General features: G+C 72.3%; 89 protein-coding genes, 1 pseudogene and 1 riboswitch (2 of these 91 running past the window's edge). Of the genes and pseudogenes, 50 read left to right on the top strand and 40 right to left on the bottom strand.

The window, feature by feature from the left end; translation table 11 throughout:
• The 13 genes from ACT2CW_RS06145 to ccrA form a co-directional block, all read left to right on the top strand.
• Positions 1-9,038 carry the 3' portion of a type I polyketide synthase gene (locus ACT2CW_RS06145; protein ID WP_445515817.1) on the top strand. Its footprint begins 1,132 nt before the window's first position, so the window shows 9,038 of its 10,170 coding nt (coding positions 1,133-10,170); its start codon lies off the left edge, out of view; it ends in the stop codon at positions 9,036-9,038.
• 38 nt (positions 9,039-9,076) lie between these two features.
• Complete coding sequence (locus ACT2CW_RS06140; protein WP_445515816.1) at positions 9,077-15,343, top strand: type I polyketide synthase; 6,267 nt, start codon at positions 9,077-9,079, stop codon at positions 15,341-15,343.
• A gap of 53 nt (positions 15,344-15,396) precedes the next feature.
• The gene (locus tag ACT2CW_RS06135; RefSeq protein ID WP_445515815.1) at positions 15,397-16,182 is read left to right on the top strand and encodes a thioesterase II family protein; all 786 of its coding nucleotides are present in this window, start codon (positions 15,397-15,399) and stop codon (positions 16,180-16,182) included.
• Positions 16,183-16,217: 35 nt separating this feature from the next.
• The gene (locus ACT2CW_RS06130; protein WP_445515814.1) at positions 16,218-17,450 is read left to right on the top strand and encodes an activator-dependent family glycosyltransferase; all 1,233 of its coding nucleotides are present in this window, start codon (positions 16,218-16,220) and stop codon (positions 17,448-17,450) included.
• A complete protein-coding gene (locus tag ACT2CW_RS06125) occupies positions 17,447-18,043 on the top strand; it encodes a dTDP-4-dehydrorhamnose 3,5-epimerase family protein (RefSeq protein ID WP_445515813.1) in 597 nt (198 codons plus the stop codon). The genes ACT2CW_RS06130 and ACT2CW_RS06125 overlap by 4 nt, the downstream gene beginning before the upstream one ends.
• Positions 18,044-18,219: 176 nt before the next feature.
• Complete coding sequence (locus ACT2CW_RS06120; protein WP_445515812.1) at positions 18,220-19,134, top strand: ABC transporter ATP-binding protein; 915 nt, start codon at positions 18,220-18,222, stop codon at positions 19,132-19,134.
• Between the two features lie 22 nt (positions 19,135-19,156).
• Entirely contained in the window at positions 19,157-19,894 is a 738-nt protein-coding gene (locus ACT2CW_RS06115) for an ABC transporter permease (protein WP_037962594.1), read from the top strand.
• A 1-nt stretch (position 19,895) separates the two neighbouring features.
• Complete coding sequence (locus ACT2CW_RS06110; protein WP_445515811.1) at positions 19,896-21,158, top strand: sensor histidine kinase; 1,263 nt, start codon at positions 19,896-19,898, stop codon at positions 21,156-21,158.
• On the top strand, positions 21,155-21,838 hold the full coding sequence (locus ACT2CW_RS06105; RefSeq protein WP_199334864.1) for a response regulator: 684 nt from the start codon (positions 21,155-21,157) through the stop codon (positions 21,836-21,838). The genes ACT2CW_RS06110 and ACT2CW_RS06105 overlap by 4 nt, the downstream gene beginning before the upstream one ends.
• A 92-nt stretch (positions 21,839-21,930) precedes the next feature.
• Positions 21,931-22,896, top strand: coding sequence for an NAD-dependent epimerase/dehydratase family protein (locus ACT2CW_RS06100; RefSeq protein WP_445515810.1), 966 nt, complete (start codon positions 21,931-21,933; stop codon positions 22,894-22,896).
• Complete coding sequence (locus ACT2CW_RS06095; protein WP_164428023.1) at positions 22,896-23,882, top strand: aldo/keto reductase; 987 nt, start codon at positions 22,896-22,898, stop codon at positions 23,880-23,882. Before ACT2CW_RS06100 ends, ACT2CW_RS06095 begins: the two co-directional genes overlap by 1 nt.
• On the top strand, positions 23,870-25,285 hold the full coding sequence (locus ACT2CW_RS06090; protein ID WP_445515809.1) for an NDP-hexose 2,3-dehydratase family protein: 1,416 nt from the start codon (positions 23,870-23,872) through the stop codon (positions 25,283-25,285). Before ACT2CW_RS06095 ends, ACT2CW_RS06090 begins: the two co-directional genes overlap by 13 nt.
• 112 nt (positions 25,286-25,397) lie before the next feature.
• Positions 25,398-26,738, top strand: coding sequence for a crotonyl-CoA carboxylase/reductase (ccrA, locus tag ACT2CW_RS06085; RefSeq protein WP_445515808.1), 1,341 nt, complete (start codon positions 25,398-25,400; stop codon positions 26,736-26,738).
• On the opposite strand, the gene ACT2CW_RS06080 is transcribed toward ccrA, so the two are convergent.
• Positions 26,716-28,074: a hypothetical protein gene (locus ACT2CW_RS06080; RefSeq protein WP_445515807.1), complete on the bottom strand. Its 1,359-nt coding sequence runs from the start codon at positions 28,072-28,074 to the stop codon at positions 26,716-26,718. The two genes, ccrA and ACT2CW_RS06080, sit on opposite strands and share 23 nt — an antisense overlap.
• Positions 28,075-28,231: 157 nt before the next feature.
• Between ACT2CW_RS06080 and ACT2CW_RS06075 the strand changes: the two genes are divergently transcribed.
• The 6 genes from ACT2CW_RS06075 (at position 28,232) to ACT2CW_RS06050 (ending at position 36,201) form a co-directional block, all read left to right on the top strand.
• A complete protein-coding gene (locus tag ACT2CW_RS06075; RefSeq protein WP_445515806.1) occupies positions 28,232-29,098 on the top strand; it encodes an Fpg/Nei family DNA glycosylase in 867 nt (288 codons plus the stop codon).
• A gap of 188 nt (positions 29,099-29,286) precedes the next feature.
• Positions 29,287-30,504, top strand: a complete 1,218-nt coding sequence (locus tag ACT2CW_RS06070) for an FAD-dependent monooxygenase (RefSeq protein ID WP_182469174.1) — start codon at positions 29,287-29,289, stop codon at positions 30,502-30,504.
• A 128-nt stretch (positions 30,505-30,632) separates the two neighbouring features.
• Complete coding sequence (locus ACT2CW_RS06065) at positions 30,633-31,958, top strand: NAD(P)/FAD-dependent oxidoreductase (RefSeq protein WP_445515805.1); 1,326 nt, start codon at positions 30,633-30,635, stop codon at positions 31,956-31,958.
• 17 nt (positions 31,959-31,975) lie between these two features.
• A complete protein-coding gene (locus ACT2CW_RS06060) occupies positions 31,976-33,811 on the top strand; it encodes a transketolase (RefSeq protein ID WP_445515804.1) in 1,836 nt (611 codons plus the stop codon).
• A gap of 31 nt (positions 33,812-33,842) precedes the next feature.
• A complete protein-coding gene (locus tag ACT2CW_RS06055; RefSeq protein WP_182469171.1) occupies positions 33,843-34,931 on the top strand; it encodes an NAD-dependent epimerase/dehydratase family protein in 1,089 nt (362 codons plus the stop codon).
• Positions 34,932-35,133: 202 nt separating this feature from the next.
• Entirely contained in the window at positions 35,134-36,201 is a 1,068-nt protein-coding gene (locus ACT2CW_RS06050) for a phosphatidylinositol-specific phospholipase C domain-containing protein (RefSeq protein ID WP_445515803.1), read from the top strand.
• A gap of 7 nt (positions 36,202-36,208) precedes the next feature.
• On the opposite strand, the gene ACT2CW_RS06045 is transcribed toward ACT2CW_RS06050, so the two are convergent.
• A complete protein-coding gene (locus tag ACT2CW_RS06045; protein WP_182469169.1) occupies positions 36,209-36,445 on the bottom strand; it encodes a dodecin in 237 nt (78 codons plus the stop codon).
• 87 nt (positions 36,446-36,532) lie between these two features.
• The gene (locus tag ACT2CW_RS06040; RefSeq protein ID WP_414083975.1) at positions 36,533-36,994 is read right to left on the bottom strand and encodes a universal stress protein; all 462 of its coding nucleotides are present in this window, start codon (positions 36,992-36,994) and stop codon (positions 36,533-36,535) included.
• A gap of 106 nt (positions 36,995-37,100) precedes the next feature.
• Here ACT2CW_RS06040 and ACT2CW_RS06035 point away from each other — a divergent pair, with 106 nt between their 5' ends.
• Positions 37,101-37,952: a metallophosphoesterase family protein gene (locus ACT2CW_RS06035; protein WP_020866300.1), complete on the top strand. Its 852-nt coding sequence runs from the start codon at positions 37,101-37,103 to the stop codon at positions 37,950-37,952.
• A gap of 178 nt (positions 37,953-38,130) precedes the next feature.
• On the opposite strand, the gene ACT2CW_RS06030 is transcribed toward ACT2CW_RS06035, so the two are convergent.
• From ACT2CW_RS06030 to ACT2CW_RS06015, 4 genes are all read right to left on the bottom strand, one after another.
• Positions 38,131-38,901 (bottom strand): bestrophin-like domain, encoded by a 771-nt coding sequence (locus tag ACT2CW_RS06030; protein ID WP_445515802.1) that lies wholly within the window; start codon positions 38,899-38,901, stop codon positions 38,131-38,133.
• Between the two features lie 34 nt (positions 38,902-38,935).
• Entirely contained in the window at positions 38,936-39,721 is a 786-nt protein-coding gene (locus ACT2CW_RS06025; protein WP_445515801.1) for a hypothetical protein, read from the bottom strand.
• Positions 39,722-39,898: 177 nt separating this feature from the next.
• Complete coding sequence (locus ACT2CW_RS06020; RefSeq protein WP_445515800.1) at positions 39,899-40,714, bottom strand: crotonase/enoyl-CoA hydratase family protein; 816 nt, start codon at positions 40,712-40,714, stop codon at positions 39,899-39,901.
• Positions 40,711-42,357 carry an acyl-CoA dehydrogenase family protein gene (locus tag ACT2CW_RS06015; protein WP_182469166.1) on the bottom strand — a complete coding sequence of 549 codons (1,647 nt, stop codon included), beginning with the start codon at positions 42,355-42,357 and terminating at the stop codon, positions 40,711-40,713. The genes ACT2CW_RS06020 and ACT2CW_RS06015 overlap by 4 nt, the downstream gene beginning before the upstream one ends.
• Before the next feature lie 102 nt (positions 42,358-42,459).
• Here ACT2CW_RS06015 and ACT2CW_RS06010 point away from each other — a divergent pair, with 102 nt between their 5' ends.
• Entirely contained in the window at positions 42,460-43,200 is a 741-nt protein-coding gene (locus ACT2CW_RS06010) for a PaaX family transcriptional regulator C-terminal domain-containing protein (RefSeq protein WP_138910778.1), read from the top strand.
• 60 nt (positions 43,201-43,260) lie between these two features.
• Here the strand turns inward: ACT2CW_RS06010 and ACT2CW_RS06005 are convergent, their stop codons facing one another.
• The 3 genes from ACT2CW_RS06005 to ACT2CW_RS05995 form a co-directional block, all read right to left on the bottom strand.
• Entirely contained in the window at positions 43,261-44,265 is a 1,005-nt protein-coding gene (locus ACT2CW_RS06005) for a LacI family DNA-binding transcriptional regulator (protein WP_445515799.1), read from the bottom strand.
• Positions 44,266-44,323: 58 nt separating this feature from the next.
• Positions 44,324-45,361, bottom strand: a complete 1,038-nt coding sequence (locus ACT2CW_RS06000) for an acyl-CoA dehydrogenase family protein (RefSeq protein WP_445515798.1) — start codon at positions 45,359-45,361, stop codon at positions 44,324-44,326.
• 61 nt (positions 45,362-45,422) lie between these two features.
• Entirely contained in the window at positions 45,423-46,613 is a 1,191-nt protein-coding gene (locus tag ACT2CW_RS05995) for an acyl-CoA dehydrogenase family protein (protein ID WP_445515797.1), read from the bottom strand.
• A 72-nt stretch (positions 46,614-46,685) separates the two neighbouring features.
• Between ACT2CW_RS05995 and ACT2CW_RS05990 the strand changes: the two genes are divergently transcribed.
• The 8 genes from ACT2CW_RS05990 (at position 46,686) to ACT2CW_RS05955 (ending at position 53,424) form a co-directional block, all read left to right on the top strand.
• Entirely contained in the window at positions 46,686-47,474 is a 789-nt protein-coding gene (locus ACT2CW_RS05990; RefSeq protein WP_385204934.1) for an SDR family oxidoreductase, read from the top strand.
• A gap of 114 nt (positions 47,475-47,588) precedes the next feature.
• On the top strand, positions 47,589-48,227 hold the full coding sequence (locus tag ACT2CW_RS05985; protein WP_164430802.1) for a TetR/AcrR family transcriptional regulator: 639 nt from the start codon (positions 47,589-47,591) through the stop codon (positions 48,225-48,227).
• Positions 48,228-48,251: 24 nt separating this feature from the next.
• A complete protein-coding gene (locus ACT2CW_RS05980; protein WP_164430780.1) occupies positions 48,252-49,409 on the top strand; it encodes an acetyl-CoA C-acetyltransferase in 1,158 nt (385 codons plus the stop codon).
• A 152-nt stretch (positions 49,410-49,561) separates the two neighbouring features.
• On the top strand, positions 49,562-49,984 hold the full coding sequence (locus ACT2CW_RS05975) for a septal ring lytic transglycosylase RlpA family protein (RefSeq protein WP_164430778.1): 423 nt from the start codon (positions 49,562-49,564) through the stop codon (positions 49,982-49,984).
• Positions 49,985-49,997: 13 nt separating this feature from the next.
• The gene (locus tag ACT2CW_RS05970) at positions 49,998-50,633 is read left to right on the top strand and encodes a cell wall protein (RefSeq protein ID WP_445515796.1); all 636 of its coding nucleotides are present in this window, start codon (positions 49,998-50,000) and stop codon (positions 50,631-50,633) included.
• Positions 50,630-51,490, top strand: coding sequence for a MauE/DoxX family redox-associated membrane protein (locus ACT2CW_RS05965; protein WP_445515795.1), 861 nt, complete (start codon positions 50,630-50,632; stop codon positions 51,488-51,490). The genes ACT2CW_RS05970 and ACT2CW_RS05965 overlap by 4 nt, the downstream gene beginning before the upstream one ends.
• A gap of 150 nt (positions 51,491-51,640) precedes the next feature.
• The gene (locus ACT2CW_RS05960) at positions 51,641-52,513 is read left to right on the top strand and encodes a YihY/virulence factor BrkB family protein (RefSeq protein ID WP_164430773.1); all 873 of its coding nucleotides are present in this window, start codon (positions 51,641-51,643) and stop codon (positions 52,511-52,513) included.
• A 167-nt stretch (positions 52,514-52,680) separates the two neighbouring features.
• A complete protein-coding gene (locus ACT2CW_RS05955; RefSeq protein WP_445515794.1) occupies positions 52,681-53,424 on the top strand; it encodes a Mut7-C RNAse domain-containing protein in 744 nt (247 codons plus the stop codon).
• Between the two features lie 196 nt (positions 53,425-53,620).
• On the opposite strand, the gene ACT2CW_RS05950 is transcribed toward ACT2CW_RS05955, so the two are convergent.
• From ACT2CW_RS05950 to ACT2CW_RS05930, 5 genes and pseudogenes are all read right to left on the bottom strand, one after another.
• The gene (locus ACT2CW_RS05950; RefSeq protein ID WP_445515793.1) at positions 53,621-55,930 is read right to left on the bottom strand and encodes a caspase, EACC1-associated type; all 2,310 of its coding nucleotides are present in this window, start codon (positions 55,928-55,930) and stop codon (positions 53,621-53,623) included.
• Positions 55,927-56,358, bottom strand: a complete 432-nt coding sequence (locus tag ACT2CW_RS05945; RefSeq protein WP_445515792.1) for an effector-associated constant component EACC1 — start codon at positions 56,356-56,358, stop codon at positions 55,927-55,929. The genes ACT2CW_RS05950 and ACT2CW_RS05945 overlap by 4 nt, the downstream gene beginning before the upstream one ends.
• Positions 56,359-56,516: 158 nt before the next feature.
• Positions 56,517-56,719 (bottom strand): annotated as a pseudogene (locus ACT2CW_RS05940) (transposase); the annotation flags it as partial.
• A gap of 120 nt (positions 56,720-56,839) precedes the next feature.
• The gene (locus ACT2CW_RS05935) at positions 56,840-57,685 is read right to left on the bottom strand and encodes a glutathione S-transferase C-terminal domain-containing protein (protein ID WP_445515791.1); all 846 of its coding nucleotides are present in this window, start codon (positions 57,683-57,685) and stop codon (positions 56,840-56,842) included.
• A 344-nt stretch (positions 57,686-58,029) separates the two neighbouring features.
• A riboswitch (SAM riboswitch) is annotated at positions 58,030-58,176 on the bottom strand.
• Between the two features lie 133 nt (positions 58,177-58,309).
• A complete protein-coding gene (locus tag ACT2CW_RS05930) occupies positions 58,310-59,458 on the bottom strand; it encodes a PP2C family protein-serine/threonine phosphatase (protein ID WP_445515790.1) in 1,149 nt (382 codons plus the stop codon).
• A gap of 85 nt (positions 59,459-59,543) precedes the next feature.
• On the opposite strand from ACT2CW_RS05930, the gene ACT2CW_RS05925 reads away from it, so the two are divergent.
• A complete protein-coding gene (locus tag ACT2CW_RS05925) occupies positions 59,544-60,332 on the top strand; it encodes an Fpg/Nei family DNA glycosylase (RefSeq protein WP_445515789.1) in 789 nt (262 codons plus the stop codon).
• Between the two features lie 81 nt (positions 60,333-60,413).
• Here the strand turns inward: ACT2CW_RS05925 and ACT2CW_RS05920 are convergent, their stop codons facing one another.
• Both ACT2CW_RS05920 and ACT2CW_RS05915 read right to left on the bottom strand, forming a co-directional pair.
• Complete coding sequence (locus ACT2CW_RS05920; RefSeq protein ID WP_445515788.1) at positions 60,414-61,397, bottom strand: CU044_5270 family protein; 984 nt, start codon at positions 61,395-61,397, stop codon at positions 60,414-60,416.
• Positions 61,394-61,981 (bottom strand): RNA polymerase sigma factor, encoded by a 588-nt coding sequence (locus ACT2CW_RS05915; protein ID WP_164430764.1) that lies wholly within the window; start codon positions 61,979-61,981, stop codon positions 61,394-61,396. Before ACT2CW_RS05915 ends, ACT2CW_RS05920 begins: the two co-directional genes overlap by 4 nt.
• 104 nt (positions 61,982-62,085) lie before the next feature.
• Between ACT2CW_RS05915 and ctaD the strand changes: the two genes are divergently transcribed.
• Together ctaD and ACT2CW_RS05905 are read left to right on the top strand one after the other, a co-directional pair.
• Positions 62,086-63,750 carry an aa3-type cytochrome oxidase subunit I gene (gene ctaD / locus ACT2CW_RS05910; protein ID WP_445515787.1) on the top strand — a complete coding sequence of 555 codons (1,665 nt, stop codon included), beginning with the start codon at positions 62,086-62,088 and terminating at the stop codon, positions 63,748-63,750.
• A 2-nt stretch (positions 63,751-63,752) separates the two neighbouring features.
• Positions 63,753-64,100: a hypothetical protein gene (locus ACT2CW_RS05905; protein ID WP_199334891.1), complete on the top strand. Its 348-nt coding sequence runs from the start codon at positions 63,753-63,755 to the stop codon at positions 64,098-64,100.
• On the opposite strand, the gene ACT2CW_RS05900 is transcribed toward ACT2CW_RS05905, so the two are convergent.
• From ACT2CW_RS05900 to ACT2CW_RS05875, 6 genes are all read right to left on the bottom strand, one after another.
• Positions 64,087-65,967 (bottom strand): transglycosylase domain-containing protein, encoded by a 1,881-nt coding sequence (locus ACT2CW_RS05900; protein WP_445515786.1) that lies wholly within the window; start codon positions 65,965-65,967, stop codon positions 64,087-64,089. The genes ACT2CW_RS05905 and ACT2CW_RS05900 overlap by 14 nt on opposite strands.
• 138 nt (positions 65,968-66,105) lie before the next feature.
• A complete protein-coding gene (locus tag ACT2CW_RS05895) occupies positions 66,106-67,467 on the bottom strand; it encodes a sensor histidine kinase (protein WP_445515785.1) in 1,362 nt (453 codons plus the stop codon).
• A 2-nt stretch (positions 67,468-67,469) separates the two neighbouring features.
• Positions 67,470-68,219, bottom strand: a complete 750-nt coding sequence (cseB, locus tag ACT2CW_RS05890; RefSeq protein ID WP_445515784.1) for a two-component system response regulator CseB — start codon at positions 68,217-68,219, stop codon at positions 67,470-67,472.
• Entirely contained in the window at positions 68,216-69,055 is an 840-nt protein-coding gene (locus ACT2CW_RS05885) for a hypothetical protein (RefSeq protein WP_445515783.1), read from the bottom strand. Before ACT2CW_RS05885 ends, cseB begins: the two co-directional genes overlap by 4 nt.
• 136 nt (positions 69,056-69,191) lie before the next feature.
• Complete coding sequence (locus ACT2CW_RS05880) at positions 69,192-69,767, bottom strand: LuxR C-terminal-related transcriptional regulator (RefSeq protein WP_166483713.1); 576 nt, start codon at positions 69,765-69,767, stop codon at positions 69,192-69,194.
• A 342-nt stretch (positions 69,768-70,109) separates the two neighbouring features.
• The gene (locus tag ACT2CW_RS05875) at positions 70,110-70,541 is read right to left on the bottom strand and encodes a hypothetical protein (protein ID WP_445515782.1); all 432 of its coding nucleotides are present in this window, start codon (positions 70,539-70,541) and stop codon (positions 70,110-70,112) included.
• Between ACT2CW_RS05875 and ACT2CW_RS05870 the strand changes: the two genes are divergently transcribed.
• The 4 genes from ACT2CW_RS05870 (at position 70,540) to ACT2CW_RS05855 (ending at position 76,871) form a co-directional block, all read left to right on the top strand.
• Entirely contained in the window at positions 70,540-70,833 is a 294-nt protein-coding gene (locus tag ACT2CW_RS05870) for a hypothetical protein (protein WP_445515781.1), read from the top strand. The two genes, ACT2CW_RS05875 and ACT2CW_RS05870, sit on opposite strands and share 2 nt — an antisense overlap.
• A 78-nt stretch (positions 70,834-70,911) precedes the next feature.
• Positions 70,912-75,414 (top strand): HAD-IC family P-type ATPase, encoded by a 4,503-nt coding sequence (locus ACT2CW_RS05865; protein WP_445515780.1) that lies wholly within the window; start codon positions 70,912-70,914, stop codon positions 75,412-75,414.
• Positions 75,415-75,506: 92 nt separating this feature from the next.
• Positions 75,507-75,746: a DUF6296 family protein gene (locus tag ACT2CW_RS05860; RefSeq protein ID WP_138910755.1), complete on the top strand. Its 240-nt coding sequence runs from the start codon at positions 75,507-75,509 to the stop codon at positions 75,744-75,746.
• Positions 75,747-75,869: 123 nt separating this feature from the next.
• Positions 75,870-76,871 carry a sigma-70 family RNA polymerase sigma factor gene (locus ACT2CW_RS05855; protein ID WP_164430745.1) on the top strand — a complete coding sequence of 334 codons (1,002 nt, stop codon included), beginning with the start codon at positions 75,870-75,872 and terminating at the stop codon, positions 76,869-76,871.
• Here the strand turns inward: ACT2CW_RS05855 and ACT2CW_RS05850 are convergent.
• The 4 genes from ACT2CW_RS05850 to ACT2CW_RS05835 all read right to left on the bottom strand — a co-directional run bounded on the left by ACT2CW_RS05850 (position 76,770) and on the right by ACT2CW_RS05835 (position 79,940).
• Positions 76,770-77,189 carry an STAS domain-containing protein gene (locus tag ACT2CW_RS05850; RefSeq protein ID WP_445515779.1) on the bottom strand — a complete coding sequence of 140 codons (420 nt, stop codon included), beginning with the start codon at positions 77,187-77,189 and terminating at the stop codon, positions 76,770-76,772. The genes ACT2CW_RS05855 and ACT2CW_RS05850 overlap by 102 nt on opposite strands.
• A gap of 102 nt (positions 77,190-77,291) precedes the next feature.
• A complete protein-coding gene (locus ACT2CW_RS05845; protein WP_164430743.1) occupies positions 77,292-77,993 on the bottom strand; it encodes a glycoside hydrolase family 75 protein in 702 nt (233 codons plus the stop codon).
• A gap of 152 nt (positions 77,994-78,145) precedes the next feature.
• Entirely contained in the window at positions 78,146-78,985 is an 840-nt protein-coding gene (locus ACT2CW_RS05840) for a class II fructose-bisphosphate aldolase (protein WP_445515778.1), read from the bottom strand.
• A gap of 61 nt (positions 78,986-79,046) precedes the next feature.
• Positions 79,047-79,940 carry an SIS domain-containing protein gene (locus ACT2CW_RS05835; protein ID WP_445515777.1) on the bottom strand — a complete coding sequence of 298 codons (894 nt, stop codon included), beginning with the start codon at positions 79,938-79,940 and terminating at the stop codon, positions 79,047-79,049.
• 146 nt (positions 79,941-80,086) lie between these two features.
• Here ACT2CW_RS05835 and ACT2CW_RS05830 point away from each other — a divergent pair, with 146 nt between their 5' ends.
• The gene (locus ACT2CW_RS05830; RefSeq protein WP_445516220.1) at positions 80,087-80,872 is read left to right on the top strand and encodes a DeoR/GlpR family DNA-binding transcription regulator; all 786 of its coding nucleotides are present in this window, start codon (positions 80,087-80,089) and stop codon (positions 80,870-80,872) included.
• Positions 80,873-80,908: 36 nt separating this feature from the next.
• Here the strand turns inward: ACT2CW_RS05830 and aroQ are convergent, their stop codons facing one another.
• Both aroQ and ACT2CW_RS05820 read right to left on the bottom strand, forming a co-directional pair.
• The gene (aroQ, locus tag ACT2CW_RS05825) at positions 80,909-81,382 is read right to left on the bottom strand and encodes a type II 3-dehydroquinate dehydratase (RefSeq protein WP_445515776.1); all 474 of its coding nucleotides are present in this window, start codon (positions 81,380-81,382) and stop codon (positions 80,909-80,911) included.
• 77 nt (positions 81,383-81,459) lie between these two features.
• Positions 81,460-83,277: a coagulation factor 5/8 type domain-containing protein gene (locus tag ACT2CW_RS05820; protein WP_445515775.1), complete on the bottom strand. Its 1,818-nt coding sequence runs from the start codon at positions 83,275-83,277 to the stop codon at positions 81,460-81,462.
• A gap of 442 nt (positions 83,278-83,719) precedes the next feature.
• Between ACT2CW_RS05820 and ACT2CW_RS05815 the strand changes: the two genes are divergently transcribed.
• From ACT2CW_RS05815 to ACT2CW_RS05805, 3 genes are all read left to right on the top strand, one after another.
• Complete coding sequence (locus tag ACT2CW_RS05815; RefSeq protein WP_445515774.1) at positions 83,720-84,874, top strand: DUF1996 domain-containing protein; 1,155 nt, start codon at positions 83,720-83,722, stop codon at positions 84,872-84,874.
• Between the two features lie 143 nt (positions 84,875-85,017).
• The gene (locus tag ACT2CW_RS05810) at positions 85,018-86,766 is read left to right on the top strand and encodes a discoidin domain-containing protein (RefSeq protein WP_445515773.1); all 1,749 of its coding nucleotides are present in this window, start codon (positions 85,018-85,020) and stop codon (positions 86,764-86,766) included.
• Positions 86,767-86,880: 114 nt separating this feature from the next.
• Positions 86,881-87,933, top strand: coding sequence for a LacI family DNA-binding transcriptional regulator (locus tag ACT2CW_RS05805; RefSeq protein WP_164430729.1), 1,053 nt, complete (start codon positions 86,881-86,883; stop codon positions 87,931-87,933).
• A gap of 61 nt (positions 87,934-87,994) precedes the next feature.
• On the opposite strand, the gene ACT2CW_RS05800 is transcribed toward ACT2CW_RS05805, so the two are convergent.
• Positions 87,995-89,317: an ROK family protein gene (locus ACT2CW_RS05800; RefSeq protein WP_445515772.1), complete on the bottom strand. Its 1,323-nt coding sequence runs from the start codon at positions 89,315-89,317 to the stop codon at positions 87,995-87,997.
• 181 nt (positions 89,318-89,498) lie between these two features.
• Here ACT2CW_RS05800 and ACT2CW_RS05795 point away from each other — a divergent pair, with 181 nt between their 5' ends.
• The 7 genes from ACT2CW_RS05795 to ACT2CW_RS05765 all read left to right on the top strand — a co-directional run bounded on the left by ACT2CW_RS05795 (position 89,499) and on the right by ACT2CW_RS05765 (position 99,531).
• Positions 89,499-90,821 (top strand): ABC transporter substrate-binding protein, encoded by a 1,323-nt coding sequence (locus ACT2CW_RS05795; RefSeq protein WP_164430725.1) that lies wholly within the window; start codon positions 89,499-89,501, stop codon positions 90,819-90,821.
• A gap of 13 nt (positions 90,822-90,834) precedes the next feature.
• Positions 90,835-91,833: a carbohydrate ABC transporter permease gene (locus ACT2CW_RS05790; RefSeq protein ID WP_445515771.1), complete on the top strand. Its 999-nt coding sequence runs from the start codon at positions 90,835-90,837 to the stop codon at positions 91,831-91,833.
• Positions 91,826-92,701, top strand: coding sequence for a carbohydrate ABC transporter permease (locus tag ACT2CW_RS05785; RefSeq protein WP_414081860.1), 876 nt, complete (start codon positions 91,826-91,828; stop codon positions 92,699-92,701). The genes ACT2CW_RS05790 and ACT2CW_RS05785 overlap by 8 nt, the downstream gene beginning before the upstream one ends.
• A 104-nt stretch (positions 92,702-92,805) precedes the next feature.
• Positions 92,806-94,170 (top strand): GH1 family beta-glucosidase, encoded by a 1,365-nt coding sequence (locus ACT2CW_RS05780; protein WP_445515770.1) that lies wholly within the window; start codon positions 92,806-92,808, stop codon positions 94,168-94,170.
• A gap of 1,032 nt (positions 94,171-95,202) precedes the next feature.
• Positions 95,203-97,107 (top strand): discoidin domain-containing protein, encoded by a 1,905-nt coding sequence (locus ACT2CW_RS05775; RefSeq protein ID WP_445515769.1) that lies wholly within the window; start codon positions 95,203-95,205, stop codon positions 97,105-97,107.
• Between the two features lie 85 nt (positions 97,108-97,192).
• A complete protein-coding gene (locus ACT2CW_RS05770; RefSeq protein WP_445515768.1) occupies positions 97,193-97,543 on the top strand; it encodes an L-rhamnose mutarotase in 351 nt (116 codons plus the stop codon).
• A 497-nt stretch (positions 97,544-98,040) separates the two neighbouring features.
• Entirely contained in the window at positions 98,041-99,531 is a 1,491-nt protein-coding gene (locus tag ACT2CW_RS05765; protein ID WP_445515767.1) for a S1 family peptidase, read from the top strand.
• Positions 99,532-99,637: 106 nt separating this feature from the next.
• Here ACT2CW_RS05765 and ACT2CW_RS05760 read toward each other — a convergent pair whose 3' ends face one another.
• Positions 99,638-100,408 carry a uracil-DNA glycosylase gene (locus ACT2CW_RS05760; RefSeq protein ID WP_445515766.1) on the bottom strand — a complete coding sequence of 257 codons (771 nt, stop codon included), beginning with the start codon at positions 100,406-100,408 and terminating at the stop codon, positions 99,638-99,640.
• Positions 100,405-102,150, bottom strand: a complete 1,746-nt coding sequence (gene polX / locus ACT2CW_RS05755) for a DNA polymerase/3'-5' exonuclease PolX (protein WP_445515765.1) — start codon at positions 102,148-102,150, stop codon at positions 100,405-100,407. Before polX ends, ACT2CW_RS05760 begins: the two co-directional genes overlap by 4 nt.
• Positions 102,151-102,281: 131 nt before the next feature.
• Here polX and ACT2CW_RS05750 point away from each other — a divergent pair, with 131 nt between their 5' ends.
• Positions 102,282-103,436, top strand: a complete 1,155-nt coding sequence (locus ACT2CW_RS05750; protein WP_138910736.1) for a baeRF2 domain-containing protein — start codon at positions 102,282-102,284, stop codon at positions 103,434-103,436.
• Positions 103,437-103,637: 201 nt separating this feature from the next.
• Complete coding sequence (locus ACT2CW_RS05745; protein ID WP_445515764.1) at positions 103,638-106,403, top strand: glycoside hydrolase family 2 protein; 2,766 nt, start codon at positions 103,638-103,640, stop codon at positions 106,401-106,403.
• Between the two features lie 404 nt (positions 106,404-106,807).
• Here ACT2CW_RS05745 and ACT2CW_RS05740 read toward each other — a convergent pair whose 3' ends face one another.
• Positions 106,808-107,524 (bottom strand): HdeD family acid-resistance protein, encoded by a 717-nt coding sequence (locus ACT2CW_RS05740; RefSeq protein ID WP_164430703.1) that lies wholly within the window; start codon positions 107,522-107,524, stop codon positions 106,808-106,810.
• A 149-nt stretch (positions 107,525-107,673) separates the two neighbouring features.
• Between ACT2CW_RS05740 and ACT2CW_RS05735 the strand changes: the two genes are divergently transcribed.
• Entirely contained in the window at positions 107,674-108,051 is a 378-nt protein-coding gene (locus ACT2CW_RS05735) for a DUF2267 domain-containing protein (protein WP_445515763.1), read from the top strand.
• Positions 108,052-108,071: 20 nt separating this feature from the next.
• Here ACT2CW_RS05735 and ACT2CW_RS05730 read toward each other — a convergent pair whose 3' ends face one another.
• The 7 genes from ACT2CW_RS05730 to ACT2CW_RS05700 form a co-directional block, all read right to left on the bottom strand.
• A complete protein-coding gene (locus tag ACT2CW_RS05730; RefSeq protein ID WP_182474062.1) occupies positions 108,072-108,503 on the bottom strand; it encodes a TIGR03668 family PPOX class F420-dependent oxidoreductase in 432 nt (143 codons plus the stop codon).
• Positions 108,504-108,555: 52 nt separating this feature from the next.
• Positions 108,556-109,383 carry an LLM class F420-dependent oxidoreductase gene (locus ACT2CW_RS05725; protein ID WP_445515762.1) on the bottom strand — a complete coding sequence of 276 codons (828 nt, stop codon included), beginning with the start codon at positions 109,381-109,383 and terminating at the stop codon, positions 108,556-108,558.
• Positions 109,384-109,507: 124 nt separating this feature from the next.
• A complete protein-coding gene (locus ACT2CW_RS05720) occupies positions 109,508-110,149 on the bottom strand; it encodes a C39 family peptidase (RefSeq protein ID WP_445515761.1) in 642 nt (213 codons plus the stop codon).
• 46 nt (positions 110,150-110,195) lie between these two features.
• Positions 110,196-111,035, bottom strand: a complete 840-nt coding sequence (locus ACT2CW_RS05715; RefSeq protein WP_182474059.1) for an SDR family oxidoreductase — start codon at positions 111,033-111,035, stop codon at positions 110,196-110,198.
• Between the two features lie 139 nt (positions 111,036-111,174).
• Entirely contained in the window at positions 111,175-111,993 is an 819-nt protein-coding gene (locus tag ACT2CW_RS05710; protein WP_182474058.1) for a SigB/SigF/SigG family RNA polymerase sigma factor, read from the bottom strand.
• 261 nt (positions 111,994-112,254) lie between these two features.
• The gene (locus tag ACT2CW_RS05705) at positions 112,255-113,175 is read right to left on the bottom strand and encodes an AEC family transporter (RefSeq protein ID WP_164430689.1); all 921 of its coding nucleotides are present in this window, start codon (positions 113,173-113,175) and stop codon (positions 112,255-112,257) included.
• Between the two features lie 193 nt (positions 113,176-113,368).
• Positions 113,369-115,343 carry the 3' portion of a glycoside hydrolase family 3 N-terminal domain-containing protein gene (locus ACT2CW_RS05700; RefSeq protein ID WP_445515760.1) on the bottom strand. It continues 311 nt past the right edge of the window, so the window shows 1,975 of its 2,286 coding nt (coding positions 312-2,286); its start codon lies beyond the right edge, outside the window — the gene reads right to left on this strand; the stop codon is at positions 113,369-113,371.

The raw sequence follows: 115,343 nt of genomic DNA, 5'->3' as shown, positions 1-115,343 counted from the left end.
CCAACATCGGCCATCCGCAGGCCGCCGGTGGCGTCGGCGGTGTCATCAAGATGGTGCAGGCCATGCGCCACGGCCTGCTGCCCAGGACACTCCACGCCGAGGAGCGCTCCTCGCGGATCGACTGGTCGGCGGGGGCGGTGGAGCTGCTGACCGAGGCCCGGGAGTGGCCGCGCGGCGAGGAGCCCCGCCGGGCCGCCATCTCGGCCTTCGGGGCCAGTGGCACCAATGTGCACACCATCCTGGAGGAGGCGCCCGAGGAGGAGCCTTCGGAGACCGCGGCCGAGGGGGACGCCCCGGTGGGCGGGGGAGTGGTGCCGTGGGCCCTGTCGGCGAAGAGCGCGGCGGGTCTGCGGGCGCAGGCCGAGCGGCTGCTGACGCATGTGACCGCGCGCCCCGGGCTGTCCCCGGCCGACGTCGGCCACTCGCTCGCCACCACCCGTGGCCGTTTCGACCACCGAGCGCTGGTCCTGGGCGGCGACCGCGACGAGCTGATCGACGCACTGGGCGCACTGGCGTCGGGCGGCGAGTCCCCGCGTGTGGTGCGCGGCGAGGGGGTGATGGCCACCGACGCCCGTCCGGTGTTCGTGTTCCCCGGGCAGGGGTCGCAGTGGGTGGGGATGGCGGTGGAGTTGTTGGATGCGTCGCCGGTGTTCGCGGGTCGGTTGGCGGAGTGTGAGGCGGCGTTGTCGGGGTTTGTGGAGTGGTCGTTGGTGGATGTGCTGGGGGATGCGGAGGCGCTGGGGCGGGTTGATGTGGTGCAGCCGGCGTTGTGGGCGGTGATGGTGTCGTTGGCGGAGGTGTGGCGGGCGTGTGGGGTGGCGCCTGCTGCTGTGGTGGGGCATTCGCAGGGGGAGATCGCGGCGGCGGTGGTGGCGGGTGCGTTGTCGTTGGAGGACGGGGCGCGGGTGGTGGCTCTGCGGTCGCAGGCCATTGGACGTGGGCTGGCGGGGCGTGGCGGGATGATGTCCGTCTCGGAGGGTGCCGATCGGGTGCGCGAGCGCATCACGGCCTGGGATGGGCGTATATCGGTGGCGGCGGTCAATGGCCCCGGTTCGATCGTGGTGTCCGGTGATCCGGAGGCGCTGCGTGGACTCCAGGCGGAGTGCGAGGCCGAGGACGTACGGGCGAAGCTGATCCCGGTGGACTACGCCTCCCACTCGGCCCATGTCGAGGAGTTGCGCGATGAACTCCTCGACGTCCTGGCGCCGATCGCCCCGCGCCGCGCCGAGGTGCCGTTCTGCTCGACGGTCACCGGCGACACCATCGACACCACCGGACTCGACGCGGGGTACTGGTACACCAATCTGCGCGAGACGGTCGAGCTGGAGTCGGCGGTGCGGGCCCTGTCGGCCGCCGGGTTCGGCACGTTCCTGGAGATGTCGCCGCATCCGGTGCTGACGATGCCGCTCCAGGCGACCGCCGAGGACGCCGTGGTCGTGGGGTCGCTGCGGCGTGACGAGGGCGGTCCGGAGCGGTTCATCGCATCGCTGGGCGAGGCGTTCGTCCGTGGGGTGTCCGTCGACTGGGCGGCGGTGTGCGCCGGGTCCGCGGTCGTGGAGCTGCCCACGTACGCCTTCCAGCGGCAGCGCTACTGGCTCGAAGGCTCCTCCGCACCCGCCGAGGGCGCGGCGGTGGACGCGGACTTCTGGGACGCCGTGGAGCGCGAGGACCTGGCCACGTTGGCCGCCGCGTTGGAGGTGGACGCCGAGGAGTCGTCCCTGGCCATGGTGGTTCCGGCGCTGGCCGCGTGGCGCCGGGCGCGCCGCGAGCGGACCGTGCTCGACTCCTGGCGCTACCACGTCACCTGGAAGCCCCTAGGCGACGCCCTCACCTCCGCCCACGACCGTTCGTCGGCCGGTGCGACCTGGCTGATCGCCGCGCCCGCCGGAGCGCCGGAGGGCCCGCGCGTCGCGGAGGCGCTGCGGGAACGCGGCGCCCAGGTGCGGCTGGTGGAGCTGACCGAGGCCGACGCCGTACGCGAGGCGCTCGCCCGCGGACTCGGCGAGGCCACGGCCGACGCGCCGCCGACCGCGGTGCTCTCGCTCCTCGCGCTCGTCGAGGACCCGTACCGCGCGGGCACCGCGCAGCCGCTCGGCTTGGCCCTCAACCTCGCCCTGCTCCAGGCGCTCGGCGACACCGGGGCTGACGTCCCGGTGTGGTACGCCACGCGCGGCGCGGTGTCCGTGGGCCGCGCGGACGCGCTCGACCATCCGTTGCAGGCGCTCAGCTGGGGCCTGGGCCGGATCGCGGCCGTGGAGTACCCGCGGCGCCGGGGCGGTCTGGTGGATCTGCCCGGCACCCTCGACGACCGCGCCGTCGCGCGGCTGTGCGGTGTGCTCGCGGGCCGGCTGACCGACGAGGACCAGGTCGCGGTGCGCGCCTCCGGGGTCCATGGGCGCAGGCTGGTCAGGGCCCCGGCGGCACCGGCCGACGCCACCGCGCCGTGGCGGCCGCGTGGCACCGTGCTGGTCACCGGTGGCACCGGCGGCCTGGGCGCCCATGTGGCGCGCTGGCTGGCCCGGGGCGGCGCCGAACACCTGGTGCTCACCGGCCGCCGGGGCCCCGACGCCCCCGGGGCGGCCGAACTCGCCGACGAGATAAGGGAGTCGGGGGTCCGGGTGACCGTGGCCGCGTGCGATGTCGCCGACCGCGACGCGCTCGCCGACCTCCTCGCCACGCTGGACGCGGACGAGGCACCGCTCGACGCGGTCGTCCACACCGCGGGCGTCCTGGACGACGGGGTGCTCGACACCCTCACCCCCGAGCGCGCCGACGGGGTGCTGCGCCCGAAGGTGGACGCGGCACTCCATCTGCACGAGCTCACCCGTGACCGCGAGCTGTCCGCCTTCGTGCTCTTCTCCTCCTTCGCGGGCACGCTCGGCGGCCCCGGCCAGGGCAGCTACGCGGCCGCCAACGCCTTCCTCGACGCGCTCGCACACGCCCGCCGCGCCCAGGGCCTCCCCGCCACCTCCGTGGCCTGGGGCGCGTGGTCCGGCGGCGGGCTGGTGGACGAGGCCGTGCAGGCGCGGCTGCGCGCCACCGGTATGCCCGCGATGGCGCCCGACCTGGCGATCGCCGCCCTCCAGCGTGCCCTGGACGTGGCCGACACCCATGTGGCCGTGGCCGATGTCGAGTGGGACCGGCTCATCGCCGCCACCCCCTCCCTCGACGGGGCCGCCGTGCTCGGCGAACTCCCCGACGCCCGGCGGGCGGAAGCAGCGGCCGCCACCACGGGCGAGGACGACACCCCGCTGGCCCAGCGGCTGGCCGGGCTGTCGCCGCAGGAGGCCGAGGAGGCGCTGGCCGACCTCGTCAGCACCGAAGTGGCCGCCGCGCTCGGCTACGCCGACACCGCGGCGGTCGAGGCCGGGCGCGCCTTCCGCGAGCTGGGCTTCGACTCGCTGACCGCCGTCGATCTGCGCAACCGGCTGAACGCGGCCACCGGGCTGCGGCTGCCGGTCACCCTCGTCTTCGACTACCCGACCGTCACCGCGCTGGCCCGCTTCCTGCTCGCCGAGAGCGGCGCCGATGAAGCCGCGGCCACCGCCCCGGCGGGCCCGGTGCCCGCCACCGTCGCGGTGGACGACGACCCCATCGCCATCGTGGCCATGAGCTGCCGCCTCCCCGGCGGGGTGACCACCCCCGAGGAGCTGTGGCGGCTGCTGATGGACGGCCGGGACGCCATCTCGGACTTCCCCACCGACCGCGGCTGGGACATCGAGGGCCACTACGACCCCGACCCCGACAAGCCGGGCACGTTCTACGCCACCGGCGGTGGCTTCCTCCACCAGGCCGACCACTTCGACCCCGAGTTCTTCGGGATCTCGCCGCGCGAGGCGCTCGCCATCGACCCCCAGCAGCGGCTGCTGCTCGAGACCAGCTGGGAGACGTTCGAGCGGGCCGGGATCGACCCGGTCTCGGTGAAGGGCACCCAGGCCGGGGTCTTCATCGGCGCCAGCTACAACGACTACGGCTCGCGCTTCACCCGCGCGCCCGAGGAGTTCGAGGGCTACCTCGCCACCGGCAGCGCCAGCAGTGTGGCGTCCGGGCGCATCTCGTACACCTTCGGCCTCGAAGGGCCCGCGGTCACCGTGGACACCGCCTGCTCGTCCTCGCTGGTCGCCCTCCACCAGGCGGCCCAGGCGCTGCGCCAGGGGGAGTGCTCGCTGGCGCTCGCGGGCGGCGTCGTGGTGATGTCCACGCTCGACACCTTCATCGAGTTCAGCAGGCAGCGGGCCATGGCCCCCGACGGCCGCTGCAAGGCGTTCTCGGCGGACGCCGACGGCGCCGGATGGGCCGAGGGCGTCGGCATGCTGCTGCTGGAGCGGCTGTCCGACGCGCGGGCCAACGGCCATGAGGTGCTGGCGCTGATGCGTGGCTCGGCCGTCAACCAGGACGGTGCCAGCAACGGCCTCACCGCCCCCAATGGCCCCTCCCAGCAGCGGGTGATCCGCCAGGCGCTGGCCGGTGCGGGCCTGTCGGCCGCCGATGTGGACGCGGTCGAGACCCATGGCACCGGCACCCGGCTCGGCGACCCCATCGAGGCGCAGGCCCTGATGGCCACCTACGGCCAGGGGCGGGACGCCGACCGGCCGCTGTGGCTCGGCGCGCTGAAGTCCAACATCGGCCACACCCAGGCGGCTTCGGGTGTCGCCGGGATCATCAAGACGGTGCTGGCGCTGCGCCACGGCGTGCTGCCGAAGACCCTGCACGCCGATGAGCGCTCGCCCGACGTGGACTGGTCGGCCGGTGCGGTGGAGCTGCTGACCGAGGCCCGGGAGTGGCCCGAGACGGGACGGCCGCGGCGCGCGGGCGTGTCCGCCTTCGGCGTCAGCGGCACGAACGTCCATGTGGTGCTGGAGCAGGGCCCCGAGGACACCGCGCCGGTGGCCGGGCGGACGGTCGACTCGGACGTGGTGCCGTGGGTGCTCTCCGCGCGCGGCGAGACCGCGCTGCGGGCGCAGGCCGGACGGCTGCGCGCCCATCTGGAGGAGCGGCCGGAGCTGCGCCCGGTGGACGTCGGCTACGCGCTGGCGACGGGCCGCTCGGCCTTCGGCCACCGCGCCGTGGTCGTCGGCGGCGAGCGGGCGGAACTGCTGCGGGGTCTCGCGGAACTCGCCTCGGGGACGGCGCCGGAGACAGTCGCCGACACCACCGGTAAGACCGCCTTCCTGTTCACCGGGCAGGGCGCCCAACGGCTCTGCATGGGACGGGAGTTGTACGACGCGTTCCCGGTGTTCGCGGCGGCGTTCGACGCGGTCTGCGCCGAGCTGGACCGTCATCTGGACGGCTCGGTGCGGGAGGTGGTGTTCGGCGAGGACGCGGAGCCGCTGAACCGGACCGTGTTCACCCAGACCGCGCTGTTCGCCCTCGAAGTGGCGCTGTACCGGCTGGTGGAGTCCTGGGGCGTGACCGCGGACTTCCTGGTCGGCCACTCGGTGGGCGAGCTGGCTGCCGCCCATGTGGCCGGGGTGTTCTCGCTGGAGGACGCGTGTGCGCTGGTGGCGGCCCGGGGCCGGCTGATGCAGGCGCTGCCGGAAGGCGGTGCGATGGTGTCGCTCCGGGCGGCCGAGGCCGATGTGCTGCCGCATCTCGAAGGCCACGAGGACCGGGTGAGCGTGGCGGCGGTCAACGGGCCGCGGGCGACCGTCATATCGGGCGACGAGGACACCGTCCTGCGGATCGCGGAGGCGACCGGGGCCAAGAGCAAGCGGCTCACGGTGTCCCACGCCTTCCACTCGCCGCTGATGGACGCCATGCTCGCCGAGTTCGGCACGGTGGCCGCCGGCATCGGCTACTCCGCGCCGCGCATCGCGGTGGTCTCCAACGTCACCGGTGAGGCGGCGGGCGAGGAGCTGTGCTCGCCCGAGTACTGGGTGCGCCACGTCCGCCGGGCGGTGCGCTTCGGGGACGGCATCCGCTTCCTCGCCGAGCGGAATGTGACCCGCTTCGTGGAGATCGGCCCCGCGGGTGTGCTCTCCGCCATGGGCCAGGAGTGCCTGGCAGAGACGGAGACCGGGACCGACATCGCCGCCGCGTTCGTCCCGCTGCTGCGCAAGGACCGCGGCGAGGCCGAGTCGCTGCTGGCCGGGGTGGGCCGGGTGCACGCCCACGGCGGCGCGGTGGACTGGGAGAAGGTGTTCGCGGGCCGTGGCGCCCGCCGGGTGGAGCTGCCCACGTACGCCTTCCAGCGGCAGCGCTACTGGCTGGACGCGCCCGCCACCGTGGGCGACGTGGCCTCGGCCGGCCTCGGCGCCGCCGGGCATCCGCTGCTGGGCGCGGCCGTCGAACTCGCCGACAGCGACGGCCTGGTGCTCACCGGGCGGCTGTCCACGCGCGGCCAGCCCTGGCTGGCCGACCACGCGGTCTCCGGTGTGGTCCTCTTCCCGGGCACCGCCTTCCTGGAGCTCGCCGTCCAGGCCGGTGACCGAGTGGGCTGCGACCGGGTCGACGAGCTGACCCTCCAGGCGCCGCTCATCCTCCCCGAGCGCGGCGCCGTCACCCTCCAGCTGGTGGTGGAACCGCCCGAGGAGGACGGCCGCCGCGCCCTGAACGTCTACTCCCGCCCCGAGGACGCGGACGGCGAGCCGTCGTGGACCCGGCACGCCACGGGTGTGCTGGCGGCCGGTGCCGCCGAGGGCTCGTACGACCTGGGCGGGGCGTGGCCGCCGCCGGGTGCCGAGCCGATCGGGGTCGAGGACCTGTACGAGCGGTTCGCGGCGGGCGGCTTCGGCTACGGCCCGTCGTTCCAGGGGCTGCGGGCGGCCTGGCTGCGTGGCGACGAGGTGTTCGCCGAGGTACGGCTGGCGCAGGAGCAGCAGTCCGCCGCCACCGCCTACGGACTGCACCCCGCCCTGCTGGACGCCGCGCTGCACACCATCGCGCTCGGCCCGATGCTCCGGGCGGGCGAGGGCCGGTTGCCGTTCTCCTGGACCGGAGTGACGCTGCACGCCTCCGGGGCCGGTGAGGTACGGGTGCGGCTCACGCCGAGCGGCACCGACACGGTGGCCCTGACCGTGGCGGACACCGTCGGACGGCCGGTGGCCACCGTCGAATCCCTGGTGCTGCGCAAGCGGCCCGAGCGGCTCGGCGACGCCGCCACCGGCGGCGACTCGCTCTACCGGCTCGACTGGGTGGCCGCCGACACCTCGACGGCGACGCCCGAACAGCCCTCCGGACACTGGGCCCTGCTCGGCGACGACGACTTCAAGCTGGTCGGACTCGATGTGCGCGCATACCCCGGCCTGGAGGCGTTGCCCGCCGACCCGGCCGCCGTGCCCGCCACCGTACTGGTGCCCTGCGCACCGGAGCCCCAGGGCGTGGCCGACGCCGTACGGGCCGCGACCCACCGGGCGCTGACGCTGCTCCGGGCCTGGCTGACCGAGGACCGGTTCGCCGACTCCCGCCTGGTGTTCATCACCCGGGGCGCGGTGGCCACCACACCCGGCGCCGACGTATCGGATCTGGCGCACGCCGCCGTCTGGGGCCTGGTGCGCTCCGCGCAGTCGGAGAACCCGGACCGGTTCGTGCTCGTCGACCTCGACGAGCACGAGGAGTCGGCGCTCGCCCTGCCGACCGCGCTCGCCCTGGACGAGCCCCAGCTCGCCGTGCGCCAGGGCGACATCGCGGTGGCCAGGCTCGCCGCCACCCCCGTCCCCGACACCGCCCCGCGCCCCTGGGACCCCGAGGGCACGGTGCTGGTCACCGGGGCCACCGGCACCATCGGCGGGGTCATCGCCCGCCATCTGGTGGCCGAGGGCGGAGTGCGGCATCTGCTGCTCACGAGCCGCCGTGGCCCGGACGCCGAGGGCGCGGCCGAACTCCGCGCGGAGCTGGCCGAGTTGGGCGCCCAGGTCACCCTCGCCGCCTGCGATGTGGCCGACCGTGAGGCGCTGGCCGCGCTGCTGGCCACCGTCCCCGCCGCACATCCGCTGACCGCCGTCGTGCACACGGCGGGCGTCCTGGACGACGGTGTGGTCTCCTCGCTCACCCCCGAGCGGCTGGACACGGTGCTGCGGCCCAAGGTCGACGCCGCGCTCACCCTGCACGAGCTGACCCGCGACCTGGACCTGTCCGCGCTCGTCCTCTTCTCCTCCATCGCCGGCACCTTCGGCGGAATGGGCCAGGGCAACTACGCGGCGGCCAACGCCTTCCTCGACGCCTTCGCCCAGCACTGCCGCGCCCAGGGCCGGCCCGTCCAGTCACACGCGTGGGGCCTGTGGGCCCAGCGCAGCGAGATGACCGGCAAGCTGGAGGGGGCCGATCTGAACCGGCTGGCGCGCGGCGGCATCGTCCCGTTCTCCTCGGAGGACGGCGCGGGGCTCTTCGACGCCGCACGCGCCGTGGACGCGGCCGTCGTGCTGCCGATGCGGCTGGACACCGCGCAGCTCGGGGCACGGCCCGGTGACGTACCGGCGCTGCTGCGCGGTCTGGTGAGGGCCGCGCCCGCCACCAGGCCCGCCCGGCGGACAGCCGCCGGAGCCGGAGCCGGAGCGGGGGCCGGGGTCGCGTCCGCGCGGCCCGAGGGGCTCAAGCAGCATCTGACGAGCCTGCCGGAGGCCGAGCGCGGCCGGTTCCTGCTGGACCTGGTCCGCACGACCGTGGCCGGGGTGCTGGGCTTCGAGTCGGTGGCGGCCGTCGAGGCGGAGCGCGGTCTGCTGGACCTCGGCTTCGACTCGCTCACCGCCGTCGAGCTCCGCAACCAGCTCGGCAAGGCCACCGGCCGGCGCCTGCCGGTGACGCTGCTCTTCGACTACCCCACCTCCAGCGCGATCGCCACGTATCTGGAGGCGGAAATCGCCCCGGAGGCCTTCACCGCCGCGTCGATGACCTTCCCGGAACTCGACGCCCTGGAAAGCAACCTGGCCAAGGTCGCCGCCGACGACGAGGCGCGCGACACCCTCGCCTCGCGCCTGCAAGACCTGCTGGTACGGCTCGGCCAGGGCCCGGAGGACGCGGAGGACGCGGTCGCCGGCCGCATCGACGCCGCCTCGGACGACGAGATCTTCGACTTCATCGAGAACGAACTCGGCCTGTAGTGCACGGAGTTGGAATTCACAGAGATGGGCGGTAAACGGTGAGCGAGGCAAAGCTCCGCGACTACCTCAAGCGAGTGACCACGGATCTGCACCGCACTCGCCAGCGCCTCCAGGAGGCCGAGGCAAAGGACCACGAGCCCATCGCCATCGTCGGGATGGCCTGCCGCTATCCCGGTGGCGTGGCCTCGCCTGAGGATCTGTGGGAGCTGGTGGCGAACGGCCGTGACGCGGTCACCGAGTTCCCCGCCGACCGGGGCTGGGACCTGGAGGCCCTCTACGACCCGGACCCGGACAAGCCGGGGACGAGCTATGCGCGCGAAGGCGGCTTCGTCACCGACGCCGACCACTTCGACCCCGCGTTCTTCGGCATCTCCCCGCGCGAGGCCCTCGCCATGGACCCGCAGCAGCGGCTGCTGCTGGAGACCGCGTGGGAGGCCATGGAGCGGGCCGGGGTCGACCCGGCCACGCTGCGCGGCAGCCGCACCGGGGTCTTCGCGGGCGTGATGTACCAGGACTACGCGACCCGGCTGCGCCAGGTGCCGGACGATGTCGAGGGGTACGTGGGCAGCGGTGGCTCCGGCAGCATCGCCTCCGGCCGTATCGCTTACACCTTCGGTCTCGAAGGGCCCGCGGTCACCGTGGACACCGCCTGCTCGTCCTCGCTGGTGGCCCTGCACCTCGCCGCGCAGGCGCTGCGCCGGGGGGAGTGCTCCCTGGCCCTGGTCGGCGGGTCGATGGTGATGTCCACACCGGTGGCCTTCGTGGACTTCAGCCGCCAGCGCGGGCTCGCCTCCGACGGCCGCTGCAAGGCGTTCGCCGCCTCCGCCGACGGCACCGGCTGGGGCGAGGGCGTGGGCATGCTGCTCGTGGAGCGGCTGTCGGACGCGCGGCGCAACGGCCACCAGGTGCTCGCGGTCGTCACGGGCTCCGCCACCAACCAGGACGGCGCCAGCAGCGGGCTCACCGCCCCCAACGGCCCCTCGCAGCAGCGGGTCATCCGGCAAGCGCTGGCCGACGCCGGGCTCACCGCGGCCGATGTGGACGCGGTCGAAGCACACGGCACCGGTACCCCGCTCGGCGACCCCATCGAGGCGGGCGCGCTGCTCGCCACCTACGGCCAGGACCGTCCCGAGGACCGGCCGCTGTGGCTCGGCTCGCTGAAGTCCAACATCGGCCACACCCAGGCCGCCGCGGGCGTCGGCGGGGTCATCAAGACGGTGCTGGCGCTGCGCCACGGTGTGCTGCCCAAGACCCTGCACGCCGAGGAGCCCACGCCCAACGTGGACTGGGAGTCGGGCGCGGTACGGCTGCTGGCCGAGGCCCGGCCGTGGCCCGAACCGGAGGCCGAGCGGCCGCGCCGCGCCGCCGTGTCCGCCTTCGGCTTCAGCGGCACCAACGCCCATGTGATCCTGGAGCAGGCCCCCGCCGAGGACGCCGCGGACGAAGCGCCCGCGGACACCGCCGACGAAACACCCGGGGACACCGCGCCCGCCACCGTGTCGTCCGACCTGGTGCCGTGGCCGCTGTCCGGGCGGACCGAGGAGGCCCTGCGGGCCCAGGCCGCACGGCTGCGGTCCTACGTGGCGGGCGCGCCCGAGCCGTCCCCCGTGGACATCGGCTACTCGCTGGCGCTCACCCGTGCCGCCTTCGCCCACCGCGCGGTGGTCGTGGGCGCGAGCCGTGCCGAACTGCTCGCCGAACTCGACCAGTTGGCCTCCGGTGTCACCTCCGGCGCGGTGGCCGGTGCGGGCAAGACGGCGTTCCTGTTCACCGGGCAGGGCGCACAGCGGCTCGGCATGGGACGCGCCCTGCACACCGCCTTCCCGGTCTTCGCCGCCGCGTTCGACGCCGTCTGCGCCGGGCTCGACCGCCACCTGGACGGCCACGCGGGGCACGCGGTGCGGGACGTGGTCTTCGGCGAGGACGCCGAACTGCTCGACCGGACCCTCTACACCCAGGCCGGTCTCTTCGCCACCGAGGTGGCGCTGTACCGGCTGCTGGAGTCCTGGGGCGTGACGGCGGACTTCCTGGTCGGCCACTCGGTGGGCGAGCTGGCGGCGGCCCATGTGGCGGGCGTGTTCTCGCTGGAGGACGCGTGTGCGCTGGTGGCGGCCCGGGGCCGGCTGATGGACGCGCTGCCCGCCGGAGGCGCGATGGTCTCGCTCCAGACCGGCGAGGCCGAGGTGCTGCCCCATCTGGCGGGCGAGGAGGGCCAGGTGTCCCTGGGCGCGCTCAACGGCCCGGCGGCCACCGTGATCTCCGGCGAGGAGAAGGCCGTCCTGCGGATCGCGGACGCGGTCGGCGTGAAGAGCAAGCGGCTGCGGATCGGCATCGCGGCCCATTCGCCGCTGATGGACCCCATGCTGGAGGAGTTCGCCAAGGTCGCCGGCGAGCTGACCTACCACACCCCCCGGATCGCGGTGGTGTCCAATGTGACCGGTGAGGCGGTGGCCGAGGAGCTGTGCTCGCCCGAGTACTGGGTGCGCCATGTGCGGCAGCCGGTGCGGTTCCAGGACGGGGTGCGGTTCCTCGAGGACCGGGGCGTGACCCGCTATGTGGAGGTCGGCCCGTCCGGTGTGCTGTCCGTGCTGGGGCAGGAGTGCGTCGCCGACCCCGACGCCGCCGCGTTCGTCACCCTGCTGCACAAGGACCGCGGCGAGGCCGAGTCGCTGCTGGCCGGGGTGGGCCGGGTGCACGCCCACGGCGGCGCGGTGGACTGGGAGAAGGTGTTCGCGGGCCGTGGCGCCCGCCGGGTGGAGCTGCCCACGTACGCCTTCCAGCGGCAGCGCTACTGGCTCGACGGCTCGGACCGGGCGGGCGATGTGACCTCGGCGGGTCTTGGCCCGGCCGGGCATCCGCTGCTGGGCGCGGCCGTCGAACTCGCCGACACCGACGGCCTGCTGCTCACCGGACGGCTGTCCCTGGCCGCCCAGCCCTGGCTGGCCGACCACGCCGTCTCCGGCACGGTCCTCTTCCCCGGCACCGCGTTCCTCGAACTCGCGATCCAGGCCGGTGACCAGGTCGGCTGCGACCAGGTCGAGGAGCTGACCCTCCAGGCGCCGCTGATCCTCCCCGCGCGTGGCGCGCTCACCCTCCGGGTGACGGTCGGCGAACCCGACGAGAGCGGACGGCGCCCGCTGAACGTCCACACCCGCCCCGAGGGCGCCGGGTTCGGCGAGCCGTGGACCCCGCACGCCACCGGCACGCTCGCCACCGCCACCCCGGATGCCCCCGCCGAGCTCACCGCGTGGCCTCCGCCGGACGCCACCGAACTCGACGTCAGCGACATGTACGAGCGGTACGCGGCGGGCGGCTTCGGCTACGGCCCGGCCTTCCGGGGCCTGCGCGCCGCCTGGCTGCGCGGCGACGAGGTGTTCGCCGAGGTGCGGCTGGCCCAGGAGCAGCGGCCGGCCGCCGCCGGGTACGGGATCCACCCGGCCCTGCTCGACGCCTCCCTGCACGGCATCGCCCTCGGCACCCTCTTCGCCGGGGAGGACCCCGAGACGGCGCAGGGGCGGCTGCCGTTCTCCTGGACCGGGGTGTCGCTGCACGCCGCCGGTGCCGACGAGGTGCGGGTGCGGATCTCCCCGGCCGGGGACGACACCGTGGCGCTCGCGGTGGCCGACCCCACCGGCCGCCCGGTGGCCACCGTCGAGGGCCTGCTGCTGCGGAAGATGACCGGCGATCAGCTCAGTGGCGCCCGCGCCGCGAGCAGCGAGTCGCTGTTCCAGCTCGACTGGCCCGCGCTCGCGGGCTCCGATCGGCCCACCCCGCTGACCCGGGCCGCGCTGGTCGGCGACGACGGTCTTGAGGTGACGGAGAGCCTCTTCGCGGCCGGGGTCCACCTGGAGTCGTATGTGGACCTGGAGTCGCTGGGCGCGGCCGTCGACGCCGGTACGGCCGCCCCCGCGGCGGTCCTGGTGTCCTGCGCCGCCGGGCCCGGCGCCCCGGCCGACGCCGTACGGGACTCCCTGCGCACCGCCCTGGAGCTGGCCCAGACCTGGTCGGCCGACGAGCGGTTCGCCGACTCGCGGCTGGTGTTCGTCACCCGGGGCGCGGTGGCCACCGCGCCCGGCGCGGAGGTCACCGATCTGCCGGGCGCCGCCGTCTGGGGCCTGGTGCGCTCGGCGCAGTCGGAGAACCCCGACCGGTTCACCCTGGTCGACCTCGACGAGCACGAGGAGTCCGTACGGGCCCTCCCGGCGGTCCTCCCCTCCGGGGAGCCGCAGCTCGCGCTGCGCGCCGGACAGCCGCACACCCCGCGGCTCGCCCGCGCCCAGGGCGCCACCGGCGCCACCCGTCCGCTGGACCCCGAGGGCACCGTGCTGATCACCGGCGCCACCGGTACGCTCGGCGGGCTGCTCGCCCGCCACCTGGTGACCCACCACGGCGTCCGCCATCTGCTGCTGACCAGCCGCCGGGGACCGGCCGCCGAGGGGGCCGGGCGGCTGCGCGAGGAGCTGACCGGGCTCGGCGCGACCGTGACCGTGGCGGCGTGCGACACCGCCGACCGGGACGCCGTGGCCGCCCTGGTGGCCCAGGTGCCCGCCGACCACCCGCTCACCGGGGTGTTCCACACCGCCGGGGTGCTGGACGACGGGGTGCTCTCCTCGCTCACCCCCGAACGGCTGGACACGGTGCTGCGGCCCAAGGCCGACGCCGCGCTCCATCTCCACGAGGCCACCCGGGAGCTGGACCTGGCCGCGTTCGTGCTCTTCTCCTCGGCCGCCGGGGTGCTCGGCGGCGCGGGCCAGGGCAACTACGCGGCCGCCAACGGCTTCCTCGACGCCTTCGCCCAGGCCCGCCGGGCCCAGGGGCTGCCCGCCCACTCCCTCGCCTGGGGGCTGTGGGCGCCGACCAGCGCGATGACCGGCACGGCGGACACGGCCGGGGCCGCCCGCTCGGGCGTGGCCGCGCTCTCCTCGGAGCAGGGCATGGAACTGCTCGACACCGCCCTCGCCCTGGACACCCCGCTGCTGATCCCGATGCGGATCGACCTCGCGGCGCTGCGTGCGGGCGCCGGTTCCGGTTCGGTGCCGCTGCTGCTGCGCGGGCTGGTGCGGACACCGGCGCGCCGGGCGGGCGCGACCACCCGCGGCGGCTCGCCGGGCGGCGGCTCCGCGCTGCGGGAACGGCTCGCCGCGCTGCCCGAGGCCGAACAGGACGCCGTGCTGGTGGAGTTGGTGTGCGCGCAGGTGGCCACCGTGCTCGGCCACCCGGACCCGTCCGCCATCGGCCCGGCCCATGAGTTCGTGGACTCCGGCTTCGACTCGCTCACCGCGGTCGAACTGCGCAACCGGCTGAACGCGGCCACCGGGCTGAGGCTGCCCGCCACCCTCGTCTTCGACCACGAGACGCCCGCCGATCTGGCCGCCCGGCTCCGCTCCGAACTGGCCGCGGCCCGGCAGTCGGGCCCGTCCGAGCAGGCGCCCGCGGGCGCGGCGCCCGCCGCGGCGGGGGAGTCCACCACGCTGAGCACGCTGTACACCGAGGCGTTCGAGACCGGGAAATGGAAGGAAATCTTCGACCTGCTGCACGCCACGGCGGCGCTGCGGCCCCGGTTCGGCGCCGCCTCCGACCTGGAGAAGCTGCCGATGCCGGTCCGGCTCAGCAAGGGCCCGGCCGAGCAGCACCTGTTCTGCTTCTCCTCGTGCCTGGCGGTCGCGGGCATCCACCAGTACGCGCGGTTCGCGGCCTCGCTGCGGGGCCGACGCGATGTGTCGGCACTCGCGCTGCCGGGCTTCGGCCGCGGTGAGCCCCTTCCGGAGACGGCGGACGCGGTGGTGGCCGCGCAGGCAGAGGCGGTGGCGAAGGCCGCCGACGGGCAGCCCATCGTGCTCCTGGGCTCCTCGGCCGGTGGCTGGTTCGCCCACGCGGCGGCGGGACATCTGGAGCGGATGGGCATCCGGCCGACCGCGGTGGTCCTGGTGGACACCTACGTGCCCAAGAGCAGCATCCTCAACCAGTTCGGGCTCTCGCTCATGGACGGGATGACCGAGCGCGAGGGCGTGTTCGTCACCATGGACGACGCCCGGCTGTCGGCCATGGGCTGGTATCTCAACCTCTTCGGCGCCTGGGACCCCGAGCCGATCGAGACCCCGACCCTCCTGGTGCGCGCGCTGGAGCCGCTGTCCACCGGTTCGCTGAAGCTGGAGGAGCTGCCCGACTGGCGGTCCTTCTGGGAGCTGCCGCACGACATCGTCGATGTGCGCGGCAACCACTTCACCATGATGGAGGACCACTCCCTCCCCACCGCCCAGGCCATCGAGGACTGGCTGGAGCGCCTTCCGCGCGACGGCGCCTGACCCGCCAGGACATCCCGTAGAGGCGCCCTCCCCGCATCGCGAAAGGAACGACCATGGCGTTGCCCGTCACCGATGAGAGCCTGTGGTTCCGCAGGTTCCATCCGCGCCCGGAGGCCGAGGTCAGCCTGGTCTGCCTGCCGCACGCGGGAGGAGCCGCCAGCTTCTACTTCCCGATCTCCGAGCTGCTGCCGCCGACCGTGGAGGCGCTGGCCGTCCAGTACCCGGGACGGCAGGACCGCCGCCATGACGCGCCCATCGAGGACATCCACGCGATGGCGCGCGAGATCTACCAGGCGCTGAAGCCGCTCACGGCACACCGGCCGATCGCGCTGTTCGGCCACAGCATGGGCGCGAGCGTCGGGTTCGAGCTGGCCAGACTGCTCGAAGGGGAGCTGGGGACCGTGCCCGTGGCGCTCTTCGCCTCGGGCCGGCCCGCGCCCTCACACCACCGGAGCCTGGGCATCCACCGACGCGACGACGCCGGGCTCATCGCCGAGCTCGAGCTGGTCAGCGGAACCGACTCCCGGATCCTCGGCGACACCGAACTGCTGCGGCTGGCCCTGCCCGCCATCCGCAGCGACTACAAGGCGGCCGAGACCTACCAATACCGTCCCGGCGCCCGGCTGGCCTGCGACATCGTGGGACTCACCGGTGACAGCGACATCCGCGTCACCGCCCCGGAGGTGGCGGGCTGGCGGGAGCACACCTCGGGCTCCTTCCGGCTGGAGGTCTTCTCCGGCGGCCACTTCTACCTGGGTGAGCAGAAGGCAGCGGTGGCCGGAGTCATCACGGACACCCTGCGGGCGGCCACCGCCCGCACCCGACGACCCATCGACTGAGAGAGAAACCCACGATGCGCATCCTTTTCGCGACGGTGTCCGAGAAATCGCACCTGTTCACCATGGTCCCGCTCGCCTGGTCGCTGGCCGCGGCCGGCCACGAGGTGCATGTCGCCAGCAACCCCGCGCTGACCGAGTCCATCAAGAGCACCGGTCTGACGGCCGTCTCGGTCGGCAAGGACCACAATCTCCACGAGATGCTGACGCAGAACCGCGAGTCGCTGGAGAACCCGCTCTCCGACTGGTCGACCCCGGAGCTCGATCAGCACTCCTGGGAACAGGTGCTGATGAAGTTCAAGATCAGCGTGATGTTCGCGTACCAGACCTACAACGACTGCATGGTGCACGAGCTGGTGGACTACGCCCGCCACTTCCAGCCCGACCTGGTCATCTGGGACCCGGTCAGCTACGCGGGCCCGGTGGCCGCCCGGGTGGTGGGCGCCGCCCACGCCCGGCTGCTGTGGTGCATCGACATCTACGCGAAGATGCGCGAGGTGTTCCTGGCCCGCCTCGCCGAACAGCCCGAGGAGCGCCGCGAGGACCCGATGGCCGACTGGCTCGGCGGCATTCTCGCCCGCTACGACCGCACCTTCGACGAGGAGGTCGTGGTCGGCCAGTGGACCATCGACCAGATCCCCACCAGCCTCCAACTCCCGCTGTCCGTCCAGCGGGTCCCGGTCCGCTATCTGCCCTACAACGGCCCCTCCGACATCCCGGACTGGCTGCGCGAGGCCCCCGGACGGCCGCGGGTCGTGCTGACCTCCGGGGTCTCGGCGCGGGCCGCCCTCGGCGGCACCTTCATGCCGGTGGCCGACATGATCGACACCCTGGGGGGCATGGACATCGACGTGGTGGCCGCGCTGCCGCCCGAGGAGGTCGAGGCGCTGGCGGAGGTCCCCGCCAACACCCGCGTCGTCGACTTCGTTCCGCTGCACGCCCTGCTGCCCGGCGCCTCGGTCCTCATCCACCACGGCGGATTCGGCTCCTGGGGCACCGCACTGGCGAGCGGCGTACCGCAGTTCATCCCCACCATCCGCTACGCCGACTGGTGGAACAAGGGGACCACTCTGCACGAGGCCGGTGCCGGACTCGTCGTCCACGCCTCGGAGCTGACCGCCGAGGTGCTGCGGGAGAGCGTCGAGCGGCTGCTGAAGGACGCGTCGTACAAGGAGGCCGCCGAGCGGCTGCGCGAGGAGAACCTGCGCACCCCCACCCCGCACGATGTGGTGCTGGTGCTGGAGAAGCTCACCGTGGAGCACGGCCGATGAAGGTGCGCGAGCTGGCGGTGCCCGGCGCCTACGAGTTCAGCCCGGACGTCCACCGGGACGAGCGCGGCGCGTTCGTCGCCCACTACACCGCATCGGCCTTCTCCGCGGCCGTCGGCCATCCGCTGCGCCTGGGCCAGAACCACCACAGCGTCTCCCGGCGCGGCACCGTCCGCGGGGTGCACTACGCGGACGTACCCCCGGGCCAGGCCAAGATGGTGACCTGCGTCAGCGGCGAACTCCTCGATGTGGTGGTGGACTTGCGGGTGGGCTCGCCCACCTTCGGCCGCTGGGACAGCGTGCGTCTCGACCCCGTCTCGTACCGGGCGGTGTATCTGGAGGAGGGCCTCGGCCACGCCTTCATCGCGCTGCGGGACGACACGGTGGCGGCCTACCTCAACTCGGAGGAGTACAACCCGGGCGCCGAGCACGAGATCGACCCCTTCGACCCCGCGCTCGGCCTGCCCTGGCCCAAGGACCTGGAATACCTGGTCTCCGCGCGCGACCGGAACGCCCCCGGGCTGGCCGAGGCCGAACGGGCCGGTCTGCTGCCGTCCTACGAGGTCTGCCGGGCGCTGCACGCCCGGCGCGGCTGACCGGGCGCTGCACACCCGGCCCGGCTGATCCCCATCCACCGATCGGTTGATGCGGTCGATCGGCCGGTCGGTGGAGGGAGGATCAGCCCGGTGGGCAGCCGATGGGCCGATCCCCCGGGGATATCCGCTCCCTACGGTGGAAGAGTGAAGGAACCGAGCGAGGAGGACCCGGGCCGATGCCGCTGATCGAGGTCAGTAACCTGCGCAAGGAATACCGCAATCACGTGGCGGTACAGGACGTGTCGTTCTCCGTGGAGGAGGGCGAGATCTTCGGCATCCTCGGCCCCAACGGGGCGGGCAAGACCACCGCCGTGGAGTGCATCGAGGGCATGCGCAAGCGCGACGGCGGCGCGATCTCCGTGATGGGTCTCGACCCGCTGAAGGACAAGGACCTCGCCGAGCTGCGCGAGTCCATCGGCATCCAGCTCCAGCAGAGCGAGCTGCCCCCCAAGATGAAGGTGTGGGAGGCGCTCGAGCTCTACAGCACCTTCTACCGCGACCCCGTCGACTGGCGCGAGCTCATCAAGGACTGGGGCCTGTCCGGCAAGGCCGACACGGCCTACGGATCGCTGTCCGGCGGCCAGCAGCAGCGGCTGTCCATCGCGCTCGCCCTCGTCGGCAAGCCCAGGATCGCCGTCTTCGACGAGCTGACCACCGCGCTCGACCCGCACGCCCGGCGCGAGACCTGGAAGCTGATCGAGAAGGTCCGGGAGCAGGATGTGACCGTGCTGCTGGTCACCCACTTCATGGAGGAGGCCGAGCGGCTCTGCGACCGGATCGCCATCATCGAATCCGGCCGGGTCGTCGCCCTCGACACCCCCTCCGGGCTGGTGTCCCGGGTCGATGAGCAGCAGATCATCCGCTTCAAGCCGTCCGTCCCGATGGACGATGAGCTGCTCACCTCGCTGCCCGAGGTGAGCAGTGTGACCCGGTCCAAGTCCCAGGTGACGGTGGTCGGCAAGGGCAATGTCGTCTACGCCGTGATCTCCGTCCTGGCCCGCAATCAGATCGTGGCGAACGAACTCCGCCTGGAGCAGGCGAGTCTCGATGACGCCTTCGTCGCCCTGACCGGCTCCAAGCCCGCCAACTAAAGCCGCCGAGGAGACTTCTGCCATGTCCGGGCGCACCAAGCTCACCTACGTCGAGAGCAAGCTGTTCCTGCGCGATCCCACCGCGGTGTTCTTCGTCATCGCGCTGCCGATCATGCTGCTGGCCATCTTCCACTTCGTCACCACCAAGTCCGACGACGACGCCGCCACCAAGGCGTCGATGGCCGCGTTCGTCCCCGCGATGGCCATGTCGCTGTGTCTGACGATGCTGGCCCTCAACCTGCTGCCCACGACCCTCGCGACCTACCGGGAGAAGGGCATCCTGCGGCGCATGGCCGCCAGCCCCATCCATCCGGGGAACCTGCTGCTCGCCCAGCTCTTCATCAACCTGGTCACCGCGGCGGTCTCCGCGGTGCTGGTGCTCATCGTCGGCAAGACCGCCTTCGACACCAAACTGCCCGGTGACGTCCCCGCCTTCCTGGTGAGCTTCGTCCTGGGCACCTGGGCGCTGTTCTCCATCGGCCTGGTGATCGCGGCCGTGGCGCCGAGCAGCAAGTCGGCCACCGCGATGGGCCTGTCCCTGCTCTTCCCCAGCCTCTTCTTCGGCGGCGCGTTCCTCCCCAAGGAGGACCTGCCGGAGACGGTGTCCACCATCGGCGACTACACCCCGCTGGGCGCCGCGCTCCAGGCACTGCGCGACTCCTGGGAGAACCAGTGGCCGCAGACGCTGCACCTGACCGTCCTCGGAGTGATCGCGGTGGCGGCCACCGCGGCCGCGGCCAAGCTGTTCCGCTGGGAGTGAGGTGAGCGCGTCCAAGGACGACGGCGGACGGTGGGAGCGGCACTCCGACATCCTGTTCGGAGGGCTGCCCTACCTTCTGCTGTTTCTGTCCACGGCCCTGAGCCTGGTCCACGGCCCGCCACCGGCCCGGCGGCTGCTCACCACGCTGGGCCTCGCGGCCGTGGCCGCCGGCTGGATCCTGGCCACCTACACCCTTCCCACGGGCCGCCGCAGCAGACAGCCGTACGGCACGGTGCGCACGGCCGTCTACTTCGCCGGGCTGCTCGCCCTCTCCGCCGCGCTGATGGCGCGGGACCAGGTGTTCATGCTGTTCGCCGCCACCGGGTTCCTCCAGGCGCTGGTGCTGCTGCCGACCGTCTGGGCGCTGGTGTCCGTGGCGGCCACCTCGTTCGTCGTCAACACGGTGCCGGACGGCTTCCCCCGGCCCACGACCGGCGCGGTGGTCGGCTATCTCGCCGCCATCGCCTTCCAGACCGTGGTGATCGGCTGGATCAACCTGCTGTCGAGCAGGCTCAACGAACAGCATCAGCGGCGCAAACGCACCGTGGCCGAACTCCGCTCCGCGCTCACCGAGAACGCCGGACTCCACGCCCAGCTGATCACCCAGGCGCGCGAGGCCGGAGTGCTCGACGAGCGCCAGCGGATGGCGGGGGAGATCCATGACACCCTCGCCCAGGGGCTGGCCGGCATCATCCGGCAGCTGGAGGCCGCCGAACACGCCGAGGGCGACCGCCAGATGTGGCGCCGCCATCTCGTCGCCGCCAAGGACCTGGCCCGGGACAGCCTCGCCGAGGCGCGCCGCTCGGTCCAGGCGCTCCGCCCCGAGCAACTGGAGTCCCGGACCCTGCCGGACGCCCTGGAGTCACTGGTCGAGGGGTGGTCACCGGAGCGGGAGCCGAAGGTGGCGTTCGCGACGAACGGGACCGCCATCCCGCTCCACGCCGAACTGGAGGCCACGCTCTACCGGGTGGCGCAGGAGGCCCTCGCCAACATCGCCAAGCACGCCCGGGCGTCCAAGGTGGGCATCACCCTGTCGTACATGGAGGACGTGGTGGTCCTGGACGTGCTCGACGACGGTGTCGGATTCGACCCCGCGGCCGCGGAGGCCGAGGCCGGTACCTCCGGCGGCCATGGCCTCGGGCTGGTGGCGATGCGGCGCCGACTGGGCCGGGTGGCCGGTACGTTGGACATCGAAAGCGCCCGTGGCGAGGGCACCGCCATCAGCGCGGCCGTCCCCGCGATCCCCCAGGAAGCCGGTGCATGAGCGGAAACACCCCCAGCGGAAACACCCATGGCGGCGACACCCCCGGCCCCGGCCCCAGCCCCATCCGTATCCTCATCGTCGACGACCATCCGGTGGTCCGCGACGGGCTGCGCGGGGTGCTGGAGCGGGACCCCGACTTCACGGTGACCGGCGAGGCCGGTGACGGAGCCGAGGCCGTCGAACTGTACGAGCGGCAGCCGGCCGATGTGGTCCTGATGGACCTGCGCATGCCCCGAATGGGCGGCGTGGAGGCCATCAAACGGCTGCTGCGCGGCGATCCGGAGGCCCGGATCCTGGTGCTGACCACCTATGACACCGACAGCGACGTCATGGGCGCCCTGGCCGCCGGGGCGACCGGCTATCTCCTGAAGGACACCCCGCGCGAGGAGCTGACCCGCGCCGTGCGATCCGCCTCCTCGGGCCAGTCCGTCCTCTCGCCCGCGGTCACCGGACGCGTTCTCGGCCAGGTACGCAAACCCACCCAGGGCCCGCTGAGCGAGCGTGAACTCCAAGTGCTCAGGCTTATCGCGGACGGGGCCACGAATCGGCAGGCCGCGGCCGCGTTGTTCATCAGCCAGGCGACCGTCAAGACGCATCTTCTGCATGTCTACGAGAAACTCGGGGTGAAGGATCGCGCGGCAGCGGTCAGCGAGGCCCATAAACGACATCTATTCGAATGACACCGCAGGTCGGGGCCTTGATAGGGGTGCTCGATAGGGGTGGACGAGGGTAGGGGTTGTTCCGCTCGAAGCGGCGCCAATACGGTGGCGATATGGGCCACATCCGAGATCGGCAGGCCGTTGTCATCGGCGGCACCGGATTCATCGGGCGACATATCTGTAGAGCTCTCGCCACGCGCGGATATGAAGTCCTGGCAATAGCGAGAAAACCCGTAGAACCCATTTCCGGAGTCGGATTTCTGGCGCTTGACGCGGTATCCGCGCCGAGCGAGGACATCGTCCGGGCCGCACAGTCCGCCGATCTCGTCGTCAACGCCGCGGGCGACAGCTGGGAGGGCGACGAGGCGAGCATGACGGCCTCGCACATCCCGCTCGTGGACCGGCTGGTGGACGCCGTGGCGGCCCTCCCCAGGCGGCCGCGCCTGGTCCATCTCGGCTCGGTGCACGAGTACGGCCCCGTCCCCGACGGCACGGCCATCGCCGAGGACCACCCCACCGCCCCCCGCACCCCCTACGCCCGCACCAAGCTCGTCGGCAGCCGGATCGTCCTGGGCGCCGCGGACGCGGGCCGTATCGACGGCTGCGTGCTGCGCGTCACCAACGTCTGCGGGCCGGGCACCCCGCGCGGCAGCTTCCTCGGCGGGCTCGCCCACCGGCTGCGCCACACCACCGAGGACGCTCCGCTCACCGTCACTCTCGTCGACGACCGGCGCGACTTCATCGACGTCCGGGATGTCGCCGAGGCCGTGGTGCAGGCCGCGAGCAGCCCGGTGACCGGCCGGGTGCTCAACATCGGGCAGGGCGACGCCTTCAGCATGCGCGAACTGGCCGGGCTGCTGATCGCCGCCTCCCAGGTGCCCGACCGTCTGGTGCGCGAGGAGAGCGGCGCCGTGCACAGCAAGGGCGGCAGCTGGACCCAGGCCGACATCCGCCTCGCCCGGCGGCTCATGGGCTGGTCCCCGAAGGTCGCCCTCAAGGAATCCCTCCACGACCTGTGGGCCGCCTCCGCCGCCTCCAGCCGGCCGGCTGCCGCGGCGGCCCGTACCGAAGGACACTGATGCAGTACACCTATCTCGGCCGCACCGCCCTCAAGGTGAGCCGACTGTGCCTGGGCACCCTGAACCTCGGGGTCAGGGCGAGCGACGAGGAGAGCCACGCGATCCTGGACACCGCCCTGGACCACGGGGTCAACTTCATCGACACCGCCAACCAGTACGGCTGGCAGAAGCACAAGGGCTACACCGAGGAGTTCCTCGGCGGCTGGTTCGCGGGCGGAGGCGGCCGGCGCGAGAAGGTCGTGCTGGGCACCAAGGTCTTCAACCCGATGACCGACTGGCCCAATGACTCGGGGCTGTCCGCCCGGCACATCATCGCCTCCTGCGAGGACTCGCTGCGCCGGATGGGCACCGACTGGATCGACCTGTTCCAGATGCACCACATCGACCGTCACGCCCCCTGGGACGAGGTGTGGCAGGCGATGGAGACGCTGACCCGGCAGGGCAAGGTGCGCTACGTCGGCTCGTCCAACTTCGCCGGCTGGCACATCGCCGAGGCCCAGGAGGCCGCGGCCCGCCGCCACTTCCTCGGCATCGTCTCCGAGCAGAGCGTGTACAACCTCGTCACCCGCCATATCGAACTGGAGCTGATCCCCGCCGCCCAGCGGTACGGGGTCGGGGTGCTCGCCTGGTCGCCGCTGCACGGCGGGCTGCTCAGCGGGGCGCTGCGCAAGCTGGCCGAGGGCACCGCGATGAAGACCGCCCAGGGCCGGGCCGCCCAGGCGCTCGAGGTCCACCGGGACGCCGTCGCCGCGTACGAGAAGCTGTGCGACGGCCTCGGCGCCGACCCGGCCGAGGTGGGTCTCGCCTGGGTGATGGGACGCCCCGGCATCACCGCGCCGGTCATCGGGCCGCGCAGCCTGGACCAGCTGACAGGGGCCTTCAAGGCCATGGAGCTGACGCTGTCCGACGAGGTGCTGGCCGAACTGGACCGGCTGTTCCCGCCGATCGGCAACGGCGGCCCCGGACCGGAGGCATGGGCGTGGTGAGCACGCTCCAGGAGCGGCTGATCCGCTCCGCCGCCACCGTCGACAGCTCGGTGACCCTGCTCGCCGACTTCCAGCGCTGGTTCCGCGAGCGCGTCGACGCCGACGAGTCCCGGATCGAGATCATCCCGTTCGAGGCGATGCGCGGCTGGGACTTCGCGCCGGACACCCACAACCTGGTCCATGAGACCGGCCGGTTCTTCACCGTCGAGGGCATCCGGGTGCGGATGCCCGGGGCGCCCGTGGAGGAGTGGAGCCAGCCCATCCTCCACCAGCCGGAGATCGGCATCCTGGGCATCCTGGTCAAGGACTTCGACGGCGTACCGCACTTCCTGATGCAGGCCAAGATGGAGCCGGGCAACCACGGCGGACTCCAGCTGTCGCCCACCGTCCAGGCCACCCGCAGCAACTACACCCGGGTGCACAAGGGCCGGGCGGTGCCGTATCTGGAGTACTTCCAGCGGACGGAACGGCACCGGGTGCTCGCCGACGTCCGCCAGTCGGAGCAGGGCAGCTGGTTCTTCCGCAAGCGCAACCGCAACATGCTGGTCGAGGTGGCGCCGGAGACGGACGTCGAGGTGCGCGACGGCTTCCGCTGGCTGACGCTGGGCCAGCTGCACCATCTGCTGGCCGTGGAGGACCTGGTGAACATGGACGCGCGCAGCGTCCTGGCCTGTCTGCCGCACTCCCCGCTGGACCCGGAGGAGACCTTCTCGGCCGCCGGATCACCCGGGCCCGCGGAGCCGGAACGGCCGGGGCGGCACACGCTCCACCGCGACGCCGACATCCTCAGCTGGATCACCGGACTGCGCACCGAGCGCGAGGTGTTCACCGAGCGGATACCGCTGCGGGAGACCACCGGCTGGCACCGCAACGCCCACCGCATCTCCCATGAGAGCGGGCGCTTCTTCAGCGTGATGGCCGTGGACGTGACGGCGGGCGGCCGCGAGGTGGGCGGCTGGACCCAGCCCATGATCGAGCCCCATGGACCGGGCGTGGCCGCCTTCCTGCTGGCCTACGCCGACAAGGTGCCGCATGTGCTGGTGCAGGCCCGCGCCGAACCCGGCTACACGGACGTGGTGGAACTGGCCCCCACCGTGCAGTGCACCCCGCGCAACTACACCCATCTGCCCGAAGGCGCCACACCGCCGTTCCTCGAGGAGGTGGTGGAGGCACCGGCCGACCGGGTGCGGTTCGACACCGTGCTCTCCGAGGAGGGCGGCCGCTTCTTCCACGCCTTCAACCGCTATCTGGTCGTGGAGACGGAGCTGAGCGCCGTCCCCGAGGAGCCGCCGCACTACCGCTGGATGGCGGTGCGTCAGCTGCTCGACCTGATCCGCCACAGCCATTACGTCAACGTCGAGGCCCGCACGCTCATCGCCTGTCTGCACTCCCTGGCCGTATAGGGGGGCGCCTAGGGGGCGCGACCCGGACGGAGCTAGGGGTTATTCGGATCGTGGCCGCTGCCATAGCCTCCGGGACACAGGGTGCCCGGAGCGGTACATCGGAGGACATGTCATGCAGGACATCATCAGCGCCGTGCTGGCAGAGGATGCGGTGGCCGCGGACTTCGCCGCCTTGGACCTTCCCGAGTCCTATCGGGGCGCGGTGATCCTCAAAGAGGAAGCCGAGATGTTCGAGGGCATGGCCACCAAGGACAAGAACCCCCAGAAGTCGCTCCACATCCGCGAGGTGCCCACCCCCGAACCGGGCCCGGGCGAGGCGGTGATCGCGGTCATGGCCAGCGCGATCAACTACAACACCGTCTGGAGCGCGATCTTCGAGCCGCTGCCGACCTTCGGCTTCCTGGAGCGCTACGCCCGCACCGACGACCCCGGAGCGGCCCGCCACGACCGGCCCTACCACGTGCTCGGCTCCGACCTGGCCGGTGTGGTGCTGCGCACCGGGCCCGGGGTGCGCCACTGGAAGCCGGGCGACCGGGTGGTGGCCCACTGCCTCTCCATCGAACTGCGCTCACCGGACGGCCATGACGACTCCATGCTCGACCCCGAGCAGCGCATCTGGGGCTTCGAGACCAACTACGGCGGGCTCGCCGAGCTCTCGCTGGTCAAGGCCAACCAGCTGATGCCGATGCCCGCCCACCTCACCTGGGAGGAGGCCGCGTCCTCCGGCCTGGTCAACTCCACCGCGTACCGGCAGCTCGTCTCCCGCAACGGCGCCCAGATGAAACAGGGCGATGTGACCCTCATCTGGGGCGCGGCCGGCGGCCTCGGCTCGTACGCGACCCAGCTGGCCGTCAACGGCGGGGCGATCCCGGTGTGCGTGGTCTCCGGGCGGCGCAAAGCCGAACTGGTCCGCTCCATGGGGGCCGAGCTGGTCATCGACCGGGCCGAGGAGGGCTATCGGTTCTGGAAGGACGCGACCACGCCCGACCCCAAGGAGTGGAAGCGCTTCGGGTCCCGGATCCGCGAACTCACCGGCGGCGACGACCCGGACATCGTCGTGGAGCACCCCGGCCGGGAGACCTTCGGCGCCAGTGTGTTCGTGGCGCGGCGCGGCGGAACGATCGTCACCTGCGCCTCGACGTCCGGCTACCGCCACGAGTACGACAACCGCTATCTGTGGATGTCGCTCAAGCGCATCATCGGCACCCACTTCGCCAACTACCGGGAGGCATGGGCGGCCAACCGGCTGATCGAGAAGGGGATGGTGCACCCCACGCTCTCCAAGGTCTATCCGCTCGAGGCGGTCGGCACGGCCACCCAGGACGTCCACCGCAACCGCCACTCCGGGAAGGTCGGCGTGCTGTGCCTGGCCCCGGAGGAGGGGCTGGGGGTGCGCGACCCGGAGCTGCGCGAACGCCATCTCCCGGCCGTCAACCGCTTCCGGCAGGACTGAACCGGTTCGCAGAGTTGGGTGTGTCGTCCCCCTCGACGAGGCCGAGCCGGCGCAGCGCCCGGCCCAGCCCGGCCGGGTTGAGCAGCCCCAGCGGCGCCGGCAGCCGATGCCAGGGCACGCAGCGGTCGACCAGGCCGAAGGCCGCCCGCACCGGCAGGTCGAGGGCGGCGCGCACGGGCAGGTCGAGGGTGGCGCGCACCGGGACGGGCAGTGGCGCCGTGGGCCGCTGCTCGGCGGCGGGGAAGCGCAGGCCGAGCCGGTGCGCCGCGGCGGCCTCGTACGCGGCCTTGCGGGCCCGGTTGAGGTTGCCGAGCGGACGGAACTCCTCGGTGGTGTGCCAGGGGTTGAACGCCAGCTGCTCGACCCGGCGGGCCACGGACCGGGCCCGGGCGCCGTCCAGGTCCTGGCGCGGCACGGTGAGCACCGCGACCGGGACCACCGGCGCGTCGCTCTCCCGCCACTCCACCGAACCGTCCTCGACCGGGGTGCGGCGGTCGTCCAGATAGCGCTGCACACACAGCTCGAAGGCGATGTCACCGGTGGACAGCCGCATCGCCAGCTCACGGTGGAGATAGTCGGGGTCGCCGCCGTCGGGCGGGGGCGCGGGGGTGCCGCCGGGCGCCGGACGCAGCTGGTAGCGCACCGGACCGGCCGGGCCCCACAGGATCGCGCCCCGGCTCCAGAAGGTCTCGCGGGCCAGCGAGCCCACCGTGTGGCGGGTGGCGATCCGCATATTGCGGCGCATCCGGTCGGCGGTGGCCCAGCCGACCGCCAGCGGCAGCCGGACGAAGAGCCCGAACGCCTTCTCCACGGTGCTCCCCGCGCCCGCCGTGGCCTTGGCGAAGGCGATGAACTCATGCGCGTCGGCGGCGTGGGACACCGGGAAGCTGGTGGCCAGCAGATCGTGGGTCTCCTCAGGACCGGCCTGGACCCGTACCGCCAGCCGGCGCAGATCGGGCGTGGCGCCGTACCCCTCGGAGCCGCTCGCGCTGGACAGCCGCACCACGGCCGGGTACTCGGCGCCCGGCCGGGCGTATCCCACGCACAGCTCCGGCGGAAGGTCGTCGCGGAACCGCAGCCTGGCGTTCTCCACGCCCAGCGCCGCCTCGCCGCGGAAGGCGCGCAGCGGCCGCGGGGCGCCCGAGCCGTCGGTGCCGTCGGAGTACCGCTGCATCCGCATCAGCTCGTGCGTCAGCTTCTGGAAGCGCAGCCGCTCGGCCTCGGGGCTGCCGCCCTCGTACGCCTCATAGCCCTCGTACGCCGCGCCTCCCGTCCCGCCCGCCACCTCGTGCCGTACCGCCTCGCCGCGTACGGACTGCTGTCCGGTGTTGACCATGGGGAACGCTCCGTACGGGGCAGGCAGGGACGGTAGGGAACACATGAGACGCTAAGGGAGGGTGCGCGGGGCCGCAGCCCGGAGCGGTGCACCGGGGGGAATGGGTCACCCGGGCCGCCGCGGGTGGTTCCGCTCCGTCCTGCGGCACACTGGTGGCATGCCGGAGCTGCCCGAGGTGGAGGCCCTCAGCGCGATCCTGGCCGAGCGCGCCGCCGGCCGGGAGATCGCCCGTGTGCTCCCCGTCGCGGTGAGCGTCCTGAAGACCTACGACCCGCCGCCGAGCGCGCTCGAGGGCCGGACCGTCACGACGGCGTCCCGCCACGGCAAGTTCCTCGACCTGGCGACCGACGGCCCCCATCTGGTGGTCCACCTCGCCAAGGCGGGCTGGCTGCGCTGGCGGGACGGACTCCCCGAGGCCCCGCCCCGGCCCGGCAAGGGACCACTCGCGCTGCGGCTGCTCCTGGCCGGTCCCGAGCGCTCCGGCTTCGACCTCACCGAGGCCGGTACGCGCAAGGGGCTCGCGGTGTACGTGGTCCGCGACCCGCGGGAGGTCCCCGGGATCGCCCGGCTGGGCCCGGACCCGCTGGACGACTCCTTCACCCTGGAGGCGTTCGCCGGGCTGCTGCGCGGCGTACGCCACCGGATCAAGGGGGTGCTGCGCGACCAGAGCGTCATCGCCGGGATCGGCAACGCCTACTCCGACGAGATCCTGCACGCCGCCCGGATGTCGCCCTACCGGCTGGCCTCGGACCTCACCGAAGCGGAGATCGCCGGGGTGTACGAGGCGATGGGCACCACGCTGCGCTCCGCCGTCGAGCGCTCCCGCGGCCTGGCCGCCACCGACCTCAAGGGGGAGAAGCGCGGCGGCATGCGGGTGCACGGCCGCGCCGGGCAGCCGTGCCCGGTGTGCGGGGACACCGTACGCGAGGTGTCCTTCCGCGACTCCTCGCTCCAGTACTGCCCCACCTGCCAGACCGGCGGCAAACCGCTCGCCGACCGGCGGCTGTCCCGGCTGCTCAAGTAGCCGCTCAAGTTGCTACTCAAGATGCCGCTCACGTGGCTGCTCACGTGGCGTACCTGCCGGGATCCGCCCCAAATGCCGCTCGGCGCCCGTTAGTTGAAGTGACGCTCTTGACCCGGGGAGCTCCGGACCGCCATATGGTGCTGTCGCAATCCCACGACACGACACCCCACGCCACGTCACGGAGCACCATGACCACAGCCCTGATCATCGGTGGCGGCATCGCCGGCACGGTGACCGCGATGGCCCTGCGGAAGGCCGGTATCGACGCGGTCGTCTACGAGACGTACCCCACGGACGCCGTCGACACCGGCGCGTTCCTCGTCGTCGCCGCCAACGGCCTGGAGGCACTGCGCACCATCGACGCCCATGAACCCGTGTTGAAGAACTCCTTCCCGGCCGGCCGCGTCGACTTCATCAGCAACACCGGCAAGCGGCTCGGCAACCGTCCCATGTCCGGCTCGCAGGACGGCGGCCTCGGGTCCGTGACACTCAAGCGCGCCACCCTCGCCCGGGTGCTGCGCGAGGAGGCGGTGCGCCGCGGCGTGCGCGTCGAGGGCGGCAAGCGGCTGCTCGCCGCGCACACCAGCCCCGACGGCCGGATCGTCGGCTCCTTCGCCGACGGCGGCCGCGCCGTGGGCGACATGCTGATCGGCGCCGACGGCATCCACTCGCTCGTCCGCAGGCTCATCGACGCGGCCGCGCCCCGGCCCCGCTACACCGGACAGCACACCGTCTGCGGCTACACCCGCGACGCCGACTCGCCTCCGGACCCCGATGCCTACACGATGATCTTCGGCAAGCAGGCGTTCTTCGGCTGCACCACCGCCCCGGACGGCGAGGTCTGGTGGTTCTGCAACGCCCCGGCCGAGGAGATGTCCAAGGCCGAGCTCGCCGCCGTCACCTCCGAGCAGTGGCGGGAGCGGCTGCTGACGCTCTTCGCCGAGGACCACACCCCCGCCGCCGACCTGGTCCGGGCCACCGGCGACACCATCGTGGCCACCGCCGCCTACGACATCGTCTCCACCCCCACCTGGTCCGAGGAGGCCATGGTCATCGTCGGCGACGCCGCGCACGCCTGCGCGCCCAACGCCGCACAGGGCGCCTCGATGGCCATCGAGGACGGCGTCGTACTCGCCAAATGCCTGCGCGATCTGCGCACGCCCCAGTCGGCCTTCGCCGCGTACGAGGCGCTGCGCCGGGAGCGGGTCGAGAAGGTCGCCGCGGCCAGTGCGGGCATGGCCCGCCGCACGGCGCCGGGGCCCGTGGCACGCGCCCTGCGCGATGTCACCATGCCGCGCAAGCTGGACCGGGCGGGCGCGGGCAACGGCTCCTCGGACTGGCTGACCGGCTACCGCATCGACTGGGACGAGCGGATCGACGCGCAGACGGCCCGCCGGCGCCGCTGACGTACGCCCGCCTCCGGGAACCGCCCCCGGAACACGGCCCCGGGGGCGGGGCCGGCCGGGCGCCACGTTTGGTCCGGGCTCTCACGGGCACTTGGAGCTCCCTGGCCCCGTATGCCCGGGAGATTCGTGTGAGCCCAGTACGCATAGTGATCGTCGGTGCCGGATTCGCCGGTTATCAGGCCGCCCGTACGCTCTCCCGCACCCTGCGGGGCGCGGCGGAGATCGTCCTGATCAATCCCAACGACTACTTCCTGTATCTGCCCCTGCTGCCCGAAGTGGCGGCCGGGATCCTGGAACCCCGGCGGGTCTCGGTCTCCCTCACCGGCACCCTGCCGCATGTCCGGCTGGTGCTGGGCGAGGTCCACGGCGTCGACCTGGATGCCCGCAAGATCTCCTGGCGAGACCCGGACGGACGGTCCGGCGAGATGGACTACGACCGGCTCGTCCTCTCCGTGGGCAGTGTCAACAAGCTGCTGCCGATCCCCGGTGTGGCCGAGCACGCCCACGGCTTCCGCGGTATGCCCGAGGCGCTCTACCTGCGCGACCACATCACCCGCCAGATGGAGATGTCGGGCACCGCCGACGACCCCCGGGAGCGGGCGGCCCGCCGCACCTTCGTGGTGGTCGGCGCCGGTTACACCGGCACCGAGGTGGCCGCCCACGGGGTGCTCTTCACCGACTCGCTGGCGCGGAAGAACGTCTCGCTGCGCGACACGCCGCGGCCCCGCTGGATGCTGCTCGACATCGCCCCCCGGGTCCTTCCCGAGCTGGACAAGAAGCTGTCCCGCACGGCCGACCGGGTGCTGCGCAAACGGGGTGTGGAGGTGCGCACCGGCACCTCGGTCAAGGAGGCCACCTCGGACGGGGTGCTGCTGGACGACGGCGAGGTCGTCGACACCCGGTCGCTGATCTGGTGTGTCGGGGTGCGCCCCGACCCGCTGGTGCAGCAGCTCGGGCTGCCGACCGAACGCGGTCGGCTCAGGGTCGACCAGTATCTGGCCGTACCCGGCTATCCCGACGTGCTGGCCTGCGGAGACGCCGCCGCGGTGCCCGATCTGACCCGTCCCGGCCAGTTCACCCCGATGACCGCGCAACACGCCCACCGGCAGGGCAAGGTCGCGGGCCACAATGTGCTGGCCTCACTCGGGCGCGGCACCGCCAAGCCGTACAAACACCACGACCTCGGGTTCACCGTCGACCTCGGTGGGGTGCAGGCCGCCGCGGACCCGCTGCACATCCCGCTGTCCGGCCCGATCGCCAACGCGGTCACCCGCGGCTACCACCTGATGGCGATGCCGGGGAACCGGGTCCGGGTCGCCGCCGACTGGCTGCTCGACGCGGTGCTGCCACGCCAGGGGGTGCAGCTCGGGTTGGTCCCGCCCTGGGCGGTGCCACTGGACACCGAGTCGCCCGAAGTCGCGCGGACCGCCCGGGCGGCGGCCGACCGCCGGTGAAACCTGGAAGGAGAACAATGCGACACGAACAACTCAGCGAGCTCGGGCAGCAGCTCCGCGTGGACTCGGTGCGTGCCGCCGCGGCCGCCGGGTCCGGCCATCCCACGTCGTCGATGTCGGCGGCGGACCTGTTGGCCGTCCTGATGGGAAACCATCTGCGTTATGACTTCGAGCAGCCCGACCACCCGGGCAATGACCACCTGATCTTCTCCAAGGGCCATGCCTCCCCGCTGCTCTACTCGGTGTACAAGGCGGCCGGGGCCCTCCGCGACGAGGAGTTCATCACCTTCCGCAAGCGCGGCAGCAGGCTGGAGGGCCACCCCACCCCCCGGCTGCCGTGGGTGGACGTGGCCACCGGATCGCTCGGCCAGGGCCTGCCGTACGGCGTGGGCACCGCGCTGAGCGGCAAGCGGCTGGACCATGTGCCCTACCGGGTCTGGGTGCTGTGCGGCGACAGCGAGATGGCCGAGGGGTCGATGTGGGAGGCGTTCGAGCACGCGGGCTACGAGCGGCTGGACAACCTCACCGCCATCATCGACGTGAACCGGCTCGGCCAGCGCGGGCCCACCCGCCACGAATGGGACCTGGACGCCTACGCCCGGCGCATCCGCGCCTTCGACTGGCACACCGTCGAGATCGACGGCCATGACATCGAGGCCATCGACCGCGCCTACGCCGAGGCGCTGTCCACCGTGGGCCGTCCCACCGCCATCATCGCCCGCACCATGAAGGGCCGTGGCGTGGCCTCGGTGGAAAACCGCGAGGGCATGCACGGCAAGCCGCTGAAGAACGCGGACGAGGCCATCGCCGAGCTCGGCGGCGTACGCAACATGGCCGTACCGGTGCTCGGCCCGCCCTCGGTGACCCCCACCCGGCCCGCGTCCGAGGGCCCGCCGGCCCTGCCGCGCTACAACACCGGCGACTCGGTGCCAAGCCGTGACGCGTTCGGCGAGGCGGTGGCCGCCGTCGGCACCGCCCGCGGCGATGTGGTGGCGCTCGACGGCGAGGTGGGCGACTCCACCCGGCTGGAGTACTTCCACAAGGAGCACCCCGAGCGGTACTTCGAGTTCTTCATCGCCGAGCAGCAGCTGGTGGCCGCTGCCGTCGGCATGCAGGCCCGCGGCTGGAACCCGTACGTCTCCACCTTCGCGGCCTTCTTCTCCCGGGCCTACGACTTCATCCGGATGGCCTCCATCAGCGACGCCGACCTCAACCTCGTCGGCTCCCACGCCGGGGTGGCCATCGGTGAGGACGGACCCTCGCAGATGGGCCTGGAGGACCTGGCCGCCATGCGGGCGGTGCACGGCAGCACGGTGCTCTACCCGTGCGACGCCAACCAGACGGCCCAGCTGACCGCGGCCATGGCCGGGGAGTCCGGCATCCGCTATCTGCGCACCACCCGCGGCGGAACGCCGGTCATCTACCCGCCTACCGAGAGCTTCCCCATCGGCGGCTCCAAGGTGGTGCGCTCCAGTGACGACGACCGGGTCACCCTGGTCGGCGCCGGGGTCACCCTGCACGAGGCCGTCGAGGCGGCCGACCGGCTCGCCGAGGAGGGCATCCCGGCCCGCGTCATCGACCTGTACTCGCTCAAGCCGGTGGACACCGAGACGCTGCGCGCCGCCGCCGAGGTGACGGGCCGGCTGGTCACCGTGGAGGACCACCACCCCGAGGGCGGACTGGGCGACGCGGTGCTCGAGGCGTTCGGCGACGGCCGTCCGGTGCCCCGGATGATCCGGCTCGCGGTGCGCATGATGCCGGCCTCCTCGACCCCCGCGGAGCAGCTGAGCGACGCGGGAATCGACGCGGACGCGATCGTCACGGCCGCGCGGCAGCTGGTCGGCAAGGGCTGAAACCAGGACATCTGCCGGAAGGAGCGGACTCATGGGTGTCAAGCACGGAATGCGCGTGGTGGTGGTCGGGGCCACCGGCAACGCCGGTACGAGCGTCGTCCGCGCGCTCGGCGAGGCCCCGGACATCGAGTCGATCGTGGGCGTCGCCCGCAGGGTGCCCAGCTGGTCGCCGCCGAAGACCACCTGGGTGCGGGCGGACATCGGGCGGGACGCCCGTGAGGAGGCCGACCTCGTACGGCACTTCGAGGGCGCCGACGCGGTCATCCACCTCGCCTGGCTGATCCAGCCCAGCCACCGGCCCGCCGTCACCTGGGCCACCAATGTGCTCGGCAGCAGGCGGGTCTTCGAGGCGGTGGCACGGGCCGAGGTGCCGGTGCTGGTGTACGCCTCCTCGGTGGGCGCCTACTCGCCCGGGCCCGAGGACGGCCGCCCGGTGGACGAGTCCTGGCCCACCGACGGCTGGCCGGAGGCCGCGTACTGCCGTGAGAAGGCGTATGTGGAGCGGCTGCTGGACGCCTTCGAACGGGAGCATCCGCAGGTCCGGGTGGTGCGGATGCGGCCCGGCTTCCTCTTCAAGGAGGAGGCGGCGGCCGAGCAGCGCCGGCTCTTCATGGGCCCGTTCCTGCCCCGGCGGCTGGTCCGCTCCACCTTCCTGCCCGCCGTCTTCGACCTGCCCGGGCTGCGGCTCCAGGTCCTGCACACCGACGACGCCGCCGAGGCGTACCGGCTGGCGCTCGGCCGTCAGGTGCGCGGCGCCTTCAACCTCGCGGCCGAACCGCCGGTGGACGGCGGGACGCTGGCCGGTCTGCTGGACGCGCGGACGATACGGATCCCGCGCTTCGCCGCCCGCTCGGCCATGGCCACGGCCTGGCATCTGCATCTGCTGCCGCCCTCGCCCCAGCTGTTCGACGCCGCCCTGCGGCTTCCGCTGATGGACACCACCCGCGCCCAGGAGGAACTGGGCTGGCGGCCCCGGCACACCGCGGTCGAGACGCTCCAGGAGTTCCTCACCGGGCTGCGGCGCGGCACCGGTATGGACCAGACCGCCCCGCTGGCCCCCAAGCTGCCCGGCGGACGGGCGCACGAGGCCGCGGCGACCGGGGTGGGGGAGCGGCCCTGACGGGTGGGCCCCTGCGCCCTGACGGGTGGGTCCCTGCCCCCCGAACGACCCCCAGCCGTGTGAGACGCGGCACATGAGACGGGCTCAGCGGCAGCACGCCGCCGGGCCCGTACCGCTGTGACCCTTGACCGCTCGTAACCCATGACGCGACTCCCGTACCCTTCTGCCCAGTTGGTCGTGACATCGACGAGGGTGGGGACACATGGGCGGGGTGGGGAGTCCGGCGCGCGGTCATGCCCGGCGCACGGGAACGGTGGCGGTCGCCGCGGCGGCCGCCGCACTGTGTCTGACGGCACCGGCCGAGGCCCGGCCCGCCACCGCGGACGATCCGTCCTACTCCGCCACCACCTCGGTGGGGGTGCACAACGCGTACGAGAAGGCCAAGTACCCCTACTTCGCGGACGCGCTGGACTCCGGGGCCTCGCTCCTCGAACTCGACGTGTGGACCAACGCCTTCGGCGCCGGCTGGCGGGTCTCACACTCCAACCCGCTCGGCAACGACAACAACTGCGAGAACGCCGCGGGCCCCGGCGAGCTGCGCACCAAGCCCCGCGACCAGAGCCTGGCCGGCTGCCTCGCCGATATGCGGGCCTGGCACCAGGCCCATCCGGGGCACCGTCCCATCCTCGTCAAGGTGGAGATGAAGGACGGCTTCAACGGCAAGAAGGGCCGCGGCCCGGCCGACCTCGACGCCCTCCTCGGCGCCACCCTGGGCGACGCGGTGCTGCGCCCGGCGGATGTGGTGGGCGGCCATGCCACCCTCGACGAGGCGGTCCAGGCGGGCGGCTGGCCGTCCCGCTCGGCGCTCGCTGGCAAGTTCGTCGTCGAGCTGATACCGGGCACGGTCGAGGAGAACAACCCCCTCGACACGCTGTGGACCGACCGCGAGTACGCCACCCATCTGCGGGACCTGTCCGCCGCCGGGAAGCTCGGCCAGGCCGCCGCCTTCCCCGCCGTCCACGGCGCCGCCTCGGGCGACCCGCGCACCCGCTACACCGACGCCGCCCTCCGGCCGTGGTTCGTGCTCTTCGACGGGGACGCGTCCACGTATGTCACCGGTGGCATCGACACCGCCTGGTACGACGACCGCCACTACCTGCTGATCATGACGGACGCGCACAACGTGGCGCCCCCGATCGACGGCACCAACCCCACCGAGACCCAGGCGCGGGACCGGGTGTCCGAACTCGCCGGGCGGCACGCCAGCTTCGCGACCGCCGACTGGTATCCGCTGCCGTCCGTGCTGTCCACCGTCGTGTCCCGTGGCTGAGCCGGGGTCAGCCGGCCCGGTCCCCGGAGCCGGTGTCGGGGTCCTCGAGCCGGAATCCGACCTTCAGCCCCACCTGGTAGTGCGCGATCCGGCCGTTCTCGATATGCCCGCGCACCTGGCCGACCTCGAACCAGTCGAGGTTCCGGAGCGTCTTCGAGGCACGGCCGATGGCGGAGCGGATCGCGTCGTCGACGCTCTCGCCGGACGAGCCGACGATCTCGGTCACCCGGTAGGTGTGGGCCATGGCAGTCTCCCCGGTCCGTGGGGTGGTCCGTTCGCTTCTCCCACGGTGCCTCACCGCGCCGGGCTGCGCGAGCCGGAGGGGCGGCCCCTACGGCACCACGGTGACCGGCCAGCGCCCGGCCTTGACCAGCCGTACGGCCACCGAGCCGATGAACCGGTGCCCGGCCTGCTCGGACGCGCCCACCACCACCGCGTCGGCCTTCAGCTCATCGGCCGCCTGGGCCAGTCCGTTGTACGGATCGCCCCGGAAGGTGTGGAACTCCCAGCGCACCTCGAAGACCCCGCGCAGCCGCTCGGTGGCCTCCCGCATCTCCCGCATCAGCTCCTCGGCCACCTCACCCGTGGTGTCGGCCACGGTGGCACCGAGCGCGGCGCCCGCGGCCAGCACCGGCTGGATGTAGACCACGACCAGCAGCGCCTTCTGGCGTCTGGCCAGCCCGGCGGCGTAGGCCGTGGCGCGCCAGGAGGATTCGGAACCGTCCAGTCCGGCCACGATGACCTTCGGTCCGTCGGTTCCCCGTTCAAAAGACGGAGGGAGTTTGTCCACCACATCTGCGAGGCTAGCGCCAGGGACGGTCCTGTGATCACCCGGCCCGTCCCGCGGTGCCCGCGCACCGCGACCGCGTCATGAGCGCCACCGTACGACAGGAGAGACAATGAGCGGCACCCACGGGGGCGAACTCCTCGCCATCAGCGACCTTCATGTGGCCTACCCCGAGAACCGGGCCATCGTGGAGCGGCTGCGGCCCGGCTCCGACGACGACTGGCTGATCGTCGCGGGGGACGTCGGCGAGGTGTTCTCCGAGATCGAGGAGGTGCTCGGCCTGCTGAGCGAGCGCTTCGCCAAAGTCATCTGGTCACCCGGGAACCACGAGCTGTGGACCCATCCCAAGGACCCCCTGGAAGTCCGGGGGGTGGCGCGCTACGAGGCGCTGGTGGAAATGTGCCGGGCGAAGGGCATCGTCACGCCCGAGGACCCCTACCCGCTCTGGGAGGGCATCGGCGGGCCGCTGGTCATCGCCCCGCTGTTCCTGCTCTACGACTACACCTTCCGCCTCGACGGCCTGGCCACCAAGGAGGCCGCGCTGGCCCACGCCCATGAGGCGGGGGTGGTCTGCACCGACGAGCACTTCCTGCACCCCGACCCCTACCCCACCCGCGACGCGTGGTGCCGGGCCCGGGTCGCCGAGACCGAGGCGCGGCTGGCGGCCGTCGACCCGGAGCTGCGGACCGTGCTCATCAACCACTGGCCGATGACCCGGCTGCCCACCCGGGTGCTGCGCTACCCGGACTTCGCGCTGTGGTGCGGCACCGAGCTGACCGCCGACTGGCATGTGCGGTTCCGGGCCGAGACGGTCGTCTACGGCCATCTGCACATCCCCCGGACGACGGTGGAGGACGGGGTGAAGTTCCAGGAGGTCTCGGTCGGCTACCCCCGGGAGTGGAAGGCCCACGGCCGGCTGCCCGAGGACCCGCTGCGCCGGATCCTCCCGGTGCCGGTGGCGTAGGCGCGTCCTGACGCGCGGGGTGTCCTGACGGGCCCGGAGGGCGGCGCCGTACGGTCTCGGCTGTGAACCCTGTCGAGGCGTTCCTCCCCGAGACCTACACCGCCGGTGTCCCGTACGCCCTGTTCGGCGCATTGCGGTCCACCCGGCCCGTCTGCCGGATCGACCTTCCGACACGGCCTCAAGACCCTCCCCGTGCGCTGGGGAACAGATCGGTAAAGGCCGTGGTGGAGTCGCCGACCGACCGTCCGAAGGGCTCGTCGAAGTCCCACACCAGGAAGAGCAGGAAGACGATGAGCGCGGTGAACATCACCGCGAGCATCAGCTCCCGGGGCGAGCGGCGGATCTGAAGGGTGAAGACCAGCCCGATCACCAGCGCCGCGCCCAGCACCAGGCCGAACCAGACCAGCGGGGGCATCGTGGGCCCCGCGCTCTGCTGCCGGGCGCCGCGCGCGTCGTCCACGGCGGCCACCTGATCCACCATCGGCTGATACGCCTGCGACTGGAGGTCGCTGTGCGGGGCCGCGCGGGTGACATCGTGGCGCAGGGTGGTCAGCAGCTCGGTGCCGCGGTCGGTGAGCTCACCCTTGTCGATCATCACCTTCCACTCGGTGTGCACCACATGGTCCACATACGCGTCCACGTCGGCGCGGATGCGGTCGCGCACCGGGCCGGGGTAGACGCTCGCCCGCTCGGCCACCTCGTGCAGCGCCTGCGCCTCCGTACGGACCCCGTCCTGCGCGGCGGAGCGCGCCTCCCAGACACCGGCGATGGCCAGGCCCAGCACGATCGCGTAGACCACGCCGATCATCATGATCATGTAGTCGAGGACATCGGGGGTCTCGTCCGGATCGTCCTCGTCCCCGAGTCTGCGGGAGTTGAGGACCGCCCCGGTGACCACGACCGCGCAGGTCCCGGCCATCACCAGGGTCATAATCAGCCATTCGGGCATGGATGAACCTCCCAAGCGGTTCGGCGGTGGGCCGTCAGCCGCGCCGCCCACCGCGCGCGCCGGAGCGCGAACGCGGACGGAGAGCGGCGGCCGCGAGGACCGCGGGCGCGGTGAGCAGCAGGGTGAAGGTGACCAGGGAGGTCCCGTTGTCGGGCTTCTCGCGCGCGGGTTTCTCGTACGCGTGCATCTCGACGGCACGGGTCCTGGTCGGTGCGGGAGCCGGCGCGTGGGGTGATGCCGGAGGCTGGGTGCGCGAGGGCGGCGGCGGAAGCGCGGGCGCGCGGGTGGGCCCCGGCGTGGGGAGCCGCGGAGCGGGCGTGGGGGAGGGGGCCCGCCGCGTCGGGGTGGCGGTGGGAGTGGGGGTCGGCTCGGGCGTACGGCTCGGTGTGGCGGACGGGCTGGGCGTGGGTGTCGCGGACGGCGTCGGGGTGGGCGTGGGAGTCGGCGACGGCGTGGGTGTGGGCGTCGGAGTGGGGGTCGGCGTGGGCGTAGGGGTCGGCGTCGGCTTGGGGGGCTTGGGCGGCTTGGGTGGCTTGGGGGGCTTGGGACACCAGCCGTACCGGGCGACGAGGCCGACCGGGCCCGCCGAGACGGCGACGCAGACACACAGGCCGGGACCGATCCGGATCCGCACCGAGGCGAGCGGTCCGTCGTCCCGGCCCCCGGGCCAGGACCGGGTATCGGCCGTCGGCCGGGAGGAGGCGGGCGCGGTCGCCGGACCGTCACCGTCCTCGTCGGCCAGGGCTGTCGCCCCCGCCGAGGTGAGGACAAGGGCAGTGGCCAGGACCCCCGCACGCCATACGCGCTGCCATCGCTTCACGAGGAGATGTTCGGCCGAACGGGCGCCCGCCAGCCGTGTGACCACCGGAATTCCCCCGAATAGGGGAATGGGCGGTGATGACATCGGCGCATCGAGGTTCAGCCGCGGATATTCCCCTCATACGTGACCAGTTGTGGCCGGGGCGAGGCCGCCCCCGGCCACAGTCGGCCCCGCCGGTCACGGCTCGCCGAAGCTCCCGTGCCGTCCCGCGCCCGCCGCGAACCGCGCCGCCCCGTCCAGCCCCTCGGCCAGCGCGGCCTGACCGTGGCGCAGCTCCCGCGCCATGGCCTCGTCCTCCGGCAGCCCCTCCTGCTCCAGCAGCGAGGCCCGGTCCGAGCGCAGACACGCCTGCGGAAAGCGGGCGATCCCGGCCGCCAGCCGCTCCGCCTCGGCCCGCGCCCGCCCCGGCGGTACGACGCGGTTGGCGAGCCCGATGGCGTACGCCTCGTCCGCCGGCACCGGCCGTCCCGTCAGCACCAGGTCCATCGCCCGGCTCGCGCCGATCAGCCGTGGCAGCCGCACCGTTCCGCCGTCGATCAGCGGGACGCCCCAGCGGCGGCAGAACACCCCGAAGACCGCGTCCTCCTCGGCGACGCGCAGATCGCACCAGAGCGCCAGCTCCAGCCCGCCCGCCACCGCGTGCCCGCTGACCGCCGCGATCACCGGCTTGGACAGCCGCAGCCGGGTGGGCCCCATCGGGCCGTCGCCGTCCTCGGCCACCCGGTTGCCGCGCGGTGTGCCGACCGCCTTCAGATCGGCCCCGGAGCAGAAGGTGCCGCCCTCGCCCCACAGCACCGCGACCCGCGCCTCGGGGTCGGCGTCGAAGGCGCGGAAGGCGTCGGCCAGCGCCATGGCGGTGGCGCCGTCGACGGCGTTGCGCATATCGGGGCGGGCGAGCACGACCGTGGTGACCGGCCCCGCCCGCTCCGTGCGAACCGTAAGGCGCGCACCGGCCGCGTCGTCCGGCCCGTCCGCGCCGTCCGTGGGCGTCACCGCGCGTCTTTCGGGCGGGCCCGCTCCAGGATCGGGCCGGTGTCGGTGCCGGGCGGCAGGGTGCCGAAGGCGTGCCCCCAGTCCCCGTCGAGCCGTGAGGCGCAGAACGCGTCGGCGACCGCCGGATGGCTGTACCGCACCAGCAGGCTGCCCTGGAGCACCAGCGTCATCTGCTCGGCCAGCCGGCGCGCCAGCAACTGCGCCCGCTCGGGGTCGGTGAGCTGTGGCAGCAGCCCGCGCAGCCGGTCCACGGCCGCGTCCAGCCGGGCGTCCGCCCCGGCCGCGGCGTCGACCTCGGCCAGGAACGCCTCCAGGGCGCCGTTCTCCCGGCCCAGCGCGCGCAGCACATCGAGCGCCGCGACGTTCCCCGAGCCCTCCCAGATCGACAGCAGGGGCGCCTCGCGATACAGGCGCGGCATCCCGGACTCCTCCACATAGCCGTTGCCGCCCAGGCACTCCAGGGCCTCGGCGGCGTGGGTGGCGCCGCGCTTGCACACCCAGTACTTGCTCACCGCGAGCCCCAGCCTGCGCAGCGCCGCCTCGCTCTCGTCCCCGCCCTCCGCGCGGTCCAGGGCGGCCGCGAGCCGCATCGCGAGGGTGGTGGCCGCCTCCGACTCGACCGCCAGGTCGGCGAGCACATTGCGCATCAGCGGCTGGTCGACCAGCTCGGCCCCGAACGCCCGGCGGTGCTCGGCGTGGTGCAGCGCCTGCCGCAGCCCGGCCCGCATGCCAGCGGCCGAACCGATGACACAGTCCAGCCGGGTGACGTTGACCATCTCCACGATGGTCCGCACCCCGCGGCCCGGTTCGCCGACCCGCCAGGCCAGGGCGGACTCGTACTCGATCTCGGCCGACGCGTTGGAGCGGTTGCCCAGCTTGTTCTTGAGCCGCATCAGCCGCAGCGGATTGCGGCTGCCGTCCGGCAGCACCCGGGGCACCAGGAAGCAGGTGACCCCCTCCTCCGTCTGGGCCAGCGTCAGGAAGACATCGCTCATCGGCGCGGAGGTGAACCACTTGTGGCCGGTGAGCACATAGCGGCCCGCACCGTCCGGCACGGCCCGGGTGGTGTTGGCGCGGACGTCCGAGCCGCCCTGCTTCTCCGTCATCGACATGCCCGCGATCAGGCCCCGCTTGCCGAGCGGCGGGCGCAGCCCGAAGTCGTAGGTGCGGGCGGCCAGCAGCGGCTCGTACACGGCGGCGAGCTCCGGCTCGGCACGCAGCGCCGGGACCGCGGCGTACGTCATGGAGATCGGGCAGCCATGGCCGGGCTCGGCCTGTGCGAACGCGTAGAACTTGGCCGCGCGCACCAGATGGGCGCCGGGGCGGGTCTCGCTCCACGCCGCCGCGTGCTGGCCGCTCTCCACGGCGACGCCCATCAGCTGGTGGTAGGCGGGGTGGTACTCGACCTCGTCGACGCGATGGCCGTAGCGGTCGTGGGTGTGCAGCACCGGGGGGTGCTCCTCGGCCATCCGCGCCCAGTCCTGCACCTCGGCGGAACCGGCCCGCGCGCCCAGGTCCCGCACCTCCTGTTCGCCCCAGCCGCCGTCGTGCCGCCGCAGGGCCTCCAGCAGGGCGGGGTCGTCCGCGGTGCTGAAGCCGATGAGCGGCGGGGCCTGGTTGAGGACCTCGTGCGTGGCGCTCATGGCAGACATCTCCTCGTTCGCGGTGGGCTCCCGGGTCCGGCCCGGCCTTACACTTCCAGTATGCGCGACGAAGAACTGTAATGGATAGGGTTTCGCGTAACCATGGACGACACCGGAACGCTCACCCTGCGGCCGCTGACCGCGCGCTCGGTCGTGCTCAGCACCCTGCTCGGTCTCCACCCGCCCCAGCTGCCCGCCCGCGCCCTGGTGCGGGTCGGCGCGCTCTTCGGCACCGCCGAGGGCACCATCCGGGTCGCGCTCACCCGGATGGTCGCCGCCGGTGACCTGGAGCAGAGCGATGGCACCTACCGGCTCACCGACCGGCTGCTGGCCCGCCAGGCGCGGCAGGACGAGAGCCGGGCCCCGCGCACCCGCCGCTGGGACGGCGCCTGGGAGATCGCGATCGTCACCTCCGACCGGCGCGAGGCGGCCGAGCGCGCCGCCCTCCGCCAGGCCATGGCCACCCTGCGCCTGGCCGAACTGCGCGAGGGCACCTGGATGCGCCCCGCCAACCTCGTCCACCCGCGCCCGGACGTCGCCGCCGAGCAGTGCGGCTGGTTCACCGGCGCGCCGGAGGGCGATCCGGCCGAGCTCGCCGCGCGCCTGTGGGACCTGGGCGGCTGGGCCCGCCAGGCCCGGCTGCTCGGCGCGGCGCTGGACGACGCGGAGGAACCGGCCGACCGCTTCACCGTCGCGGCCGCCGCCCTCCGCCACCTCCTCGCCGACCCCGTCCTCCCCGCCCGGCTCCTGCCGGAGGACTGGCCGGGGGCGGAGCTGCGCCGCCGCTACGACGCCTTCGAACGCGACTTCCGGGCGTGGCTGCCGCGGTACGCGGGCGGTTGACCACGGCGGGCGGCCGACCACGATGGCGTCCCCCGGCGGAAGACGCCGCCCCGCGCCCGGCTACGCCGATTCGCGGATCACCAGCTCCGTCGGGAGGACCAGCGCCGGTTCGATGCTCTCCCCGGCGGTCAGGCGCAGCAGCTGGCGGGCCAGGCGGCGGCCGATGCCGGCTATCGGCTGGCGCACGGTGGTCAGCGGGGGCTCGGTGTAGCGCGCGGGCTCTATGTCGTCGAAGCCGACCACCGCCACGTCGTCCGGCACCCGCCGGCCGGCCCGGCGCAGCTCCCGCAGCACCCCGATCGCCATCAGATCGGAGGCCACGAACACCGCGTCCAGCCGGGGCTCCCGGTCCAGCAGCTCCCGCATCGCGACCGCCCCCGACTCCTGGGTGAAGTCCCCGACCGCGACCCGCTCCGCGAGCCGCGCCCCGTCCAGCGCCGCCCGGTAGCCCGCGAGCCGGTCGATCCCGGCGACCATGTCCTGCGGGCCCGCGACCGTGGCGATACGGGTGCGCCCGGAGCGGATCAGATGCTCCACGGCCAGCGCCGCGCCCGCCGCGTTGTCCACCCCCACGTACGGCGGCGACGCCGGGCCCGGCACCCGCTCGTTGCAGACCACCGGGATGCCCATCCGGGCGAGCGCGGCGGGCAGCGGATCGGCGCCGTGCATCGAGGCGACCATGACCCCGTCCACATGGCGGGCCAGCGCGAAGCGCTCGATGCGGTCACGGCTGGCGGCGGAGCGGGCCATCATCAGCACCAGCTGCTTGTCCGCGGCCTCCAGCTCCTGGCTCACCCCGCGCACCACGCCCGGGAAGAACCGGTCGTCGGAGAAGACCCGGCCCGGCTCCTCGGGGAGCACCAGCGCGAAGGAGTCGGTGCGCTGGGTGACCAGGCTGCGGGCCGCCTGGTTGGGGATGTAGCCGAGCTCCTGGATGGCGCTCAGGACCGCCTCACGGCTGTCCTCACCGACCTTGGGCGAGCCGTTGACGACACGGGAGACGGTGGCGCGCGAGACACCCGCGCGCCGCGCCACGCTCTCCAGGGTGGGCCGGGGCCGGTGCATCCGCGCATACCTCGCTGTTCGATCGACTATGGGTCGATACAGCATGGATCAAGACCGGTCAGGGCGCGAGGACGCGGGCGCGGCAAACCGACGGGGAACCCCAGGCGGAGCGCAGTGCGCGGGCCTTGCGGATCCACAGCGAGAGCTCGTACTCGTCGGTGTAGCCGAGCGCGCCGTGCAGTTGGAGGGCGGTGCGCGCCGCCGTGTACGCCGCCTCGCCGGTGGCCACCTTCGCCGCCGCGACCTCCGCGCGGACGTCGCCCGTGGACCCCGACGCGAGCGCGCCGCCCGTGGGCCCGGACGCGAGCGCCACCGCGGCCCCGTACAGCAGCGGCCGGGCGAACTCCAGGCCGATGAGCGCGTCCGCCAGCCGGTGCTTCACCGCCTGGAACGAGCCGATCGGACGGCCGAACTGGGTGCGCTGTCGGACGTACGCCGCGGTGCGCTCCACCAGCGCGAGCCCGGTGCCGAGCGACAGCGCGGCCGTGGCGAAGGCGGCCCAGTCCGCGGCGCGTGCGGCGGCCGCGGCCACGGCCGGGCCCCGGGCGAGCAGCTCACCGCCGGGCAGCGGCCTGGCCAGCCGCCGGGCCGGGTCGAACGAGGGCTGGACCGGCCCGTGCCCCGGGGCCAGCCACAGCTCCTCGCCCGCGACGGCGAAGACGGCGTCGGCGGCGTCCGCGTCCAGCGCGTACGGTCCGCCGTCGGCCGCCGCGAGCGTCACCAGCGCCCGCCCGTCGGCGATCCGGGGCAGCCAGTCCCCGGCCACCTGTCTGCTCCGCGCCGTGCCGCCCTCGGCGAGACCGGCCAGCAGCACCGCGGCGGCGGCCGTCTCGGCCAGGGGCCCCGGCACGGCGTGCCGCCCCGCCGCCACATACGCCACGCCCAGCTCGACGGGCAGCGGCCCGACCCCCTCGTACGCCTCCGGTACGGCCAGCCCGGTCACTCCGGCGTCGGCGAGCCGCCCCCACACCGCGCGCCCCGGCGCGTGCTCGCCGCGCCCCCAGGCCCGGACGGCGTGCGGTGTGCCGGCCGCGCCGAGCATCCGGTCCAGGGTGCGGCCGAAGTCCGTCTGCGCCTGATCGAGCATGAACCTCATCCGGGGATCCCCTCGTCAGCCACCGGGCCCGTCACCAGCCAATGAGTTCGTCACCGGGGCCTCACCGGCGTCCCTTCGGCAGCCCCAGCAGCCGCTCGGCGATGATGTCGCGCTGGATCTCGTTCGTGCCCGCGTAGACCGGGCCCGCCAGCGCGAAGGTGTAGCCGTCGGACCACGGGCCGGGCGCGTCCGGGTCGTCGGCGGCGTCGGACAGCTCGCCGTGGGGGCCCAGCAGGTCCAGGGCCGTCTCGTGGAGGGCGATGTCCAGCTCCGACCAGAAGACCTTGTTCAGGCTGGACTCGGCCCCGAGCGAGCCCCCGGCGGCCAGCCGGGAGGCGCCCGCGCAGGCGAAGAGCTCATACGCGCGGGCGCCGATCACGGCGTCCGCGACCCGGTCGCGCAGCGCGGCCGCCTCGGTCCCCGTATCGCTCCCGGCCCCGTCCGCCCGCGCCCGCCACAGCGCCACCAGGCGCCGCGCCGCCGCGGTGAACCGGCCGGGGCTGCGCAGGGTCAGCCCGCGCTCGTTGCCCGCCGTGCTCATCGCGATGCGCCAGCCCTGCCCCGGCTCGCCGATGACGTCCTCGTCGGGGACGAACACCTCGTCCAGGAAGAGCTCGGCGAAGGCGGGTTTGCCGTCGAGGCGGCCGATGGGGCGTACGGTCACACCGGGCGCGTCCAGGGCGAACATCAGATACGTCAGCCCCCGGTGCGGTGCGTCCGCCGCCGGATCGCTGCGGAACAGGCCGAAGGCCCGGTCGGCGAAGGCGGCCCGGGACGACCAGGTCTTCTGGCCGCTCAAGCGCCAGCCGCCGTCGGTGCGGCGGGCGGTGGAGCGCAGCGAGGCGAGGTCGGAGCCCGACTCGGGTTCGGACCAGGCCTGGGCCCAGATTGTCTCGCCGCGCGCCATCGGCGGCAGGATCCGGTCGCGCTGCTCGGCGCTGCCGTGTTCGAAGAGGGTGGGGGCGAGCAGGCTGATCCCGTTCTGGCTCACCCGGCCGGGCGCGCCCGCCGCGTAGTACTCCTCCTCGAACAGCAGCCACTCGATCACCGACGCGCCCCGGCCGCCGTACTCCTCGGGCCAGGTCACCGCCGACCAGCGGTCCGCCGCGAGGGTGCGCTCCCAGGCGCGGTGCGCCGCGAACCCCTCGGCGGTCTCCAGGGAGGGGAGGGGAGCGGCGGGGGTGTGGGCGGCCAGCCACCGCCGGGCCTCGGCCCGGAACGCCGACTGCCGCTCGGTGAGATCGAGGTCCATCGGCCCAGCACCTCCTCCATCAGCGCCGTCGGCGGGTTCCCTAACAAGTGTTTGGTAGGTTACCGTGGCGTCGTGACGGACAACAAGGCGCCGTACGTCCCCGGCCACGGCCTCCTTACCGGTCGCACGGCCGTCATCACCGCCGCCGCGGGCACCGGAATCGGCGGCGCCACGGCCCGCCGGTTCCTCGAGGAGGGCGCGCGTGTCGTCCTCGGCGACGCCCATGAGCGCCGGCTCGAGGAGACGGTGGCCACGCTCGCCGGGGAGTTCGGCGAGGAGCGGGTCGCCGGACGCGTCAGCGATGTGACCGACGAGGCCCAGATCGCCGCGCTGTACGACCTCGCCGAGGAGCGCCACGGACGGCTGGACGCGGTGGTCAACAACGCCGGGCTCGGTGGCACCGCCCTGCTGACCGAGATGACCGACGAGCAGTGGGACAAGGTCATCGACGTCACCCTGAACGGCACGTTCCGCTGCACCCGCGCCGCGCTGCGCCGGATGAAGGCGGGCGGCCACGGCGGTGTCGTGGTCAACAACGCCTCGGTCGTCGGCTGGCGCGCCCAGGCCGGTCAGGCCCACTACGCGGCGGCCAAGGCGGGCGTCATGGCGCTCACCCGCTGCGCCGCGGTCGAGGCCGCCGCGTACCGGGTGCGGGTCAACGCGGTCTCGCCGAGCCTGGCCATGCATCCGCATCTGGTGAAGGTCACCACCCCCGAACTGCTCGCCGCGCTCACCGAGCGCGAGGCCTTCGGCCGGTACGCCGAGCCCTGGGAGGTGGCCAACGTCATCGTCTTCCTGGCCAGCGGCTACTCGTCGTACATGACGGGCGAGACGGTGTCCGTGAGCAGCCAGCACCCATGAGGCGAGAATGAGAACGTGCCGAATTCCACCAGGAACCGCGCTTCCACCGGAAACAGCGCGAAGAACAGCGAGAAGAAGAACCGCGAGAAGAAGAACAGCGAGAAGAAGCCGACCGTGACCCCGTCTCCCGAGCGACGGCGCGAACTGCTCTCCACCGCGGCGGAGGTCTTCGCCGCCCAGGGGTACAACGCGACCACCGTCCGCCGGATCGCGGACGAGGCGGGGATGCTCGCGGGCAGCCTCTACTACCACTTCGACTCCAAGGAGTCGATGGTCGACGAGATCCTCTCCACCTTCCTGAACGAGCTCTGGGCCGGGTACGACGAGGTGCTCGGCGCCGGACTCGGCCCCCGGGAGACCGTCGAGGCACTCGTCACCGAGTCCTTCCGGGAGATCGACCGGCACCGCGCCGCCGTCGCGATCTACCAGAAGGAGTCCAAGCACCTCGCCACCCAGCCGCGCTTCCGCTATCTCAGCGAATCGCAGGGGCGGTTCGAGCGGGCGTGGCTGGGCGCGCTGGAGCGCGGAGTGGCCGAGGGGGCCTTCCGCGCCGACCTCGACATCCGGCTGGCATACCGCTTCCTGCGCGACACGGTGTGGGTCGCCGCCTCGTGGTACCGGCCGGGCGGCCGGCACAGCCCCGAGGAGATCGCCCGCCAGTATCTGTCGATGGTCCTGGACGGCATCACTCCGCGAGAAGGACAGACACGCCGGGACCGGACTGAAGACACAACGACCGTAAGACCGTCATGACCTGAGGGATCTCAAGGAGCTGCCATGCCCGAGGCATACATCGTGGAAGCGGTAAGGACGCCGGTGGGGCGGCGGAAGGGCGGGTTCGCCTCCGTCCACCCCGCCGACCTCGGCGCCCATGTCCTGCGCACGCTGATGGAGCGCTCGGGCGCCGATCCGGCCGCCGTCGAGGACGTCGTCTTCGGCTGTCTGGACACCGTGGGCCCGCAGGCCGGGGACATCGCGCGCACCTGCTGGCTGGCCGCCGGGCTCCCGGAGGAGGTCCCGGGCGTGACCGTCGACCGGCAGTGCGGCTCCTCCCAGCAGGCCCTGCACTTCGCCGCGCAGGCGGTGCTCTCCGGCACCCAGGACCTGGTGGTCGCGGGCGGGGTGCAGAACATGTCGATGGTGCCCATCGGCTTCGCCAGCGGCCGGGCCGGTGAGCCCCTCGGGCTGACCGAAGGCCCCTTCGCGGGCTCGGAGGGATGGCGGGCGCGCTACGGCGACCGGCCGGTCAGCCAGTTCTACGGAGCCGAGCTGATCGCCGAGAAATGGGGCATCACCCGCGAGGCCATGGAGGAGTTCGCCCTGAGCTCGCACCAGCGGGCGCTGCGCGCCATCGACGAGGGACGCTTCGACCGCGAGACCGTCCCGTTCCGGGACGTCTCGGTCGACGAGGGGCCGCGCCGGGACACCAGCCTGGAGAAGATGGCCGCGCTCAAGCCGCTGATCGAGGGCGGGCGGCTCACCGCCGCGCTCTCCTCGCAGGTCTCCGACGGCGCCGCGGCCCTGCTGCTCGCCTCCGAACGGGCCGTACGGGAGCACGGCTTGACCCCGCGCGCCCGGGTGCACCATCTGTCGGTGCGCGGCGAGGACCCGATCCGGATGCTGTCCGCGCCCATCCCGGCGACCGCGCACGCGCTGAAGAAGACCGGGCTGACCATCGGCGACATCGACCTGGTCGAGATCAACGAGGCGTTCGCCCCCGTCGTCCTGGCCTGGCTGAAGGAGACCGGCGCGGACCCCGAGCGGGTCAACGCCAACGGCGGCGCTATCGCCCTGGGCCACCCGCTCGGCGCCACCGGCGCCAAGCTGATGACCACCCTCCTGCACGAACTGGAGCGCACCGGCGGCCGCTACGGCCTCCAGACGATGTGCGAGGGCGGGGGCCAGGCGAACGTCACGATCGTCGAGCGGTTGTGAGGACCGCGGCCACCGACTCGACGGACGGAGTCCGGCGCATCGCCGAGCGGTTGTGAGGACTCCGACCGGACGCCTTCCCGTGGCGACCGGGCCCGGCTCCGCGGATGATGGTGCTGCTCCGAGGGCGGGACCGAGGCCGGGAGGACAGTGCCATGGCGTGCGGATCGACCAAGCTCTGGAACGGCGAGGCCACCTGGTTCTGTTGTGGCACCGCCTGGGGTCCATGCGCCTCCACGGGCGGCGGCGCATGCGGCACCTGCCGGTCCAGCGCCCTTCAGGCCGCCTGGCCCAACGCCTCCAAGGCGTGCTGGGACATCACCCGCCCGGACCTGTGCGGCGAGGACATACCCCGCCGCGGCTGCGGCTCGGTGATGAAGGTGCGCCACGACTGCTCGGGCGCGAGCGTCTGTGTCACCGTCAGCGACTGCGGCCCGCGCACCCGTAGCTTCTGCTCCGAGTCCACCTGCTGTGACGGGGTCTGCCGCACCAACCGGGTCATCGACCTCACCCCCGCCGCCTTCTCCGCCATCGGCAGCCTGAGCTCCGGCACCCTGCCGGTCTCCATCTTCGAATGAGGCGGGCCCGGCCATGAGCGCGTACCGAACCGGCGACCCCCTCGACCGCCGTCGCTTCCTCACCACCGCCGCCCTCCGCGGCGCCACCGTCATCGGGGCCACCGCCCTGGGCGCGGTGGACGCCGACGCCGCCTTCGCCGCGCCGATGCGCCCCCTGGACCCGGCGGTCGCCGAGAGCGCCTTCGCCGAGGGGCGGATCACCGCGATCAACGACGACGTCCTGGCGGTCGCGGGCTCCTACGGTGACCACTCCCGGGTGCGGGTCACGGGCGCCACCAGCGTCTGGAAGGCCCGGGCCACCACCGCGGCCGACATCGAGACCGGCGACGGACTCTACGCCCGCGGCGTCCCGCTGCCCGACGGCACCCTCGCCGCCGACGCGGTGTGGGTCAACATCGTGAACCTCGACGCCACCATCCGCGGTATCGAGAAGACCCGGCTGCACCTCGCCCACGGGCACCACGAGATCGTCGGCAACCTCATGGCGGAGACCACCAGCGCCGCGTACGGCACCGCCTCGCCCACCGCCGATCTGTCCCGGCTCACCATCGGGCAGAGCGCCCAGGTGCTGGGCGCGTGGCGGCCGTCCGACGGCTCCGTGGACCTCGTCCGGGTCACGGTCGCCCCCGGCGCGGGGAGGCGGCGGTGAGCGCCCTGGCCTGTGCCCTCGCCCCGCTGGTGCTCGCCGGGGTGCTGGGGCCGGCCGGTGCGGGCAAGCTGTTCGGCCGGGGCACCGCCCGGCAGGCGCCCCGTACCGCGCTCGCGCGGCTGCTGCGCGACGGCGGCCGGGCCGCGCTCGCCCTCCGCACCCTCGGCGCGGTCGAACTCCTCCTCGCCGCCGCGCTACTGGCACCGCCCGTCACCCCGCTCCCGGGAGCGGCGGCCGCCCTCCTCGGCGCGGGCTTCCTCGGCTACCTCGGCTACGCCCGCGCCGCCGCGCCCGGCTCCTCCTGCGGCTGTACGGCGGGCCGCGACACCCCCCTCACCTGGCGCTCCTTCGTCCGCGCCGCCGCGGTCCTCGCGGGCGGGGCCGCGGCGGCCCTGGCCCAGCAGCCCTGGTGGACCGCGGCGGCCCGCCGTCCGGCCGCGGCGCTGTGCCTGGTCCTGGCCGCGGCGGCGGCCCTGACGGCCCTCTCCGCCGATCCCGACCGCCGCTGGCGGATGCCGCTGCGCCGCCTGCGGCTGCGGATCACCGGCCATCCGCTCGCCGCGACCGGAGCGCGGACGGCGGTCCCGGTCGCCGCGACCGTCGAGCTGCTGGAGCGCTCGCGCGCCTGGCAGAGCGTCTCCCGCGTGGTGCGCTCCGCGCTGCTGGACCACTGGGACGACGGCGGCTGGCGCATCCTCCAGTTCGCCGGGGTGTACGGGGGCGGCCCGGCCGCGAGGCCGGTGCTGGTGCTCTTCGCGGTGGACGCCGGGGCCAGCCTCGACACGGTGCGCGAGCCCGCCGTCCGGGTCAGCGTCATCGACGCGGACAGCGGGGCCCCGGTCATGGCCACGGCGTGAGGCCCGCCGAGCGGGCACCGACGGAGACCCGGACACCGCACAGGTGTTCCGGGTGGGCGCCCGGCGGAGCTCCCGGCGGAACGTCACCACCCCGAGTAGCCTGGACGGCACTGCCCAGGTCGAGCCGGTGGCGCGAGTAGGGGAGTGGGTATGTCCGAGAATCGGTCCGCGTCCGGCTCCTCCCGAGGGCCCAGGTCCTGGCCCTGGTGGCAGCGGCTTGAGGACGCGTTCGACCGGTCCGCGATCGGACGCGGATGGCGCCGGGGCAGCGAATTCGAGCTGCTGCACCGCGCGATGGGCTTCGCCGCCCTGGGCTTTCTCACCCTGGTGCCGCTGCTGATCGTGGTCGCCGCGGCCGATCCGGTGAACCGGCTCGGCTTCGCCCAGTGGCTGGCCGAGGGCCTCGGGCTCACCTCGACCTCACGGGACGAGGTGCAGCGGCTGTTCTCCCCGCCCAAGCAGGCGCTGGAGTCCACCACCGCCTTCGGTCTGGCCACGCTGGCCATCTTCGGACTGCGCTTCGGCACGGTGCTCCAGGTGGGCTACGAGAAGGTGTGGGAGTTGCCGGCCGGCCGCTGGCACACCGTCTGGCGCCATCTGGTGTGGCTCGTGGTGCTGATCTGCTATCTGCTGCTCTCCGCCCATCTGGCCCCCGGCTTCTCCCGGGTACTGGTGGCGGTGCTGGGCACGCTGCTGTTCTTCTGGTGGTCGCAGTATCTGCTGCTCGGCGGGCGGATCAGCTGGGGCGCCCTGCTGCCCGGTGCGCTGGCCACCAGCATCGGGCTGCTGGGGCTGCGGGTCTTCTCCCAGCTGGTGTTCTCCCCGCTGATCGCCTCCAGCACGGTCTCCTACGGCCCGGTCGGCACCGTCCTGGTCGTCCAGTCCTGGCTGGTCGGCGTCGGCTACGTGGTCTTCGGCGGTGCGCTCGTCGGGCGGGTGCTGCACGAGGACTATCTGCGGATGGTGGCCTGGCGCCGCAAGCGGCGCCGCGACCGGGCCAAGGCGGCCGAACCGCCCCGGTGACGCCCCGGCCCGCACGCTCCTCCCCGGGACGGCCACCCGGTCAGGAGCTGCGCCAGGTGACGAGGGGCCACGACCAGGCCGCCGCCCGGACCGCGGCGCGTTTCCGCCACCGCCTGACCCCCGGAACGCCGTCGCCCCGGGCCGGGGGCGCCTGGCATGCTGGCGGTGTGAACGGACCCGAGATCCACGTCAGCCTCGCTCCCGAGCTGCGCTTCTTCGCCGTCCCCGAGCGGCGCCGCCCCTGGACCGCCGTCGTCACCGACGGCGTCTCCACCCTCGGCCATGTGGTCGAGTCGCTCGGGGTGCCGCTCACCGAGGTGGGAAGGGTGCTGGTGAACGGCGAGGAGGCCGCCGTCTCGCGGGTGCCGGGCGCGGGGGAGGCCGTGGAGGTCCAGCCGGTCGTCCGCCCCCAGCGGGTGCCGGGCGCGCCGCTGCGCTTCCTGCTCGATGTGCACCTGGGCACCCTCGCGCGGCGGCTGCGGCTGCTGGGCGTGGACGCCGCGTACGAGAGCGAGGACATCGGCGACCCCGAGCTGGCCGCGCGCTCCGCCGCCCAGCGCCGGGTGCTGCTCTCCCGCGACCGGGGGCTGCTGCGCCGCCGCGAGCTGTGGGCCGGGGCGTACGTCTACAGCGACCGCCCCGATGAGCAGCTGCGCGACGTCCTCGGCCGGTTCACCCCGAGCCTGGCGCCCTGGACCCGCTGCACCGCCTGCAACGGGCCGCTGGAGGACGCCGACAAGGAGACGGTCCGGGAGCGGCTCCAGCACGGCACCCGGCGCACCTACGAGGTCTTCGCGCGCTGCACGGTCTGTGAGCGGGTGTACTGGCGCGGTGCCCACCACGCCCGTCTGGAGGCCATCGTGGCCGAGGCGATGGGCGAGTTCGGCGACGCCCGGGCCGCGCTGTCCTGAACCGAGCCTCACGACGCCCTCTCGGGGTGCGATGTGTGGGATAACGGGCGATTTGCCGAGTGGGCGCCTCGGTGGCCAGCCTGTTCTGTGGGCGTCGCCGAACTCGTGTGTGGGGGGCGTCCGCGTGGCGGACCCGCCGGTCGGGGTCCGCGCAACAGAGCCAGGGCACGTGTCGCCCCGCTGGCACCGTCCGGCCTCACCCCGTGCGGGGCGGGAGGCATCCCGTTGGCTTCCCCTCGGGCCAGGCAACGCCGTTCAGGCGCGGGAGGGCGCTCTTCCCGTCGAGTGTGAGCACGGCGACGGCTTTGTTGTAGGGGTAGCCCTGGTCGTCGGGGCAGATCCAGCCGCTTGCCCCACGGACGGCCATCCGGCCATGAAGCCTACGCAACACGATTCCGACATCCGAGGTGCTGGGCAGCGAAGAGGATGCGGGCGCCGATGCGTGGATCGCTGCGATCGCGGTCAGGGCCGAGTCATGGACGGTGATCGTCTCCCCATCGGCCAGGTCGGGGGCTCCGATCTCCTTCGCCTGCCGCAGCGCGTCGTTCATCGCTCTTCTCGCGTCCGTCCTCTGCGCTTCAGTGCCCTCCTGGGGCGCCGTCTTGGCCCACATGTCTGGATGAGCGGCAGCGGTATACCGCACCGTGATGGATTGGCCCCGCAGTTTCCGGAGCAGCTCCCGCTCATGGGCTAGCTCGGTGGTGTCGCTGCCGCTGACTACCGTCACGTTCGGGTCTTTTCGGCATGCGCGATCCGTGAGTGCGGACAAAAACAGCCGTAAATGCGCAGGCCGCCCCGCGAAGAAGATCTCTTTGATACCAGCCTTCGGGGAGCAGATGCTGTCCACCATGTCACGGAACGTAGAGGAGCTGACGGGGGCTCGAGCGGACGACGAGTCGTAGGTGAGCCGACGCGGCAGTGGCTCCTGGGCCTTGTAGGCTTCCCGCAACCCTTCCACATAGGGGTCGCCGCGGCGCTGGTCCTCAACCAGAAGTCGTTCCTCGCGTTTTGGTGACGTCGAGAACGACGCCAACGCCCGCAGTTGGTCGCCCGCACTGGGCGAGGTCCAGGCCGTGTAGGGCGACGCTTCAGAAGCGCCGGAGGGCGGCTCCGGCGTGTAGCTCCCTCCCACCGTAGGCACTCCACGGGAGGCCAGGAATCTCACGGCATCGGCGATGTGCTTGTCTCCGGCGTCGAATCCCACGACGGCTCGTAGGCCATAGCGGGGATCATCCACCATGTCCAGGAGCTGACCAGCCAGTCGGCGCCACCCTCCTTCCGTCCTGCCGGGCTGTGCCAGGACAAGACGGATCGCAGGGACGAGTTCGCTCCTGTTGGCGCTGTGCTGGGCCATATAGGCGCCCTGAACCTGTTCGAGGATCCTTCGCCGGCCCTGCTCATCAGGGGCTGTCATCGGGGTCAGTAGGGCGATCGTCACGTGCGGCTTCTCCGCTGCTGCGTGGTTCTCCGCGGAGATGCGCTTGGAAGTCTGGTCCAGTTCAGGGGTGAAGACGATCGAACCATCAGAGACGCCGACACATTCATCACCCACCCGGGTGAGCCGCACGTCGCAGCTGAGCTTCGGGCGATCACTGCCGAGTCCGGCCGTGAGCAGTGCCGTGGCCGCTACCGCACCGATCACTCGGGCTTGTACCCGTGTGAGCGTCGGCCGCTGCCTGCGCCGCCGCCCCGGTGTATCGGCGGGGGCCACGGGCAGGGCCGGCGATGCTGGCGGTGGCGGTGGCGGTGGCGTCCAACGATTGTGGGCGAGCGCGATGGAGTGCCCGTCGTTTCGAGCGCGCTGCTGCGGAATGGGGCGGCGCGGTCGGGCATTCGCAAGCCTTCTGCGCACGTGCTGGAAGACCTCATCCGTGCGCAACAACTCCGAGGCCCCAGGGACGCCTGCCTCCAAGGCCGCCAGCAACTCGCCGGTGAAGGCGGTGTACGTCTCGCCGGGAGGCGCCAGGGCCGGAGCGGTCTTGGCGGCGGACGTCATGATGTAAGTGCCCTCGACCCGGGCCCTGTTCGCTACCACGTCGTCGGCGCCCATATAGCCCTTCAGCGCGCTGCCGCTGTAACAGCAGTCGAGGATGACGAGTCGGCTGCGGGCACGGCAGTTGGTCACGAGTTCGTGCCGAACGCGTTCGTAGTGGACCGCGCGATACAGACGCCTGTGGTCGGACCGAGGCACCGCGAGATGAAGCTCCCCGGACTCCGAAAGCAGCCCGTGCCCTGCGAAGTACACCAGCAGCGCGTCTTCGGCGGCAGTAGCCGCCGTATGGAGCGCGTCCAGCACGTCATCGCGCGAGACTGTGGGGGCATCGGGCCCGGACGGAGGAGGAAGGACCAAGCAGTGCTCTGCGGGCAGGTTCCACGAATGAGGAGAGGTGAGGATCTCCTGAAGCCTTCGCACGTTGTTGGCGACAGCCGGCAGGTCGTCCAAGGTGTCGTAAGAGGGGAAGCCGACAATCACCGCCCACGACCGTGCGGGGTCCGGCAGGCTCATCGACTGCCGTTCGGAAGACTGCTGCCGCCGTCCTGCCCCTCCCCAGCGGGGCGGGGATCTGTCTCAGGGCCGGAGGTGGTGGTTCGCGAAGCTGCCGCGGTCAGCTGCTCGACGACACGCTGGATCGTCTCCTGCGACGCATCGTGCAGGGTGAGGGAACCACCGGGGAACGTCACCGTAACGGCGGGAGCGGTAGGACGCGCGCCGCGCCAGGCCGCGTAGGCCAAGGCCACGTTCAGCGCCGTCAAACCATGCCCGACGACGAGGTTGATGATCTCGACGGCACCCATGGTGCCGGCGGACGGCACCGCGGAACCCAGACTGACATGGTCTTGCCGGAGAATGTCCTGATCCTCCCGAAGCCACCGATACAGGTCGAGGAGTACCTCCTCCTTGCCCATCGACTCAACCGTGATGCCGACCTGCATCGAGCCCTCCCGTCGTCGCCTCGCGCGTCCACGATAGGAATAATGCAGCATGAGATGCGCTTGGTGTGGGGGCGATCTCCAGGTCCATCGCCTCGCACACCTGCCGCGCACGCAGCGGCGCGGATCCGCCTTCCGCCGCGCATTCCCAACTTGGTGAGGTAGTACATCACCGCGCCACGCGGCGGCAGGTCGTGCGGAAGCAGGTCCCACTGGCAGCCGGTGCGGCCCTGGTAGAGGAGCGCATCGACGATCTCCCGCATCTCGTACCGGCCCTGGTGGCCGCTGACCGATTGGTGTGCGGCCTGCCGCGCGGCGATCACCGGCTCGATCAGTGCGTCTGGTAGGGCTTGCGTTCGCTCACGGTGTTCAGCCCAGCACGCCCATCCCCGCCGACCGGCGGGGATGCCGCAGTCCGACACATTCAGGTGACGGCAAATCGCTCATCAACCCACATGCCTCCCTCTCGGAGCACGACCCCCTCTCAAGGCGCCTCGGCCAGGCCGGCCTCCGGAAGCGTGGTGTGGAACGCCGGGTGGGCGTGCAGCCGCCGCACGTAGGCGCGCAGCCGCCCATGGCGGGAGACCCGGTCGGCCGCGTCGGCGTCCAGCAGGGGCCGGTGCTCGGTGTCGAGTTGGACCAGGGCCACCCACAGGTCCACATCGGCGGCGGTCAGCTCCTCGCCCAGGGCGTACGGCGCGGCCGTCAGCCCGCGGTCGAGCCGGCCGAGGGCGGTCAGCAGCCTCTCCAGCGCCGCGTCCCGGCACTCCGCCTCGGCGGCCGTCCCGGCCTGCCGGGCGGCGTCGGTGATGTCCGCGTCGAGCAGGTCCCGGAGGGCGTCGATGTCCGTGGCGAGGGCCGCCGGGCGCAGCCGGGGGCGTCCGGTCCCGCTGTCGTCGCTCAGATGGCCGGCGAGGTCGCGCAGGATGTCGGGCGTGTGATTGCTGACGACACGTCCGGTCCAGCCGTCGCACAGCGCGGGCGCGTCCACCGGTCCGCTGTAGCGGTGCCAGGTGGCCTCGTAGGCCCCGCGGAGCGCGGCGTACGCCTCGGGGGTGTCCTGCGGGAGCCCGACGAGGGTGGTGGCCACGGTGTCCCGCAGCCCGAGCAGATCGAGGGTGATGGAGACGCGCAGTGAGAGCGGACAGTTCGCGGAGAGGTAGAGCCGATAGCGATGCGGCACCGGATAGAAGCCACCGGCGAGGTCGACGCCGATGCGGCTGCGGAAGCGGTGCGGGGGCGCGGGCGGGGCGATCCGGGGGCGGGGTGAGCAGGGGTCGGGGTCGAGAAGAGCGGCAGGACCTGAACTGACCGGAAACGTCTCGGACATGGCTCTCCAAGGCAGTGACGGAAGCCCCGGCCACCGCCGGTCGAGGGCGGCGCCGGTGGCACGACGGAGGGGAAGCCCGCGCGGGGCACCCGCCGGGCGGGGCCGGGACACACCCGACCCCGGCGCGCGGGACCGCGCTCGGTGACCGTGTCGACTCGGGCCGACTCAGAGAGCTGGACTGGAGGCGCTACAGATGCGCAGCAGATCGATGTGCAGCCGTCTGGTCAGGAGGCGGAGCCGGCGGAGCGGGGACAACGGACGGGGACGCCGGCGGACGCCGTCCCCGTGGCTGTCGGTCCTGGGCATCTCCACCGATCCCATCATCGGGGGCTCGCGGGGCAGCGAGACCGCGCTTGTCCCGTCCACGCCGACGGAACCTGGTCGTCACCCGGGGGCACCCCGTCGCGGGAGAAGGGTTGCCTGTCAACGAGCCGGGGCCGATGACCCACCTGAGCGGGGGTTCCGCACGGTGGGCGCTGACAATCGTGACCGTCCCTGACAGTGTCGTCGCGCTCCGCGAGGGCGTCAACCCATGCCGGAGCGGCCAACACCGGCCGACCGTACGGCGGATGTACGGCGCCTTGGCACAACGGCCTCACAGGTGGCTCAACCGGCTCAACCGGCTCAGCGGAACGGCCGGTCCGCGCCGCCGGTGTCCCGCTCGATGAGGACCATGGCCGCGTCGTCCGTCAGCCGTCCCTCGGTGTGCCGGACCAGGGCGTGGCGCAGCCCGTCCAGGTACTCGGACGGGGTGGCGCAGTCCAGCGTCTCCATGGCCCGGTGCAGCGGAAAGAACTCGTCGCAGTCGTTGCGGGCCTCGATCACCCCGTCGGTGTGCAGCAACAGCCGGTCACCGGGCAGGAACGGAAAGGTCTCGACGCCGATCGCGGGAGGGCCGAGGAACTCCTCGAGGCCGAGCGGCGGCAGCGGGCGCGCCGGGTCCAGGGAGCGCACCTCGCCCTCGTGCATCACCAGGGGCGGCGGATGGCCGCGGTTGACCAGCTGCACCAGCGAATCGTCCGTCACCACTTGGGCGAGGAGCACGGTGACGAACTGCTCATCCAGCTCCCGCGGATCCTGTAGCTGGGAGCGGTCCAGCAGCTCGTACTCGCGCGCCAGCGCGGCCGCACAGCGGTGCATCACCTCGGCGAGGTCCTGCTCGTAGTGCACCGCCTCCCGGAAGGCGCCCACGACGGCCGCGGCGGACCGCACCGCGGCCAGCCCTTTTCCCCGCACATCGCCGACGATCAGCCGCACTCCGTAGCGGGTGCACATCGCCTCGTAGAGGTCCCCGCCGATCTGCGCACCGCGCTCGGCCGCCAGATAGACGCTGGCGGTGTTCACCACGCCCATCCGGGCGGGCAGCGGCCGCAGCACCACGTTCTGGGACACCTCGGCGATCCGGCGGATATGGGCCAGTTCGCGGTCCCGGCGCACCCGCACCGCGCAGGTCGCCACGCTCGCCACCGCCACCACCAGCAGGGCCAGCAGATTGGTGTACAGCTGCGGGGTGCCCCAGGCGTCGTTGTGGATGGCGGTGATCGCGCTGACCACGCCCGCCAGGACCGCCACCCCGCCGGTGCCGACCGGCCCCATGGTCACCGCCGCCAGCGCCGGCGCCGGGGAGAGCAGGGGGCCGGTGTAGAGGGTGTGCGCGGGGGAGAGCTCGATGCCGAGTACCGCCGCCAGGACCAGGAACGGCAGACACCGTGTGATCGCGAACAGGGTCTGGCTGCGACCGCTCACCCCAGGGGTGGCGCGCATGAATCGCATAATTGGGTACTTTATCCGATGAAGACCCCCGAACGGGGGCGCTCTCCACAGCGCGCGACGGAAGCCCCGGGCGTAGCCTGACGCTATGCCCGAACTTCCGGATGTCGAGGGGTTCCGGCGGACGCTCGCCTCCTGCGCCCAGGGCCGCCGCGTCGAGCGGGCGGAGGTGGCCGACCCGGGGGTGCTGCACGGGGTGACCGCGCAGCGGCTGAAGCGCGACCTCAAGGGCCGCCGCTTCGCGGCACCGCGCCGCCATGGCAAGTGGCTGATCGCCCCCACCGACGGGCCCACCGTCGTGCTCCACTTCGGCATGACCGGGCGGCTGGTCTGCGGGGCGGACTCCGAACCGGCCGGCCGGTTCCAGCGCGTCGCCTTCGACCTCGACGACGGCCACCGCCTCGGCTACGAGGACCAGCGCAAACTCAAGGGCATCTGGCTCGCCGCCACCGACGACGACATCGACCGGATCATCGGCGACCAGGGCCCGGACGCGCTCTCGCTGAGCCGGGCCGAGCTGGACCGGCTGCTGGAGGGGCGGCGCGGACGCGTCAAGGCCACCCTGACCGACCAGGCCGTGATCGCCGGACTCGGCAATCTGCTCGGCGACGAGATCCTGTGGCACGCCCGGATCCATCCGCAGCGGCCGGTGAACGCGCTGACCGACGGCGAGCGCGATGGGCTGCACAGCGCGCTGCGCGAGGTGCTGCGCGCCTCGGTGCGGGCGGGGCGGGTGCCGGACGACCCGGACTGGCTCACCGGGCGGCGCGACGATCCGGATCCGCACTGTCCCCGCTGCGGCAATCCGCTGCGCCGCGGCCGGATCTCCGGGCGGACGAGTCTGTGGTGCCCGCACTGCCAGCGGGAGGACGACTGACGGCCGACCGGGCCGGCCGCGCCCCCGCGTCCCGCCCGCCCCTCCCGCCGTGGCCGGTGGTCAGGAGATATAGGCCGGTGGTCAGGAGATGTAGGCCGTGTAGGACATCACATCGCCCGCCTTCACCCGGTACTCGGGATCGTCCCGGGTGAAGGTCTCCTCGATGTCCAGCACGCTGCCGTCGTCCGGGTCGAGGACGATCAGATAACGGCCCCCGGGGGTGCCGGTGAACCGGAAACCCTGCCCCTCCCGGCCGAGCCGGTCGGTGACCCTGCCCGCCGGGCGGAGCCCCTCGATCCCGGAGAGCAGGGTGACGATGTCCGCCCGCTGGCGCGGTCCCGGGATCCACACCGTGCGGAAGGACCCGATGGCCGAGAGCAGCTCTTCCGGGTCGCGGTCGGCGCCCGGGGACCAGACGGCGAGATACTCGCGCAGCGCGGAGGCACCGGCCGGGGGGTCCTCGAAGTAGCTCTGGTTGGCGCCGTTGATACCCGGTGGATAGTGCGCCTCGCTCAGCACCTTGCCGTCGTGGACCGTACGCGGCGGGGGACCGTCCTCGATCACCGGGCGGCCCGGATGGCGCGGATCGGTGGCCACCTCCAGCGTGGATCCGCTGCCGTCCGCGTTCCAGCGGGTCAGCCACTCCCGGGGCAGCGTCACCGCGTCCTCGCCCGACTTCATGCTCAGCGCCCAGCTCTGGTAGTGGCTGCCCCGCTCGCTCCTCCCCGGGGACTCCTCGGCCGCCGCCCGCGCCCGCCGGGCGATCTCGGCGAGCGATACGTCCGCCCGGGAGACATGCGCCACCAGCGGCAGCGGCCTGGGCGCGGCCACGGCGGGGGAGGAGCCGGTGCCCGAGACGGTCAGCGCCAGGGCGACGACCGTCGCGGCCGCCGCGGCGCCCAGGCTCCAGATCGCGCGCCGCCGGACGGTACGGCGCCGCCGGTCCCGGGACGGCAGCCGCCCCAGCAGCAGCTCGGCCCGCGCGTCCAGCGGCCGGTCCCGCCAGGGGCCGGTGTCGGCGGACACGGGGTTGGCCTCGCGAAGCAGATCCAGTTCGTCGGTCATGGCTGTCCATCCTTGTCGGCCCTGTCAGCGCTCCGGGCCCTGTCGCCCTTGCCGCTCGTGCACCCCAGTGAGATCCGGTCGTCCCGGCGCAGGGTCTCTATCTGCTCCCGCAGCCGCCGCCGCGCCCGGTGCAGCCGCATCGCCGCGGCGGACCGGCCGCACCCCAGCACGGTGCCGAGCTCCTCGACGGTCAGCTCCTCCCACGCCGTCAGCCGGAGCACCTCCTGGTCGGCCTCGGCGAGCCGGGCCAGCGCCTCCAGCACCCAGGAGCCCGGCCGCTCGGCGTCCGGGCTGGCCACGGTACGACCGCCGCGCGTCACCTCGTGGTGGCCCAGTTTGAGCAGCAGTCTGCGGTAACGGCCCTTGCCGCGCACGGTGTTGGCCAGACAGTGCCGGGCCACTCCGTACAGCCACGGCAGCGGTGACTCGGGCAGTTCGGCCCGGCGCCGCCAGGCCACCGCGAAGACCTCGGCGACCACTTCCTCGACGTCCCATGCCTGGTCGTCCAGCCGCCGTGCCACAAAACGGCTGACCGCCCAGTAATGCTCACGGTAGGCGGCGTCGAAGGCGTCGTCGGTGCTCATGATCCGAAGGTGTCCGGCACACCGCGGATCATCACACATCGCGGCGGGCAATTCCGACCGGCCGCCGGAGTGATGATCCACGGGGTGCCGGACACCTAGCGGTCATGAGGAACAACACCGTTGTCGCGGCGGCGCCGGCCGCCCCGCCGTCGCGCCGCCCCGGGCCGGGGGCCACGGCCGTGAAATGGCTGACCACCACCGATCACAAGACGATCGGCACGCTCTACCTGATCACCTCGTTCGCCTTCTTCTGCATCGGCGGGGTGATGGCGCTGCTGATGCGCGCCGAGCTGGCCCGCCCGGGTATCCAGATCATGTCGAACGAGCAGTTCAACCAGGCGTTCACCATGCATGGCACGATCATGCTGCTGATGTTCGCCACCCCGCTGTTCGCGGGCTTCACGAACTGGATCATGCCGCTCCAGATCGGTGCGCCCGATGTGGCGTTCCCGCGGCTGAACATGTTCGCGTACTGGCTGTACCTCTTCGGCTCGCTGATCGCGGTGGGCGGGTTCCTGACCCCGCAGGGCGCGGCCGACTTCGGCTGGTTCGCCTACTCCCCGCTGTCGGACGCGGTCCGTTCGCCGGGTATCGGCGCGGACATGTGGATCATGGGTCTGGCCCTCTCCGGCTTCGGCACGATCCTCGGTGCGGTCAACTTCATCACCACGATCATCTGCATGCGCGCTCCGGGCATGACGATGTTCCGCATGCCCATCTTCACCTGGAACGTGCTGCTGACCGCGGTGCTGGTCCTGCTCGCCTTCCCGGTGCTGGCCGCCGCACTGTTCGCCCTGGAGGCGGACCGTAAATTCGGGGCGCATGTCTTCGACGCGGCCAATGGCGGAGCGCTGCTCTGGCAACACCTCTTCTGGTTCTTCGGCCATCCAGAGGTGTACATCATCGCGCTGCCGTTCTTCGGCATCATTTCCGAGGTCATTCCGGTCTTCTCCCGGAAGCCGATGTTCGGTTACATCTCCCTGATCGCCGCGACCATTTCGATCGCCGGTCTCTCGGTGACGGTGTGGGCCCACCACATGTATGTCACCGGCGGAGTGCTACTGCCGTTCTTCTCGTTCATGACGTTCCTCATCGCGGTGCCGACCGGTATCAAGTTCTTCAACTGGATCGGCACGATGTGGAAGGGGTCGCTGAGCTTCGAGACCCCGATGCTCTGGTCGGTCGGCTTCCTCATCACCTTCGTCTTCGGCGGTCTGACCGGTGTGATCCTGGCTTCGCCGCCGATGGACTTCCACGTCTCGGACACCTACTTCGTGGTCGCCCACTTCCACTACGTCATCTTCGGTACCGTGGTCTTCGCCATGTTCGCCGGATTCCACTTCTGGTGGCCCAAGTTCACCGGCAAGATGCTGGACGAACGACTGGGAAAGATCACCTTCTGGACCCTCTTCCTGGGCTTCCACGGCACGTTCCTGGTGCAGCACTGGCTGGGCGCCGAGGGAATGCTGCGCAGAATTCCCGACTACCTGGCGGCCGACGGCTTCACCACCCTGAACACCATCTCGACCATCAGCTCCTTCGTCCTCGGCCTGTCGTTCCTGCCGTTCCTCTACAACGTCTGGAAGACTGCCAAGTACGGCGAGAAGGTCGTCACCGACGATCCCTGGGGCTATGGACGTTCGCTGGAATGGGCGACCTCCTGCCCGCCGCCGCGCCATAACTTCGTCAGCCTGCCGAAGATCCGTTCCGAATCCCCCGCGTTCGATCTGCACCATCCCGATGTCGGCCAGAAGGAGAGTGTGGCGTGAGTATGGCCAGAGCCGCCGAGCCCCCCGGTATCGCCGCCGGAATCAACCAGATCGAGGGCTACCTGCTGCTCCAGGGCGAGCGGGACGCGGCCCGGGAGCGGGCCCGCCGCCTCACCGGCCGGCTCGACTGGCTGACCTCCGCCCAGCGGGCGGAGGTCGAGCGGGTCTACGTCCAGGACCAGCTGGCCGTCACCGAGCAGACCCTGCGCACGGTGGTGCGGCGCTGCGAGGAGCTGCGGGCGGAGTACCAGGAGGTCTACCGCACGCTGCGCCGCCGGCTGCTGCTGACCTGCCTGCTCGGGGCCGCGGCCCTCGCCGGTGGCCTCGGCGCCGCCCTCACCGTGCGATAGGCGCCGTCTCGGCCGGGACCGGAACCGTCCCCGACCCGGGGCCGAAGTCGAACCAGGCCGGGGGCGCGTCGCCCAGCGCCCGGCCGGTGTAGTCGCTCCAGAGGTCGGCGACCCGCTGGACACGGGCGTTCCGCAGGGGGATCTGCTTCCGCTTCTTGGCGTCCTCGCCGAAGAGGGCGACCGCGGTGACCAGGTCCGGGGTGTAACCGACGTACCAGGCGGCCCTCTTGTCGTCGGAGACCCCGCCCTTGCCCGCCGAGGGCCGTTTGACGGCGCGTACCGCGCTCGCCCCGCCGTTCTCGATGAGGCTCCGGGTGATCAGCTGGGCGGCCGCGGGGGCGATCGCCTGGTCGCCCACCGCCTTCGGCGGCCCGGCCGTCTCGTCGCCGCGCCGGGCGGACTTCACGATGCTCGGGGTGACCCGCTTGCCCCCGTGGTCGAACGAGGCGTAGACACCGGCCATCCTCAGCGGGCTCGAGCCCATCAGCCCCAGCCCGACCGACTCCTTGGTGGCGAAGCCGCCGCCGTCGGTGTCCATGCCCAGCGCCCCGGCGGTGCGCTTGACCTCCGGCAGTCCGCCGGCGGTGGCCCCGCCCCGCATCTTGGCGTCCAGGGACGCGGCGGCGCTGACCGGTTCGAAGACGGGGCCCACCTGGTAGTCGCCGCGGGTCGCGTTGGACAGATAGTGCCGGGTGTAGTCCCGGCCGCCGTAGAGCGCGACGATCCGCCCGTTCCTCGGGTCCACCGAAACCGCGCCGCCCTGGGTGGCGGCCGCGTCCGCGCGGCCCCGCTCGCCCTTGGCGGAGCCGTCGAGCCCCTGGTGCATCGTCTCCTCCAGCGCCCGCTGTTTGGCCGGGTCGACGTTGAGGGTGATGGTCCAGCCGCCCGCGGCGAGTTCCTGTTCGCCGACGCCGGAGGCGATCAGCTCATTGCGGGCCGCGTCCACGAGATACCCGGCCTGGCCGCCGAGACCGGGGGCGGGCTCGGGGGCCACCGGCACGGGGAAGCGCATCCGCTTCCGCTCCGCGGGGTCCAGCCAGTGCATGTCGACCATGTTGTCCAGGACGTAGTTCCAGCGCCGGGTGACCAGGCGCTTCGCCTTGGGGCTCGCGACGGCCCAGTCGTACTGGCTCGGGGCCTGCACCAGCGCCGCGAGGTAGGCGCCCTGCTCGACGGTGAGGTCGTCCACGTCCTTGTCGTAGTACGCGCGGGCGGCGGCCTGGACGCCATAGGCGACGCGGCCGAAGTAGCTGGTGTTCAGATACCCCGCGAGGATGTCCTCCTTGGAGTTGCGCTGATCGACCTTGAGGGAGATCACCAGCTCCTTGATCTTGCGGGTGGCGGTCTGCTCCTGGCTCAGGTAGTAGTTCTTGACGTACTGCTGGGTGATGGTCGAGCCGCCCTGAGTGCCCTTGCCCGTCACGGTGTTGACCAGCCCCCGCAGGATGCCCATCGGGTCCACGCCCGAGTCCTTGTAGAAGGACTTGTTCTCGGCCGCCACGAACGCGTGCTGGACACCCGTGGGCACCCGGTCGAGGGTGACCATCTCGCGGTTGATCTCACCGGTGCGGGCGAGGATCGAGCCGTCGCTGAACTTGTAGACGTTGCTCTGCGCCTTCGCCTGGGCGTTGGCCTTGGGGATGTCGATCGAGTAGTAGAGCACCGTGAACGCCCCGATCAGCAGGGCGCACAGGGCGGCCACGTAGGCGAGCAGCTTCCGCCAGGTGAAGAACCGCCGGATGCCGGTCCGCTTCCGCCTCCCGCTTCCTCTCGCTCCGCGCCGTCGGCCCGGGGGTCTGGTGTCCCGCGGCGTCTGCTCCGAGTCCGGTGTGAACCGTACGCGTAGTGCCGTCAGGGGACCTGCCATGCCGATTGCTCCTCCGTCGATCCCGGCCGCGAGGTTTCGCGCGGGTCGGCGCCATCCTCCTCAGCGAAGATCTTCGGAACCGCAACGGACGGTCTCGGCGGGGGCTCGGCCGGGTCTCGACTTCCGCTCGACGGTGTATCAGCCGTGTATCGGTCCGGGCTCCGGCGATTCGGGCCGCTCGGGCAGGCGCAGGGTGGCGACCGCGCCGCCGTCCGGTGCGTTGCCGAACTCCAGCGTGGCGCCGATGACCTGAGCCTGGCCGGCCGCGATGGTCAGCCCGAGACCATGGCCCCGGCCCCGCTCCCGGACCCCGGTGCGGAACCGCTGCGGGCCCCTCTCCAGCAGATCGTCGGGAAAGCCGGTGCCGTGGTCGCGGACCGTCACGGTCCGGCCGTCCGCCGCCACCGTCACCTCGACCGGTTCGCGGCCGTGGCGATGGGCGTTGACCACGAGATTGGCGACGATACGGGTCAGCCGACGGGGATCCGTCCACACCTTCGGGCCGTCCGCGGCGTCCCGCTGTCCGGTGTCCTCCGCCGGGCCGTCCCGCTGTCCGGCGTCCTCGTGGTCCTCCCGCTCGCGGTCCTCCCACTCGCTGTTCTCCTGCCCGCTGTCCTCCGGCGTGCCGGTCCGCAGCCGCGCCGACAGCCCGGTGCCCGCGATGGCCTCCTCGAGCACCGGACCCAGGGGGCAGGGGGACAGATCGGCCTCCTCCGCCCCCGCGTCCAGCCGGGAGATCTCCAGCAGCTCCTCGACCAGCGTGCTCAGCACCCGCACCCGGTCCCGCACATACCCGGCCGCCTCGCCGGGCGGGAGCAGCTCGGCGGCGGTGACCAGACCCATCAGCGGAGTGCGCAGCTCATGCGCCACATCGGCGGTGAACCGCTGCTCGTCGAGCAGCCGCTCCTGGAGCGCGGCGGCCATCGAGTCCACGGCCCCGGAGATCTCGGCGATCTCGTCGTGCGGGCGGGTGGCGGGGGAGATCCGGGCGTCCAGGTCCCCGGCCGCGATCCGCCGCGCGGTGGCCGCCGCCAGCCGCAGCCGCCGGCTCATCCGCTCGGCGGTCAGCACACCCAGCGGCAGCACCACGGCGGTGGTCATCAGCCCGGCCAGGATGATGTTGGTGTCCAGCGCGCCGATGTCGCGCATCGCGGTGCTCATGTCGAGGCGTACGGACAGGACTTGGTCATCGGCGGGCCGGGCCGCCCACATCGCGGGTCCGCCCGGGCCGGTGGTGAACTCGGTGCCCTGATGGCCCTTGTCCACCAGGCGCCGCAGATCCCCGGGGAGCCCGGGCGCGTCCAGCACCGCGCCGGAGCCCTGGACGCCGCCGGTGCGGGCGTAGATGACCGCGGCGCGGTCCAGTGTGGTGCGCGCCCCGTCGCGCGCCTGGGACAGTTCGCGGTCGCGCGAGGCGTGGTGCACCAGGACGCCCACCGCGGCCGCGGCGGCACACGTCGCCGCCGCCACCAGGGCGACGATCCGCCATCTCAGCGTCATCGTCAGCGCCGCAGCTTGTAGCCGAAGCCGCGGACCGTCTCGATCCGTTCGGCGCCTATCTTGGCCCGCAGCCGCTGCACATGGAGGTCGACCACGCGGGTGTCGCCCTGCCACGCGTGGTCCCAGACCCGGCTGAGCAGCGTACGGCGCTCCAGGACCACCCCCGGCGAGCCGGCGAACTCCAGCAGCATCCGCAGTTCGGTGGGGGTCAGGGCCAGCGGCTCTCCCGCGCGGCGCACCTCCATACCGCGGGTGTCGATGGTGAGATCGCCGAAAGCGAGGGTGTCGGGATCGGCCGTGTCGTCCGATCCCGGAGCCCCGGCGCGCGGGGCGCGGGCCACGGGGGTGAAGGAGGCGCGGCGCAGCAGCGAGCGGATACGGGCCACCAGGACCGCGCTCTCGCACGGCTTGACCACATAGTCGTCGGCGCCCGCCTCGAGACCGGAGACCACGTCCAGGGAGTCACCGCGCGCGGACATCATCAGGATCGGCGCCAGGCTGAACTCGCGGACCCTGCGGCACAGTCCGATGCCGTCCAGCTCGGGCAGCATCACATCCAGCAGCAGCAGATCGGGCTGTTCCTCCCGGAAGATCTCCAGCCCGGTGAGGCCGTCGCCCGCGGTGGACACGGTGAAGCCGTACCGCTCCAGGGCCATCCGCACCGTATTGCGGATCACCTCGTCGTCCTCGACGAGCAGCAGCTGCGCCTCGGTCGGGGAGCCCGGGCCGGGCGGGGTGAAGGCGGTGGTCATCGCGTCGTCCTCGTCTCCGTACGGGTACCCGTGTCCGCCGCCGTGCCGGTTCTGCTCGGCAGAGCCCCCGGTGCGGCGCCGGGGGCGGCGGTCCGGTCGGCGCCGCCCTCCCCCGGAGCCGGGGCCCGGGTGGCCGCGCCGCCCTCCGGGACCGGGGTCCGGGTGGCCGCGCCGTCCTCGGGGGTCACGGCCGCCATGACGGTGCCGTTCCAGCGGAAGCGGGTGGTGACCCGGCCGTCCTTGCCGATCGCGGAGATCAGCAGATCGCGGCCGAAGGTTTCACCGGTGAGCCCGGGCGGGCCCCAGTAGATGAGCACGGGGCGGACCGTGCGGCCCGAGGCGGTGTAGACCTGGAGCAGCGTCCGCTCGAACACCGGCAGATCGGCTGCCACCACCAGTTCGTCGCGGCCGTCGCCGGTCAGATCCCGGTGGGCGGTGTCCCGCAGCGGGCAGTGGCTGCCGTCGGGGCACAGCGAGACCTCCTTCTGCACCACCGAGGGCACATTGGGGTCGTGGAGCAGCAGGTTCTTCGCGGACAGGGCGGCAAGTCCGCCCGAGGGCACCCTGACCCTGTCCACCGGCAGATAGCGGGCGAAGTCGGGCTTCTCCTGGGGCGTGGCCACGGTCGGCGGGGTGTACCGGGGCCACAGCGGAACCGCGCTGGCCGGTGCCGAGAGCGAGGGCGCCACGCCGTCGTCCCGCACCCCCGCCTGGGCCGCGCACCCCGCGGCGGTCAGCACGGCGGCGCACGCGGCCACCACGGCGGGCAGGAGGGCGCGGGGCGGCCCGGGGCGGGGGCGTCGCGCGGTGCGCGATCCGGTGGGGAGTGAACGCATGGCCGTCTCAGCCTACTGAGCGACGGAGGCGTGCCGCCCGGGACCCGTGAGGTACCGGCCGGGCCGCCGAAGACGACAGGCCCGGGGCGGTGCGCCCCGGGCCTGTTCGGTGTGATGCGGCGTCACATGATTTGCGTCACTTGATGAATTCCGGGCGAACGCGGGCCGGCCAGGTGCCGACGGTCAGCATGCCGGCCGCGTAGGCACGCGAGACCAATGCCGCCCGGTTGGGGGCCTTCATCTTCCGCAACATGGATCCCACGTGGTATTCGACGCCCTGTCTGCTGAGATAGAGCTTGGCGGCCATCTGCACGGTCGACGCTCCGGTCGCCACGCCCTCGAGTATCCGGGCCTCCAGCGGCGACAGCAACTTCTGGCTGGTGGGGGTTGGTTCCTCCTCGGGTCGTTCGTCATCCGGTTTGACCATCACGACGATGGCCGCGAGTCGGTCGGACCGGCCCTGGATGGCCGTGCCGGTCAGCTTTCCCGAGAACACCCGGCCCCGTGAGTGGTAGCCGAGGACGCGCTCGGTGAAGCGGGTGCGCCGCCCGTCGTGCAGTCGCGAGAAGTGTTCCCGCAGCACGGAGGGGGAGCTGGGGTGCAGCAGGTCGAACAGGCTGCGGCCGCACAACTCGGCGGACGAGGCGCCGAAGTGTCGGAAGAAGTCCTCGTCCCCGGCCACCACATGGAGGTCAGGGGCGAGTGTGGCCATTCCGGTGGCGTGCCGCGAGGCGGCCGGCACTGCCTGTCCGGGCACTCGAGGGGCACTCTGAGCGCTGTGGGGGAGGGCCAAGAGGAGTCACCGCTTTCGGTCGGTTCGTGACGGAGTGGTCAGTCCGTCTCGGGTGAACCCCCAGGTGACGGAGGGTCGGCGCATCGCGGCCACGCAATGCGCCGGACCCCAGGGGGAATTCAGTAACGGGTGTTAGGCCCGCTTCCTGGTGTATACCAACGCTACGGCGACTGTGGGGTGCCCGTTTCCAACAGAGTTCTGCCCGTTTTATGACCGCTTTGCGGACGAAATCGATCCGGCACGAAGCCGCTGGTCGAAACGTTACGCCGCGGCCTTCGCGGATCTACGCGTTTGCGAACGACTCCCGGAACGGGCGCTCCTCGAGCTCGAGCGGCCGGTCGTGCGGCCCTGGCCGCGGCCCGCGCCGCGCTGCTCGGACGGCTCGGCCATGATGCCGCCCTTGCGCAGCACCGCGTAACCGACCCCGATGCCGATGGCCACCGGCCATTCGATGATCTCCACGGCGCCCAGCGCGCCGAGCCCCACGTACAGCGGGAGTCCGCCCTTGGCGGGCAGCACCCGGCGGGCCACCTCGATCGGCTTCATCGCCGCCTTCGCCGCACCACCGGTCGCGCGGGTGGTCGCGTGGCCGACCGTCCCGAAGGTCTCCTTCGTGGCGTGGCCCACGGTGTCGAGGGTGTCCCTGGTGGCGTGGCCGACGGTGTCGAACCCCTCCTTCGTGGCGTGGCCCATGGCATTGAACGTGGGCACCGTGACGGTCAGGCGGCGCTTGCCGTCGCTGCGCGATGTCTCCATGGGGCCCTTGGCGGCCTTCGCCGTCCGCTGCCGCTGTGTGGTCTTCGACGGCCTGGTGGCCTTCGTCGTCCTCTTGGCCTGCGAGGGCTTCGAGGTGGCCGACGTGGTCTGGGACTTCGTCGTCGACTTGCCGCCGCGCGCCGGTGCTGCCGTCTTCTTCGCGGCGGTCGAGGAACTGCGCTTGCGTGACGTAGCGGGAGTGCTCACTGTTCTCACGTCCACACGGTGATGACGAATGGAATCTTCTTCCCTTTTCAGGGTAATAGGGATGAACCGGGCAGGCCGCCCGGAGAGCGGAGGTCCCTTGATGTCACCGCTGCCGTCGCTGTCAGCACTGCGTCTGCCCCTGCCGTCCGCGCTGCTGCTCGCGCCCATCAAAAGCGGTGTGGCCGCGGGCGTGCGGGATGCCGCCGGAGCCGTCGGACGGCTGGTCCGGCCCTCCGAGCGCGGGATCTGGTCCTACCCGGGGCGGTACTACATCGAGGTCCGCGGGGTGCACGGCATCGGCGGCGAGCAGGTGGCCCGCCGGGTGGAGCGGGCGCTCGAGGAGCATCCGCGGGTGCGGTGGGCCCGGGTGAACTCGCCCTCCGAGCGGGTCGTGGTGGCCGTGGGCAAGCCGCCCCCGTCCGAGCTGGATCTGATCGCCCGGATCGAGCGCGCCGAGGTCCAGGAGCCCGCCGGGCCCACCGAGGAGTTCGACGAATGGGCCCCCGAGCCGCGCCACCCCTCCGGCGGTGCCAGGGACGCCCAGTCGCTGGCCGTCGTGGCCGCGGACGTCGTGGGCCTGAGCGTGGCGACCGCCCTGCGGCTGGCCCCCTGGCTCAAGCTGCCCACCGAGGTGGCCGCCGCCATGTCCGTCATCCAGAACCACCCCCGGCTGCGGCGCCTCGCCCTGGCCGTCACCCGAGGCCGGCCGACCGAGCCGACGCTGCCGGTGCTGAGCGCGCTGACCCAGGGCGTGGCCACCCGGGGCGGGGGGCTCGTGCTCGACCTCATCCAGCGGACGGCCCTGTGGCGGGAGGCGGAGGCGGAGGGCCGGGCCTGGGCCGCGATGGAGCCGCACCTGGTGCACGGCCCCCAGGACGTGGTGGCCGAGCCCATCGTGGTCGAGCGGCCCGGACCGTCCCCCAAGGACACCGTGGAGCGCTTCGCGGAGCGCTCCATGGCGGTGGGGGCCGCGGCCGGCCTCCTCACCGCGCCCTTCGCCGGCCCGCGCCGCGGTTTCGCCGTCGGATTCTCCTCCGTGCCCAAGGCGCCGGGGGCGGGCCGGGAGGGGTTCGCGACCAGCCTCGGCCGGTTCCTGGCGCTGCGCGGCGTCCTGGCCATGGACCGCAGCTCGCTGCGGCGGCTGGGCCAGGTCGACACCGTGGTGCTGGACGAGGCGGCGCTGCGCGGCGACCGCTACGAGCCCATCGACCTGGAACTCCTCGGCGGCGCCCACCCCGAGCGGACCACCGAGCGGCTCTTCGACCTCTTCGACTCCGACGAGCCCCTGGAGACCCGCCGCGCAGGCGGATGGGTGCTCGGTCCCCTGGACCGGCTGGAGCTGACGGGCCGCACCGGGCAGCAGACCGCGGCGCGGCTCCGCCGCAGGGGCAGCGAGCGGGTGCTCGGCCTGGCCCGGGGGAGCAAGCTCCAGGCGGTGGTGGGCCTCGCGCCACAGACCGTGCCGGGCGCCGGGGCCGTGGCGGCCGCCGCCCGCCGGGCGGGGGCCCGCATCGTCCTGGCCACCGACCGGCAGCAGCCCACGGACATCACCTTCGCCGACGCGGTGGTTCCCTCCGGCGGTCGCCTGGTGGCCTCCGTACGCTCCCTCCAGGCCGACGGCGCCGTGGTGCTGCTGCTCTCCGGCAACCGCCGGGCCCTGGGCGCCGCCGACTGCGGCATCGGGGTGCACCGCGACGGCGAACCCCCGGCCTGGGGCGCCCATCTGCTCGTCGGCGCCGACCTGGAGTCCGCCGGGCTCATCGTGGACGCCGTCGGCGTGGCCGCGCGGGTGGACCGGGAGAGCGCCCTGCTGTCCGCCGGCGGCAGCGCCATCGGCGCGGTGGCCGCCCTCCAGGCGCCCCCGGACCAGGCCACCGCGCGCGGCGCGGCGTCGGGCACCACGGCGGGGACCCTGGCCTTCGCCCTGGGCAACTGGCGGGCGCGCCAGCTCCTGGGCCGCCCCATGGACCCGCCGGTGACCACCACCCCCTGGTATCTGATGCCGGTCCCCCGGGTGCTGGAGCGGCTGCGGACCAGGCCCGACGGGCTGACCCCGGAGGAGGCGGCGTCCCGCACCGCGCAGGGGCCGCGCCGGGGCGAGCCCTCCCGCACCACCCTGCCCGCCGCGTTCATCGAGGAGCTGGCCAACCCGCTCACCCCGGTCCTGGCCGCCGGAGCCGCCCTGGCCGCCGCCGTGGGCTCGCGCACCGACGCCGCGCTGGTGGCCGCCATCACCGGCGTCTCCGCGCTCGTCGGCGGATTCCAGCGGGTCAGGACCGAGCGGGCGCTGTCCGAGCTGTTCGCCCGGTCGGCGATCGGCGCCCGGGTCCGCAGGGGCGGTGCGGAACGCCTGGTGACCGCCGGGGACCTGGTCCCCGGCGACATCGTCGTGCTGGGCCCGGAGGACGTGGTGCCCGCCGACTGCCGGGTGCTGGAGGCCGAGGGGCTCGAGGTCGACGAGTCCTCGCTGACCGGCGAGTCCCTGCCCGTGCACAAGTCCCCGTCACCGGTCGTCGGCGCCCACCTCACCCAGCGCCGGTCGATGCTCTACGAGGGCACCACGGTCTCCGCGGGGCGGGCGGAGGCCGTCGTCGTGGCCACCGGACCGGCCACCGAGGTCGGCCGCAGCCTGGCCACCGCCCGCCAGGCCGCCCCCGTCACCGGTGTCGAGGCCCGGCTGACCGCGCTCACCCGCTCCAGCGTGCCCATCGCGGTCGGATCCGCCGCCGCGGTCGCCGGCGCCGGACTGCTGCACGGCCTGCCGCCCACCGAGAACCTCGCCTCCGCCGTCAACCTCGCCGTGGCGTCCGTCCCCGAGGGACTTCCGTTCCTGGTCAACGCCGCCCAGCTGGCCGCCGCCCGGCGGCTGGCCGACCTCGGCGCACTGGTCCGCAACCCCCGCACCATCGAGGCCCTCGGCCGCGCCGACGTGCTGTGCTTCGACAAGACCGGAACCCTCACCGAGGGCACCCTCCAGCTCGCCGCCGTCAGCGACGGCGGCGGCCCGCTCCCCGCCGACCGGCTCGACGCGCCCCGTAAGGCGGTGCTCGCCGCCGCCCTGCGCGCGACCCCGCCGGCCCGCCAGGCCGAGCCCATGGCGCACCAGACCGACCGCGCGGTGAGCGTCGGAGCCCGCCGGGCCGGGGTCGGGGTGCGGCGCGGGGCGCCCCGCTGGCGCCGTACCGACTCGCTGCCGTTCGAACCCTCCCGCGCCTACCACGCCACCGCCGGGCGCACCTCGCACGGCGCCCTGCTCAGCGTCAAAGGGGCGCCCGAGGGCGTCCTGGAGCGGGTCGCCCGGCGGCGCGCACCGGGCACCGGACGGGCCGTCCCACTGGACGCGGAGGACATCAAGAAGCTGGCCGACGCCGCCGAGGAGCTGGCCGGAGCAGGGCGGCGAGTGCTGGCGGTGGCCGAGCGCCCGATGCGGGAGGGCGAGGACCTTACCGACGACACCGTGCGGGACCTGGACTTCCTCGGCTTCATCGCGCTCGCCGACCCCGTCCGCACCAGCGCCGGCCCGGCCACCGAGCGGCTGCGCGAGGCCGGGGTGCAGACGGTGATGCTCACCGGCGACCACCCCGCCACCGCGGACGCCATCGCGGCCACCGTCATGGACGTCCCGGAGCCCAAGGTGAGCACCGGTCCTGAGCTGGACGAGATGGACGACGAGCGGCTGGACGAGCTGCTGCCCACGGTGGACGTGATCGCCCGGTGCAGCCCGCACCACAAGGTCCGCATCGTCCAGGCGTATCAGCGCCTCGGCCGGGTGGTGGCCATGACCGGCGACGGCGCCAACGACGCCCCCGCGATCCGGCTCGCGGACGTCGGGATCGCCCTCGGCCGGCGCGGCACCCCCGCCGCGACCGCCGCGGCGGACCTCGTCGTCACCGACGACCGCCTGGAGACCATCGTCTCGGCCCTGATGGAGGGGCGCGCCATGTGGGCCTCGGTCCGGGCCGCCCTCGCCATCCTCATCGGCGGCAACTTCGGCGAGGTCACCTTCAGCGTGGCGGCCTCCGCCCTCACCGGCACCACGCCCCTGAGCGCGCGTCAGATCATGCTGGTCAACCTGCTGACCGACCTCGCGCCCGCGCTCGCCATCGCGGTGCGCGAACCCACCGGGCACACCGGCGAACGGCTGCTCAAGGAGGGCCCCAGCCGCTCGCTGGGCGTGGCGCTCACCAAGGACATGCTGCTGCGGGGCGTCATCACGGCCGCCGGGGCCGGACTGGCGTGGACTGGCGCCCGGGTCACCGGCCGGAGCCGCCGGGCCAGTACGGTGGCGCTCGCCGCCCTGGTCGGCACCCAGCTGGCGCAGACGCTGACGACGGGCGGCCTGGACCCGCACGTCCTGGTCGCCGGCCTGGGCTCCGCCGCGGTGCTCGCGGCCATCATCCAGACCCCGGGCGTCAGCCAGTTCTTCGACTGCACCCCGCTCGGCCCGTTCGCCTGGGCCATCACCCTGGGCTCCATCACCGTGGCCACCCTGTTCGGCCCCGTCCTCGCGCCGATGCTGCGCCTCGACAGCAGGCCGCCCGAGGAGGAGGCGGAGGAGGGGCGCACGGACGCCGCGGACGGTGCGGTGGCCGCACCGCGGTGAGCACCGAACCTCTTGCGCCGCCCCGCCCGAGCGATAGTGTTGAATGTCCCGGTTTGAGATGGCGGGGGCGGGTCGGTGCGGAGGAGGGCGTGATGCGGAGCCGAGAGCGGTATGAGCTGGTCTTCCTGGATACGACCGCCCCGGACCCGGGAGCCGAGGATGTCGTGGTGGTGCACCGCACGGAGAGCAGCGGTCCGGGCGGCCACCCCGTGTACGTGGACGACACCGGCATCGTGCGGGCGGAGATCAGCGACCGCGCGGAGGTACGGATGATCGCCAGCGGCGGCCATCAGGTGCACGCCGCCACGGTCAGCGCCCGCCCGGTGTCCTGAGTCACCCGTCCGGCGCCCCGAGCCGTCTGTCGTTTCCGCAGGTCGGCGCCGTTGTCAGTGGGGCCCGCTAGGTTTGGCGCCGATGGGAGTCCGAAGAGCGATCGAAACGATCGAGGTGCGGCGATGAGTGATGTGGCGTCGGTGGACGGCGCGGCCGGTGTCGAGCTTCAGCTGGAGCCGTACCGCACGCAGCTGACCGGTTACTGCTATCGGATGCTGGGCTCGGCCTTCGAGGCCGAGGACGCGGTGCAGGAGACGATGGTGCGCGCCTGGCGGGGCCTGGACCGCTTCGAGGGCCGGTCCGCGCTGCGGTCGTGGCTCTACCGCATCGCCACCAATGTGTGCCTGGACATGCTCAGCGGGAGCAAGCGGCGGGCCCGGCCCATGGATCTGACCTCCGCGGCCACCCCGTTCCCGGCCACGCTCGCCGAGCAGCCGGAGGCCACCTGGATCGGGCCGGTGCCGGACGGCCAGGTGCTGCCGGACGGGGGAGACCCCGCCGAGGTGGCGGCCCAGCGGGACGCGGTGCGGCTCGCGTTCATCGCCGCGCTCCAGCACCTGGCGCCCCGCCAGCGGGCGGTGCTGATCCTGCGCGAGGTGCTGGCCTGGAAGGCGAGCGAGGTCGCCGAGCTGCTGGGCACCACCGTCGCGTCGGTCAACAGCGCGCTCCAGCGCGCCCGGGCCACCCTCGCCGCGAGCCAGGTCAGCGACTCCGACCCGGTCAAGCCGCTGGACGAGGAGCAGCGCGCGCTGCTGGCCCGCTATGTGGACGCCTTCGAGCGCTACGACCTGGACTCCCTCACCGCCCTGCTGCACGAGGACGCCACGCTCTCCATGCCGCCGTACGAGCTGTGGCTGCGCGGCCACGAGGACATCCGGCAGTGGCTGCTGGGCCATGGCATCGGCTGCCGCGGCTCCCGGCTGGTCCCGACCGTGGCCAATGGCATGCCCGCCTTCGGCCAGTACCGCCCGGGCGGCGCCGACGGCCGCCATGAGCCCTGGGCGCTTCAGGTCCTGGAGATATCAGGGGGCCGGATCACCGGGCTCAACTCCTTCCTGGACACCGAGCGCCTCTTCCCGCTGTTCGGCCTCCCCGCCTGGCTCGGGCCCGAGGGCGTGGCCTAACGCAGCGGGGGCCGTCAGGGCCTCGTCCAGCCCCGTCCAGGCGAGCAGCCGCCGCAGTTCGCCGCGGGCGTTGCGGAGCTGGATCCCGCGCCCCAGCCGGCCGGCGGTCAGCCGCAGCCGGGCCAGGGCCTCGACCACGGCCAGGTCCGGCCGCGCCACCCCGCCCACGTCCACGGTGACCGGCCCCGGACCGGCCCGGCGCGCCAGTGCGGTCAGCCGTTCGCACAGCCGCGCCACCTCGGCGCGGGTGACCGGCTGGGCCAGCACCAGCACGGCCGGGGACGGCATGGGCGGATTCTCGGGCTCGGGACCGGTCAACGTCCACCTCCTGTAGCGGCGTTCACCGGTGCAGACCGCCCGGCCCGGGAAAAATCATCGGAGAACATGCGGCCGTGCCGCACGTTCTCCGACAATGGCGGGTCAGTTGTTCTGGACGAACTGCTTCGCCAGGCCGTCGCCGACCGACACGGCCTTGCCGTGGTTCTCGATGGGGGAGACGGAGGAGTTCTTGAACAGGATGTACGTCACCCCCGACTCGGCGCCGCCGGTCTCCGGGTCGGGGTCGATGCCGAGCGCGTTGGCCGTGGCGTAGGACGCCTCACCGATGATCTTGTTCGGTCCGGTGTCGCCCACCACCGCGTACTCGACCTTGTTGTTGTAGATGACCGCGACCACGCCGCCGCCCTTGATGCCGGCCTGCCGGTAGTCCCAGGTGGAGCTCGGGCTCGGCACCACGACATACGGCAGCTTGTCGGCGATGAGGGGCTTGCCGTCCGACTGGTGGAAGGCGGTGTCGTCCTGGAACCACGGGTCGGTGTCCTCGTTGCACCGGGAGGTCACCTGGCCATCGCAGTCGACGTCCATGTCGGCCTTCCAGAAGACCGCCCCATTGGCACCGCAGACCGGGACGGTGGCCGATGTCTCGTCGTCGGTGCGGTACTTGCCGCTGGATATCTGGGAACAGCCCTGCACCTTGGCGAGCAGCTGCGCCGCGGTGACCGTGCCCTCCTTGGTGGACGCGGGGGCCGGCGCGGGTCCCCGGGTGTTGGCGTGGGCGCCGGCGGTGACGGAGCCGGCCAGCAGACCGGCCGTGGCGATCACGAACGCTAAACGCTTGCGCATAGGACACCCCTTTGTTAGGAACCTTTCCTAACCTCGACGGGGGCATCTTGGGCGAGTTGATAAGCTCATGTCAATACGCTGGCGCCGCGGAAGCCGATGCGCATTGCCGCGCGAATCGGCGGCGTTCGCAGCAACTTCCCGCAGACGCTCTCTCAGCCCGTGGCCCGCACCAGCTTCAGCAGCCGGGTCACCTCGCGCGCCACCGCCGCACGCCCGGCCGCGACATACCGGCGGGGGTCGACTACCTCGGGGTGGCCGGCGAGATGGTCGCGGATCGCCCGGGTGTAGGCCACGTTCAGATGGGTGGCGATGTTCACCTTCGTCAGCCCCGCCTCCACCGCCCGGGTCAGATCCGCCTCGGGAACCCCGGAGGAGCCGTGCAGCACCAGCGGTACCGGCACGGCCGCGCGCAACGCCGCGACCAGCGGCAGATCCACCACCGCGGCCTTGACGACCATGGCGTGCGAGGTGCCCACCGCGACCGCGAGCGCGTCCACCCCCGTGGCCGCCACATAGGCGGCGGCCTCGGCCGGTTCGGTCCTGGCGCCCGGCGCGTGGACGCCGTCCTTGCCGCCCACCTCGCCCAACTCGGCCTCCACCCACACCCCCTGGGCATGGCAGCCGGCCGCCACCTCGGCGGTCGCCGCCACATTGCCCTCGTAGTCCAGGGCCGAGGCGTCGAACATCACCGAGCCGAAGCCGAGGTCCACCGCCTCCCGCACCAGCTCCGGCCCGGTGGCGTGGTCCAGGTGCACGGCCACCGGCACCCGGGCCGCGCGGGCCACCTCCACGGTCGCCCGCCCGATGGCGGCCAGGGCGCCGTGATACCGCACCGCGTTCTCGCTGATCTGGAGGATCACCGGCGCGCCCGCCGCCTCCGCCCCGGCCACGATGGCCTGGGCGTGCTCGATCTGGATGACATTGAACGCACCCGCGCCGAGCCCGGCCCGCGCGGCCGCCCCGACGATCTCTCCGGTGGCCACCAGGGGCATCAACCGGCTCCTTCCACCCGTTCCCGTGTTCCGGCCGTATCCGTCCTGCGCCCGGCCCCGCTCAGCCGAGGATCACCGAGCGGGTGAGATGGCGCGGCTCGTCGGGGTCGAGCCCGCGCGCCGCCGCAATCGCGACCGCGAGCCGCTGCACCACCACCAGTTCGGCCAGCGGGTCGCGGCCGAAGCCGGCGACCCGGCCGCCGGTGCGGGTGATCTCCTCGTCCGCCACGTCCGACGCCCCCTCGCCCAGCCACCACACCACGCTCCGCGGGCCGGTCACGCTGATCGGGCCGTGCCGGTACTCCTTGGCCGGATACGCCTCGGTCCACGCTCCCGCCGCCTCGCGCATCTTGAGCGCGGCCTCCTGGGCGACCCCGTAGGTCCAGCCCCGCCCGAGGAAGGTGAACTGCCCGGCGTCCACGAGCGGCCCGGGCAGCGGCTCGGCGAGTGCCGCCTCCCCGTCCGCCTCCAGATGGTCCAGGGACACGCCCAAGTGGGCGCGGAGCAGGGCGAGTTCGGTGGTGGCCCAGCGGGTCTGCACCACCGACCGCTCATCGGCGAAGTCGAGCACCACCGCGGCGTCCGCGGCGCCCACGACCGGGGAGTCGGGGACCGCCGTGACGACGGTGGTGGGCACCCGGCCGCGCACCGCGCCGAGCAGCTCAAGCACCTCGGTCGTGGTACCGGACCGGGACAGCGCGACCACCCGGTCGTAGCCGCGGCCGAGCGGCATCTCCGACGCCGCGAACGCGTCCGTCTCACCCTGGCCCGCCGCCTCGCGCAGCGCCGCGTACGACTGGGCGATGAACCACGAGGTGCCGCAGCCGACGACGGCGACCCGCTCACCCGCCCCGGGCAGCGCCGCCCGTACGGGCCCCTCCGGATCCCGGGCCAGGGCGATGGCGCGCCGCCAGCAGTCGGGCTGGCTCGCGATCTCGGCCTCGGTGTGGCTCATGGGGCTCCCCTCGTCGCACGGATGACCCGCGCTATGGATGCGTGGAGTATGAATGCGTGGAGTTGCTTCGTACGGGCTGATAATGCGCAGAATCATGCACGGAAGTCCAGAGCCGATGCATGCGAGGAGCGGGTAGGGTGATCGGCGTGAAACGGCCCGAGCGCTGGAACGCCCTGCTGGATCTGCTGGCCAGGGACGGCAGGATCGATGTCGAGGAGGCGGCCGCCGAGCTGGCGGTGTCCGCCGCGACCATCCGGCGCGACCTGGATGAACTCGCTCAGCAGCAGATGCTGACGCGCACCCGCGGCGGCGCGGTCGCGCACAACCTCTCGTACGACCTGCCGCTGCGCTACAAGACCGCCAGGCGCGCCTCGGAGAAGCAGCGCATCGCCGCGGCCGCGGCCCGGATGGCCGAAGCGGGCTCGATCGTGGGACTCAACGGCGGGACGACCACCACCGAGGTCGCCCGCGCGCTCTCCACGCGCGGCGACCTCTCCGCACCGGGCGGCGGCCCGGCCGTCACGGTCGTCACCAACGCCCTGAACATCGCCAATGAGCTGGCGGTGCGCCCCCAGGTGAAGATCGTGCTCACCGGTGGGGTGGCCCGTCCGCAGTCCTTCGAGCTGATGGGGCCGCTGGCCACCGGGGTACTGGACCAGGTGTCGCTGGACCTGGCGATCCTCGGCGTGGACGCGCTGGACACGGTCCAGGGCGCGACCGCCCACCATGAGGGGGAGGCCAGCATCAACCACCTGATGGCCGGCCGGGCCACCCGGGTGGTGGTCGTGGCCGACAGCTCCAAGCTGGGCCGCCGGGCGTTCGCCCGGATCTGCGCACTGGACGAGATCGATGTGCTGATCACGGACACCGGCGCCGATGAGGAGCTGGTCGCTCCGTACACCGAGGCCGGTGTCCGCGTGATCAGGGCCTGAGCTCTGATCAGGCCCTGAGGTGTCGTACGCCTACGCCTACGCCCTCGCGGCGGTCAGCAGGGCCGCCACCCGCTCGACGGCGAACGCGTAGCCCTGGACGCCGCAACCGGCGATCACCCCGCTGGCCAGCGCGGAGACATAGGAGTGGTGCCGGAAGGCCTCCCGCTGGTGGATGTTGGAGATGTGCACCTCCATGATCGGCAGACCGTCGCAGGTGGCCAGGGCGTCGCGCAGGGCGACCGAGGTGTGGGAGTACCCCGCGGGGTTGATGATGACCGCCGCGTGGCGCTCCCGGGCCTCATGGATCCAGTCGATCAGCTGGCCCTCGTGGTTGCTCTGCCGGCAGTCGGTCGTCAGACCGTGCGGCGCGGCCGTCTCGGCCACCAGCTTCTCGATGTCGGCCAGCGTGTCGGTGCCGTAGATCTCGGGTTGCCGACGGCCCAGGAGGTTCAGGTTCGGCCCGTTGAGCACCATGATCGTGGAGCGGTCGCGCATGGGGGTGGTGGTCATGGCGGGTGGTCCTTCCTGGGCGGTCGGCACTTCGAGGGGCGGTTCACCGGGGGCACCGACCCGCGACGCATCGTAGATCAGGGATATGACACCACGGTGGACGGCACGGTGGAGGTGCCCGAGGTGGGAGATCCGGTGTCATTGATGACGCGCTCGTACTGGCCCTGGCCGCCGAGCGAGACGACCAGCAGATTGTGGAACTTCACCCCCGACGCGTTCGGCGCGGCGAAGCCGTGGTGCTGCACGATGCTCGGGTCGACGTTGTAGTAGCAGTAGCTGCCGAGCCCCCATCCCTCGTGCGTGGTCACCGAATCGGCCACCTTGTAGGCGGCGTATCCCTTGATCGAGCCGTTCTGGATGGCCGCCTGGTTCGGGGCGTCGTACGCCTTCTCGTTCTGGAAGAAGATGGTCCGGCCCCGCTGTCCGAACCACTGCACGTCGTACTTGTTGAAGTGCTCCACGAACAGCCCCGTGGCCAGCACGTCGTCGCCGTTGACCCGGACGCCGTAGTCGGCGCGGTTGGTCTCCCAGCCGACCCCGTCGCCGTGGTCGGCGCGCCAGACCCAGGTGTGGTCGACGATGGTGTGCCGGCTGTTGATCACCATGCTGGTGGTGGCCTTGCCGGGGCCCGCGCCACCGATGCGGATGAACACGTCCTGGACGGTGGTGGGATTGGCCGAGTGGTCGGCGGAGGCCCCTTGCGGGCCGACCTCCAGCAGCGTGGCGGAGTTCACCGGTCCGGCGTCGATGAGGAAACCGGCCAGCCGCACCCCGTCGACATCGGCGATCTTCAGCGCGGTGACGCCGTTGTCGGGGATGAGCGTGGCGTAGCCGAGCCCGAGGACGACGGTGTTCGCGCGGTTCACCTGGACCGGCCGGTCCAGGTGGTAGATCCCCGGGGTGAGCAGCAGATGCAGCCCCTGGGTGAGCGCCTCGTTGAGGGTGGCCGCGGTGACACCGGGCTTGGCCACGTAGAACTGCGACAGCGGCAGCGAGGTGCCTCTGGGGGTGCCGTTGCCCCAGGTGACACCGCGGGCGTTGGTCCGCTTCTCGGGCAGGAAGACCCGGTACTCGTTGCCGTTGAGGTACAGGAAGGGCTTCTCCCGGGAGATGGGGGTGGTGTTGAGCGTGGTGTACGGCGGGTTGGGGAAGGTCTGCCCGGGCGCGCCCTCCACACCGGAGAACACCATGTTCCACACGCCGTTGAGCCAGCCGCCGATCGCGCTGTCGCGGGTGTACCACTGCTGCTGGGAGTACGGCCCGACCTGGCCGTCGATGCGGCTGTCGGCGATGTAGCCGCCGCTCGCCCAGCCGTAGCCGTTGGGGGCGAGGTTGAGCCCGCCGCGTACGTGCATCCGCCGGAAGGGGGCCGCCTGCGCCACGGCCCAGCGGTTGGTGCCGTTGACCGGTACGACCGCGAGGTTCTCCGCCGAGCGCCAGAAGTTCTGGGTCGCGTTGCCGTTGAACCACCCGGCGTCCACCGTGATGTCGCCGTTGATGGTCGTGTCGTCGGGGGACAGCCCCAGTCCGGCGATGGAGGTGTAGAAGCCGATCTGGGCGTTGAGTCCGCTGTAGCTGCCGGGCTTGAACAGCAGGGCGTAGCGCCCGGTGCCGAACTGCGCCGACTCCTGCTTCTTGAACACCTCGTCCAGCTTGGCCTGGATGCCGGGCGTGGACGGGTCGAAGACGATCACGTTCGGGCCGAGGTCGCCGCCGCCCGGCAGGGCCTTGGGGCTCCTGGACCGGCCGGAGGGGGCGGCGGCCGCGGAAGTGGCCAGGCCGCCGAGGGCGGGAACCGATGCGACGGCGGCCGCGGCGCCGAGCACCGCCCGGCGGCCGACCGCGGAGCGGCCGGAGGAGGAAGGCGTGGGGGAAGACGTGGGGGAAGGCGTCATGGGGGCGTCTCTCCTGGTTCAGTAAATGAACGGGATGGGGGGTGAGGGAGCGCTCTCTTGCCGTCGCATGCTTCATCCGTGTGAACGACTCGTCAAGAGTTGTGACCGCAGTCCTTACATGTTGTTGCTTTTTGAACGTCAACTGCCCTGGTGGAACCGCTGGTTCGGGGGAACTTGGGGAGGTTTGTGGTCGGCCGCGCCTCTGGTCGTTGTGTTCAAGAGGGAAAGGGGAATCGGCGTCTGATCCTTTCCGCTCGACGCCTTGACACCTTCGCGTCCCCGCCCGGACACTCCCATTTCGGAGAGCGCTCTCCCATTGTTGTCACGGCCGGTGACGGCCCGTCATACGGGCGGCCCGGCCCGCACCCACGGCGTCGCGAGTCCTCGCCGTGCGAGGACCGCCCGGCCACCTTCACCCTCTCCCCATGTGGCAGGAGTCTCCATGGCACGGAGATCGAAGATCGTTTCATCCACCCTGATCGCGGGCGCGCTGCTGCTGACCTCGCTCGGGCTCGGTGGAATCGCGATGAGCGCCGAGACGCCCGCGGCGAAGTCCGCGGGCGGCGGTGTCACGGCGGTCCACGCGGCCCACGCGGCCCAGGCGGGGCACACGGCCCACGCGGCCCATGCGGGGCACACGGCCCACGCGGGGCACGCCATGGCGGCGTCGTCCGCCGCCTCGCCAGAGGACCCGGACGGCGACGGCTACATTCCCGCGAACCCGCCGGTCACCGGCGTCACCCCGTCCACGAAGGAGCCGCCCCATCGCTACTTCCACGAGTTCCAGGCCAACTGCTCGGTGAGCCACACCAAGGCGGACGACCCCATCGTGTATCCGCAGCGGCCGGGCGCGTCCCATGACCACACCTTCATGGGCAACACCACGACCGACGCGGCCAGCACCACGGCCTCCCTCGACGCCGGCCGCACCACCTGCAAGGCGCCGGGGGACAAGTCGGGCTACTGGATGCCCACGCTGTTCAAAGGCGACAAGCCGGTGCTGCCCACCGGCCCGCAGACCATCTACTACAAGGCGGGCGTGACCGACTACACCAGTGTCCGGCCGTTCCCCAAGGGCTTGCGGTTCGTGGTGGGCGATCCGACGCAGACCGCCGAGCAGTTCCGCCGTCACCCCGGCTTCGTCGAGGGCTGGGAGTGCGGCGACAGCTACTTCAACGTCGAGTTCCCCAAGGACTGCCCGAGCCGTCCCGAGGTCCAGCTCAACATCCGTTTCCAGGCGCCCAGTTGCTGGGACGGCAAGTACCTGGACACGCCCGACCACCGCAGCCATATGGCCTACCCGGTGGTCAATCCCGGTACGAACAACAACGTGTGCCCCGCAGACCACCCGGTGGCGCTGCCGATGGTCGAGTACAAGATGGCCTTCCCGGTCAACGGTGACCTCTCCCGGGCGAGGCTGGCCAGCGGCCCGAGCTGGTCGTTCCACTACGACTTCTTCAACGCCTGGGACGCGCCGACGCTCAAGGCGCTGGTCGACCACTGCGTGGTCGGGGCGCTGCAATGCGACGCCCGCGGCTATGACCAGACCCACCCCGAGGCCGGAGCGGCCCTCGACGAGAACTACGAGCTGCCGTAGCCGCCGCACCTGCACGTAGCACCGCGGCTGCCGTAGCCGCCGCACCTCCCGTACCACCGCGGCCCGGCCGCCCGCGGGACACACCGCCGCGGCCGGGCCGTCCGCACCCGACTCCCCCCGCCGACACACCGAAAGACACCACCATGACCCGGATCCGTACCGCCCCACGCCGTATCGCGGCGCCCCTCGCCGCCGGTCTGCTGGCCGCCGGCGCCCTCGCGCTGCCCGGCCAGCAGGCACACGCCGCCGGAAGCGTCGTCAAGGTCACCGGCACCCAGGGCGAATGGCGGCTGACCGTGGACGGCCAGCCGTATCAGATCAAGGGCCTGACCTGGGGCCCAGCCATCGCGGACGCCGACCGCTACCTCCCCGATCTGCGGTCGATGGGCGTGAACACCATCCGCACCTGGGGCACCGACGCCACCAGCAAACCCCTCTTCGACTCCGCGGCCGCCCACGGCATCAAGGTGATCGCCGGATTCTGGCTCCAGCCCGGTGGCGGCCCGGGCAGCGGCGGCTGTGTGAACTACCGGACGGACACCGCCTACAAGGATCAGATGGCCGCCGAGTTCACCAAGTGGGTCTCCACCTACAAGGACCACCCGGGCGTGCTGATGTGGAACGTGGGCAACGAGTCGGTGCTCGGCCTCCAGAACTGCTACAGCGGCGATGAGCTGGAGCGGCAGCGGGACGCCTACACCACGTTCGTCAACGACATCGCCAAGAAGATCCATGCCATCGATCCCGGCCACCCGGTGACCTCCACCGACGCCTGGACCGGCGCGTGGCCGTACTACCGGAAGAACGCCCCCGACCTCGATCTGTACGCCGTCAACTCCTACAACGCCGTCTGCGACATCAAGGCCACCTGGGAGCAGGGCGGTTACACCAAGCCGTACATCGTCACCGAGACCGGCCCGGCGGGGGAGTGGGAGGTCCCCGACGACTCCAACGGTGTCCCCGAGGAGCCCACCGACCAGGCCAAGGCCGCGGGTTACACCAAGGCGTGGAACTGCGTCACCGGCCACAAGGGCGTCGCGCTCGGCGCCACGATGTTCCACTACGGCACCGAGGACGACTTCGGTGGCGTCTGGTTCAATCTGCTGCCCGCCGGCCAGAAGCGGCTGTCGTACTACGCGGTGAAGAAGGCGTACGGAGCCGACACCTCGCGCGACAACACACCGCCGGTCATCTCCTCACTGGCCGTGGAGGGCGATGCCGCCAAGGTGGAGGCGGGCCGCGATCTGACGCTCGCGGTCAAGGCCACCGACCCCGACGGCGACGCCATCTCCTACCAGGTGCTGGGCAGCACGATGTACCTCGACAAGGACAAGGGGCTCATCCCGCTGCCCGCCACCGCCCTCGGCGGCGGGCGGCTGAGGGGCACCGCGCCGGACCGCCCCGGGGTGTGGAAGGTGTACGTCAAGGCCACCGACGGCAAGGGCAACGTCGGCGTCGAGACCCGTTCCGTGCGGGTGGTCCCGCCCGCCGTGAACGGCACCAACGCGGCCCTCGGCAGGCCCGCCACCGCCTCCTCGTACCAGACGGGCGGCGGCGACTGCCCCTGCGCCCCGGCCAACGCGGTGGACGGCAAGGCGGACACCCGCTGGGCCGCCGACTGGAGCGATCCGCAGTGGCTCCGGGTGGACCTCGGCGCGTCCACCTCCTTCACCCACGTCCAGCTGGTGTGGGAGGCCGCCTACGCCAAGGCGTACACCATCCAGACCTCGGACGACGGCAGCAACTGGCGCACCGTCCGTGAGGTGACCGATGGCAACGGCGGTGTGGACGACTTCGACGTCTCGGGCACCGGGCGCTATGTGCGCGTCCACGGCACGGCCCGTGGCACCGGCTACGGCTACTCGCTCTACGAGTTCGGCGTCTACCGCTGAGCCGCTGAGCCGCTGAGCCGCTGAGCCACTGCGCCACTGCGCCACTGCGCCACTGAGGACGGTGGCGGGAGAGCGCTCTATGCCCCCGGGGCGCACGGCCACTAGGGTGCGGACATGAACCGACAGGCCCCGACCTTGGAGGATGTCGCCCGGGAGGCCGGTGTCTCCCGGGCGACCGTGTCCCGGGTCGTCAATGGCGTCCGCAATGTGGATCCGGCCATCCAGGACCTGGTCCGGCTGGCGATCGAGAGGACCGGCTACGCGCCCAACCGAGCGGCCAGATCGCTGGTGACCCGGCGCACCGGCACCGTGGCGCTCGTCGTCTCCGGGGCCGGGAACGGGTCCGGGGACACCTCGGAGGAGGAGCAGAACGCCTTCGCCGCGCGGGTGTTCGCCGACCCGTTCTTCGGCCGGGTGGTCGGTGGCGTGGTCGGATTCCTGCGGCCGCGCTCGATGCACCCGGTGCTGATGTTCGCCGAGTCCCCCGAGGCCCGGCAGGAGGTGGTGAGGTATCTGCGGCAGGGGAACGCGGACGGGGCCCTCGTGGTGTCCACCCACCCCGACGATCCACTGCCCGCACTGCTGGCCGAGGCCGGACTGCCCGCTGTGCTGTTCGCCCGGCCCGTGCGGCCGGTGGCGCTGAGCCATGTCGACCTGGCGCACTGGGACGGTGGCCGCATCGCCGCCGAGCGCCTGCTGGCCCGGCGGTGCCGGAAGGTGGCCACCGTGTCGGGGCCGTGGGCCGTGGCGGCGAGCCAGGAGCGGCTCGCCGGATTCCGCGACACCATGGCCCGCGGCGGCCATCCGTACGTTCCGGTGGCCGAGGGCGGCTTCACGCTGGACAGCGGGGTGGCGGCGATGACCGCGCTGCTCGCCGAACACCCCGATGTGGAGGGGGTGTTCGCGGCGAACGACCTGATGGCCCAGGGGGTCTGCCAGGTGCTGCGGGAGCGGGGCCGGCGGGTGCCCGAGGATGTGGCGGTCGTCGGCTTCGACGACTCCAGCGTGGCCGCCACCTGCCGGCCGCCACTGACCACGGTGCGCCAGCCGGTGGAGGACATGGCGGCGGCGATGGCCCGGCTGCTCGACGAGCACGTCCGGGGCCTGCGCACCGATCCGGTCGCGGTCCTCTTCGAACCGGAGCTGGTGGTACGGGAGTCGGCGTAACGGCACGCAGGAGTCGGCGTAGCCGTACGCCGGCCGCGTGCGTCGGCCCTACGTGTCGCTCTTACGCCAGCCGCGTGCCCAAGGTCGTGCGCCACGCCGGGGACGGCTCCGGCGAGGGCCCGGCGGGCAGACGGCGCCCACCGCGGGCGAAGAAGTCCGCGAGCGGCAGGATCGCGGCGCCCACCGTCACCGCGTCCGGCCCCAGCGCCCCCAGGTCGATGCCGACGCGTCCGGACGGGTACGGCAGCGCGTACGAGAGCGCGTGGCGGCGCACCGAGTCCAGGAAGCGCGAGCCGAGCTGGAGCCCGGCCCAGCCGCCGACCAGGATGCGCTCGGGCTGGAAGAGGTTGATCAGGTCGGAAAGACCCGCGCCCAGGTACTCCGCCGTCTCGGCGAGGACGGCGGCCGCCACCGGGTCCGGTGCGCCACCGTCCGCGGGGTAGGCGGCGGCCAGCATCGCCGTCAGGGCGCTCTCCTCATCGGTGTCGGACGGCGGCTGTCCGCCCGCCTCCTGCCAGCGCTCCAACAGCGCCTCCGCGCCCGCGTACGCCTCCAGGCAGCCCAGCGCCCCGCAGCGGCACCGGCGGCCCCGCACCCGCACGGTGAGATGGCCCCACTCCACCGCCCGGCCGTGCTCGACGTCGTCGGTCACGACGCAGGCGCCGACGCCAGAGCCGAAGAGCACCACCACCGCGTTGCGCGCACCGCGCCCGGCGCCGAACCACATCTCGGCCTGACCCAGCGTCTTGGCGCCGTTCTCGATGAAGTACGGGACCTCCTGGGGGAGATGGCCCGGTCCGCGCAGCATCCGCTCCAGCGGGACCGCCTCCCAGCCGATCGGCTGGCAGTGCACCACCGCACCGCCCTCCTCCGCACCGCCCTCCTCGGAGTGCTCGACGATGCCGGGGACGCCGATGCCGACGCCGAGGAGCCGATCGGGGGTGAGCCCGGCCGCGGCCAGGACCTCGGCGATGCCGTCGCGGATATGGCCCGCGATCAGCTGGCTGTCGTAGCGGTCCCGGTGTCCGGCGCCGCGCGTGGGCAACGGCCGGTCGGCATGGGCCCGTTCGGCCAGCGCGAGGTCGAACAGCTCGACGCGGACCCGGGTCTCGCCGACGTCCACCCCGATCATGTGGCCGCTGTGCGGGGTGATCCGCAGCAGGGTGCGGGGGCGGCCGCCGTCGGAGTCCACGCTCCCGGCCTCCTCCACCAGCTCCTCGGCGAGCAGTTCGGCGACCACATTGCTGATGGAACCTGAACTCAGCCCGGTCACGGGGGCCAGCGAATAGCGGCTCATCGGCCCGTCGAAGTACAACCGGCGCAGCACGGCGGCACGGTTCTCCCGCCGCAGGTCACGAACCGTACGGCCGTTGTTCGCCGTCACCTGGCCTCCTCAACTCCGGGCTCCGCGCCGCAAGATACCTCCGCCGGATCTCTTGACGCGACCTTCTCTTGAGGTTTAACTCACGTCCTAAATTAAGCCGTGAGAGGCTTCGGGAGTTGAACGCGGTGGCGTACCCGGGCCCTTCTTGGCACTCACCCTCCCGGAAGGGACACCAGGAGCCATGCGCAGCATCCGAGTCGCGGCCATAGGCGCCGTCACCTTGTCACTCGCCCTCGCCGTCTCGGCCTGCGGAGGCGGTTCCTCGACGGCCGGTGGCGGCGGATCCAACGACTCGCCGAAGACGCTCACGTACTGGGCCTCCAACCAGGGCGCTAGCATCACGGTGGACAAGAAGGTCCTGAAGCCCGAGCTCGACAAGTTCGAGAAGAAGACCGGGATCAGAGTGAAACTCGAGGTCATTCCCTGGTCCGAGCTGCTGAACCGGATCCTCACCGCCACCACCTCCGGCCAGGGCCCGGATGTGCTGAACATCGGCAACACCTGGAGCGCCTCGCTCCAGGCGTCCGGGGCGCTGCTGCCGTGGGACGACAAGAACTTCGGCAGCATCGGCGGCAAGGACCGCTTCGTGGCCTCCGCCCTCGGCTCGACCGGGGTGAAGGGCGAGGACCCGGCCGCGGTGCCGCTGTATTCGATGGCGTACGCGCTCTACTACAACAAGAAGATGTTCGCCGACGCGGGCATCTCCAAGCCCCCCGCCACCTGGGACGAGCTCGTCGCAGACGGCAAGAAGCTCTCCAAGGACGGCAAGTGGGGGCTCGGCGCCGAGGGTGCCAACCTCTCGGAGAACATCCACCAGGTCTTCGTCTTCGCCAAGCAGCACGGTGCCGACTTCTTCACCGCCGACGGCAAGCCCGACTTCACCTCGGACGGCGCGGTCACCGCGATCAAGCAGTATGTCGACCTGATGGCGAAGGACAAGATCATCGCCCCGGGCAACGCCGAGTACGCGCAGAACCAGTCCCTCAGCGACTTCGCCAAGGGCAAGACGGCCATGGTCCTGTGGCAGACCGCCTCCGCCACCTTCGCCTCCCTGGGCATGAAGGACGACGAGTGGGGCGTGGCCCCGGCGCCCGTACGCTCGGGCACCCCCGGCACCGGCACCGCCGTCAACTCGATGGTCGCCGGTATCAACCTGGCCGTCTTCAAGAACACCGACAACCACGACGGCGCCCTGAAGTTCGTGAAGTTCATGACCAGCGACGCCGAGCAGAAGATCCTCAACAAGGCGTACGGCTCCATCCCGCCGGTCAAGGCCGCCCAGTCCGACCCCGCGTTCAACAACCAGGCGACCGCCGCCCTGCGGGACACCCTCGCCAAGAGTGCCGAGGCGCTGCCGCAGGTGGCCGACGAGTCGCAGTTCGAGACGTCCGTGGGCACGGCCGTCAAGGAGCTGTTCGCGGACGCCGCCGCCGGACGCCCGGTGACCACCGCGTCGGTGAAGGCCAAGCTGGAGAAGGCCCAGCAGCAGATGCCGGCGAAGTGAGCGCGGACACCTCATGACCACCACGACCGCCACCGCCGAGGCAGACCGGCGGACCGTGTCGGGGAGCACCCCCGGGGCGGCGCGAGGCCCGCGCCGCCCCGGGCGGCTCCGCCGCATCGGACTGCCGTATCTGCTGCTCCTGCCCGCCCTGGTCCTCGAGCTCCTGGTCCATCTGGTGCCGATGGTGATGGGCATCCTGATGAGCTTCAAGGCGCTCACCCGGTTCTCCATCCGGGACTGGAGCGCCGCGCCCTGGTCCGGATGGGACAACTACACGATCTCGGTGGACATCAACGCGCCGGCCGGTGAGGCGCTGCTCCACTCGTTCTGGGTCACCTGCGGCTTCACCGTGCTGTCCGTCGGGCTGTGCTGGCTGCTGGGCACCGCCACCGCCATCTTCCTCCAGGACACCTTCCGCGGCCGGGGTGTGCTGCGCACCCTGTTCCTGGTCCCGTACGCGCTGCCCGTCTACACGGCCGTCATCACCTGGGCGTTCATGTTCCAGCATGACAACGGGCTGGTGAACCACGTACTCCACGACCAGCTGGGCCTCACCGACAAGCCCTCGTTCTGGCTGATCGGCGACAACAGCTTCATCGCCCTGCTCACCGTGTCGGTGTGGAAGGGCTGGCCGTTCGCGTTCCTCGTCGTCATGGCCGGACTCCAGAACATCCCCAAGGAGCTCTACGAGGCGGCCGCACTCGACGGCGCCGGGATGTGGCAGCAGATCCGCCGCATCACCCTGCCCTCGCTGCGCCCGGTCAACCAGGTGCTGGTGCTGGTGCTGTTCCTGTGGACGTTCAACGACTTCAACACGCCGTATGTGCTGTTCGGCAAGGCGGCGCCGGAGGCCGCGGACCTCATCTCGATCCACGTCTACCAGACGACGTTCGCCACCTGGAACTTCGGCACTGGGTCCGCCATGTCCGTCCTGCTGCTGCTCTTCCTGCTCGTGGTGACGGGCCTGTACCTGCTGCTGACCTCCCGACGAAGGAAGACGGCCGATGTCTAGCACCTCCCCGGCGCAGCCCCGCTCACCGATGGCCGCCCCCCGGTCCTTCCTCTGGGCCCGCCGGATCTTCCTCACCCTGCTCACCGGGTTCGTGCTGCTGCCGGTGTACGTCATGGTCTCCAGCTCCCTGAAGCCACTGGAGGACGTCTCGGGGACGTTCCGCTGGCTGCCGAGCGGGCTGACCATCCGCCCCTACATCGACATCTGGTCGACGGTCCCGCTCGCCACGTACTTCCTGAACTCGGCCATCGTGGCGGGCGCGGCCACCGTCTGCTCGGTGGTGATCGCCGTCTTCGCCGCGTACGCGGTCAGCCGGTACCGGTTCCGGGGCAAGCGGGTGTTCACCGTCACGGTCCTGTCCACCCAGATGTTCCCCGGGATCCTCTTCCTGCTGCCGCTGTTCCTCATCTACGTGAACATCGGCAACGCCACCGGTATCGCCCTCTTCGGCTCCCGGGGCGGCCTCATCCTCACCTATCTCACCTTCTCGCTGCCGTTCTCGATCTGGATGCTCATCGGGTACTTCGACTCGGTGCCGCGCGATCTGGACGAGGCGGCGCTGGTGGACGGCTGCGGACCGCTGGGCGCGCTGTTCCGGGTCGTCGTCCCGGCCGCGATCCCCGGCATCGTCGCCGTCGCCGTCTACGCGTTCATGACCGCCTGGGGCGAGGTGCTCTTCGCGTCCGTGATGACCAACGACACCACCCGGACCCTCGCCGTGGGGCTCCAGGGCTACGCCACCCAGACCGAGGTGTACTGGAACCAGGTGATGGCCGCCTCGCTCGTCGTCAGTGTCCCCGTGGTCGCGGGCTTCCTGCTGCTCCAGCGCTACCTCGTGGCGGGACTCACGGCCGGAGCCGTGAAGTGACCGGCCTTCCCACGTGTGACCTTCCCACCTCCGACCTTCCCACCTCCAGTCTTCCCACCCCTGACCTTCCCACCCCTGACCTTCCCACCTCTGAAAGGACGTACGTGTCCGAACTCCTGGACCTCACAGCCTTCCCGCACGACTTCCTGTGGGGCACGGCCACCTCCGCCTACCAGGTCGAGGGAGCCGTCGCCGAGGACGGACGGTCGCCCTCGATCTGGGACACCTTCTCGCACACCCCCGGCAAGGTGGCGGGCGACGACCACGGCGATGTGGCCTGCGACCACTACCACCGCTGGCGCCAGGACATCGGGCTGATGAAGCGGCTCGGCACCAACGCCTACCGGATGTCCATCGCCTGGCCACGGGTGGTGCCGGGCGGCGACGGGCCGGCCAACGCCAAGGGGCTGGCCTTCTACGACGAGTTGATCGACGGCCTGCTGGAGGCGGGCATCACCCCGTCCGTCACCCTGTACCACTGGGACCTGCCCCAGGTGCTCCAGGACCGGGGCGGCTGGCCCGAGCGCGACACCGCGGAGCACTTCGCCGCGTACGCCTCGGTGGTGGCCGACCGCCTCGGCGACCGGGTGCGCCACTGGACCACCCTCAACGAGCCGCTGTGCTCGGCCTGGATCGGCCACCTCGAGGGCGTGATGGCGCCCGGGCTCACCGATCTGACCGCGGCGGTCCGCGCCTCGTACCACCTGCTGCTCGGCCACGGCCTGGCCGCCCAGGCGATCCGGGCCGCCGCGCCACGCGCCGAGGTCGGCATCGTCAACAACCTCAACACCGTGGAGGCGGCCACCGACCGGCCGGAGGACCGGGCCGCCGCACGGCGCATGGACGGCCACACCAACCGCTGGTGGCTGGACCCGGTGCACGGCCGTGGCTTCCCCGCCGATATGCGCGAGGTGTACGGGGTCGAACTGCCGGAGCGCCCCGGCGACCTGGAGACCATCGCCGTGCCCCTGGACTGGCTGGGCCTGAACTACTACTTCCCGGCCACCGTCACCGACGACCCCACCGGCCCGGTCCCGCACGCCCGCGCCGTCCGCCGCCCGGACGTCCCGCGCACGGGCATGGACTGGGAGGTCGACGCCTGCGGCATCGAAAGCCTGCTGCTGCGCCTGACCGGCGAATACGGTGCCCGCAAGCTGTACGTCACCGAGAACGGCTCCGCCTACCCCGATGTCGTACGGCCGGACGGGACCGTGGACGACCCCGAGCGCCAGGACTACCTCGTCCAGCACCTCGCGGCCTGCGCCTCGGCGGTCCGCAAGGGTGCTCCGCTGGCCGGGTACTTCGCCTGGTCGCTGCTGGACAACTTCGAGTGGGCGTACGGCTACGACAAGCGCTTCGGCCTCGTCCATGTCGACTATCGCACCCAGGTCCGCACCATCAAGGGGACCGGCCACCGCTACGCGGAGATCATCCGCGACCACCGGGGCCGGGCCCGCCGAGCCGCCTAGGGGGTATTCGACGGACGTTGACGCCTGCGGCGGGCTTGTTCCCCTCCCCGCCCCTTCCCGAAACCGGGACTCCGCCCCAGCCCCCGAAACCGGGGCTCCGCCCCAGGCCCCGAAACCGGGGCTCCGCCCCAGGCCCCGGGCTGGTGCTTCGCCTGGGACTCCCGGTTGGGGCTCCGCCCAGACCCCGGGCCGGGGCTCCGCCCAGACCTAGGGTTGGGGCTCTGCCTCGGTCTCTGGTCCGGGGCTCTGCCCCAGGCCCCGGGCCGGGCTTCGCCTCAGTCTCCGGGCTGGGGCTCCGCCCAGGCCCAGGGTTGGGGCTCTGCCTCGGTCTCTGGTCCGGGGCTCTGCCCCAGGCCCCGGGCCGGGCTTCGCCTCAGTCTCCGGGCTGGGGCTCCGCCCAGACCTAGGGTTGGGGCTCTGCCTCGGTCTCCGGGTCGGGGCTTTGCCTCAGACCCCGGGCCGGGCTTCGCCTCAGTCTCCGGGCTGGGGCTCCGCCCAGGCCCAGGGTCGGGGCTCTGCTCAGTCTCCGGGTCGGGGCTTTGCCTCAGACCCGGGGTTGGGGCTCCGCCTCAGATTCCGGGCTTGGGCCTTGCCCAGACCTAGGGTTGGGGCTCCGCCTCAGTCTCCGGTCCGGGGCTCTGCCCCAGTCTCCGGGCTGGGGCATCCGCCTCAGTCTCCGGTCCGGGGCTCCGCCCCAGTCTCCGGGCTGGGGCATCCGCCCAGACGCAGGGGCGGGGCTCTGCCCTAGACCCGGAGCGGGGCACCGCCCAGACCCCGGGTCGGGGCTCCGGCCCTTCCCGCGGTATCGATATGCGGTTCCGCCGCGGGGCGGGGCTTCGCCTCCAGACCTCGGGGTCCAGGGGCGGAGCCCCTGGTAACGGGAAGGGGCGGGGAGGGGAAAAGCCCACCCGCGGCACACAGCCACAACGCAAAGCACATCGGCACCACGGCACACCGGCACACCGGCACTTCGGCACGAACACCCATCGGCACCACACCGTGCACCCCCACAACCTCCTCGAGGAGAGCCGCATGCCATCCCGTACCCCCCGCATCCTGCTGAGCGCCCTCGCCACCCTCGCCACGGTGGCGGTACTGACCACGGGCCCGGCCCTCGCCACACCCGCCTCGCACTCCACCGCGGCCGGCGCCCACGCGACCGCCCAGGCGACGTGGGACACCGACCGGGCGGCGGCCGCGTATGCCGCGAACCACGGGGCCGTCACCGCGTCCGGCAGCGAGAACGACGGCACCGCGCCGGGCCTGGCCTTCGACGGCAATGGATCGACCCGCTGGGCCAGCCCGTTCACCGACGACGCGTGGATACGCGTCGACCTCGGCGCCACCATCCGGATCGACCGGGTCGTCCTGGACTGGGAGGCCGCCTACGGCAAGAAATACGTCCTGGAGGTGTCCAAGAACGGCACCGACTGGACCCCCTTCTACACGGAGGACGCCGGGACCGGAGGATCCCTCACCGCCCACACCCACCCTCAGGACGTCGTCGGACGCTACGTACGGATGCGCGGCATCGAGCGCGGCACGCCCTACGGCTACTCCCTGTACTCGTTCAAGGTGTACGGCGGAGAGCCCGCACCGGCGTCCACGACCCGGACCAATCTCGCCCTGAACCACCCCGCCTACTCCAACTACTACCAGCACGCGGGCAACTCGCCCGCCTTCGTCACCGACGGCGGCTGGCCCGCCAACCTCAAGGACGACCAGACCCGCTGGTCCAGCGACTGGAACGCCAATCGCTGGGTCTCGGTGGACCTCGGCGCGACCTCCACGATCGACACCGTCGACCTCTACTGGGAGGCGGCCTACGCCGTCGACTACCAGGTGCAGGTGTCCGACGACAATCGCACCTGGCGCACGGTCTACCAGCCCTCCGCCGCCGAGGTGGCCGCCCGCCGCGCGGATGTGAAGTCCCCCGCGGACGCGGTGGGCCGCCATGACACCGTGAAGCTGTCGCAGCCCGCCACCGGCCGCTATGTGCGGATGCTGGGGAAGGAGCGCCGCTCCTTCTACAACCCGGCCCCGGCCACCGCCCAATTCGGCTACTCCCTCTACGAGTTCCAGGTCTGGGGCACCGGCGGAAGCGCCTCCGCCGCGTACCCCGCCCTCCCCGGTGAACAGTCCGGGGCGTATCGGACGACGTTCTTCGACGACTTCACCGGTGCCTCCCTCGACCGCTCGAAGTGGCGTGTGGTGCGGACCGGCCAGGAGATGGGGTCGGTCAACGGCGAGTCGCAGGCGTATGTCGACTCCTCCGACAACATCCGCACCGAGAACGGCAATCTCGTCCTCAGGGCGAAGTACTGCAAGGGCTGCACCCAGGCGGGCGGCGGCACATACGACTTCACCTCCGGCCGCATCGACACCCACACCAAGCTGGACTTCACCTACGGGCGGGTCAGCGCCCGGATGAAGCTGCCGGTCGGCGACGGCTACTGGCCCGCGTTCTGGCTGCTGGGCAGCGATGTGGACGATCCCTCGGTGTCCTGGCCCTCCTCCGGTGAGACCGACATCATGGAGAACATCGGCTACGCCGACTGGACCAGCACCGCCCTGCACGGCCCCGGCTATTCGGCGGACGGCAACATCGGCGCCCGCCAGACCTACCCGGGCGGCGGCCGCGCCGACCAGTGGCACACCTACGCGGTGGAGTGGACACCCACCGGGATGCGCTTCCTCGTCGACGACCGGGTGGTCCAGGAGACGAGCCGCAACAAGCTCGAGTCCACCCGCGGCCAGTGGGTCTTCGGCCACAACCAGTACGTGATCCTCAACCTCGCCCTGGGCGGGGCGTACCCGGCCGGGTGGAACAAGGTCACCACCCCCTACTGGGGCCTGCCGCAGTCCAGCGTCGACCGGGTCGCGGCCGGGGGAGTGCAGGCGGAGGTGGACTGGGTGCGCGTCGAACAGAAGGGGTGAGCGCTGCATCATGGACCGTTGGCGGGCGGCCGCCGTGGCCGCCCGGCATCGGGAAGCAGCGGAAGAAGAAGGAGGAGGAGCGCCGATGAGGGTGGCGTTGCACTCGGTTCTCAAGGAGGGCCAGGAGTCCGGTTATGAACAGGTGCACGCCACGGTCCCGGAGGACCTGCTGGTGGCGCTGCGCCGGGCCGGGATCACCAACTGGCGGATCTGGCGCAGCGGACGCCATCTCTTCCACCTCGTGGACTGCGAGGACTTCGCGGCCGCGATGGCGGCGCTGGACGAGGACCCGGCCAACCAGCGCTGGCAGGAGTTCATCGGCGCGTACGTCGACCACTTCGAGGACACCGGCGGCTCCCCCGCCGAGGCGGAGCGGATGGCGCTCGGCGAGGTCTGGGAGCTGCGCGCCCAGGCCGAGGCCGCCGAGCGCGGCTAGAGGGCGCCCCCGGGGCTCCGCCCCTGGACCCCCGGGGTCTGGGGCGAAGCCCCGCCTTCCAGCCCCTCCAGGGGGCACCTCCCAGCGGTAGCTGGGGGAGCTTGAGGAGCGGGGCCTTGGGGTGGCGCCCCGCCTTCCAGCCTCTCCGGCGCTTGAGGAGCGGGGTCTTGGGGTGGCGTCTCGCCTTCCAGCCCCTCCGGCGATTGAGGAGCGGGGTCTGGGGCGGAGCCCCAGTTGTGGGAAGGGGCGGGTAGGGGACCAGCCCGCCGCAGGCGTCAGGACTGGCGTCACGACAATCGGCCGAACCGGCGGAGCCTACCGATCCGGACCGTTCGGCGCAGCCATTCATCAGACCTTGAGTACGGATGAGAACGGGGCGAACGCATCCCCGTACGACGTGGTGGCCCCGCGCGGGGGCGTGACGGAACGCAGCAAGCGCTCCGCACACACCTGCCGCGCATCCCCGACTGGAGGTCACTGAGTTGAGCCACCGACGTGTGAACAAGCGGACCCTCGCCATTTCCGGAGCCGCCATCACCGCGCTCGGGGCAGCCGCCATTCTGCTGCCCAACGCGAACGCGACCCCGGACGAGTCGTCGGGCGCCAAGACCTTCTCGTCCCCGGCCGCGGTGAAGCTCGCGAGGAGTCTCGCCTCGGACCTCGGTGACAACGGTGCGGGCTGGTACTACGACAACGGCAACCGCCAGCTGGTCATGAATGTGGTGGACGAGGACTCGGCCGAGGCCGTCCGGGCCAAGGGCGCCGTGGCGAAGGTCGTCCAGAACAGCATGGCCGACTTGAAGGCCGCCACCCAGACGCTGAGCAGCGATGCGTCGGTGCCCGGCACCGCCTGGTCGATCGACCCGGTCACCAACAAGGTCCAGGTGACCGCCGACCGGACGGTGACCGGCACGAAGTGGGACACGCTGACCAAGGCGACGGGTCAGATGGAGGGCACGGTCAGCGTCAAGCGCAGCAAGGGCGAGTTCAAGAAGTTCGACGGCGAGGAGGCGGCCCAGCCCGGCGACAACGGCGGCGCGGGCGCCGGGGACGCGGCGGGTGACGCGGGTGACGCGGGTGCCGGGGACGCCGCCGGTGCGGCAGGCGGAGCGGGTGACGCGGGCGCCGCAGGCGGTGCGGGCGACGCCGGTGCGGGCGGTGCCGGTGACGCCGCTGGTGGTGCCGGTGACGCCGGAGGCGGCGGTGACGCCGCGGCCGGTGGGCTCGACGGCGGCGATGCCATCTTCGGCGGTGGCGCCCGCTGTTCGCTGGGCTTCAACGTCAGCGTCGACGGCGCGCCGGGCTTCCTGACCGCGGGCCACTGCGGCAACGAATCCCAGACCTGGACCTCGGACGAGGCCGGTGCCCAGCAAGTGGGCACGGTGCAGGACTCCAAGTTCCCCGAGAACGACTTCGCGCTGGTGATGTACGACGACGCCACCACCCAGCCGTCCAGCACGGTCGACCTCCAGAACGGCAACACCCAGGAGATCGGGCGCGCCGTCGAGGCGAGCGTGGGCCTGAAGGTGCAGCGCTCCGGCTCCACGACCGGGGTCACCGACGGCACCGTCACCGGCCTCAACGCCACGGTGAACTACGGCAACGGCGACATCGTCAACGGCCTCATCCAGACCGATGTGTGCGCCGAGCCAGGCGACAGCGGTGGCGCGATGTTCGCCGAGGACGCGGCGGTCGGGCTGACGTCCGGCGGCAGCGGCGACTGCACCCAGGGCGGTGAGACGTTCTTCCAGCCGGTGACCGCCGCGCTGGAGGCCACCGGCGCGGTCATCGGCGCGGACGGCGGCGGCGCCGGTGGCGGTGACGCGGCCGGTGGCGCAGGCGATGCTGCCGGTGGCGCCGGTGACGCCGCGGGCGCGGGCAACGCCGGAGCCGGTGACGCGGGCGCCGGTGACGCGGGCGCCGGTGACGCGGGCGCGGCTGCCGGGGCCGGTGACATCGGCAGCGACGCGGGCCAGGGTCTCAACTGATCCGGCCCACCCCATGAACGAGGTCCCGGGCGCCCTCCTGCCCCAGTGCCCGGGGCCTCCCCCTCTCCACGACCCGCCACGACCCCTCCACGACCACCCTCCGGCCCTAGCCGGAGCCGGAGACCGGAAGCCCCGCCGCCTCCGCCGCCGCGCCGAGCACCTCGCGCAGCATGGCCGGGGTGAGCCGTCCGGTGAAGGTGTTCTGCTGGCTCACGTGGTAGCAGCCGAAGAGCGTGAGCGGCGGCCCGTCGTCGGCCGCCCGCAGCGTGGCCCGCGCGCCGTGTCCGAACACCGGCCGGGGCCGGGGCACGGCCCATCCGGCCGCCTCCAAGGCGGGCAGCACGGCCTGCCAGCCGAAGGCGCCGAGCACCACCGCGGTCCGCAGCGTCGGCCGCAGCAGCCGCAGCTCCCGGGCCAGCCACGAGCGGCAGGTGTCCCGCTCCTCGGGGGTGGGGCGGTTGGCGGGCGGGGCGCAGTGCACCGGCGAGGTGATCCTGACCCCGTACAGCTCCAGACCGTCACCGCGGTGGGTGGCGGTCGGCCGGCTGGCCAGCCCCAGGTCGTACAGCGCGGCGTACAAGAAGTCACCGGCGCGGTCGCCGGTGAACATCCGGCCCGTGCGGTTTCCACCGTGGGCGGCCGGTGCGAGTCCCACGATCGCCACCCCGGCGTCCGGTGGCCCGAACCCGGGCACCGGCCGCCCCCAGTACTCCCAGTCGGCGTAGGCCCGGCGCTTGGTGCGGGCGGCCTCCTCCCGCCACTGGACCAGCCGGGGGCAGGCGCGGCAGTCGATGACCCGTGCGTCCAGCTCGGCGAGGGTTTCGGCGCCGGGGGCCTGACGGGCGGGGTAGGAGCGGTCGGGTTCGGTGGTGGTCATGTTGGGGGCTGGTGCCCCGTGTCCTTGCGCAGGAAACGCCGCAGCCGGGTGAGCGACCAGGTGTTGATGACATCGTCCGGGGTCAGCCAGCCCCGCTGGGCCATGCCCACCCCGTACCGCATGTTGTCCAGATCCCGGGTCGAGTGGGCGTCGCTGTCCAGGGCGAACACCACCCCGTGCGACTTGGCCCGCAGGATGTTCTCGTCCGAGAGATCGAGCCGGTCCGGATGTGCGTTGATCTCCAGCGCGGTGCCGGTGCGGGCGCAGGCGGCGAACACCTCGTCCAAGTCGGCGTCGATTCCGGGCCGCTTGCCGATCAGCCGGGTGGTCGGATGGCCGATGACATGCACGTACGGATTCTCGCAGGCCCTCACCAGCCGCCGGGTCATCGCCTTGCGGTCCAGGCCGAACTGGGTGTGCACCGAGGCCACGCACAGATCGAAGTCCGCGAGGAAGTCGGGCGGCCAGTCCACGTCCCCGTCGACGTCGATGTTCAGCTCCACGCCGTGCAGCAGCCGGGTGTCCCCGCGGCGGCGGCCTCGGTCGAGCGCGCGCACCCGCTCCCGCTGGGCCAGCATCTTCTCCTCGGTCATCTGCTGCATATACAGCTTGGGCGCGTGATCGGTGATGGCGTAGTACGCGTAGCCGCGCCGCTCCGCCTTGGCGATCATGTCCTCCAGCGATTCCAGCCCGTCGGTGAGGTTGGTGTGGGTGTGCAGATCGCCCCGGAGGTTGGACTCCTCGACCAGCCGGGGGAGTTGGCCTTCGAGGGCCGCCTTGACCTCGCCCCGGTCCTCGCGCAGCGTCGGCGGGATCCAGTCCATGCCGAGCCGGGCGTAGACGTCCTCCTCGCTTCGCGAGGCGATGGTCTTGCCGCTCTTGGTTTCGAAGAGGCCGTACTCGGAGAGCTTGAGGCCATGGCGCACCGCGATCGCGCGGATGCGGATGTTGTGCGCCTTGGAGCCGGTGAAGTAGAGCAGTCCCGCGCCCCAGGAGTCCAGCGGCAGGACCCGCAGATCCACCTGGAGCCCCTTGGTGGTGCGGATCGAGGTCTTCTTCTGGCCGTGGGCGATCACCTCGGAGGTGAGCGGCAGCCGGGTGAACGCCTCCATGAACGGGCCGGATTCCTCCGCCGCCACCAGGATGTCCACATCGCCCACGGTCTCCCGCATCCGGCGCAGCGACCCGGCGTACGCACACCGTCGGCAGCCGGGCACCTTGGACAGGGCGGAGACGATGTCATCGGCCACGTCCATGGCCTCGTCGAGCGGGATGCGGTTGCCCGCGGCGCGCATCAGCCCGATGCCGTGCAGGATGTTCTCCTCGGACTTCGGCCCGAAGCCCTTGAGATCGCGCAGCTGGTGATCCTCGATGGCCTGGGCCAGCTGGTCGATCGAGGAGATCTCCAGCTCCTCGTAGAGGATCATGGCCTTCTTCGGCCCGAGCGCCGGGATGGCGGTCAGCTCCCGCACCCCGGCCGGGATCGCGGCGCGCGCCTCCTCGACGGCGGGCATGGTCCCGGTGTGCAGATACTCGACCACCTTGTCGGCGATCGACCGGCCCACATTGGGGATGTCCCGCAGCGCCTTCGCGTCGAACTGCGAGATGTCGGCCGCGTGGCCGCCGATCGCCCGGGCGGCCTTCTCGTACGCACGCGCCCGGTACGCGTCCCCGCCCGTGATCAGGAGCAGATCGGCGTATTCGCGCAGGAGGGCTTCGACCTCCTCGTTGGAGCGAGCCATGACAGCGATTTTAGTCGGCTCTGGCGATCCCGGTGAGGTGGAGGGATCCTGGTGTCAGAAGCGAAACGGCGATCCGCGCGAGTCGGGTCGACCGGTTTCTGCCGTGGGTGTCCCCGGGTTTGGGGGAGGTCATGGACGTTGGATTCCTGAAGCCGTTGTTCGACCGCCCCGGTCCATGGGCGGGCGTGTACATGGACACCTCCCGCAGCACGGAGGACGCGCCCAGGCGGCGCAGGCTGCGGGAGCGGTTCGTGGCGGATCAGCTGACCGGCCAGGGCGCCGACCGCGCCACCTGTGACGCGGTGGTCGAGCGGCTGGCCGGTGAGCAATGGGCCAGGACGTCCGCGGGGCGGGCGCTGTTCGCCACCGACGGCGAGGTGGTGCTCGACCTGCCGCTGGCCACGTCCCCGATCGATGTGGTCACGTCCTGGTCGATGCTGCCGCGAGTGGCGCCGCTGGCCGCGTTCAGGGGTGAGTGGCCGGCCTGTCTGGTGGCCTTCGTCGATCAGGCGGGGGCCGATCTGGAGCTGCGCGACGACACCGGTGCCCGGCCGGCGGGGCGCGCCGGGGGCCGCAGGGCGCATGGCCGGGGCCACCGGTCGGTGCCCGCCGACCGCCACGAGTGGCACTACCGCAACCGGGTCGGGAACACCTGGGAGCAGACCGCCGACCGCGTGGCCGACGAGCTGATGCGGCAGTGGACGGACAACGACGCCGACCTGCTGATCCTGGCCGGTGACCCGCGCGAGCGCCGGGCCGTACGCGACCGGCTGCCCGAGCCGCTGCGGGCCAGGACGGAGGAGACCCGCCACGGCAGCAGGGCCGCCGGCTGCTCGGAGCAGCTGAACGCGGAGATCGACCACGCCCGGGCGGAGTACGCCCGCGCCCATCTGGAGACCGTCCTCGACCTCTTCCGCGCCGGGCGGGGCCGCCCCGGCGGACCGGCGCTGAGCGGACACGACGGCACCGGGCCGCCGAGCAGCGGTGCGGCGGAGGGCGTACCGGCGGTGGTGGAGGCGATGCGCCGCCATCAGGCGGCCACGCTGCTGCTGGGGCACGCGGGCGGCGATATGCGCCATGAGGTGTGGATCGGTCCTGACGCCGATCAGGTGGCCGTGCAGCGCTCCCAGGCGCGCGCCATGGGCGTCAGAACACCCGAGCCCGCCCGCGCGGACGACGCGCTGATGCGGTCCGCGACGGTGGCCGACACCGAGGTGCTGGTGGTGCCAGAGGGGCTCCAGGGACCGGCCGGGGGCCTGGGCGCGGTGCTGCGCTGGCACGCCTGAACGAGGCGCCTGAACGAGGCGCGGGGACCGGGCGCGGAGCGTCGGCGCTCCGCGCCCTGGCCCTTCCGGATGCGCAGAGTTCGCCTGGAAGGGCCATTTCTCAGCGGGGCTGGTTGACATGGCTCGCTCAGCTCTCTACGGTCCGTTGGTTGTTAGGAAACCTACTTAACCAATGCTCTGCCTGCCCTCAGGGAGACATCCGTGGTCCTCCGTCCGGCACCCTTCCGGCGGCGGGCGCGAGCCCGCGTCCGACGCGCTCTGACCGCCTCGCTCGCCGTCGGCGGCCTGCTCCTCACCGTCTCCCTCACCACCGGCGCCGCGCCCCCGCGCGGCGGACCGGCGGCGGGCGGCCCGACCCCGGTGACCCGGGTGGGCGCGGCCCCGGGCACCGCCACCCCGCTCGCGGGCTTCGCCACGCAGTCCTCGGCCAAGGTGTCCGACACCCCCGCGGCCATCTCCACCCCCGGCTACCCCGCCTCCGGCTGGCACCCGGTGGGGCCCAGGTCGACGGTGCTCGCCGGGCTGCTCGCGGCCGGTGCGTACCCGGATCCGTTCTACTCGACCAACCTCGAGAAGATCCCCGCGGCCGACTTCACCGTCCCCTGGTGGTACCGCGGCGACTTCACCGTGGCCGACACCTCCCGCCGCACCTATCTGGACGTCAGCGGTGTGGTGTCCGCCGCCGATGTGTACGTCAACGGCGCCCAGGTGGCCACCAAGGACCGGATCGCCGGTGCGTACACCCGGCATGAGCTGGACGTCACCGATCTGGTCAGGGCGGGGACCAACACGGTGGCGTTCCGCGTCCAGCCCAACGATCCGCGGAAGAACCTCACGATGGGCTGGATCGACTGGCTCCAGCCCCCGCCCGACGAGAACATGGGCATCGTCCGCGATGTGCTGGTCCGCCGTGGCGGCCCGGTGGCCCTGCGCGACGCGCATGTGACGACCCGGCTGGACACCGAATCGCTCGCCTCCGCCGAGCTCACCGTCAAGGCGCGGGTCCGCAACGACTCCGCCTCGCCGGTCACCGCCACGGTCTCCGGCACGGCCGGCCCCGCCGCCATCAGCCGTACGGTGCCGCTCGCCCCGCACGAGACCAAGGCCGTCGCCTTCACCCCCGCCGACTTTCCCCAACTGCGCCTGGACCGGCCCAAGGTGTGGTGGCCCGCCGGGATGGGCGACCAGCCGCTGTACGACCTCGACCTCACCGCCACCGTCTCGGGCACTCCCTCCGACACCGCCCACCACAGCTTCGGCATCCGCGACGTCAAGGCGCCGCTCAACGCCGACGGTGCCCGCCAGTACCGCGTCAACGGACGCCCGCTGCTGATCAAGGCGGGCGGCTGGTCCCCCGATGTGTTTCTGCGCTGGGACGCCCGCTCGGTGGAGGACCGGCTGAAGTACACCCTCGACCTGGGGCTGAACACCGTCCGCCTCGAAGGCCATATCGAGCCGGACGAGTTCTTCGACCTCGCCGACCGCTATGGCGTTCTGACCCTCCCCGGCTGGGAGTGCTGTGACAAGTGGGAGGGCCAGGTCAACGGCGATGAGACGGGCGAGAAGTGGACCCCCGCCGACTACCAGGTCGCCAAGGACTCGATGGCCGCCGAGGCCGCGCGGCTGCGCGACCACCCCAGCGTCATCTCCTTCCTCATCGGCAGCGACTTCGCCCCCGACGCCACCATCGAGAAGAACTACCTGGACGCCCTCGATGCGGCGGACTGGCCGACCCCGGTGATCCCCGCCGCCTCCGCCAAGTCCTCCCCCAAGCTGGGGAAGTCCGGCATGAAGATGACCGGCCCCTACGACTGGGTGCCGCCGGACTACTGGTACGCCAAGCGGGAGGGCGGCGCCACCGGCTTCAACTCCGAGACCAGCGCCGGACCCGACATCCCCACCCTGGACACGCTCCGCCGCATGATGTCCCCGAGCGAACTGGAGACCCTGTGGCGGGATCCGTCGGCCAAGCAGTACCACCGGTCCCCGTCCGGCACCTTCGGCGACCTCAAGCTGTTCGACAACGCGCTGATCGGCCGCTACGGAAAGCCGACCGGGCTGACGGACTACGTGCGCAAGGCCGGGCTGGCGCGGTACGAGGCGGTGCGCGCCCAGTTCGAGGCGTACGCGCGCAACTTCTCCGACACCTCCCGGCCCGCCACCGGTGTCGTCCACTGGATGCTCAACAGCGGCTGGACCTCGCTGCATTGGCAGCTCTTCGACCGCTATCTGGATCAGGGCGGGGCCTACTACGGCGCCAAGAAGGCCAATGAGCCGCTGCACATCCAGTACTCCTACGACTCCCGCTCGGTGGTCGTGGTCAACAGCGAGCACACCGCCGCCACCGGCCTCACCGCCCGGGTCAGCCTCTACACCCCCGACGGCACCCGGAAGTTCGACAAGAGCGCCACCGGTCTGCGGGTGCCGGGCGACGGTGGCAAGGCCACCGCGCTCACCGTCCCGGCCGAGGTGAGCGGGGTGTCCGGTGCCTATCTGGTCAAGCTCCAGCTCACCGATGGCGCGGGCAAGGAGGTCAGCCGCAATGTGTACTGGCTCTCCACCGAGAAGGACGTGCTCGACTGGGACAACACCGACTGGTACTACACCCCCACCACCTCGTACGCGGATCTGACCGGGCTCGACGACATGGCCGAGGCGCCGGTGTCCGCCACCGCCACCACGACCGGCGGGCCGGACTCCACCGCCACCACGACCGTCACCCTGCGCAACACCGGGAGCGGACGCACACCGGCACTGCTCGTGGACGCCCATCTGGTGAACGGCTCGGGCAAGCCGGTGCTGCCCGTTCGCTGGTCGGACAACGAGGTGAGCCTGTGGCCGGGCGAGTCGGTGACGCTCACCGCCACCTATCGCACGGCTGACCTGGGCGGTTCGGCCCCCTCGGTCCGGATCTCGGGCTGGAACACCGCCACCCGCACCGTCCCCGCGGCCGCCAAGGCCCGCTGAAGGCCCATGTCCTGAAATCGTGTCGAAAGGAATTTTTTCGGCGAGTCCGATGCATGGAGCAAGTTCACACTTTTGTATGCTTTCTCCAGCGCGTCGTTCCCCCGTGTCGGACAGTCACTGTCCGTACGCTCTCGAAAGGGGCTCCATATGCACACCATGGAGGTTCGCCCGCCGGTACCCAGCCGTTCCAGCAGCAGATGGCGTCGATACGGCCGACTCGCCGCCGCCAACTTCGTCCGGGGGGCCTCGTATGCGTGCGGCACCGCGGCCATCGGTCTGATGGCGTGGTGGGTGCAGACCCGCTGACACACCCCACCCCATCACCCTGACCCGAGCCGGAGCCCCTGACCCCGATCGCCCGCGGTCCGCCGCGACGGCCGTGAGTGGCCGTCGCGGCGGCCGGACTACGCCTGCGGATGTGGCTGCGAGCGGAAGCGGGGGAAGTGCATCCCCCGGTGCTCGGCGCGTGGGGCGCCGGGTCCGCCGAGACTGGCGCGCAGCTGGATGCCGTGCATGATCTCGATGATGCCCAGCGCGAGCAGCCAGATACCGGCCACCACGGTGAGCGCCGTGATCGAGCCGAAGGGCGCCACGATCAGGATGATCCCGCCCAGGATGGTGAGCGCGCCGAGGAACACCTGCCAGCCCCGGGCGGGCATGCCCTCACCGGAGATCGCCATGGCGGTCATCATCACGCCCCGGATCAGCCAGGCGAAGCCGATCCAGAGTGCGAGCAGCAGGATCGACTGGGCCGGTCCCCGGAAGCAGAGGAGTCCCAGCATCACACTCAGCGCGCCGGTGATGAAGCTCAGCACGCGCAGCTGCCGCGGGATATGCGAACCGAAGGCCCCGGCCAGCTGGAAGATCCCGCTGATCAGCAGATACGCGCCGAACAGGACGCCGATCACCACCAGGGAGGGACCCGGCCACGCCAGCACCATGATACCGAGCGCGATCGCCACCAGACCCGCGGTCACCAGGACCTGCCAGGTGGTGTTGGACAGCATGTTCTGCATCGTGGCGTAGGGGTTGCCCGCATCGGAGGGCCGCTCTCCCGGCCGGCCGTAGGGTTCCTCTCTCGGCTGCCCGGGTCCTTGCGGACTGTCGGAGGAGTAAGTCATGGTCGTCCACCTCCTCGGGGGGACACGATGGCCGTAGTCCACAGATCCATCGTCCCTCCGTGCCGGTTCCAGCGCCTCGCGGGCGGTGGAACCGCATGGCAAGGTGGTGGTGAGGCCGTGTCCTGGTGCGCGTCATAGGGAGGCCCGACATGGACGACCGGGAGTTCTTCCAGACGGTGGCGGACCGCACCCAGCTGTCACGGCAGGAGGCGGCGGATGTCACCCGCGCCACGCTCGAGACCCTGGCGGCCCGGCTGAGCGCGGGCGAGGCCCGCGACCTGGCCCAGGAGCTGCCCGGACACCTCCGGGAGTCCCTTCGGCGCGGGCCGGGGGAGATGGAGATCTTCGACCCCGAGGAGTCGGTCCGCAGGGTGCACCTGCGCACCGGGCTGTCCGAACCCGAGGCCGACCGGGGTGTCCGGGCGGTCCTCGCCACGCTCCGGGAGGCCGTCTCCGCCGAGGAGTACGGCCACGCCATGTCCCAGCTGGGCAGCGAGTTCGCGAGGATGGCGGAGTCCGTGCGCTGATGCGCCCGCGGGCGGTGGGCTCATCCGGCCCGCCAGCCGCTCCACCGCCCGACGGTGATCTCCACGACCGGCCCGCGCGGCGGCCGGTCCCGGTACTGGACCGGGTAGGTGTCCACGAGCAGCCGGACGTAGTCAGCGGACACCGCCGACTCGTCCGCCGGTGGCAGGACGCGGGCCGTGCCGTCGGCCCGCGCCCACCACAGGTGGTCCCAGTTCTCGTCGTAGTCGTCCACCAGGAGGCATACGGCGGGGTGGGCGCGGATGTTGTCCAGGCGCTTCAGCCGTGTCGTCCGCTTCGGCTTGTGGTCGACGGCCGTCACCACGGTGTCGCCGGTCAGCGCGAAGACCACCGGCACCAGATGCGGGCGGTCCCCGGCGCCGACCGTGGCCAGCCGGGCCAGCCTGGCCCGCGCGAAGCGCTCCCGCGCCTGCTCGCTCGTCAGCTGTGGCATCGCGACCCCCGGCGGCTCACCGAAACTGGGCGGCTCACCGGAACCGGGCCGCTCACTGGAACCGGGCGGCGATCCCGGCCATCGAGTCCAGCCGTGCGAGCGTCTCCGCCTCCGGCATCGTCGGCAGATAGAACAGCGCACGCTCCACCCCGATGCGCTGATACCCCTCGGCCACCTCGGCGTCCTCGGGCATCGCGTACAACGTCACCGGCACCTCGCGGCCCGCCACCTCGCGCATCCGCTCGATCTGCGGGCGCAGCTCCTCGGGGGAGCCGCTGTTGGCCAGCCAGGCGTCGCCGATGGCGGCGATCCGCCGGAACGCGGCGTCGCCGCCACCGCCCACATAGATCGGCGGATGCGGCTGCTGGACCGGCTTGGGCCACTGGAAGACCGGGTCGAAGTTCACGAACTCCCCGTGGAATTCGGCCTTCTCCTTCGTCCAGAGCTCGCGGATGGCCCGCAGCCGCTCGTCCATCAGCCGGCCCCGGGTGGACGGATCGGTACCGTGGTTCTCCATCTCCTCGCGATTCCAGCCCGCGCCGACCCCGAAGACGGCCCGCCCGTCCGAGATCAGGTCGAGGGAGGCCACTTCCTTCGCGGTGATGATCGGGTCCCGCTGCACCAGCAGGGCGACACCGGTGCCCACCAGCAGACGCCGGGTGACCGTGGCCACCGCGGCCAGCGTCACGAACGAATCGAGGGTGCGGTAGTAGACCTCCGGCAGCTCCCCGCCACCCGGATAGGGGGTACGGCGCTCCACCGGGATATGGCTGTGCTCCGCGATGAAGAGCGCGTCGAAACCGCGCTCCTCCAGGGCCCGCCCCAGGGGAGCGGGCCGGATGCCCTGGTCGGTGACGAACGTGGATACGCCGAACTTCACTGCGGCTCCCTGGGACGGTGCGTGGATGACTGCGGGAACCACATGGGTACCCGGCCGCGCGGAAACCACAACGGTGCGCACGAGTGACACAACCGGGCAGCGGGCGGACCGCGCGGCGCGACCCCTACGACCGGGGCCCGCCCGGCCCGAGCAGAACACCGCGCCCCGCGTAGAACCGCCCGAGGTCGCCCCAGGGAACCTCGGCGAAGCGCTGGGAGCCGTCCGGGAAGCCCGATGGATTGTGCACGAGGAGATGGTCCGCGGTGGCGCCGACGGCCAGCACCAGATGGCCGCCCCGGTGCGGCGGCCGCGGGTCCAGGGTGCGCAGGGAGGGGTGGACGGAGAGCATCGCGAGCCGCCCGGCCGCGAGATGTCCCGGCAGCTCCTCGGCCGAAAGCCGTGGCCGGGACTCGGCGAACAGCTCCCAGCGCCGCCGCGCGTAGGCGGCGAACGGGGCGTAGATCAGCCCGTCCACCCGGTCCGGGTGGCGCACATACGCCCCCGCCTCGACACACTCCTCGGCGAGCGTGACCGCGGGTGGCGCGCTGCCGCGCCAGTGGTCCAGCGCCATGCGCAGACACGCCATCCCGCACAGCCGCCACGACCAGAACGCGTACTCCTCCGGGCTCGCGGCACCGGACTTCTGCCACAGCGGATCGTCGGCCGCCGACAGGGTGCCCGCGATGATGTCGGGCACCAGGTCGGGCGACTCCCACTGGGCGTAGTAGGGCACGGGGTGGATGGGGGAAACCGGGGTCTCGGGCATGCGCGCCAGTCTTCCCGAACTCCGCGCGCCACGCCCCGGCCTCCGCTCAGCCGCCCGTGGCGAAGCCCGGGAAGAGGGTCATGCCGCCGTCGACGTAGAGGGTGGTCCCCACCACGTAGTCGCACAGGTCGGAGGCCAGGACGACGGCGGCGTTCGCGATGTCCAGGGGGTCGCCGATACGGCCGTACGGGATGAGTTCCAGGAGGGAGGCGCGCGCCTCGGGGGTCTGCCAGGCGTCGCGGTTGATCGGGGTCTTGATGGCGCCCGGCGCGATCGCGTTCACCCGGATCCTGTGGGGTGCGAACTCCTGGGCCAGGGTCTGGGTCAGCATCGCCACGCCGCCCTTGGACGACGCGTAGTTCACATGGCCGGCCCAGGGGATCGTCTGGTGCACCGAGCTCATGCAGATGACCTTCCCGGCCGACCGGGACACCTCGGGGACCACGCCGCGCCGCAGGAACTCCTTGATGGCCTCCCGGGCGCACAGGAACTGGCCGGTGAGGTTGACGGAGATGACCTTCTGCCACTCCTCGAGCGTCATCTCGACCGTGGGCGCGTCCCGCTGGAGCCCCGCGTTGGCGACGAGGATGTCGATGGTGCCCAGGCGGTCGACCATGGTGGACACCATGTCGGTGACCTGGTCCTCCTGGGACACATCCGTCTGATGGGCATAGGCCCGCACACCGTGGCTCTGGATCTCGGCGACGACGGCCTCGGCGGCGGGCCGGTCACTGGCGTAGTTGACCACCACATCGGCGCCGGAGCGCCCCAGGGCGATCGCGGTGGCCTTTCCGATCCCCGAGTTCGCCCCGGTCACCAGCGCCTTCTGCCCCTTGAGGAGTTCCGGGGCATGCACCGGGGGAGGACGATCGGGATTGCTGTTCACTGGCTCGGTCTCCTTCGTCGGTCCGTCACCCACCGCCCCGACCCTCGCAGCCCGCCGGGGGACCCGTAGCCCCCCACGGCGCGACGGTCACCCGCTAAGGCGATGCACATCGTTCCAGCGGCGCAACGCGGCGACCGGCTCAGTTGGCCTCGGCCAGCGCCTGGGCGCGCAGGGTGGAGCAGGTGCGGTTGATGAGCCGTGAGACGTGCATCTGGGAGATGCCCAGGTGCTCGGCGATCCGGCTCTGTGTCATATCGCAGAAGAAACGCAGGTAAAGGATCTGCCGCTCCCGCTCCGGGAGCCGGCTCAGACCGGGGCGCACGGCCTCGCGGTCCACCACCCGATCGTACGCGGGCTCCTGGGCGCCGAGCGTGTCGGCCAGCGAGTAGCCGTCGTCGGCGCCGGTCAGCTGGGCGTCCAGGGAGAGCGGGGTGAAGCTGCCCATGGCCTCCATACCGGCCCGCACCTCCTTCTCGGTCAGCCCGGTGCGCTCGGCGATCTCCTGGGCCCGCGGCGGCCGGTCGTCCACCCCGTGGGACAGCTCGCGGTGGGCGGCCCGCACCCGGTTGCGCAGGTCCTGGACCCGGCGGGGGACATGCAGCACCCACAGGTGGTCCCGGAAGTGGCGCTTGATCTCACCGACGATGGTGGGCACCGCGAACCCGGCGAAGGCGGTGCCGTGTTCCGGGTCGTACCGCTTGACGGCCTTCACCAGGCCGAGCGCGGCCACCTGCTGGAGGTCCTCCAGGGATTCGCCGCGGTTGCGGTACTGCCGGGCCAGCCGTTCGGCCATCGGCATCCACGCCTCGACGACCCGACGGCACAGCGCCTCCTTCTCCGGCCCGTCGGGGAGCCGGGCCATTTCCGCGAACTCGGCGCTGGTGTCGGGCGCGTCGTCATGCGGGTGCTTCGTGGGGCCGGTCTGGGGCCGTGTCATGTCCTGCGTCGCGGTCGTCATGGAACACACCTCCTGCGATGGGCTGACGGGTCACCTGGGACCGGGGTGCATCGCGGGAGGTTCACGGGGGCGTGCGGGGACCGGCGCGCCGCCGCGGTCTGGAGCGTCGCAGACTGCTCCCGCGGTGCGTGCCTACGGTCCGAAGCACGGATATCCGCCTGCCCTGGGCCTCCAGGGGCAAACAAAGTTCTTCCGGACCGGTTGACGACGTGGCACACCGGTGCGAACACCCGGCCCGAGGGTCCGCCGTGCGGGCCGGGCTCAGCCCAGCAGCGCGGCCACCGTCATCAGCACCGGCGGCGCGAGCAGCGTGGACAGCAGGATCGACTCACGGGCCAGGACGGTGGCGGTCTGATACCGGGAGGCGTAGGTGAACAGGTTCTGAGCCGCCGGTAGCGCCGAGGTGACGACGGCGGCGAACAGCGCCGGACCGCTCAGTCGGAACACACCCGCCGCGATGGCCCACGCCACCACCGGCTGGGCGAAGGACTTCAGCGCCACCGACAGCAGCACCGGCCCGCGCTCCTCGCCGCGGCCGGGGAGCTGACTGCCCGGCAGCGAGATCCCGAAGGCCAGCAGTACGGCGGGCACGGCCATCCCGCCCAGCAGCGAGAGCGGTTCCACGACGGGGCCGGGGAGCCGCCAGCCCGTGGCGGACACCAGGACACCGGACAGCGAGCCGATCACGATGGGGTTCCGGAACGGGCTGGTCACCCTGCGGATCAGCGAGGGGCGGGTATCGGGGCGGGAGAGGTCGATGACCGTCAGGGCGATCGGGGTCATGACGAGTTGCTGGAAGAGCAGCACCGGGGCGATCAGGGTCGCGTCCCCCAGGACGTACATCGCGATGGGGATGCCGAGGTTGCCCGCGTTCACATAGCTCGCGCACAGCGCGCCGATCGTCGTCCGGCCGACGCTCCACCGCCGTACGGCGCCGACGGCCACGAACGTGCCCGCGACCACGAAGGTGGACAGGGCCGTCACCAGCAGCGGTGTGGAGACGACGACGGAGAGGTCGGCCTTGGAGAGCGTGGTGAACAGCAGCGCGGGGGAGGCCACGTCGAAGGAGAGCTTGGTGAGCACCTCGCGGCCGTGGACGCCCAAGGAGCGGCGGCGTCCGATGACATAGCCGGTGACGATGATGGTCGCGATGACACCGAAGCCGGTGATCACACCCCCCACGGCGCCTCCGCCCCACCGTGGCCGGAGCCGCCCGCGCGGGGTGCCGCGGGGTCTCGTCCGCTCGTCGTGGTGGTCGAGGGCCAGGGCGCGGCGGTCATCAAGGGCGTCTTCCGGGTGCGTAGGGTCAGCATGCACCCTACAAGTAATTCGGCCGCCGCGCTGTGATGTCGCTGACGAGCGGGGGTATCCGGGCTCAGGTGATGGTGAGGGTACGGCCCCGCTCGGCCAGTGAGCTGTTGCCCGCGAAGACGCGGATCTCGCCCTTCTGGAGCAGGAACCGGCCGTGCGGATCCTGGGTCCAGAAGCCCAGCTCCTCGGCGCTCAGCCGGAACCGGACCGTAGTGGCCTTGCCGGGGCCGAGGCTGACCCGGCGGAAGCCGCTGAGCCTGCGCACCGGTTGCACGATGCTCGCCACCGGATCGCGGATGTAGAGCTGCACCACCTCATCGCCCGTGCGGCGCCCGGTGTTGCGCACCGCCACCGCGACCTCGACGGTGTCACCCTCGCGCAGCGCCTCGGCCCGGATACGGCTGACGCTGAGCCGGGGTTCGCCGATGTCGAAGGTGGTGTAGCTGAGGCCGTGGCCGAACGGGAACCGCGGGCCGTGGGCCAGGTCGAGGTACTTGGAGGTGTAGTGGTTGGCCCGGTCGTAGGGGCGTCCGGTGTTCTCGTGGTTGTAGTAGACGGGGATCTGCCCGACCGTGCGCGGAAAGGTCACGGGCAGCTTGCCACCGGGGTTCACGGTGCCGAAGAGCACATCCGCGATGGCGTTGCCGCCCTCGATCCCCGGATGCCACGCCTGGAGCACGGCGGGTGTCCGGTCCAGCCAGCCCTCCATCGTCAGTGGACGCCCGCTGAGCAGGACCACCACGAACGGCGCGCGGGTGTCCGCGATCGCGGAGATCAGCCGCTCCTGATGGCCGGGCAGGCCGAGGTCGCTGCGCACGGACGCCTCCCCGCTGAGCGTCGCCGCCTCCCCGACCACCACCACGGTCACATCGGCCGCCCTCGCCGCCGAGGCCGCCCGTGCGATGCCCCGGGTGTTCCGGCCGGACGCGTCCACGCCCTCGACATGGCTGATCCGGGCCTTCGGCGCCGCGTCCCTGACCGCGTCCAGCACGGTGACCGGGCGGAACCTCTCGGCCCAGGGCCCGGCCCAGGAGCCGCGCAGATCCGTGGAGTCGGCGAAAGGCCCGACGACGGCGATCGAGCCCGACCTGTCCAGCGGGAGCGTGGACCTCTCGTTCTTGAGCAGCACCATGGTGCGCCCGGCCGCCGCGCGGGCCGCCGCCCGGGACGCCTTCGTGGGGCCGGTGATCGCCGTGTCCTCGTCCACGTAAGGGTGCTCGAACAGCCCGAGCCGGAACTTCAGCCGCAGGATGCGGGCCACCGCGTCGTCCAGCCGCTCGGTGGTGATCTCACCCCCGCGCAGCAGCCGCTTGCCGTACTCGTTGATGGTGGTGCTGGCCATCTCCATGTCGATCCCGGCGTTGAAGGCCAGTCGGGCGGCGTCGGCGCGGTCGGCGGCATAGCCGTGGACGATCATTTCCTGAACGCCGTTGTAGTCGCTGACCACGAAGCCGCCGAAGTCCCACTCCTCCTTGAGGATCTCGGTCAGCGCATGCCGGTAGCCATGGGCGGGGACCCCGCTGACGGTGTTGAAGCTCGCCATGACGGTGGCCACCCCGGCGTCCAGGGCCGCCCGGAACGGGGGGAGGTAGAAGTTGCGCAGCCGGGCCTCGGAGACATCCACCGTGTTGTAGTCGCGACCGCCCTCCACACCCCCGTAGGCGATCATGTGCTTGGCGCAGGCCGCGAGGTGGCGCCGGGAGCGCAGGTCGTCGCCCTGGTAGGCGCGGGTCTTGGCGGCCGCGAGCCGCGCCGCCAGATACGGGTCCTCGCCGTCGCCCTCGGCGATCCGCCCCCAGCGCGGTTCATGGCTGACGTCCATCATCGGTGAGAACGCCCAGTGCACCCCGTTGGAGCGGGCCTCCCGCGCCGACACCTCCGCGTCCCACTCGGCCACCGCGGGGTCGAAGGCGGCGGCCTGGGCGAGGGGGATGGGGAAGGTGGTCCACATGCCATGGATGACGTCGAGCCCGAAGACCAGCGGAATGCCCAGCCGGGACTCCTCGACGGCCATCCGCTGGAGTGTGTTGGTGGTACGG

It is taken from the genome of Streptomyces sp. NEAU-174, assembly GCF_052665095.1.
Note: the sequence above shows the minus strand (reverse complement) of the source record. Positions and strands in the feature narration are given on the sequence as shown.

Coding starts and splice junctions, on each gene's coding strand:
- ACT2CW_RS06105 (WP_199334864.1), top strand. CDS start 21,155: ATGAGCGGAAACACCCCCAGCGGAAACACCCATGGCGGCGACACCCCC.
- ACT2CW_RS05855 (WP_164430745.1), top strand. CDS start 75,870: ATGAGTGATGTGGCGTCGGTGGACGGCGCGGCCGGTGTCGAGCTTCAG.
- ACT2CW_RS06035 (WP_020866300.1), top strand. CDS start 37,101: ATGAGCGGCACCCACGGGGGCGAACTCCTCGCCATCAGCGACCTTCAT.
- ACT2CW_RS05775 (WP_445515769.1), top strand. CDS start 95,203: ATGCCATCCCGTACCCCCCGCATCCTGCTGAGCGCCCTCGCCACCCTC.
- ACT2CW_RS05840 (WP_445515778.1), bottom strand. CDS start 78,985: ATGCCCCTGGTGGCCACCGGAGAGATCGTCGGGGCGGCCGCGCGGGCC.
- ACT2CW_RS05805 (WP_164430729.1), top strand. CDS start 86,881: ATGAACCGACAGGCCCCGACCTTGGAGGATGTCGCCCGGGAGGCCGGT.
- ACT2CW_RS05845 (WP_164430743.1), bottom strand. CDS start 77,993: ATGCGCAAGCGTTTAGCGTTCGTGATCGCCACGGCCGGTCTGCTGGCC.
- ACT2CW_RS05710 (WP_182474058.1), bottom strand. CDS start 111,993: ATGACGACCGCGACGCAGGACATGACACGGCCCCAGACCGGCCCCACG.
- polX (WP_445515765.1), bottom strand. CDS start 102,150: ATGGCTCGCTCCAACGAGGAGGTCGAAGCCCTCCTGCGCGAATACGCC.
- ACT2CW_RS06005 (WP_445515799.1), bottom strand. CDS start 44,265: ATGCACCGGCCCCGGCCCACCCTGGAGAGCGTGGCGCGGCGCGCGGGT.
- ctaD (WP_445515787.1), top strand. CDS start 62,086: ATGAGGAACAACACCGTTGTCGCGGCGGCGCCGGCCGCCCCGCCGTCG.
- ACT2CW_RS06030 (WP_445515802.1), bottom strand. CDS start 38,901: ATGCCCGAATGGCTGATTATGACCCTGGTGATGGCCGGGACCTGCGCG.
- ACT2CW_RS06015 (WP_182469166.1), bottom strand. CDS start 42,357: ATGAGCGCCACGCACGAGGTCCTCAACCAGGCCCCGCCGCTCATCGGC.
- ACT2CW_RS05810 (WP_445515773.1), top strand. CDS start 85,018: ATGACCCGGATCCGTACCGCCCCACGCCGTATCGCGGCGCCCCTCGCC.
- ACT2CW_RS05970 (WP_445515796.1), top strand. CDS start 49,998: ATGAGCGCGTACCGAACCGGCGACCCCCTCGACCGCCGTCGCTTCCTC.
- ACT2CW_RS06080 (WP_445515807.1), bottom strand. CDS start 28,074: ATGGTCAACACCGGACAGCAGTCCGTACGCGGCGAGGCGGTACGGCAC.
- ACT2CW_RS05790 (WP_445515771.1), top strand. CDS start 90,835: ATGACCACCACGACCGCCACCGCCGAGGCAGACCGGCGGACCGTGTCG.
- ACT2CW_RS05740 (WP_164430703.1), bottom strand. CDS start 107,524: ATGACTTACTCCTCCGACAGTCCGCAAGGACCCGGGCAGCCGAGAGAG.
- ACT2CW_RS05980 (WP_164430780.1), top strand. CDS start 48,252: ATGCCCGAGGCATACATCGTGGAAGCGGTAAGGACGCCGGTGGGGCGG.
- ACT2CW_RS05945 (WP_445515792.1), bottom strand. CDS start 56,358: ATGCAGGTCGGCATCACGGTTGAGTCGATGGGCAAGGAGGAGGTACTC.
- cseB (WP_445515784.1), bottom strand. CDS start 68,219: ATGACCACCGCCTTCACCCCGCCCGGCCCGGGCTCCCCGACCGAGGCG.
- ACT2CW_RS05885 (WP_445515783.1), bottom strand. CDS start 69,055: ATGCGTTCACTCCCCACCGGATCGCGCACCGCGCGACGCCCCCGCCCC.
- ACT2CW_RS06090 (WP_445515809.1), top strand. CDS start 23,870: ATGGGCGTGGTGAGCACGCTCCAGGAGCGGCTGATCCGCTCCGCCGCC.
- ACT2CW_RS05930 (WP_445515790.1), bottom strand. CDS start 59,458: ATGCGATTCATGCGCGCCACCCCTGGGGTGAGCGGTCGCAGCCAGACC.
- ACT2CW_RS05950 (WP_445515793.1), bottom strand. CDS start 55,930: ATGAGCCTGCCGGACCCCGCACGGTCGTGGGCGGTGATTGTCGGCTTC.
- ccrA (WP_445515808.1), top strand. CDS start 25,398: ATGCAGGACATCATCAGCGCCGTGCTGGCAGAGGATGCGGTGGCCGCG.
- ACT2CW_RS05925 (WP_445515789.1), top strand. CDS start 59,544: ATGCCCGAACTTCCGGATGTCGAGGGGTTCCGGCGGACGCTCGCCTCC.
- ACT2CW_RS05785 (WP_414081860.1), top strand. CDS start 91,826: ATGTCTAGCACCTCCCCGGCGCAGCCCCGCTCACCGATGGCCGCCCCC.
- ACT2CW_RS06010 (WP_138910778.1), top strand. CDS start 42,460: ATGGACGACACCGGAACGCTCACCCTGCGGCCGCTGACCGCGCGCTCG.
- ACT2CW_RS05815 (WP_445515774.1), top strand. CDS start 83,720: ATGGCACGGAGATCGAAGATCGTTTCATCCACCCTGATCGCGGGCGCG.
- ACT2CW_RS05915 (WP_164430764.1), bottom strand. CDS start 61,981: ATGAGCACCGACGACGCCTTCGACGCCGCCTACCGTGAGCATTACTGG.
- ACT2CW_RS05750 (WP_138910736.1), top strand. CDS start 102,282: ATGGACGTTGGATTCCTGAAGCCGTTGTTCGACCGCCCCGGTCCATGG.
- ACT2CW_RS05935 (WP_445515791.1), bottom strand. CDS start 57,685: ATGTCCGAGACGTTTCCGGTCAGTTCAGGTCCTGCCGCTCTTCTCGAC.
- ACT2CW_RS05875 (WP_445515782.1), bottom strand. CDS start 70,541: ATGGGCCACGCCACGAAGGAGGGGTTCGACACCGTCGGCCACGCCACC.
- ACT2CW_RS06070 (WP_182469174.1), top strand. CDS start 29,287: ATGACCACAGCCCTGATCATCGGTGGCGGCATCGCCGGCACGGTGACC.
- ACT2CW_RS05820 (WP_445515775.1), bottom strand. CDS start 83,277: ATGACGCCTTCCCCCACGTCTTCCCCCACGCCTTCCTCCTCCGGCCGC.
- ACT2CW_RS06050 (WP_445515803.1), top strand. CDS start 35,134: ATGGGCGGGGTGGGGAGTCCGGCGCGCGGTCATGCCCGGCGCACGGGA.
- ACT2CW_RS05760 (WP_445515766.1), bottom strand. CDS start 100,408: ATGACCACCACCGAACCCGACCGCTCCTACCCCGCCCGTCAGGCCCCC.
- ACT2CW_RS05860 (WP_138910755.1), top strand. CDS start 75,507: ATGCGGAGCCGAGAGCGGTATGAGCTGGTCTTCCTGGATACGACCGCC.
- ACT2CW_RS05895 (WP_445515785.1), bottom strand. CDS start 67,467: ATGACGCTGAGATGGCGGATCGTCGCCCTGGTGGCGGCGGCGACGTGT.
- ACT2CW_RS05920 (WP_445515788.1), bottom strand. CDS start 61,397: ATGACCGACGAACTGGATCTGCTTCGCGAGGCCAACCCCGTGTCCGCC.
- ACT2CW_RS05880 (WP_166483713.1), bottom strand. CDS start 69,767: ATGGCCACACTCGCCCCTGACCTCCATGTGGTGGCCGGGGACGAGGAC.
- ACT2CW_RS06045 (WP_182469169.1), bottom strand. CDS start 36,445: ATGGCCCACACCTACCGGGTGACCGAGATCGTCGGCTCGTCCGGCGAG.
- ACT2CW_RS06000 (WP_445515798.1), bottom strand. CDS start 45,361: ATGAGGTTCATGCTCGATCAGGCGCAGACGGACTTCGGCCGCACCCTG.
- ACT2CW_RS05720 (WP_445515761.1), bottom strand. CDS start 110,149: ATGCCCGAGACCCCGGTTTCCCCCATCCACCCCGTGCCCTACTACGCC.
- ACT2CW_RS05795 (WP_164430725.1), top strand. CDS start 89,499: ATGCGCAGCATCCGAGTCGCGGCCATAGGCGCCGTCACCTTGTCACTC.
- ACT2CW_RS05905 (WP_199334891.1), top strand. CDS start 63,753: ATGGCCAGAGCCGCCGAGCCCCCCGGTATCGCCGCCGGAATCAACCAG.
- ACT2CW_RS06135 (WP_445515815.1), top strand. CDS start 15,397: ATGGCGTTGCCCGTCACCGATGAGAGCCTGTGGTTCCGCAGGTTCCAT.
- aroQ (WP_445515776.1), bottom strand. CDS start 81,382: ATGACCACCACCCCCATGCGCGACCGCTCCACGATCATGGTGCTCAAC.
- ACT2CW_RS06060 (WP_445515804.1), top strand. CDS start 31,976: ATGCGACACGAACAACTCAGCGAGCTCGGGCAGCAGCTCCGCGTGGAC.
- ACT2CW_RS05900 (WP_445515786.1), bottom strand. CDS start 65,967: ATGGCAGGTCCCCTGACGGCACTACGCGTACGGTTCACACCGGACTCG.
- ACT2CW_RS06125 (WP_445515813.1), top strand. CDS start 17,447: ATGAAGGTGCGCGAGCTGGCGGTGCCCGGCGCCTACGAGTTCAGCCCG.
- ACT2CW_RS05870 (WP_445515781.1), top strand. CDS start 70,540: ATGGCATTGAACGTGGGCACCGTGACGGTCAGGCGGCGCTTGCCGTCG.
- ACT2CW_RS06055 (WP_182469171.1), top strand. CDS start 33,843: ATGGGTGTCAAGCACGGAATGCGCGTGGTGGTGGTCGGGGCCACCGGC.
- ACT2CW_RS05730 (WP_182474062.1), bottom strand. CDS start 108,503: ATGCCACAGCTGACGAGCGAGCAGGCGCGGGAGCGCTTCGCGCGGGCC.
- ACT2CW_RS05975 (WP_164430778.1), top strand. CDS start 49,562: ATGGCGTGCGGATCGACCAAGCTCTGGAACGGCGAGGCCACCTGGTTC.
- ACT2CW_RS06120 (WP_445515812.1), top strand. CDS start 18,220: ATGCCGCTGATCGAGGTCAGTAACCTGCGCAAGGAATACCGCAATCAC.
- ACT2CW_RS06095 (WP_164428023.1), top strand. CDS start 22,896: ATGCAGTACACCTATCTCGGCCGCACCGCCCTCAAGGTGAGCCGACTG.
- ACT2CW_RS05865 (WP_445515780.1), top strand. CDS start 70,912: ATGTCACCGCTGCCGTCGCTGTCAGCACTGCGTCTGCCCCTGCCGTCC.
- ACT2CW_RS06115 (WP_037962594.1), top strand. CDS start 19,157: ATGTCCGGGCGCACCAAGCTCACCTACGTCGAGAGCAAGCTGTTCCTG.
- ACT2CW_RS05995 (WP_445515797.1), bottom strand. CDS start 46,613: ATGGACCTCGATCTCACCGAGCGGCAGTCGGCGTTCCGGGCCGAGGCC.
- ACT2CW_RS05770 (WP_445515768.1), top strand. CDS start 97,193: ATGAGGGTGGCGTTGCACTCGGTTCTCAAGGAGGGCCAGGAGTCCGGT.
- ACT2CW_RS05835 (WP_445515777.1), bottom strand. CDS start 79,940: ATGAGCCACACCGAGGCCGAGATCGCGAGCCAGCCCGACTGCTGGCGG.
- ACT2CW_RS05960 (WP_164430773.1), top strand. CDS start 51,641: ATGTCCGAGAATCGGTCCGCGTCCGGCTCCTCCCGAGGGCCCAGGTCC.
- ACT2CW_RS06100 (WP_445515810.1), top strand. CDS start 21,931: ATGGGCCACATCCGAGATCGGCAGGCCGTTGTCATCGGCGGCACCGGA.
- ACT2CW_RS05735 (WP_445515763.1), top strand. CDS start 107,674: ATGGACGACCGGGAGTTCTTCCAGACGGTGGCGGACCGCACCCAGCTG.
- ACT2CW_RS06075 (WP_445515806.1), top strand. CDS start 28,232: ATGCCGGAGCTGCCCGAGGTGGAGGCCCTCAGCGCGATCCTGGCCGAG.